This is a genomic window from Gordonia sp. JH63 (assembly GCF_009856645.1).
Classification (GTDB): domain Bacteria; phylum Actinomycetota; class Actinomycetes; order Mycobacteriales; family Mycobacteriaceae; genus Gordonia; species Gordonia hongkongensis.
Window position 1 is genome coordinate 4,948,970 of the sequence record NZ_CP047235.1, and the last position, 115,343, is coordinate 5,064,312.

Genomic DNA, 115,343 nt, shown 5'->3' on the forward strand with positions numbered 1-115,343 from the left:
TGCCGACGATCAGATCTGCCACTGCACCGGCTGGGAGATGATGTCGCGGAGCCGTCGGCGGTAGTACCGGGCGGACTCCTGGTTGAAGACGTCCATCGCGGCCGCGGTGGCCTCGACATCGCGAGCGCGCATGGCGTCGAGGATGTCCTGCTGGAGTTCGAAGGCCGCGAGCCGCGTCGCGATGGGATGCTCGACGGGTTCGGCGTCGCGAACGAGCAGCCACAGCGTCTCCATGACCACCCGCAGTGCGGGATTGCCCGCCGCCTCGTACACCCCGCGCTGGAATGCGGCGTTGTTCTCCTGGAAGTTGGCGTGGTCCTCGGGATGGTCGCGCATCCGGTCCAGTGCCCGCTGCATCGACTCGATCTGCTCGTCGGTGACGTTCTGTGCCGCGGCCCGCGCGACCATCGGTTCGAGCATCAACCGGACGTCGATGACATCACTGATGTTCGCGCCGTTGATCTGGAGGAACAGCTTCATGATGTTGCCGAGCGAATCGAGTTCGGGCCGTTTGGCTATGGGCCCGCCGCCGATTCCCGCCTTGATCGTCACGAGGTCTCGGCTCTCGAGGAGCCGCAGTGCCTCACGCACCGTCGTGCGTGCCACGCCGAACTCGCTGACCATCTCCTTCTCGGTCGGCAGGCGCTGACCCTCGACGATGCCACCGCCGAGGATCTGATCGGCCACCATGTTGGCCACCCGCGCGGACATCTTCTGCCCGCGCGGCTGCCGGGTGGCGGGCTCGTCGGCGACGGTCATGCGGCTCCCGTGTCTCGGCTGATCGGTCGGTGCCGACACCTTACCCGCCCGCACCTGCTCTCTAGTTCGGATCGGGGCGGCAACGGTCGCCCCCGAACGATCGGTGCGGTGGCGAGACGACCCGTCGTCGTAACTGTGTACATATTTTGCTCGCTCGATTACCGTGAGTCCCGTTCCGTTCGTTCGCGCCGGGGCCCCGACCGCCCGCCCGCGCAGTCCACGACAGATAGGCACCCATGCAGACCACCTCCCCGGCCTCCGGGAACCTCTCCGTCACCGTGCACCAGCCCGGTATCGCACTCGTCGAGCTCTCGCGGGGCAAGGTCAACGCCATCGACGGGCAGATGTACGAGGACATCGCGGCGACGTTCGACGCGCTGTCCGACGACCAGGACGTGCGCGTGATCGTGCTGACCGGTCAGGGCCGCATCTTCAGCGCGGGCAACGACATCAACGAGTTCCGGACGATGTCCACCGTCAGCGGCGACATCGCGATGCGGCGGGCCCGGCGGGCGCTGTTCAGCGTGCGCGAGTGTCACCTCCCCGTGGTGTCCGCGGTGAACGGCCCGGCCCTGGGAAGCGGGTTCGGACTCGTCGCGCTCTCCGACCTCGTGGTCGCGTCCGAACGCGCCACCTTCGGACTGCCCGAGATGAACGTCGGGGTCCTCGGCGGTGGTCGCTTCACCGCCCGCATGTTGCCCCAGCAGGCGATGCGCCGCATGTTCCTCACCGCCGAACCGGTCGACGCGTCGACCCTGGAGCGGTGGGGAGCACCGATCGAGGTCGTCGCCCACGACGATCTCCTGGAGATCGCGACAGCCCGCGCGCGCTCGATCGCGGAGAAGAGCAGGCACGCCATCGTGCTCGCCAAACAATCTCTGAACGGCTGCGAAGATCTCGACATCCGTCGCGGTTACGAGCTCGAGCAGTCCTTCACCGTGCGATTGTCCGAACACCCCGACTCCAAGACCGCGGTGGAGGCCCAGGTCGCCGACCTCGCACGCAAGTGACGACGTCGGGTCCGCGCCATCGGGACGCGGACCCGACGCACCGCGTCAGTCCGTCGCGATGGTCAGCAGGAGATCCCCGCCGTCGACCTCGGTCGATCCCGACACCGTGACACGCTGCACGATCCCGGTGACCGGCGCGGAGATCGAGGCCTCCATCTTCATCGCCTCGATCGTGCCGATCGGTTCACCCCGGCGGAGTTCGTCGCCCTCCTTCACCGACAGCGTCACCACACCGGCGAAGGGTGCGGCGAGTTGCCCCGGGAGGGCGGGGTCGGCCTTCTCCGCGGTGCGTGTCGTCGACTCGACCGAGCGGTCGCGCACCCGAACCGGCCGCAGTTGCCCGTTGAGGATGCAGAGCACGTTGCGCATCCCGGACTCGTCCGGGTCGGAGATCGCCTCGAGCCCGATGAGCAGTTCGACGCCCTTCTCCAGCTCCACGCGATGTTCCTCGTCCTGGCGCAGGCCGTAGAAGAACTGGTTGGTGGACAGCCGAGACGTGTCGCCATAGGTCTCGCGGTGCTCGCGGAACTCACGATTCGGTCCGGGGAACAGCAACCGGTTGAGCGCATCACGACGCTCCGCCGACGTACCGGCGAGCGCCGCGAGGTCGCTCTCGGTCAGGGCGGTCACCGGGCGAGGGTCGGTGCGGCCCTCGAGGGCGCGCGTGCGGAGCGGCTCCGGCCACCCGCCCGCGGGCTCGCCCAGATCGCCCCGCAGGAAATCCACCACCGAGTCCGGGATGTCGTAGGCCGTCGGATCGTCCGCGAACTCGGCGGCGCTCGCGCCGGCGCCGACGAGTGCCAGCGCGAGATCGCCGACGACCTTCGACGACGGTGTCACCTTGATCAGTCGCCCGAGCACGGTGTCGGCGCCCGCGTAGGCCGCCTCGATGTCCTCGAACCGGTCCGCCAGCCCCAATGCCAGGGCCTGCTGCCGCAGGTTGGACAGCTGGCCGCCGGGGATCTCGTGGGCATAGACCCGGCCGGTGGGTGCCGGCAAGCCCGTGTCGAACGGCGAGTACGCCGCCCGGACCGCCTCCCAATATGGCTCGAGAGCGCAGCAGGCCGCGAGGTCGATCCCGGTGTCGCGGTCGGTGTTCGCCGTCGCGGCGACGATCGCCGACAACGGTGGCTGACTCGTCGTGCCGGCCAGCGGTGCGCTCGCCCCGTCCACCGCGTCCACCCCGGCCTCCCAGGCGGCGAGGTAGGTGGCCAGCTGCCCGCCGGCGGTGTCGTGGCTGTGCAGATGGACGGGCAGGTCGAACCGCGACCGCAAGGCGCGCACCAGGGTCGACGCCGCGGCCGGGCGCAACAGGCCCGCCATGTCCTTGATCGCCAGGACGTGTGCGCCCGCGTCGACGATCCGTTCGGCCAGCTTCAGGTAGTAGTCCAGGGTGTACAGGGTCTCGCCGGGATCAGAGAGGTCGCCGGTGTAGGACATGGCCACCTCCGCCACCGCGGTCCCCGTCTCCCGCACCGCGTCGATGGCCGGCCGCATCGCGTCGATGTTGTTCAACGCGTCGAAGATCCGGAAGACGTCGACACCCGTGGCCGCCGCCTCGCGGACGAATGCGTCGTTCACCTCCACCGGGTACGGCGTGTACCCGACGGTGTTCTTGCCGCGCAACAGCATCTGCAGGCAGACGTTGGGCATCGCCGTGCGCAGGGCCGCCAGGCGTTCCCAGGGATCCTCCTTGAGGAATCGCAGCGCGACGTCGTAGGTCGCCCCACCCCACGCCTCGACCGACCACAGCTGTGGGGTCATCCGCGCGACGTGTGGTGCGACGGTCACCAGGTCGCGGCTGCGCACGCGGGTGGCGAGCAGCGACTGATGCGCGTCGCGGAAGGTGGTGTCGGTCAGCGCGAGTGCCGTCGACGCGCGGAGCTCGGCGGCGAAACCGTCCGGCCCCAGCTCCCGGAGTCGATCGCGGGACCCCGGCGGCGGTGGGGACGTGAGGTCGATCGCCGGCAGTTTGTCGACCGGGTACACCGCGGACGGTCGCTCGCCGTGCGGTCGGTTCACGGTGACGTCGGCGAGATACCGCAGGATCCGGGTACCGCGGTCGGCGGAGGCGTGCTGCTCGAGCAGGTCCGGTCGGGATTCGATGAACGAGGTGGTGACCCGCCACGCGCCGAAGTCGTCGTCGGCGAGAACCGCCTGCAGGAACGGGATGTTGGTGGCGACGCCCCGGACCCGGAACTCGGCGATCGCACGACGTGCGCGCGCCCGCGCGGTCTCCAGGTCCCGGCCGCGACAGGTCAGCTTCACGAGCATCGAGTCGAAGTGGGAGCCGATCTCGGACCCCAGTCCGACGCTCCCGTCCAGACGGACACCCGAGCCACCGGGCGTGCGGTAGGCGGTGATCCGCCCGGTGTCGGGCCGGAAGCCGTCGGTCACGTCCTCGGTCGTGATGCGGCATTGCACTGCCGCGCCGCGGATCTCGATCGAATCCTGGGTCAGTCCCAGCTCCCGCAGCGTCGCACCGGATGCGATCTGCATCTGGGTGGCGACGAGATCGACGTCGGTGATCTCCTCGGTGATCGTGTGTTCCACCTGGATGCGCGGGTTCATCTCGATGAACACGTGCCGACCGTCGGAACCGAGCAGGAACTCGACGGTCCCGGCGCAGGTGTACCCGATGTGCCTGGCGAAAGCCACTGCATCCGAACAGATCCGATCACGGACAGCCGGGTCGAGCGCGGGTGCGGGGGCCACCTCGACGACCTTCTGGTGGCGGCGCTGGAGCGAACAGTCGCGTTCGTAGAGATGGATGACCTCGCCGGTGGCGTCCCCGAGGATCTGCACCTCGATGTGCCGGGCGTCGACCACCGCCCGCTCCAGGAAGACCGTGCCGTCGCCGAAGGCCGTCGTGGCCTCGCGCGAGGCCGCCTCGATCGCCCCGCGCAGCCGCGACGGCTCATCGACGCGACGCATGCCGCGCCCGCCACCACCGGCGACCGCCTTGACGAACAAGGGGAAACCGACCGCATCAGCCGCGGCCACGAGCTCGTCGACATCACTCGACGGGGTCGACGAGGTCAGCACCGGGAGACCGGCCTCGGCGGCGGCCGCCACGGCCCGGGACTTGTCGCCGGCGAGTTCGAGCACCTCGGCGGACGGGCCGATGAAGGTGATCTGCCGGGTCGCACACGCCCGGGCCAGCTCAGCGTTCTCGGAGAGGAAGCCGTACCCGGGGTACACCGCATCGGCTCCGGACGTCGCCGCGACGCGGACCATCTCGTCGACCGAGAGGTACGCGCGGACCGGATGCCCGCGTTCGCCGATCTCGTAGGCTTCGAACGCCTTGGCTCGATGAACGGAGTTGCGGTCCTCGTGGGGGTAGACGGCCACCGTGCTCGCGCCAAGCTCGACCGCGGCACGAAAAGCCCGTACCGCGATCTCGCCTCTGTTCGCGACCAGCACCTTCTCGAACATGGGTTTCCTTTCGTCACCGGATGCGCCGGAAGTAGCCACGCGAGAAGCGGGCGGCGCGGGAAGGATGTGACCCACATCTCTGGGCCTGACGTCAGGTTACTCTATTCGAAGTAAAGTTACTTAGCGCCGCAACTGGCGGAGTCTTTACCCTCAAACTGCTGAGAAATATCTCTGTACATGTTTCCATCTGTCGCAGGTTTCTATAGTGTGACTTGACATACAGCCTGTCACCTCGATGAGGAGGAACACATGAGTGACGAGCAGTCCGCGGGGGCGGTCGACATCGATCGCTGGATCACCGACTGGGAGTTCAGCAGCCGATACCCGGTGTACACACGCGCCAACGCCGGCGAAGTGCTGCCCGACCCGTCGAGTCCGCTGAACGTCACGATGGTCTGGAACAAGGGCCTCAACATCGGCTGGCGCCAGGGCTACGTCGACAACCTCGGCACTCACCTTGCCGAGGAGATCGACGAGGTGATGCCCGAGATCATCGGCAACTTCGGCGGCTACCACTACACGAACTTCTCGATGACCGAGCTCAACGGCGCCCGGCTCCCGGGGCTGACCGTGCCGGTGTGGAACAGCCTGTGGGTGGGCGACCATCCCGACATCCCCGAGTACGTACCCAAGCCGGGCGACGAGAACGCCGAACTGACGGCTGGTCTCGCCGAGAAGACCGCCTGGGCTCTCACGACCGATGAGTTCCCCGAAGCCGAGGAGGCCAAGCGGCGCGCCGACCGGGCACGCGACCAGCGTCCCGATCTCGCCGCGATGAGCGATGCCGAACTCGTCGGCCACGCTCGCTCGCTGCTCCCCGACCTCATCTACTGCTACGCCTATCACCCGGTCACCACGACGCTGTCGACGATGGGTCCGGCCGTGGCCGGTCAACTCCTCGAAACCATCGGCGAGGCAGACAACCTCGGCGATCTGCTCAGCGGACTGGGCGGCGTGGACTCGGCCGCCCCGTCGTATGCGATGTGGAAGCTCGGGCGCCTCGTCGCCGGTTCGTCCGAACTGACCGGGATCTTCGACGACGGACTCGCCTCCGCCCTCGACGCGATCACCGCGAGTGACTCCGCCGACGCCGCGAGGTTCCGAGAGGAGTTCGACGACTTCCTCTACCGCTACGGCTCGCGCGCACCGAACGAATGGGACATCCGATCCGACAGCTGGGAGACCAAACCCGTGCTGGCACTGATGGCCATCAACGGGATGCGCAACAGCCCGCCGGAGGCCGATCCCGAAGCGATCCTGCGCCGCAATCAGGACAAGCGTCTCGCCCTCACCGAGGAGCTCGCCGCCAAGATGCCCGACGCGGAGTCGGCCACGGCGTTCCGCAACGCCGCGAAGTCGATCACCAAGTTCATGCCGTGGCGGGAGCGCACGAAGACCGCGTGCGTGAAGATCATGGGTGAGATGCGGGCCGCCCTCTACGAACTCGGACACCGGATGGTCGGACGCGGGATCATGGACGACCATCACGACATCACGATGCTCGTCGACGACGAGCTCGATCGCTTTGTCGCCGAACCCGAGTCGTTCGCGGACACCATCAAGGAGCGACGCGAGCAGTATCTCGCCCTGTTCGATCTGCAACCGCCGTTCTTCCTGTTCGAACCGCTCCCCCTCTCGCAGTGGCCCCGGCGCACCGGGCAGCGGGTGGACCCCGCGGTGCCCGGTGACGTCCTCTCCGGAGTCGGCGGCGCCCCGGGCGTCGCCCGGGGACGTGCGCGAATCCTGCACGACCCGTACGAGGCCGAGCAGCTGGAGGAAGGCGACATCCTCGTCGCACCGCAGACCGATCCCGCCTGGACGCCGTTGTTCGTCTTCGCGGGCGGTGTCGTCGTGAATGTCGGCGCGACGATCACCCACTCGTCCATCGTGTGTCGTGAGCTCGGAATCCCATGCGCCGTATCGGTTCAGGACGCGACGGCCCGCATCCCGGACGGCGCGATGATCGAGGTCGACGGCAACACCGGGTCGGTGACGATCCTCTGATGGCGATGACTGACGGCGCCCGCGGCACGACGATCGGGCTCGCCCTCCCCCAGCTCGGCGAGCACGTTGATGCCGCGGCCGTCCGCGACTTCGCGGTGGCCGCCGAGGAACTCGGATTCACCGGACTGTGGGCGCAGGAACACCTCTTCTACTCCGAGCAGAACGCGTCGGTCTACGGTGGCCGGCACACCACGGCGGTGCACCCCGCCTACCGTTCGGTGCTCGGGGCCACCGAGCTCATGGCATTCGTCGCGTCGTGCACCCGGCGGGCGCTGATCGGGAGCAGCATCCTGGTCGCCGGGTACCACCGTCCGGTCGAGCTCGCACAGCGTCTGGCCACTCTCGACGTGCTCTCCGGCGGACGTCTCGTCGCCGGGCTGGGCGTCGGCTGGTCCGACGAAGAACATCGACTCATGGACGTCGACCCCCGGACGCGCGGGCGCCGGATGGACGAACTCGTCCGCGCCGTCCAGGCGTGCTGGGGACCGGATCCCGTCGAGTTCGACGGGGAGTTCTTCACCATTCCGACCTCCACCGTGCGGCCGAAACCGGTCCAGACACCGCATCCGCCGCTGCTGTCCGGGCTGCGGTCGGAACGCGGTCTCGCCCGCACCGCCGCACTGTTCGACATCTGGAATCCCAGCAGCGGCACAGCCGAGGCCCTGCAAGCCCAGCTCGACGGGATGGCCGCGCAGCGTCCCGCCGGACGGGCCCCGGTCCGGCTGTTCCTGCGGTCCTACCTCCAGCGCCCCACCGACCCGGTGGGATCCGGCGGACAGGGCATCGACGGTGTGGCCGCCGATATCGCCACCGCGAAGGCGGTCGGTGCGGAACACTTCATCATCGAATGCAATTTCTCCGACGACGTCCGGTCGCCGGAGGACTGGGCCACCATGCCCGAGCGGCTGGCGCCGCTGATCCAACTCGTGCGCGACGACAGCTCCGCGGTGCCCGACTCGTCGGGCGCCGCCCGGCCCCAGAAGGAGAACGCATCATGAAAGCTGCTGTCTGGGAGGGCAGTACACCGACACTCACCGTCGAGGAGATCCCGCGCCCGACGCCCCGTCGTGGCGAGATCCTGCTCAAGGTCACCGCGTGCGGGGTCTGTCACACCGACCTGCACGTACTGAAGTCGGAGGTGAACTTCCCCGCTCCCGCGGTCCTCGGCCACGAGGTCTCCGGCGTGGTCGAGGAACTCGGCGACGGCGTCGACACCCTCGCGGTGGGCGATCGGGTCGTGTGCAGCTTCATCATGCCGTGCGGCGAGTGTCGCCACTGCGCGCGCGGACTGGACGACCTGTGCGAGAAGTTCTTCGCCCACAACCGGCTCAAGGGCACGCTCTACGACGGCGAGACCCGGTTGGCCCGCGCCGACGGCACCCCGCTGGCGATGTACTCGATGGGCGGACTCGCCGAGTACTGCGTCGTCCCCGCGTCGGACGCCTTCGTCGTCCCCGACGGGGTCGGACTAGGTGAGGTCTCCATCCTCGGCTGCAGTTCGTTCACCGCGCTCGGCGCCGTGACCAACGCCGAGCTGCGGCTGGCCGACCGCATCGCCGTCGTGGCGGCCGGCGGCGTGGGATCGTCGATAGTCCAGTTCGCGGCGGCGGCCGGAGTCGCCCAGATCATCGCGATCGACGTCAACGACGACAAGCTCAAGGCGGTGGCCGAGCTCGGTGCGACCCACACCGTGAACTCGCGCGACACCGACGTCGTCGCCGAGGTACGGGCACTGACCGACGGCCACGGCGTCGACGTCGCCTTCGAGGCCCTCGGGCATCCGAGCACATTCGCGACCGCGCTGGACATCCTCGACGACGGGGGCCGCGCCGTGGTCGTCGGGATCGCGCCGGCCGGCACGCCCGGTGAGCTCGATCTGGCCCGTCTCGTGCGCCGCAGCCTGCAGATCCGCGGTTCCTATGGCGCGAAGGCACGACGTGACATGCCGGCGCTGCTGCGCATGGTCGCCGGCGGGATCGTGGAGCCGGAACGTGTGATCACCCGCCGCTACCGCCTCGACGAGGTCGACGAGGCCTACCAGGCCCTCGCCCGCGGCGAGATCGTCGGCCGGGCGATCATCGAGATGGACTCCGAATGACCGAGACCGTGTCCGGCACCGTCGCCATCGTGACCGGTGCCGGCTCGGGCATCGGCCGTGCGGTGACCGAGCTCTTGGTCGGTCGCGGGAGTTCGGTTGTCGCGGTCGACAACTCGCCTGCGGTTCTCGACGAGCTCGCGGACCGGCCGCGGGTCGTCCCGCTCGTGGGGGATGTGACGTCGGCCGAGGACAACCGGCGCGCGGTCGAGACGGCGGAACAGCGCTTCGGCCGGCTCGACGCGTTGATCCTCAATGCCGGGGTGCCCGCTTCCGGGTCCATCGAAACCCTGGACCTCGACGTCTTCGACCGATCCCTCGATGTCAACCTCCGGTCGGTGGTTCTCGGTGTGCGCGAGGCGATCCCCGCCTTCCGGCGATCCGGGGGCGGTGCGGTGGTGGTGACGGCGTCGGCGACGGCCCTGGGCGGCGAACCCAACCGCTGGCCGTACGCCGCGGCGAAGGCCGGCGCGGTCAACCTCGCCCGGTCACTGGCCCTTGACCTCGCCGTCGACGGCATCCGGGTCAACTCAGTCTGCCCCGGCCCCATCGAGACCGGAATGACACGACGCATCGCGGTCAACACCCCCGAACGCTACGAGTCCCTGCGTCGGATGGTCCCCCTGCAACGCTGGGGCACGGCCGATGAGGTCGCCGAGGTGATCGCGTTCCTCGCCTCGCCGCTGGCCTCGTTCGTCATCACCGGTGCCATCCTCAGCGTCGACGGTGGGACCGCGTCCTACTGAGTTACGCCCCTCTGCAACCTGGCGACAGCCCGTCTGCCACCGCTCCTCGCACCTCAGGGAGCAAGGGTTGTGGCGTTCTCTCGGATTAGGAGCCTGCTGAATTAGGGTCCAGCCTGGGTTGAGGTTCCTGCTGCGGGGATGTGTCGGTTCCGGGGTGTGGTCGTGGTGATCGATCTAGGTGGGGCGGCGGTGCCGCGGTTCAGGCGGTGGCCAGTGTCCAGGTGCCGTTGGTGGTAGTCAGTCCGAGGGTGATCAGGCGGCGTAGGTTGATCGCGGCGGCGCGGTGGTGCAGCCAGTTGTTGTTGCGTTCGATTCCACGGTAGGGCACCCGCCGGTTACCGCGGGTGAGCCAGGCAATCGTCCGTTCGACCATGGGTCGATGCTGGCGGTAGGTGTCGGCAATAGTGTTGTCAGAGAAGTGTTGTCGGTGTTCGCGCTGGAGTTGGTGGTGTTCGCCGAAACTGATTTTGCGTCCACGAACCGCGGTGGTGCACCGTGCCCGAAGTGGGCAGTCTTGGCAGGCCGCACCGTAGGTGACGTGGCCTTTCGCGCTGACCGGTCGGGTCAGGTTGTTGGGGCAGGTCAATGTGTTCGCGTCGGCGTCGAAGGTGAAATCGTCGACGACGAAACCACCAGCAACCGCCGGCATGTGTGGCTTGGGTTTGATCACCGCGTTCCATCGTGTCCGCGCCAGCGTGGCCAGCATGTCACCGGAGGCATACGCTGAATCACCCAGCACCTCACGATCGTCGGCGTCGTCGGCGACGGTCGGATCGCTCAGCAACAACCGTGCCCCGACTGCTCCGTCGGAAGTGTCCGGACCAGCGGCTTTGGTCATCTCGATCGCGGTGACCAACCCGGTCTCCGGTTCATTGACGATGTGGCCCTTGAACCCGTCCTGCTGGCGTGCCCGGGTTTTGTGGGCGTGCCGGGTGTCGGTATCGACGGTGGAGATCACCCGGTCCGGGGCGGTCCGGGGCGCGATGCGCCAGCGTCCGTCGGTGCCATCAGAACCTGGTGCCGGTTCCACATCCTGGCCGGTCACCAATGCCAGCAATGCCACCGCCTGCGCCTGGGCCTGGTTACTCGGTTCCTTGTCGATGGCCTCGAGGTCCAGACCGTCGAGCACGGCCAACCCATCTTCGACAAGGGCGCTGATCAGGTCCTGTTGAGCACACTCATCATCCCAGGCGATCCGCGGCTTGCCGGGCCGGTCATAGCCGCCGCCGGTCAACGCGGCCAGACGAGTCGCGTGCTGCTCGACCACCACCGCACCACCGTCGACCTCTCGGGCGACCCGCCGGATCGCCGCGATCACCTGGGTGATGGCGTCCTGGCGGGCCACCGCGTCATCGAAGATCGTCGAATCCAGCGCTCGACGGCTCTTACCCGCGAGCACCCCGGTGGTGGTGATGACCTCGCGTACCACCTCGAAAATGCGGTGCGGCCGGTCGCTGGCTGCCAGTCGCCGACGCCAGTACGTCAGAGTCGACGGATGAAAACCTTTGTTACCCAACACGAATCCACACGCCGCTTTCCACCGCAGATCAAAAGTGACCGCATCAGCGGCTTCGCGATCGGACAAACCCTGCAGCGTTTGCAGCACGATCACCGACGCCATCGTGGCCGGCGGGATCGACGGACGGCCCCGGCCGCTGGGAAACAGGTCCGCGAACATCTCCGCAGGAAACAACTGCTCGCGATGAGCAGCCAAAAACGCGAACACACTGCCCTCGGCCAGCAAATGCCCGACGACCGAGTTCACATCCAGAAACTCACCCTGACGATCCGGCTCACCCTGCATACCCACCAGGATCCCAGCCCACCAGGCAAACCCGCTCACCCCACACCGAAACGACACCGACTATCTCAGCAGTCTCTTAGGGCGCATGGGGCCTCTGTTCGCTGAATCGATAGAAACACAGGAGGTCGGGCCCGCGACCGGCAGACCTCAACTCGACCGATGGACTTCGATCGAGGTCTAGGAGTCGAGTTGAAGTCTGCCGGTCACGAAACGGGGCACTGGGGAATGCTCTGAACCTCAGAACGTCCCGCGTACCACCCACGCCACGCAGCGGCCGAGGATGGTCCGGTACTCCGGCACCTCCCAGCTCCCGCGGTCGACACGTCCGAGGTCGTCGATACCCAGATCCTGGACGTCGAACCGGCCGCGGCAGTGACCGAGGGTGAAGTAGCAGACGGTTCCGGCGTCGTGTCTCTTGAGATAGAGCACCGGGAGAGGGTCATCGGAGGTGGTGTGTCCCTCGGCGAAACCCGTTGACTCACCGACAAACCGGGTGTGCGCGAGAACCTCTATCGGCTCGAAGAGTTCGCTCACGTAGAGCTCGTCGACGGCGTCGAAGGCCTCGACACCGTCGACAAGCGGATGGTGGGGGTCCGTGATCTCGACCCGGTACGGCGCGATCGGCGGATGACCCAGGAACTGGCTACCTACCAGCTGCGGCAGCACGCCCATGGTGCGTGGGGTGACGTACTTGCTCGGCGACCCGGGCGGCGTCGGCTCGATCGCGGAGTTGGTGGCGTGCAACGCCAGCCATCGACCGCCGCGTGCGAGGAACTCGGTGAGCGACCGCTGCGCGGCCTCGTCCGGAATCCGGTTGCACGTGTAGGTGATCAGCAGATCCGCGTCGTCGATGGCCGGGATCGCAACCGCGTAGTCGTCGAAGACTCGCGTTCGCACCACTTCGTGATCGGCCAGCAGCGTGAGGATCTGCAGTCTCGCGTAGTCGAAGTCGTGCCATTGCCCACCGCAGATGACGACCGCGTCGAGGCGGCCGGCGGGTCCGGACATGTCGCTCCTCGAGATCTCAGGCGTGTGCGTGCAGGGGTTTGCCCGCCAGCGCGAGGTGGGCTTCGCCGAGCGCCTCGGCCAGGGTCGGATGCGCGTGCACCAGGTTCGCGACGTCGTCGGCGGTCGCCTCCCAGTTGTAGATCAGCTGTGCCTCACCGATGAGCGCACCGACCCGATCACCGACGAGATGGATTCCCACGACGGGTCCGTCGGACCCGGCACGGACGAGCTTCACCCCACCCGACGTCTGGAGGATGCGGCTCTTGCCGTTGCCACCCAGGTCGTAGATGGCGGTGGTGACGTCACCGTGCCGTTCGACGGCTTCGGCCTCGGTCAGCCCGATCGAAGCAACCTCGGGGTGGGAGTAGGTGACGCGGGGAATCCCACTGTCCGCGACCGGCACACAATCGAGGCCGGCCAGTTGCTCCGCCACGAAGATCCCGTTCGCGAACCCGCGATGGGCGAGCTGCGGTCCCGGCACGATGTCGCCGACCGCGTAAACGCCCGCCACAGTGGTCTGCAGCGCATCGTCGACCTCGACGAACCCGCGGTCGAGTCGGATGCCCGCCTCCTCGAGCCCGAGACCGGACGTCCGCGGACCACGCCCTACCGCCACCAGCAGGATGTCGGCGTTCAGCGACTCGGAGTCGCCGAGATCGACGGTGACCCCGGCATCGGTCACGCGCGCGGCGGACAGCATGGCCGCGGTCCGAATGGTGATGCCGCGCTTACGGAACGCTCGGGTCAACTGCTTCGACGACCACTCGTCCTCAGTCGGGACCAGTCGTGGTGCCGCCTCCACGATGGTGACCTCGACGCCGAGCGACGCCCACAGACTGGCGAACTCGCAACCGATCACGCCGCCGCCCAGGACGATCGCCGACCTCGGGATCGAATCCAGCTCCAGCGCACGGTCACTGGTCATGATCGGACCGCCGATGTCGATGCCCGGCAGGGTCCGCGACTGCGATCCGGTGGCAAGGACAAGGGCCTCACCCCGGTGTCGCGAGGTCCCCCCGTCCGCGAGATCGACTGCGACCGTTCGGTCCCCGACGACGCGGCCGTGACCACGCACCACGCGGATCGCCCGCGATGCGATCAGTCCCTCGAGGCCGCGGTACAGACCGTCGACGACCTTCTGCTTGTACGCATGCACCGCGGTGATGTCGACACCGTCGAGCGAGGCCTTGATTCCGAAATCGGCCGCAGAGCGCACGGAGTCGACGATCTCCGCGGCATGCAGCAGCGCCTTGGTGGGGATACAACCGTTGTGCAGGCAGGTACCGCCGAGCTTGCCGGACTCCACCAGGACGACCGACATGCCGAGCTGCCCGGCGCGCAGGGCACACGAGTATCCGCCCGAACCGCCGCCGAGGACGACGACGTCGGCGGTCTCGGTGGAGTCCGCGCTCATCTCAGAAGTCGAATCGGTTGGTGAAGCCGCCGTCGACGACCAGGTTGGTGCCCGTGATGTGACCGGCTGCAGGCGACGCCAGGAAGGTCACCGCGTTTGCGACATCCTGCGCGGCGGCCAGCTTGCCCAGCGCGGCCGACGCCAGCGCCGCGTCATAGAGTTGCGGGCGCTGCTCCTTGATGGTGTCCCACGGGCCACCCTCGAAGTAGACCGGGCCGGGCGACACCGCGTTCACGCGAATGCCTTTCGGCCCCAGCGCCCGCGCCTGTGCCGACGAATGCTGCAGCACGGCGGCTTTGAGTGCGCCATAGCTGTTGGCGGTGGTGATCGGGCCGGCCTCGATGGCCGATGTCGTACTGATCGTCACGACCGACGCGGCCGAGCTCTTCTCCAGGTGCGGTGTGGCCGCCTCGATGAAGCCGACCAGGCTCATCAGATCGACGTTGAAGCTGTTCTCCCAGGCCTCGCGCCCCTTGCCGGTCATCGCCGATGCGTTCACGATGACGATGTCGACCCCGCCGAGCGACTCGGCCGCGCCGTCGACGAAGGACGTCACAGCCGCGGAGTCGCCGACGTCGACGGACTTCCAGAACACCGTGCCGGACTCGGACAGCTCGTCGGCAACGGTCTTGAGTTGGGCTTCGCCGCGGGCGCAGATGCCCACCGATGCTCCCTCGGCGAGGAGGGTCTTGGCGACGGCGAGGCCGATGCCCTTGCTCGCGCCGCTGATGAGGGCGCGCTTTCCGGTGAGGTCGAGATCCATGTCGGGTCCTTCTTCTTTCGGTCGTTCTGGCGGTTCGGGCTGGTTGTTCTGGCGGGGTCGGACTAGAGGTTCATCGCGCCGACGGAGGTCTGGAAGTCGAGCACGTGTGTGAAGTCGTTGACGGACTGCACCGCACGGCGGGTGTCCGCACCGCGCAACACGTTGACCGACGTGTGGTGAACGCGGACCGGCATGTCGAAACCGCTTCCGAGCGCGTCGGCGAGCACGGCATTGATCACCCCGCTGTGGCAGGTGACCACCACGCGCTCGCCGAGGTGCGCGTCGACGATCCGGCCGATCTCGCCGAGCACTCGCGCACGGAAGGCCACCGGGTCCTCGGCGTACGGGAACGGTTCGTAGCTGCGGGTCCTGATGTGTTCGCGGAAGATCCGGGATATCTCGTCGTGCGGAAGGGTCTCGAACGGCGATTCGTCGGCCGGGAAGGACTGCCACGGCTCGTACTCGGTCAGGGTGTCGCGGACGATCGGTTCCAGACCGTGATGGGCGGCGATGGCCCGGCCGGTGTCGAGGGCCCGGCGCAGCGGCGAACTGTAGACGACATCAACGGTGTGGGTGGCGAGCCGGTCGGCCACGGCGCGCACCTGTCGCTGCCCGAGGCCGGACAGAGGCGGATCGACGGTCTCAGCTGCGCTGAGCTCCTTGCTCAGCGCCTGCTCGCCGTGGCGGATGAGCACGAGTTCGCACAGTCCGGCCAGCGGCGCGAACGGGTTGTCGAGATCGATCGAGCGCGCACGAGTCTGGTTGGGCACGGCTCCAGTGAACCACAAACTAGGTTCTCTATAAAGATACTATCGCGAACCGCCTGCTCAGGTGAACGATCAGACGTCGAAGCTATAGGTTCGAGGGTGTCACATCACACGCTGGCGATGTCGGCGGCGAGCTCACGCACTTCGTCGGAGAAGCGCCGGCGCCCCAGGTTCGCGAGGACGACGTCCTCGGTGAGCCACGACGACGCGGACACCTCGAGGAGGCTGGACAGTGCCGTTGCCGCAGCGGCCTGCTTGGCCTTGGACGTGATGCGGTCCCGCGCCCGCAACTCGGCGGAGAAGATCGCGAGCATCTCCAGACGCACCTCCCGGCGCAGCGCCTCGATCGACAGACTCCATCCGGGCGACCGCACGAAGTAGACCAGCGACGCCGCCCGGTGGGCGTCGGTCCACTCGAGAACCGAGATGATCACGTCGCCGAGCGAGGCGTCGGGATCGGCGTCGATCTCCGTGCGCAGTTGGGTGAGCATCTGATCGGCGAAGATCCGCAGTCCGCCGAGGAGTACCTCCTCCTTGGAGGGATAGTGGTAATACACTGCCGCCGAGGTCATCTGCGCCTCAGCGGCGATGTCGGCGACGGTGACGTCCTCGATCGACCGCATCGAGTACAGGTGCATCGCCGCCTCGACGACGACGTCGCGTCGAGACGGCCGGTGCGCGGCCCGCTTCGCGCCGCTGCCGCCACTCGGAGCGCTCGCCGACGCGCGCCCGGCGTTGCGTCGGCCGGAAGTGCTTCGTCCTGAGGGATTCTTGCCCGCCATGCGATAGATCATGACAGCATCGGGGGCTGCCACGGGCTGTGCCATCCTGATGGCACGCCGTGAACGGAACCGGGAGGTCTGCGCCACGGCGGATCGGAACGGGGAGCACGGCGAGGAGGACGTATGGCGAGATCGAGGCGAGACAACGCCCGGCCGGCCGACGGCATGTCGGAGTCGGACGCCGACTGGCTCGGCTGGGATTCGACCCCGGCTGCCGACGACATCGCACTGGCGGCCGCGGACCCGGGGGCGGGCAGCGGCCCACAGGAGGACGTCGATCCTGACGCCGCACCCGACATCTCGCCGATGGAACACGAGGCCGGCGCCGAGGGCGCACCGCCGGACTCACCGGTCCAGAACGGATCGGGCGCAGGCAACGGCACGACCGCGCACCGTCCGTCGCGGCGGCATCTCATCGTGAAGGCCGCGGTTCGCGTGTTCTCGCGAAAGGGGTTCGCGGAGGCCTCCATCCAGGAGATCGCCACCGAGGCGGGAATGGTCCCGACCGCGGTCTACTATCACTTCGCCAGCAAAGAGGAGCTCTTCGAGAGCGCACTCGGCTATGCGATGGACGCGAGTTCGGCCGCGGCGCAGTCGGCTCGACCGGACGATGTGTCCGCGAGCGCGGACTCGTTCAAGGACGTCGTCGCCGCGGTCTGGGACTGGACCGCCGAGCACCCCAATTCCGCCCGCATGCTGTTCCTGCAGATGGCCGGCGGCGCGACCCCCGGGACCCGGCTGCTGACGAAGGAGTACGAGGAACGGCACATCCGACGTGCGTTCGACTACTTCCCGGCCGGTGAGGACCCGCCCAACCGGCGTGCGGCCACCGCACAGCACGCGGCGCGCACCCTCCGGGTCCGGACGATGATCGCGATGACCATCGCCATCCAACCCCTGCGTATCGAGGGTGGGCCGCTGTCGGACATCCCGGTACCCAGTCTGCGCACCGCGACGACCGACGTCTGCACCAAGATGATCGAAGGCCGCTGACCCGAGCCGAGCCCGTCGAGTAACTTTAATTCCGAAACAGTTACTCCGATGCAGGTTGGACTCGAACATGCGCATCCTCGCGATCACCGGCGGCCACTCCTTCGACCGAGCCGCCTTCGCCGATCTCCTCGACGCCCTTCCCGGTGAGGTCACCTGGCGCGAACATCCCGACGCCGCGATCGGGCCCGACGACCTCGCCGACCACGACGTGTCCCTTCACTACGACATGCCGGGCACCCTGCCCGAACCGTACGACCCGCCGGAGTCGTTGCGGGACTGTCTGCGCGCGGCCCGCGAGACGGGGCACGGATACGTCGTCCTGCATCATGCGATCGCGAGCTGGGCCAACTGGGACGAGTGGTCGGAGTTCGTCGGCGGCCGCTACCTGTACCAGCCCGGAACCGTGCGCGGGGCACCGCGCCCCGACTCCGGCTATCGGCATGCGGTGGAGCAGCGGATCACCATCGAGGACAGCACCCACCCGGTGACCGCGGACCTGCCGGCACATCTCGACCTCGTCGACGAGACCTATCTCTGCGAGGTGTTCGAGGACTCCGTGACGCCGTTGCTGCGGACGAACGCACCGATGACCGACGACGTGCACTTCTCCACCGCACTGGCCATGTCCGGGCGGCGGGATGAACGAGAGGGGTGGCAGCACGCCGAGGGATCGTCGCTGGTCGGCTGGTGTCGCACCAACGGTGCATCCCGCCTCGTCTACCTCCAGCCCGGCGACACCGCGGCCACTCTCGCCCACCCGGACTATCGGTCCCTGATCGCCAACTCGCTCCGGTGGGCAGCCCGTTCCATCTGAACTTTTTTTACAGCGAATACAGTTCGATGTGTTGCCGCTCACTCTCGGTGCTACAGTTAGTGAATACGCTGCCAAGTAAGAGGCGCGCCAGCCCCACCGAGGAGAACCCGATGCGTCAGATCCAGCATCCGATGAGTCGAGCCATCTACGAATTCGATGAGGACTTCAACGTCCTCGTGACCACCAAGGACGGCAAGACCGGCACCTTCGACCCCGAAGGCCGGTATCTGCACGGCGAAGTGAAATCCGTTGACCCGGAGATGGCCCGCTGGGTCGGTCTCGGTCCGCGCGAGCCCGTTCCCATCACCCAGAACCGTCGCTTCATGGGCGCTGCCAAGCTCCTGGAGAAGATGCAGGCGGACCGACTCGCCGACGAAGCCCGCAGCAATCGCCTGGCCGAAGGAGGCAAATTGTGACCGAGATCGACACACGCACCCCCGGATCGTCGGCATCCGACGACGAGCAGGCCGACTACGTCGCCAGCTACCAGCGACTGCTCGACACCGACACCCACCCGGTCCCGCAGGTCCTGCGGGAGGAGACCCACGACCTCTACGAGGATCAGAACTTCATCCCGGTCTCGCGGTACATCAGCCGCAAGTATCACGAGCTCGAGCGAGATCGTATGTGGTACAAGGTCTGGCAGATGGCGTGTCGTAAAGAGGAGATCCCCGAGCCCGGCGACACGCACATCTATGAGATCTGCGACAAGTCGATCCTCGTCGTGCGCGGCAAGGACATGTCCATCCGCGCGTTCTACAACTCGTGCCTGCACCGCGGCCGGATGCTCCGCGAGGAGAGCGGTCCCGCGGGCAACGACCTGCGTTGTCCGTTCCACGGCTTCTGCTGGAACCTGGACGGATCGCTGAAATCCATGACGTGCGAATGGGATTTCCCCCACGTCGACAAGGATGCAATGAACCTTCCGCAGGTCAAGGTCGACACCTGGGGCGGCTTCGTCTTCATCAACATGGACCCGCAGTCGGAGTCGCTTGCCAGCTTCCTCGGCGACCTGGGCAAGCACTTCGAGGCCTGGCCGCTGGAGGATCGCTACATCCAGGCGCACGTCGCGAAGGTCATCGACGCGAACTGGAAGATCGCCCAGGAGGCGTTCTCGGAGGCCTTCCACGTCATCACCACCCACCCGCAACGTGTTGTGGGAACGGGGGATTCGAACAGCCAGTACGACTCGTGGGGCAACTTCAACCGCGGGATCACCGCCAACGGCGTGCCCAGCCCGCACATCAAGTTCACCCCGAGCGAGCAGGAGATGTTCGACTCGATGGTGGATGCGCGCATCGACGAGGACCCGATGGTCACCCTGCCCGACGGTGTCACCGCGCGCGAGATGTCCGGCCTGCTCGCCCGCGAGGGGCTCCGCGAGGTCATCGGTGATGTGAAGGCGGACAACATGTCCGACGCCGAGTCACTCGACAGCATCTACTACACGGTGTTCCCGAACTTCCATCCGTGGGGTGCTTACCAGCGCATCGTCTACCGGTTCCGGCCGAACGGCGACGACCACAACACGTCGATCATGGACGTCTACCTGCTGGCGCCGTTCACCGGGCCGCGTCCGCCGGCCGCGAAGGTGCAGTGGCTGACGCCCGAACAGACCTGGATCGACGCCACGGTCCTCGGCAGCTCGGCCCGCGTGTTCGACCAGGACGCGTACAACATGCCGAAGGTGCACCGCGGCCTGAAGACCACCACTCAGAAGTACCTGCCGATGGCGGCGTACCAGGAACTCAAGATCCGCCACATGCACCACCTGCTCGCGAAGTGGGTGGGCGAGGAAGTCGACTGATCCCCCCGTCGTCGATGATCTCGACTCGGCGCTGCGACTTCGGATGAAGCCGCAGCGCCGAATTCGTTCGTCGACTGTGCGTCGGTTTGCGTCGACTGTGCACCTCCGCTGGTTGAGCTTGTCGAAATCACCCCGCGCCGACCATTGTGCGATCACGACCTTGCGCAGCCGACGGCACGGTTTGCGAATTCATCGGCATGATGGGTGGTGTGTTGATGCTGACGCTGGTGATCGTCGTCGGGGCCGCCGCTGCCCTGTGCGCGATGACGGCGGCCTTCGTCTACCTACGGCCCGGTGACGATCACGTGCGTGCAGAACGCCTAGCGCGCCGCTGGCTGATCGCGACCGGGGTCCTCGGTGTTACGGCGCTCGGCCTCCGATTCGGATGGCTGCTGCTGAGCTGACACGGGCTTTCGCCCCCCAGGCAGGGTGCGGGATTCGTAGCGGTTTCCGGTACGAATCCCGCACTCTAGGAGTTCGCCGCCGAGGCGAGGGTCTCGTCGAGCCAGTCAAAAATGCGACTGTCGGTGAGCGCCCGTGCCATTGGCTGGCAGTGCCAGCTCGCACCTTCGGCAGCGGTGAACTCGACCAGTTCGGTTGCCGCGCCCGACATCTCGGCGAGCTGTGCCGACTGACCGGGCCAGAACTGTTCGTCTTCCGGTGAGGTGATCAACATCGGCGTCCGGATCTGCTCCGCGACTTCGGGTGTCAGCGTATACTCGGCAACGGCTCTCATCGTCTCCGCGTAACCGGCCTCGCCGTACGGGCGCGCCCGCCAATCCCACAGCTTCTTGGTCGACTTGCTCAGCTTCATGCCGATGGCCATCATCTGATCGAAGTCGTGATCCTTGCCCTCCTCGAGTTTCTTCGCCAGCGACGTACCAACATTTTCCAGCCACGACGTATCGACCTTCACCACGCCGGGATCGGCGATCGCGGCGGCATGACGATGTTCGAAGGCGATCGCGCGCGGAACCCAGTAACCGGCCTGGCTGATGCCGTAGACGGCGAGGCGCCGGGCGTCGACACCACCGAGTCCGACGACGACTTCGGTGACCGGCGTCAGCACGGCCTCCCAGTCGGGCCGGAAGTACGTCCCGTGCTCGAAGAGCATCGACTGTTGCCCTGGTCCGTCGAACATCACGACACGGTAGCCGCGCTCGAGCGCACCGTGTGCCGCTGCCGACCACTGCGCCGAGACCGACCCATCGCTGCCGTTCACCATGACCAGGGTGGGCCGGGGTGCATCGCCGGCGTCGGTCGGGGAAAGGTACCAGCCGGGTAACACGGTGTCCTCGTACGGGATCGACAGTCGTTGCGCGACGAACGGACCGTGGTCGACGAATTTCTCCCATGCGGCCCGATGTTCGGCGAACACCGGCATACGCTCGTCGTCGGCGATGCCGTCGAGTGCGTCGAACGCCTGCGAGAGGTACGTGGCCGCACGGAGATAGGTGAAGGCGGCGCTGTGGGAATGATCCGCCGCGGCGCTCGCGTCCGCTTCGGCGACGAGCCTCCGGCCGAGTCCGTGCCAGGCGTCGAACCAGTCACGGTCGTGGCCGTCCCCGACGGCGTCGATGGTCGCGAAGATCTCGCCGGCGTCGGCCGCACCCGAGTTGCAAGAGCCCAGGAGGAGCCGAACTTGGGACTGTCGCTGATTCGGTGTAAGTGGTTTTGATCGCCCGGTGCCCATTCCGCGGGTCTGGGCACCGGGCGTGTTGCGAGATCGGCTCGATCAGTGGGCAATCGCCGGAGCGGCATCCGGATCCGTGCGCGGGATGGCCCGTGGATACAGAACGGCTGCGAGTGCCGCGCCGACGAAGAAGAAGCCGGCAGCCCACCAGAATGCGGTGTGGAAGCTGGCGAGTTCCGCGCCCTGCTTCATCGCGTGCACGGCGGCCTCCGGAATCGGACCAGATGTCGCCACGGATCCGGGGGTGTTGTCGTTGATGTAGTTCGTCGCGGCCGTCGCCGCAAAACTCGACAGGAGCGAGATACCGATCGAGCCACCGATCTGCTGGGCGGTGTTGACCATGGCCGATGCGACACCGGCATCCTCGGCCTGCACTCCGATGGTGGAGAAGCTCATCGCGGTGGCAAAGACGACACCCAGACCAACTCCTGTGATGATCAGGCCGGGAAGGACGCCGGAGACGTAGTCACTGTCCGCCTGGATCCTGGTGAGGACCATCATGCCGACACCGGCCAGGCCCATGCCCGTTGCGACCAGAATCTTTGGACTGATCCGGGTGATGAGAGCGGCACCGACCACGGCGCCCGTGACAGCGAGGGCGCCAACCATGGGGAGGAATGCGACTCCGGTGATGACGGGGCTGTAACCGAGCGTGGACTGCAGGTAGTACGTCAAGAACAGGAACACCGCGAACATGCCGATCGCACAGATCAACATCACCAGGTACGAGGTGCCGCGAACACGATCGAGGACCACCCGCATCGGCAGCAACGGGTGCTCGACACGCGTCTCGACGACGACGAACGCGGCGAGCAGGGCGATACCGACCACGATGAAGGTGACCGTCCAGGTGTCGGACCAGCCGTTGACCTCGGAATTCGAAAGGCCGTACACGAGCGAGAAGAGGCCCGCGGTGACGAGAATCGTGCCCGGCCAGTCAAGCCCGGAGCCGCCGCTCCCGGTGCGGTGAGACGGGACAAGCCACAGCGCTCCAACCAACGCGACAACCGCGAACGCAACGTTGACGTAGAGGCACCAGTTCCAGGACACGTACTCGGTGAGTACTCCACCGAGCAGCAAGCCGATGGCGCCACCGGCTCCGGAGATCGCGCCGTAGATCCCGAAGGCGCGGCCTCGGTCGGCACTTCCGGCGAAGGTCACGGTCAGCAGGGACAGTGCCGCCGGCGCCAACAGCGCACCGAACACGCCCTGGAGAGCACGTGCAGCGACGAGTACCTCGAACGAGGGGCTCCAGCCGCCCAGCGCTGAGGCGGCAGCAAAACCGGCGAGGCCGATCACGAACGACTGTTTGCGTCCGAAGAGATCGTTGATTCGCCCGCCGAGCAACAGGAGGCCACCGAAGGTCAGGGAGTACGCGGTGATGATCCACTGTCTCGACTCGTCGCCGAACCCGAGGTCGTACTGGGCGGCCGGGAGCGCGATGTTCACGATCGTGGCGTCGAGCACAACCATCAATTGCGCCGTTGCCAGCACGACAAGGATCGCCCATCGGCGACGTGTGTCGGGTGGTGAACTCGCCGCCAAGTCCACTGTCTTCGTTGTCATCACGGGTTCCTCTCATCCAGGAAGCGGAATCATTAATTCCGTTTATTCATCGACTACCCTAGACCGCGAAACGGAACATGTCATTCCGTTACGAGAGGATGTGACGACCATGACAGCTGGCGAGGCGGAGCGGGACCACGCTCCACTGCGACGCGACGCCGCCCGCAATGTCGAGAAGATCTCCACCGCAGCAGCAGCGGCATTCGCGGAGCGCGGACTGGAAGTGACGATGGCCGATGTCGCCGACCGGGCCGGGGTCGGCGTGGGAACGGTCTATCGACGCTTCGGGGACAAACACGGTCTGATCACCGCGTTGTTCGAGGACAAGGTCCACGAGGTGGCTGAAATCGCGGAAGCGGCGAAGGATCGATCCGGCCCGACCGAGGCCCTCGTCGAACTCCTGGTCCGTTGTAACGAGTTGCTGGCCGCCAACAAGGGCCTGCGACAGTTGCTTCTCTCCACCGCCGGCGACTTCGAACCCCGCGCCGATGCACTGGCCCGACTCATCGCCGTCGTCGACGGGTTGGTCGCTGACGCCAAGCGCGCAGGGTGGCTTCGAGACAGCTTCGCGCCCAGTGACTTTCCGATCCTGCTCGTCGCTGTACAGGCGGTTCGCGGTCTCGGGGGTGACACCCACCCCGAACTCTGGCGCAGAACTCTCCAAGTTCTGGTCGACGGCATCCGCAGCGACTCCAGGAAGCCCATCGACATGATTACCCCACCTGCACTCTCCGAGGAACAGACTCAGAGCCTCATGCGAGATCACAAACGGTGAGAACCAGCAGTGACCCTACCCGGACCCGGCAGTGATCCTCAGCTCGAAGCAGAGGCCGACCAGCAGGTCCGGATACAGGATGGCGGCGGCGACAGTTGCGGCGGTCCGACCGTCAGTGGCGACTCGTTGCGTTGACGTCCACGCACAACTGGCGCCAAGGTTACTCCCCTGCCGGACGCCACTCAGGCAATGGCACGCAGAACGCGAAGTGCGTGATCGACCGGCGGGGTGCGGTTCGCGGCATCACATGCGACGACGAGATCGATCTCGCCGACGTCGGACAGCGGGCGGTAGACGACGCCGGCGATGCCGAGTGCCGCAGTGGGTTCAGGGACCACCGCTACGCCGACGCCCGCAGCGACGAGGGTCACCAGGGTGGAGGTCCCCTCTACCTCGTGCCTGGCCTGCGGGACGAACCCGGCCCGTGCGCACACCGCGGCGACCACGCCGTTCATGACGGACTTCCCACCGCCGGTGTGCGTGATGAAATCGCTGTCTCGCAGGCGGCCCGCGTCGATCGGCGAGGTGAGATCGGCGGCAAGTCGGTGGTCCGCCAGCAACGCCACGAACAGTCGGTCCCTCCGCACCGTCTCAACGTGCAGCCCCGGGGAGTTCTCCGGCGGGCGCAGGAGTCCGATGTCGATCTCCCCCGACGTCAGCGCGTCGACCTGCGCCGGCGCAAGCATTTCGCCGCGCACGCTGACCTCGACGTCGGGCAGTTCCTCCCGCATTGCTCGTACCAGCTGCGGGAGGAACGAGTAGGTGGCGGATCGACGCGGTGGCTGATCGGATCCGCACGATCGACCGGTTCTGCCAGGAGAGCGGACGGGACCGTTCTGATCTCGACATCGCTGTCGCGCTGCGGAATCCGGCTCCCACGGACCGCGCCGGTCTCGACGCTCTCGGCGTCGACGAACTGGTGCTGGTGGAGTCACCGCCCGCGAATTCCGATGCGGTGCCGGGATGGTTGGACGAGCTGGCGGACCGCTGGGCGGTCTGAGGCGGACGGAACTAGCGCGACCACCGTTCCGGCTCCTCGCCTAACAGACGCGCACGCCCCTTGCGGCGATAGCGGTAGATCTGGACCGCGCCCAGCCCCCAGAGCATGAACTGCGCCGACATCGCCCAGGTGAACGCCTCCGGCGGATATCCCTGGACCCCGTCCGGGGTTCGCCAGTCGAGGATGAGACCGATGAGCCCTGCGAGGATCAAGCTGGCAATGAACCCCGCCTGGTTGATGATCCCGGTGGCCGTGCCCGCCCGCGATGCCGGATTGGAGGTGCGGCCGACATCGAAACCGATCATCGACGCCGGACCGCCCATTCCACAGACCACCACCAAGAGCACGAGGAGCGCGAACGGCGCGCCGCCGGGCCACGCCAGTACCACCGTCCAGGTGGCCGCGATTCCGGCGAGCACCGCCAACACCAGCGTCGACCTGTGCCACGGCCACCGGGTGATCAGCCACGCGAAGATCGGGCCGAACGCCATGATGGCGAACACCATGATCGTCAGGAGCAGACCCGCCGCACCGGCGCTCATCCCCTCGCCCTCGACGAAGAAGGGGTAGCCCCACAACAGGCCCAGGACGGTGGCGCTGAAGTGGGTCGAGAAGTGCATCCAGAAACCCAGTCGGGTGCCGGGGTGATCCCACGACGCGCGAAGGTTTCGCCGGATTCCGGCCAACCCCAGCATCGGTCCCGACACCGACCGGACCGCCGCGGAATCGCGCACGACGACCAGTGCGACCACGAGCAGAACGGCGCCGATCCCAGCGGTGGCCAGGTACGCGCGACTCCATCCGAAGGTGGACAGTGCCCAGGTCATCGGTATGGCGGCCGTGACCGCGCCGAGTTGGCCGAGCACGCCGGTGAGCTGCGTGATCAGCGGGATCCGCCGCGCCGGGAACCAGCTCGTCACCAGTCGCAGGACACACACGAAGGTCATGGCGTCGCCGACCCCGACGAAGAACCGCGACGACAGCGCCCACGTGTAGTTGTCCGCGAACGCGAAGCTGATCTGGGCAAGCGTGAGGATCAGCGTTCCGCTGAGAAGTACCCGACGCGGACCGAACCGGTCGACGACGAGCCCGACCGGCACCTGCATCAGCGCGTACACCAGCAGCTGGAGCACGACGAAGGTCGACAGTTGCGAAGCGCTGATCTCGAAACGCTCGGCAGCCAGCAGGCCGGCAACGGCCAATGAGGAGCGCTGCAGCACCGCAACGAAGTAGACCGCGACCCCGACGACCCAGATGGTCATCGCCTGTCGCGAACCGACCGGCGAGGTCACCTGTGGACCTCGCCGTCGGGCCGAACCCGGGAAACTCTTTCGATCACCTAACTATTGTCGGGCACGGCGCGAACAGATCGCGGGCGCCCTCGGAACTGCCGCCATCACTCCGCGGGTAGGCCGAACCCGAGCTTGAGCAGAGCGGTCCGGAACTTCGACTCATGCTCGGGTTGGACACCCAAGAATCGGTCTCCGAGCAGATGGCACAGCGGGCGGAGCCTGCGGTCATGGGCGATGAGCATCGCGGTGGCCGGATCGACGCACTCGATCACGCGAAGAGGTCCGCGGTCGATGAGTTGCGCTCCCCGCCGGCGGACATCTTCTATCAGAGTGGTGAGCGTCGAAGGCAGTTCGTGTTCAGCGCGACGGTGTAGGTAGTCGGTGAACTCGGTGAGGTCGCGCCCTGCCCCGAGGGCTGCGGTCAGGGTGGTCGGCGACACGTTCCAGGTGTGGTCGGCGGTTTGGGTGGCGAAGGCGGCGAGGGTGAGTCTCTCGGTGTGGGTGATGCCGCGGGCAACCACGATGTCGAGGTTCGGCAACACCGTCAACGGTGAGATCTCGTCGAGATCCTCAGTCGGCGTGAAGGTGTCGGTGAGGCCCAACGCATAGGCGCCGAGCGGTGTCAGCCGGATTCGTCGCAGACCGTCGTATCGGCTGAGGGAGTCGAGGTCGTCGCTTCCCCAATTGCGGTGGTAGTCCGTGCGGGCGCCGACGGGATCTCGGTAGTCGAGATCGAACAGGCCCAGTGTGCCGGCGTACTCGAAAGTCACCGCCATCGTGTACCGGCCTTCGAGCAGTGACCAACCGTGGTGCCCGTCGTATCCGAAGCTCCCGTACTCGGGATCGAGAATGTGGAGCCGCCACAGTGCCCGTTCACTTCTGGCTATGGTCGGGCTGAGTCGCTTGCGCCGCATGGTCGCGAAGAGGTCGTCGATCTCGATCCACTCGCCCGGAGGGCAGGTGGCCAGTCCATCAGCGACGGTCGTACGGCGCCGCTTCGCCGCACTGAGCACATTGGTGCCGCGCTGCCCCTTGACCGCCTCGATTCGGCTGAACTCATCGATCGCCCCGTGCGTGAGCCATCTGCGCCACACGCCGAGGATGACCTCCTCCGGAGAATTACGCAGCGCTGCACGACCTTTCGGTGTCAACGTGAGGCGAGTGCCGTCTAGTTTGGCCAGCCCGGCGGACTGGACAAGTAATGGCCAGGCGAAAGCGGCGATCGCCTCGTCGCCATAGAAGTCTCCGTTGACAAGGTGGCCGGCGACTGTCCTCACCGTTGCCGCCGATGGGCGCGCTGTCTTCGCGCTGCATTTGAGTTGCCCCGACGCGCACAACTCCAAGACCGCGCGCACATTGGCAAGCGCTTCCTGTTCGGTCAATCGAACTTCAGTGCCGACATCAGTGCCCACGTCCGCCACTTTTCACACCTCTCCGGGTCAGGTCGAAGGACTCTCATCATTCTGCCGGTGTGGCCTGTCACCGATAGCCGAGGGCGTCCCACCGGTCGGGGATCGGCCGGTGTCGACCTGCGTTCGAGTAGGACCACCTTGTCAGTGGCGGCCGATACTCTTCTGTGGTGAGGGTGAACGTGTGCGGAGGGGGAAGTACCGATGGTTGAACCGCCGAGGATCGACGAAGGTAGGCAAGGGTTTGGGAGGGCTGTCGACGACTTCGGCAATTTTGCGCGGGGTCGCTCCAAGCGAATCGTCGCGCAGACCGGCGACTTCAGGGACGCCGCGGCGAATTCCTTCGAGAACCTGACCGCGAAGAAGCTCGACCCGTACGAGGAAGCCATCGCCGCGTACAACGGCGCGTTCACCGCGATGAACGATACGGGTGTTTCTCTCCTGCGCCAGCGAGAACGCTCGACGGACCTGATCGAGTTTGTAGAGCTACTCGTGAACAGCATCGTCAACACACCGAAATCGTTCGCGACCGACTTCGACGAGATCGACTTCCACAAAGCGGAGTTCTTGGCGGCGGAAGAGTTCGCTCGCAAGGACCTCGAGGCCGCGCGAAGGTCAGCGGCCGGCGCCGGCACCGGCTTCATGACTGGTGCTGCCGTAGCCAGCATGGCTCCGACAGCTGCGATGTGGGTGGCGACCACCTTTGGCACGGCCTCGACCGGCACTGCGATCTCCACACTTTCGGGGGCCGCCGCGAGCAACGCAGCTCTTGCATGGCTCGGCGGCGGAACTGTTGCGGCCGGCGGCGGCGGAACCGCTGCGGGCAGTGCACTCCTCGCACTTGCCGGGCCCATCGGCTGGACGGTGGCAGGAGCCACGCTCCTTGCGTCAATCGCGCTTTTCGCCAAGAACAGATTCGAGAACCGCGAGGCAAAGCAGGAGGCCTTGACTGCGGTCAAACACAACACCGCGCTCGTCGAAGGCATGGACGCCCAAGTTTGCGACATCCTCCAGCGCACCACTTCCCTCCGCGAGTTGCTCGCGACGAGTTATGGCGAAGCACTGCGATGCTACGGCGCTGACTTCCGCGGGCTGCCTGTGCTGTACCAGTCCCAGCTTGTCGCGTTGGTGAACAACACCAAGGCGTGCGCGGCACTGTTGAGCAAACGCGTCGAGCAAGGCCCGGACGGTGAGTGACGCAACAAGGCTCAGCAAGAGCAACCAGGAACAAGCCGTCGCCGCCTGGGTGAACCACCTGAACCAGCTCCGGCTGGACAACCTGCTGAATTCTCTGAGCCAGCAGAACACGAACTTGAAGGACGCTCTGACCACCGTCGACGAAGCGATCCGGAAGATCGATCTCGAAGTGATCGCCGCCAACCGCGGTGGTGTCAAGGGCATTCATGGCTTCATCGCCGAAGTTGCCGAGGTGGGCGTCGGCAATGCTCGGAGCCAGATCCGCGGTGGGGACGCTGTCTACCAGTGGGTCAACGACAACGGCCCGGTGGACCTGGTTCGCAGTGGCGTCGAGATCCAGCAGAAGTTCGTCGCTGCCGGTGGCCGCTTGGGCCTCGGTGCGATCGCCGACCACCTTCAGAAGTATCCCGACTTCGTCGAGAACGGCGGCAAGTATCAGATTCCTCGCGACCACTTCGAGCTGATCAAGAAACTGCACGCCATGCCGCGCGAGGAAGCAGGCAAGCTCCTCACGCTCGGCGCCGACGGGCCGTCGTTCAAGGACTGGAAGCGAGTCCACGCCTTCTTCGAGGAAGGCTCTGTCGGAATCGAGTCCATCGAGCCCTCGCACCTGGACTACTCCGAGGTTCAGAGGGGCGCCTACGGCTCGACGATGGAGGCGGAGAAGGACTCGCTGCGCGCCACCGACAAGTCCCGGCGGGCCGATGCCTACCAGGAGAGTCGGCCGACGCTGCGCGAGGGTACGAAGGTCCCGCTCACCGCCGCCGCAATCGAAGGCGGTACAGCTTTGGTGTTGGCCGTGGTCGAGAAGCGCCGTACCGGTAAGCAGCTCAGACACTTCACTGGCGAGGACTGGGCGGAAATCTCTGCCGAGACAGGCTTCGGCGTTGTCAAAGGTGGTGTCCGAGGGCTCAGTGTCTACGGACTCACGAACTTCACCGCGACATCGGCGGCCGTCGCCAGCTCAATCGTCACGGCTTCGTTCGGTGTCGCGGAGCAAGCGAACAAGTTTCGACGTGGCGAGATCGACGAGCTGGAGTTCATCGAGAACGCGGAACTCGTTTGTCTCGAAACCGCAGTCAGTGCGCTGTCTTCCTTTGTCGGACAGGCTCTTATCCCAGTGCCGGTCCTCGGCGCCGTGATCGGCAACACCGTAGGCATGATCATGTACAAAGCCGTCTCGTCGTCGCTCTCCCAGCGGGAGGCGTCGCTGATCGCGCAGTACGCCGAAGAGCAACGGATGCTCGACAAGCACCTGGCCGCCGACTATCAGGAACTCATCGACCAGCTCGATGCAAGCATGTCCGACTTCCTCGAGGTGCTCGAGCGGGCCTTCTCCCCCGACGTGGAGGTCGCCCTACTCGGCTCCGTCACCCTTGCGCTCGAGCTCGGGGTGTCGTCCGAAGAGGTGCTGAATACCAACGAGAAAGTCATCGCCTATTTTCTCGACTAGTTCCAGTCCTGTCACCCGCGTTCCTGCGGTCCGAGGACGACCTCCTGGGCGATGGCCTTTCTCTTCGAATTGATCGAAGAGAACATCTAGATCCCCGGAGGGGACGAAGACCGCGAGTTGCGGTGGCTTGAGTTGGGCCGGGCGTTCTGCGCGAGGTTTCCACTCGCGGCTCACCAGGAGCGATTGTCGAGATGCGGTGGAAATTAACAGGACTCCGCGGCCTACATTAGCCGACTCCGGGCGTGCTGCGTCGATCCGCTAATCTTCATGCGGCGGGATCGGCGATCCGTGGACATGATTGCGACCCATAATGGGTTGGGGCCAGCTCCGAGCAACCGATCGGCGCAGGCGTCACAACCGCAGCCGCGCGCATCGAAGCGAAAGCGCCTAAATCGTTTTCAAGTGTGCGCGCGCTTCCCGTCGAACCGCATTGGCCTCCTGCCGATCTGCCAACCTCCTCTGACGAGACTTCTGCCCAGTTTCCGATGTACCCCGCACCCACGCGTCAAACTCCTTCAAGGCTTCATCGCGGCCGAGGACGCCTTCGCGTTCCATCAACCAGTCGAGAGTAAGCTCCGCCTCATTGAATGGGCCGTACGTCTGTTCGTTATAGGTGATCGTGGGCACCACCACGCGACTGCAGTGATACACCCATCGCTGCAATAGCAGATTCACGCCGCGCTCGGAAAGAACAGCCATTCGCGGAACGTCGGTAAGGGCATCGGATTTCACAACTTGGACGCCTAGAAAATCCGCGATGGAATGGCCATCCTGAAGTCCGGGTAGAGGCATTTCGCTGACCGTATGATTCTCCCAACTGCTACGTGGCTTTGTGCTGGTCGACCTGACTTCGACCGCTAGGAGATGTTCGTGCAGTACGGCTCCTCTGCGCAGGGCACATGGATGCTGAACGAGCATCAACAACCCGTCGCCATACTGGTAGATGTCGCCTGTGAACGCTGGCCGTAACTCCTCGACATCGGACCCGCGAGCCATATACAGCGCATCATCTGTTTCCGGCGTCTCCAGGTTGTAGTGAACCATCAGCGATAGGTATCCTTCGGCCGAATTCCGACGACCCCCTCGCTGTCGACAAAAGTCTCGAACGCGTCATCAACGAGTGTCACTCGCCATTCAGGGGCAAATTCGTTGAGGACGACTTCCGCGTTGCCCGGCCCTGTATGAGTTCCGGCGTACTCCAGCACCAGGTCGTACCGGCCCTCGGCTAACAAGTCAATCGGCGTCAGGGCCACCCCACTGCGCAGGGGGATCTCCAGCCATGATGCGGGCTCCGCGACAAATTGCGTTTCCAGCATATCGAGCAGCGCCAAGAGCCGGGCTATCCTCAAGCGGTTCGGACCGGTGATTCCTTCGCCTTTGCGCCACTTGTTCACAGCCGGAACACTGACGCCGAGGATTCGCGCAACATCCCTCCACGCAAATCCCTTATCAGACAATGTACTTAGTGCATCGCGCGGTGCGTCCTTCGCACGTTCCGCTGTTCGCTCATCAAGATCGAGAATCAACGCATCTCGGCGATTATCCTGCACAGAGTCGTGCAGTTCAGAGGTTCTCCGATACAGGACGTCGACTTCGTCGACCAACACACGCGTGGACGACGTAGCAGGGATATCGGCGAGGCGGTACCGATCGCCACCGGTAGCCAACGACGAAAGCTGTTTAGTCTTCATTGTTCAGCACCTCCTTGCGTAATCTATCGGTGATCAGCGATTCAAATAGCTGCTTAATCGGAGCGTGAATCTTATCGCATATGTTGATAATCTGGCTGACGTCAAACTCTGGGATCCGCCCTGACGCATCTGACCATGCCCCGTCTGTATCCATGAGAAAAAACTCTCCGCCCAGAGGAGGTTCGGTCAGTCGCTTGAGACTGTCAGTTGATTGAATGACCGATCCCTTCCCAACTCCATACCTCAAGGTAAAGGTGTGACCCGGGGAATCGGTTCCGTACTGAACGACACTCTGCTGTTGCTCCAGAAACAAGCCCAGAGCAGCTACTTGCTCACGCGGTCCTAGCAACTCAGGCGAGACCCACTCCGACCAGTCAACTGGCACTTGGCCCGGGACGCGGACTTCATCGATGTAACGCAGTCCGATCCGTTCAATGCCATCGAGTGGTGCGACCTCATGCCTCGCGCGGAGAGCGTCTTCCGCAAGTCGCCGGAACCATGCCCATCCACGGTAGTCCGTGGCTTCCACCACGACTGCGTCTGTGCGGAACGTGACTGCAGCATGGAGGTCTCGCGCCACCAGCTTCCGCAGCGTGGTAGCTCGCCGCTCTCCTGTCTCGATGTTGAGTTCGAAATTTGTCTCGGTACGTTCGATTGGGACGTGCTCTGCCAACTCCTTCTTGAGCAACGCAACCGCAGGGCTTGAAAGTTCCGATGCGGGGTGCCGAATCTCTAGAAGGACGACCGCGATGGGCGCATTTGAGTAAAGAGGGGTATCGTCCATATCTCGAAACTACCCTACCTCGAAACCAAAAGTGATACCAAGTCGGTAACCGGGGACTCCCGGTGGTGGCGCCGCGCCGTCAAACCTGTCAACCCGAACCCATAACCGTTCCTTACAGTGGTTCTGCAGGAAGCGTCGCTGCACTCATCGCTGGTCACGGGCGCCTTACACACCGTGTCGGCTCCATCCGCCACTCCCGAGCTTGCTGGTCAATCCCATCGCACCGCAGATGTCGATCGCTGCACAGATTGTGAGCTGACCTCGCGGTGGCGCGAAGATCCGCCCGAAGCCGGTCGAGAACCTCAAGACGAGGCATCCATCAGCCAGCCATGGCGGACCCGTCAGTCCAATACGACACCACGACCGGACCCGATGGCTCACGCCTCCTCGAAACCCGACTGGTCGAACTTCAGGGTCCTGGCATTTTCGGAGACGGTCCGCACGCGGTTCTCGTTGAAGCCGTCGGAGTCGGTCGCTTCTATCTCGATCCGCACAGTCACGTCGGTGTTCGCCCCCGAACGCAGGTGTGCGAGTACCTCGTCAGCAACATTCTTGAACTCCAGCGCGATCTTGTCGGAGTTGAGTGTCTTCACCCCGAAAAAGCGTGTAGGCCATTCAATGTCCGGCCTTGGTCCGGGGCCGGGCGGCGGGGTCGATCCCGGTCCGAGTCCCGGGCCCGGCGGTACCGGGCCAGGCCCGGGTGTCGGCTCGGGGCCGGGTTCGGCCGACCGCTGCTGCTCTGCGATATCGGGCCGTACGAGCAGCAAGGTGTCAGTGGCAACGGGCGCAGCGCCCTTGTCCTCGGGCGTCCACAGACCGATATAGCGGCCGGCAGTCTGGTCGTAGTCGGTGGCGAGTGCGAAGGCGTCAGTCGACCAGATCATGGGCAGGTCGAAGATGCCTTCGTCGAGTACCTTCCGGTCTCGGAGCCGCGGCATGTAGGGGTACTGCGCGTAGAGGCTCCACAGGGCGCCCAGCGAGACGTGACCGTCCTTCCAGATCTGCGGCACCTTGTTGATCGCCAACCGGATGGTCGCCGCTGCCTGTCGGGTTGAGAGATCGCCGTCGTTGCCCAGTCGACGCGAAACGCGCTCGGCCAGTGACTCCGACTGGCCCTCGACCTTGGTCTCGCGAATCAGAAACGGCGAGCTGGGTTCCGGCTGCGTGGGCACCAGCGCCCAGGTGAATGTTTGTAGCAGCCGCGCGGTCACGGTCTGGTCGGCCTGGTCGCGGCGTTGCGAGGCTTGGTTCTTCTGGTTCTGCGTCAGATCGAGGTCGGCCTCATTATCAAGGACGTGGGTCCAGCCGAGGTAATCCCTTGTCGCGGAGTCGAGCTCTTCGAGACGTGCCTCATCAGCGGCGAGGTACACCACAGTGTTGCGATTGGTCCGATTTGCGCTGCCTCGCTGCTCGGTAGCCTTCTGCGCGAACGCCTTTGCGTCGGATTCCGTCTTGCCCTTGTGGGCCACCTTTGGGTGAAGGATGACCAGCCGCGCCTCGTCAGTGTCGGGGATGTCGGCGTTGCTTTCGGGGCACACATGGACACCAGCGAACTCTCCGCGAGTGCGGCCCTGACTCTGGAGGCGGCGGACAATCTCGGCCCAGACGTCCTCCTTGTGCAGGCGCTCTGCCTGATCCTTGGCTGTACGGGTGATGTTGGGTTGGAGGTCGTACCAGTACTTGCCCGACCCGGAGTAGAAGTATGTGGCTCGGTCACCGAGTTGGGTCAGCGCGGCGTGGAAGTTGCCCGGAACATCCCCAGGTACCGCAGTACCGAGGAAGACGCGCTGGGTCCCGATCCCCTTGTGGGTCGAACCGGGCGCAATGGTCGGTGCGGCGCCAAAGAACACTGTGCGCGCAAGGCGCTTAGTCAGTGCCCGCTGCCCGAACAGCGGCTTCTCCTTGTCAATGCGTCCTGGCTCGGAGTTCGGTCCGTCGACATCAGCGTCGATGATCGTCTTCCAGGAGTCCTGAAGGTATTGCGTCAGTTCGGCATTCACGTTCGCGGTGGCGAGCGGGATCGAGCCGGGCATGATCAGTGGCGATGCATCCTCGCCCGTCCAGAGCGCGTGGATGACCGTGCTCATCAGGCGCAGCACACCACGGGTTCGCTGGAAGCGTTCGAGGGATGACCACTCCTCGTAGAGGGTGTCGAACATCTCTGGGTGGATCGGGTAGGTCCGCTTGATGCGGTCTTCGTATGCCGTGTCACGTGCTTCGCGCGGGAAGTCGTCGGTGTACTTGCGATACATCTCAACGTAGGTTCTCGCAGTCGCGCCGATCGAAGCTAGCGCGGCGGCGTCGGCGTCCTTGAACAGTCGCTGCTTGACGATGTGGTACGCCTCGTCCGACGACGCCGGCCGCCATTGATCTGCCACGCGACGTACGACGTTCTGGAGTCTTTTCAACGCCTCCAAACCGTGGGCGCCGCCAACTTCCTCGGCGTTTCCGGCGACGATCTTGTCTCCGCTGTCGCCGATTTCGGAGGCCGGAATCGAGATCGCCAGCAGGACACCGTAAGTGCCCTTGGCCGCTTCGGTCAGCGACTGGGCAAAGGTGAACTGGTCATCGAATGTGCCACCGGCAAGGTCGTCACGGCCGACGAGTGATCGGGCGTAGGCGACCCACTCGTCGATCAGAATGACAGCAGGGGCGTAAGTGCTGAGCAACTCGTGGAGCTTTTCGCCGGGGTGTGTGCGGTCAGCGTCAGACCGCGCGACGAGAGCGAACGCTTCAGCGCCACCGAGCTGCCACGCAAGCTCACCCCAGATCGTGTTGACCTGAGTTCCGTCGTCCTTGCCCACACCCGACGGGCTGAAATGGTTACCGACGATCGCGACGCGATTGACCTTGTCGCCCTGGTAGCCGCTGGCGAGCAGGAGCTCCTGGGTTGCCTGCGGGAACTCGCCCACCGGTAGCCCGGCGGCAATGTGCCACAGCGACAGCATCGAGTGTGTCTTGCCGCCACCGAAATTGGTCTGAAGGTTGATGACCGGAGAAACGTTGTCGTCTCCGGAAAGACGCCGCACCGCTCGACCGATCAGGTCGCTCAGGCCCTCAGTTAAGTACGTGCGCCGGAAGAACTCGACAGGATCGGCATAGTCCGAGTCGACCTCCCCTCCAGTCGCAACCTTGTACAGATCAGCTGCGAACTCCGACGCGTGGAAGTTGCCTGTCGCAACGTCATCGTGGGGCTGAAGTACTTCTCGCCACGGCTTCAGCCCTCCGATGGCCTCAGGGTTGTCGACCGCTGCCTTCAACGCTCGCTTGTCGTCACGGTCAGCAGTCACGCGCCGCAGGTTGAGACGAATGCTCTTGATGCTGTCGGCTTCACCGGGCTTGGCAAGCAGACGCATCAACCGCTCCGCGGTGTCGAGAACGCGGTAGGCATCGTCATCGGTGAAGGAACCGTTGTGGGCCCAGGTGTTTCGGGCATTCTTGAGCTCCGTCGCAAACGCTTCACCAACGCGCCCCAGCGTGTCGGAGAACGGATACCAACGAGGCTTGACGTTGGTCGTGATCGCCGACTCCGTGAGCATCCGCAGCTGCACCTGCGGATCGAGGGGGTCGTAGACCTTGCCCGTGTGCCCGTCCTTCGCCGCAACGAGCTGCACCCAGTTCGCACCCGCGGAGGGATCAACGGCACCGATCACCGACGAAACGTAGTCATCCAGCGCCGGGGCGATGATCTCGAACACCTTGCCTACGCGGTCGCGGTTACTTAGTGCCACAGTTCAACCCTCTCGATGATGACTGACAAGAAATGGGAGTTCATCGAGCTCACGACTCCTCTGGTCCGACGAGCACGGCCGTGAAGAAGGGATTGACGTCGGACCATCGGACGCGGCCCGGTCCACTCCGGTAGAACCACGAGTCTTCGGGGTCGTCGACGTAGTCGCGATCGCCGTCTGTCGGCAGCTGGTCGGGGCTGAGTTGGAGTGTCTCCGCGAGCGCGCTCACGTACGACGGAAGCTCCTCGCGGCTGAGCAGCCGAGCTGCAGGTTGCTGCCATGACTCGGAAAGACCGAGCAGGACTGCCGGAAGGTCAAGCGTTGGCGCATCTTTTCCGGCTCCACCACCGGAGCCGCCGCTCCCGCCCGGGCCGCCAGATGGTGATCCTCCTCCGCCACCACCACTGGCACTCCAATGCCTGACAAGGCAACTGAGTGGCGAACACAACGCTTCAACATCGGCCCTCGCCACGACGCTCTTCAGGTGGGGCGTCATCAAAGTGGTACTCGCGATGTTGATGCCGTTGATATCTGGTGCCCCGTCGCCGTGGCCGCACACCGATCGGGCGGGCTGCGCTCCGCTCAGGCCGTTGTAGAAAACGTACCCGGAGAGCACACCGTCACGGTTGCCGGCGTCGACCAACGTCTGATACTGCGTGCCCCAACGGTTTCGGTGGCTGAGCCCTCGATAGGTGTCGTCTCTACGGAGGACCTTCGCTTGGAGGTAGACGCCTGCGAACTGGTCTGCAGCGTTAACAAACCACAGTGCGATGTCGGCGCCGTAGATCTGCGCCTCCTGGCGCTTGGTGAACTCGTTTACCCTCGCCCGCAACTTCAATCGGCGGACCTTGGCGACATAGTCGCTGACGAAGTTCTGAGTCAGCGTCTCTTCATACGGGTCAATCCCATTCTTGTGGTCGCGGCGAACCCTCCTCGTAGTCGCTTTGGCCCCATCGTCGAGGATGCGTGCTTGTTGTGCGGCCACCGACGATCACTCCTCTTCCTCGAAGTCGAACGCGCCTTGCGTCTGGGTGGGTTTCTTCGCAGACCGGGCGACCTCAAGGATCTCCGGCCAACTCGTCACGAGGCTGTTGAACGAGAGTGCATCCTTCGTCCAACCATTGCCCTCAGCGACACGGAAGAGCAGGTGGGCCAGCTCCTTTACCAGGTCAGCGTGGACCGCCCCGTCCGTGCGACTCAATGCCGCCTGGAGGAATTCGCCCGCGGGCGCGATTCCGTCTCGTTCCAGCACCTTGATGAGGTGGTGGAGCGCCTCCCAGTTGCTCGTGTGGGAGTCGGCCACCGGGTCATAGTCCAAACTAAGGACAGCAGGCTTGATGAGCTGCACCTTGCCAGCCCGGCTGGTGAGGATGCCATCACGGTCCATCACATCCACGGTCGTGTTGCGAGCGTTGGCGAGGTTGTTCGCGTCGCCGAAGGCGCCAACCTCGTAGCCATGCTGGCGGTACCACGCGATTGCGAAGCGCGAGGGAGAATCGAAGTCACCTTCTTGCTCATTGAGCACCTGGTCGAGGATCTCGTTAATCCGGGCAAGTGCCGAGCGAACGGTCATCTTCTTGCCGTCAGGCTCAAGGACTGCGCCGTAACGGCTGAATACCGCCATTCCAGGACCGATCGCTGCCTGGGGAAGGTCGACAGGGGCGATCTGTCCCTGCTGCAACCAACGTAGTGCGTCGGGGAGCTCTGCCTCCAAAGCAGCGATGAATCCGCGACGATCAGTCGTAGGGGCATCGTTCCGCCGTGGCCTGAGCGAAAGTACGATCGACGAAGCAAGGGCGTTTGACCCACTTGCGATCATGCGGTTGCTCAGTTCGGAGCGGTTGGGCCAGGTCGACGTGATTTCCCAGCCGGATTGGATCATTCCTTCAAGCAGGGTTTCCCAGCCCGTTGACGCTTCGCCGGTCTCGTCTGAATCAGACTGCTTGAACGCATACCAGACGGTGATGGGATAGTCCTCGCGCGCACTCAGACGCGCATTAGCGAACACCTTGCGGAACCCGTCTTCGAAAAACTCCTTCGCGCCGGCCTTGCCGTTGTGTCGGTGTGGGTTGGCAACTAGTTCCTCTGCCTTCGGAACAAGCAACGTGCTAAAGAGCTCTGGGTGAACGTCACGCAATGACCGCCGCAACCAGACGTAGAAGAAATCTGAAAGATCTGAATACCCGATATTGTCGTAGTAGGGCGGGTCCGTGCTGATGAGGACATTCGAGAAGGAACGCGTGGCCGCGTCGGCTTGCCGCACCTCGCCACCCTTGGATGCGGGGACTTGGTTCACAACTTTTGCTACCCAATCGAGCATCCCAAGAAATCCACCCGATGATTCAGAAAACGGCATCGCCTCAGTGAAGTCCCAGACCATGGGAATCGCTTGGCGACCAAAGACATTCCTCATTTTCTCGCCGCTGTTATGCCAGCTGCAGAGCGACGACCAGTAGTCGGCGCACTTGCTTACAACCAAGCCCAAATAGGTCTCAATTGCGTCCGCATAAGACTCGGAGGCGCCATCCGCGAGGGCCTTCGCGCGAACATCGGCGAGCAGGTCGCTGAACGTCGTCAATGCGGCCAACTGCCGCTTCGTGAACAAATCCGCCCACTCGTCGAATCCATAGATCCGGATGGTTTGGGGGTTTGCCGGCTGCAGGCCGTGTGGTGGCAGCGAACCAACAGGAACAGAATCGGGAAGGTGAAGATTCGCGGCTTGCCGGTGCACCTCGTTCGGGGGTAGGTATTCTCGCCGACGATTACCGACTGCGACGATAGCCATCATCACCGCGCCGAGCCGCCCATTCTGGCCCTCCGTCCGAACGTAGCGCAAGGGCACTGAACTGCTGCATGCGAGGCAGGTTGCCGCTGTCCGCGCCACCGTGCCATCACTATCGACGCTAGGCGCTTCCTCTATGTTGTGGCCAATTCCGAACGTCACACGCCGCCCACCAAGTGCTGATTGGTCTGCAACGACCTGCGGTATGACATAGGCTTCCTTGCCCTTCTTCTTAGCAAGCCACCAAGACCTCACGAGGGGCATCTCGATGCCGCACGCGGGGTTTGGACACGTGACGGTACGTGCCCAAACCCAAGCGATAACTGTCTTGCCATCAGCTTTCGGGTAAAGGTGACCGATTTTCGCCTCGGCTTCATCGCGCATCCACTCGCCATAGGCGCGAACGTCAGCAGCGAGACCCTCAGCCGCCTTCCATTCGCGAATTTGTGAATCGGCAAGGCCTGGAAACGTTGGCTCCTCATCCTTGAACGCGTGCGGGATCTCAATGAGAGCCTTATTGATAAGAACTGCGACAGGGTTGAGGTCGGACGCATGTACCTCGAGACCGAGGCGTTGAGCTTCAAGTGGAATAGTGCCGCCGCCGGCGAAGGGATCGAGGATTGCGGGAGGCGTGCCGCCAGGAGCTGACTTCACGATCTCCGCGTGTGCCTCTGCTAGTAGTTTCTCGTCGCGAACGTTCTCCCAGACAACCATGCGTTCGATAATTCCGTGGAGCCGCTCCCGTTCGACACGCTGGGCCTCCTCGGTGGGGAATCGCTCAGGGTTGGCGCTCGGGTCGTCGACAAGTTGAGCGAATAGAACTGCGCGAGCAGCCGCGAGTGGGCGGCGCGCCCACCATAGGTGCAGTGTCGACGGGTGGCCGTGTCGGATCGACTTCTCACGGGCCGACTCCCTGTTGATCGCCTCCAGTGGTAGTGCTACCTCGATCAACTTGCGCTTCTCAACCACATCGACCCCTTCGCCGCGCGTACGGGCGTGACCATGCGGCGCCAGCGCGCCGCGCGTACTTGACAAACCTATCGAGTGCGACTTTCACAGACCGCGCAAGCCCGCCCAGCCTGCGGACCGAGCCCCTTGCTGGCCTCGCGTCGGGAGTAAGTCGCGACTGCCCGAGGAGGAGCATGCCTGCAGTTTTCGCAGCCACCGCCTCGCTCGGGTCGTCGAAGCATTGCTCATTCCTAAACTCCAGCACAAGGGCAGCGCCCGTGGCCTGGTCTGACGGATAGACAATGCCAGCGAGACCTGCTCCACCGGTGCTTGCAGGCCTGAAGACTTGGAGGAAGAATTCCGTCATCACCTGCGTCGGGACGTACTCAATCTCGCCAGCACCAGGGTCTACGCGGGCTTTCAGATCTTTAACGAAGCTGTGGAGAAACCCAACCTCTCGCCGGATTCCACCTCGTTCAGGGTCGAATAGTGAGGGAACCTCTGGCAGATCAGTCAAGTCCAGGACGTAGACCGGACGAAAGCTCTGGAACTCGCCGACTCTTAGTACAACGCCCTCGCCGGCGTAGGCACGTACCTCTGCGGCGGCCGTGGCCGGATCAAGTGCACCGTAGAACATCGGCACCCCACAAGGTGACATTCGGTTGGTCTTCGTGGCGAACCGGAGCGGAGCTGTGCCCAAACGCTTGGCGTCCCAAACCGTCGCGGTGTCGTCTTCGACCTGGGCGCGGTAGATCGACTCAGTCGGCAGAAGCTCACGAACAAGGCCGAGGGATACGGCCAGTCGACCTACCCGATCAAGAACCTGGGCGGGCGAGACATAACCAGGCTCGTTTTCGTCTTCCTGCGGCGTGTTCCAAAAGACGTAGCGGGTCCGATGGCGCACGATCTCGCGAAACTGGTCCCATGCGTCGCGCATGGCTTCGTCGGGTCGAAGTCGCAGTGCATCGCGCTCAACCCACGGGTCATTGTCGAATCCGAGGAGGTCTTGAACCGCGTCGGCGAGCCCGTCGGCGCGGAAGACCCCACCCCACTCGTCGACCAGCTCAGGCGTGTCCCAGTGCGGACCAAGAAAGACATACTCTCCTTCGTCCCAGGGCGTGTGCTCAATGGCAGGTTCGTACTCGTGGGACCACCCGGCCAACACGGCATCGACCAGCTTTCCGATCGAAGCGGACTCGGTCGAACTGCAGAAGTCGCAGGGCTCGGGCTCGTGCTCATCGCGAAGTGCCGCTGCAAGCGCGTAGTCATCGACGCAGCTGGCGCAAACACGCCGACCGTCCAAGTCCCAAGCGGTGCAGTCCTCGATACCCATCAGAATGGTTGCTTTCCCTTGGCCCACTGCTTAGCCCAGTCGCCTCGGACGCCGGTCGCGTCGAAGTCGCCAAGGTCTGTGGTGGCGAACGGGTTGTCGAGGTAGCGGACCTCGTCGTGCTGGGCGCCACGTGGGTCGACGCGGACGAGCGCGAGTCGGTAGCGCGGGACGGCATTCTTGCCGACCATCACCTCGTTGTGGGTGACGAAGAAGTCAGTGGCTCCAGCGATACGGGCTTTGACCTCGATGCGGTAGGTGTCTCCCTCGGCGTCGGTGGAGAGGATGTCGAAACCGGGATTGTTGAACGCCTGCTCGACTGGCTTCCGACCGAGTTCACGTTCACGGGCCATCACCAAGTCGACACCGCGGCGTTCGACCTCTTTAGTCTCCTTCGCGTGGATGGGCGCGGTCGCGGGTAGGTCGGCCTCCAGCATCCCGACGGGGAGTACTAAAGCTGCGGTGACGATGCGTGGTGGCTTGGTCGACATGAGCTGCTGCTGGTCAAGCAGTGCGAGCCTCTTGCGTAGACGGGCGTCGAGTTCGACGGCCTTCCGAGTGAGGCTCTCCGATGATTCTTTCGGTTTCTCACCAGCGCGTTCCTTTTCCGCCGCGACGGCGGCATCGAGGATGAGGCGGTCGCGTTCGCCTTCGAGCCGCTTGATGACCAGGTCACGTGCCTTATTCAACTCGGCAAGGCGCCTCGGCTGAACGTCGGCGAGGTAGTCGGGGAGTTGGTTGGCGATGATCCAGCTCGTGGCTTTGTCTTCGGCGTCGGCCAGCCACGGAAGGGTGCGGGCTGTATCGGTGACGGCGTTCTCGGGTGCCGCTACGCAGTCCAGGTAGGGCGCGGGGCCGGCAGGCGTCACGGTGCCGAAGCTGTCGACGTAGGCGTAGCCGAAGCGGCGTGCGACGGATTCTCCGGTCGCGTCGGCGACCTCTTCGATCACGCCGACGAGCAGGTGCGTCTCCTCCAGCGTCGAGGAAACCAAGACCGTGCCTCGGATGAGGGAGCCACCGAACTGTCGCACGGACTCGTCCATGACCGCGTCGTGCAGAGGATGACCTGGGGCGAGTAGGTCGGCGCGGCTGAGTTCGTCGGCGTGGACCTTGCCGAGATCGAACGTCACTCGGTCGTATTTGGTGGCGATCGGCCCCTTGCCTGCCGCGCGTATTTGCTGGGGCACGTTAGCGATCTCGTAACGACCCTGTTCGCGCTTCACGATACGGCCACCGAGCCGAGAGAACGCTGCCTTGAACGCCATCTCGATGTAGTGCGGTTGCAGTCTGCGAGCGCGTGCTTCGTCCATTGCCGCGCGCAGTGCATGCAGGTCGGCCTCAGCCAGGTTCTCCGAGGCCAGTGCCCGTTCGTCGAGGAGGTCCTTGAGTCCGTCCCCAACTGAAGCGTCGATGACCTGGTGCATCTTGGCCTTGATGTCGGGGCGCTCGCCGTATTGGATAGCGTCGAGCAGGAGGTTGCGCAGCGGGGTCTCGGTGAAGGCCTCACCGAGGACGTCGAAGACCTTGCCGCCGTAGGTCTGGCGCATCTGATCGAGCTTCTCCAGCAGGCGGGTGAAGACCTCACCCTCGCGGGTGTTGGAGGCTACGAGGTTCCAGAGTCGGCAGACCTCTTCCTGGCCGATGCGATGGATGCGACCGAAGCGCTGCTCTATGCGGTTAGGGTTCCACGGCAGGTCGTAGTTGACCATCAGGTGCGCGGCCTGAAGGTTGAGCCCCTCACCGGCGGCGTCGGTCGCGATCAGGATTTGGACGTCACGGTTCTTGGTGAACTCCTCGGTGATCACACGCCGCTCACCTCGGCGGACGCCACCGTGGATCGCCTTGACCGAGTCCGGCTTGCCGAGCAAGGAGCCGATCTTGGACTGGAGGTAGTCAAGGGTGTCGCGGTGCTCGGTAAAGATGATGAACTTCCGTGGCCAACCGTTCGAATCGGTGACCAGCGCATTGTCCTGAAGGATCGTAGAGAGCTCTGTCCACTTGCGGTCGGTCCCAGCCTCGCGGACCTTCTTGGCGGTCGCAATCAGATCGGCGAGTTCGACAAGTTCTGCGTTGAGCTCCTCGACGGTCTGCGCGGCGGTGGCCGCGTCCATCACGTCTTCCTCAAGCTGCTCCAATTCTTCGGCGTTGTACTCATCTTCGTCGAAGTCACCCGAGCCGATGACGTCGTCTGGTTCGGTGTAGGTTCCGTTAAGGATCTCGGTCTTCTTGCGCTCCAGCCGTTCGGAGCGGCGGACGAGGCTCTTGTAGATCGCCTCAGGGCTGGAGGCGAGTCTGCGCTGGAGGACAGTCAGGGCGAAGCCGACGGTGTTCCTACGCTTACCGCCGAGCCTGTCGGCGCGGTTCATGCCCTCGCGGACGTAGTGAGTGACGTCCTCGTAGAGGTCCTTCTCCCGCTCGGTCAACTCGTAGGGCACGGTTTCGGCGATGCGCTCAGGGAAGAGCTTCTTACCTTCGAACGTCAGCAGGTCTTCCTTGACCATGCGCCGCATGATTCCGGTGACGTCGACAGACTTCTTCTGTTTGCCCTCGAACCGGTCGCGGTCGAGCAGGGTGAGGAAGAGCTGGAAGTCCTCTTCCTTGCCCGAGTGTGGGGTCGCGGTCATCAACAGGAGGTGGCGGGTGATCTGGCCGAGCAGCTCCCCGAGCAAGAAGCGTTTGGTCTTCTCCAGCTTCCCGCCGAAGTAGTGCGCTCCCATTCTGTGTGCCTCGTCGACGATGATCAGATCCCACTCCGTCTCCTTGAGTTGAGCCTGGAGTTCCTCGTTACGGGAGAGCTGATCCATGCGCGCGATCAGCAACGGGTTGGTTTCGAAGACGTTGAGGTTGATGTTGGCGTCGATGAGCTGGTTGGTCAGCAGGTCGAACCGCAGCCCAAACTTGAAGAACAGTTCGTCCTGCCACTGCTCGACCAGTCCACCGGGAGCGATGATCAGGCACTGCTTGACGTCGTCGCGGAGCAGCAGCTCCTTGACGTAGAGGCCGGCCATGATCGTCTTGCCGGCCCCCGGGTCGTCGGCAAGGAGGAACCGCAGCGGGGTCCGCGGCAGGAGTTCGCCGTAGACCGCGCGGATCTGGTGCGGCAGCGGCTGCACGTCGCTCGTCGCGACGGCGAGCATTGGATCAAACAGGCCAGCCAGCGAGATGCGTTGGGCCTCGGCGACGAGCTTAAAGTCGCTGGCGGTGGCGTCGAACGCGCGGCTACCGCTGGCGGCGACACTGAGGTTGTCCTGGTCCTTGCGGAACAGAACCTGCTGGCCAAGGCCACCTGACGCGTTCTGGTAGGTGAGTGCGAGTGCGTCCGCGCCATGCCACTGCGCAGCGATGACGGTGATCACCTCTGCGGGAATGAGACCGTCGATTCGCAGACCGGGCTTCAACTCTTCAAGCTGCACGTGTGGACCTCCTGATTGACAGCCCTCGAACGCTACCCGCCGACACTGACAGGTTCGCCATCGCCAGGAATTCAACGAGACCAAACCGAGTGGCATTGCCAGGCCTTCGAACGCTTGCTGAGAAGCTGTCGAAGACTTCGCTGAGGTGCCGCCCGACGCCCGTCACCTCGAATTCCCATCGGCGAGTTCGCGCAATGCTCGCCCCAACTCCTCCGGAAGCGTGTCACGAAACACCCGATAAGCAGCCTTCGATTGTCGGGTCACCGGCGGCGGCCACGCCGGGCTGGTGTCCAACCACCCCTGAGCAACCTCGCACCACATCCATGTCACCGCGTATGGGAGTGCGGCCGCGCGCCTCCTCGGACTCGCCGACCGCGCCCAATCGGAAAACCACGTGTCGGGCGTACTCGCGAGATCGATGACTCGTCGCTCGAGCGCCCGAAAATCCCGTCGACGCGATAGTTCCCTCGCTGCCGCGTTGGCGGCTGCCGCGATCTCTGGAGGACTCGCGGCCAGTCGCGTGCTCGCCGCTCGCGATGTCCGTCTGCCAATGTCCGGGTCGAGTTCGATACTCGCTGCAGCGGTGGACCACGTCGACCCTGGCCGTTGTGCGCGCGCAATACACAGGGAGGCGTACAGCCGCCCCGTGCTTTCCTGCGTTTTCAGCATCCCAGCGAAATGACGACGGTAGGTGTGCTCATCGAGAAGTTGAGGGATCGCAGACAGCGGCAGATCGATCAACGCGTCGTGATGATCGATCTGCAGGCCGACATGGCGGCGGGCTGAAAGCACCTGGACCACCAGCCAGCTCAACACCGGACTCTTTGCCGCGCGATTGACGATCCATCCTCTCGGGCCGCCCGGGACGTCCGGGATCAGATCGAACCACTCGGCCAACCGTGCGACGGCGTCCGCACTCTCCGGACTGGACAGAATCCCATCCGCCTCCGCCAGTGCGTCACCGCGGGTGACTGCACTTGTCGGCGGCTGAATACCCCACCGAGGCCCTCGAAGCTCAGTTGTGCGACCAGCGGCTTCGGCTTGGAGCTCTCCGGCCCATTCGACGAAACCCCTTGCGCGAGCCCGGGATGCGAGGTGAAGCAGAAGAGTGGTTAAGTTTCGGACTTCTGCGAGGTACGCGGGAGGCGCGAGAGCGCCATCGAGAACGCTCGTTTCTTCGCCTTCGATAGCGGCCGTAACCCGCTTTGCGGTCCGAATTGCACCTTCGGATGCAGCCGTCGGTTTCTCTCTCAGGATGGAGTGTCGGCAGGGAGCCGAGAATCCGAGCGGATTCCCGCACGGCTGGTGTTCATCGAGCCGAGGACGCAGCGGACTGTGGTGTCGCGTTCGAAAGCGCCGGCTACAACTTGAACACTCAGCGACCAGGTAGACGCCGTGGTCGGGACACACTGTCGACACCGGTAGCTTCCACGACAGCTGCCAGATTCCGTCGTGCGATAGGCAGAGTGGGCATAGTTGCGTCCCATGCTGCGGGAACCACCCCTGGCAAACGATGGCGCGGTAGCTCGCCCGATCGAGCGGGTCGAAGCCGTCGAGGTTGAGTGGCGCGCCTCCGTCGTAGCGCAACAAGGTCGAATTCTCGACGGCCGATGCCCCCAGCCCAGTGAGATCCACTATTCGGCCGACGAGCTCATCGCTAGGCCGGACCAGCATGAAAGCCGTCGAGACCGACGATCCGTCCCGGTTCTCCTTGAGCATGCGGACAAGACTCTTGGTCGTCAGATCGTTCACAAGTGCAATCCGCTCGAGGTACGAATCAAGTGACTCGCGTGGATCGATTGCAACTCGAGCGGGGAGCATTAGCTCAGAGGCTCCGTCGCCGTCGCGGTTTGGTAGCGCCCGCAGTCGGCGAGCGACTGGAAGTCACGCGCCCACACGAGTCCGGTCCTCTTCTGAGACTCGGTCCGAATCCACCACACCGAAGTCTCCACTCCCAACCTGACGCACAAGATCTTCGTCGGCGACGCAGATCGCTTCGGCGGCACTGCGGAGGATGAGACGGCCTTCGGGGTTGAGCGCAGCGTCAAATGCTTTCAGGTGTTCGGCGTCTGGCCGTGTACGCGGGCTATCACAGGTTGCATCGAACCACATCCAAGATGCGGCGAGCCGGGCGCAGCCATCGAAGTTCCGGGCAGCTGCGGGCAGGGTGCCGACCAGGTCCGGCGGGGCGGCTTCAATCCTTCTTAACGCGTCGCGGCGCTCACGGTAGTTGACGAGCTCATCGAGGCATAGAGCTCGCGCCAGATTCATCGCATGGGCAATGTCGCTCTCGCGGTGGAAGATCGGAGTCCATTTCGGCCACGCCCCTATGCAAATCGAGTAGCTACCAGCTTTCGTCAGACGGTAGGTCGGCTCGTCGGCAAGGCTCCACTGATCGCGCAACCGAACACATTGACTGAGAAGTAGAGCGACTCTGGAACGCCACAACCACTGGGCGGGGTCAAGCACGAACGGTTCGCCTTCTTGCCGGTAGATCCCTGGGATGTGGTCAAGCGTCAATTGCGTATGGCCAAGCGCCAGCCGGATCAGATCTTCGCCGCGTGGATGGCGGACTGAGCTCTTCGGTAACCGCATGGTCTTGACAGTCTTCGCGCCTGTGCGGAGTACCCGTCGAGTGAAGACCTGCGAATCGGGTATTTCAGAATTCTCTGGTCGGACAGGAGTGGGACGTGGATGTGGAGATACTCGTGGTGTCAGCCACGTTCGCTGTTCTTCCCAGGCCATTGCGATGGCCAGTGCACGAACGGCAGGAGATCGCGGTAGCTCTTCCTCGGACTCGCGACTCGTCGCAAGATCTGTCGTCGCAGTGGTCACCAACTGAGCATCAGCTGGGATCCAGTGTGCAGATCCTCGACTGAGCCGACGAGCCACCGAGGGTAGTTCCGCACGGAGACACTCAAGTCGGTCGAGTGCATCGAAGTCAGTCGTAGATCTGTGTGCAGCGGACGAGACATCCTTGCAGACCGACAGAATCCGATTGGGAACTCTGGTCAGCTGCGCAGTGCCACTACCGGGCATCCCGATGAGGTGCCCGCAGTAGAAGCAGACCGGAGACAGAGCCAAAGCCCACTCTCGCCGTGCCACTCCGTTTGGGGCGCAACGGCAATGCTGACCCCACTCACTTGCCAGCCAGCCTTCCTTCGCGAGCACTCGACTATGGCAGTCATCAAGGGTCATCGCCGAAATGCGCGAGAATGGCTGGCGCGTCAGCGTGGCCAGGTGCCGCAGAATCGGCTCGTAGTCAGACGCTGATCGCGATAACTGACTTCGACCAAGGATCTTGGTGACGGTGGTGCAATTCGCCGTCGCCGCGCGCAATACGAAGGACTCCAGCGATTCATCGTCGGCTGGAATCGGTCGAGCAGGCAGATAGCCGATACAAGGCTCTCGCATGGATAGCCCCCTTCCGTTGTCTGCCGGTGACATCACACCCTGCTCTGCTTGCTGCGGCGCCGAAGATCGATTTCCGCCTCTGCTGCGTGCGCTCGTTTACTGAGGCGGACTTCCTTCAGGTGTTCTGGGTTGATCGTGTGCGTGCCGTCGGCGATCGCTGCAAGTGTCGCAATACGGAGGAGGCGTGTCGCGTCACCGACGTAGCCCTGAGATCGCTTCCAGATGGGCCCCGCGAGCTGTGAAGTGAGAAGCCCTTCGCTTGCCCGAGGGAGATGCGGAAGGAGATAACCTTCCAGCCCGTAGAGCAGTTGCTGCCACGCGTGTTGCTCCTCCGAAGTCTCGATTCCGTACGGACTGAAGCTCATTGGCTGGAGGCGGCCGATAAGCTGGGCATCGCTCATGGCTTCACTGGATTCGAGGTCTGTCCCAACCAGAATTAAGCTGGCGTTGAATTCGCCGAGCTCGGTGTTCATGTACTTCACGTGATCGAGGACCTCACGGCCGCCCTTCCAGTTGGTACGCAGTAGATGGAAGTCGTCGATGAGAAGGGTGCGCACGCCGTGGCGTGCCAATGCCCTGACCGCGGCGGTTGACGTCTGGTGGGCGGCGCCGCTGGCGGATAAGCGGAAGAAGTCAAGGACTTGGGAGTTGAATCCTTTGACCATCGAGCCAGATTGCAGGTTGACCCAAACGACGGGGCATAGGTCTGCGTCGATCGTTGGCTGAGGGTTCCACGTGGGCAGTTCTGCAGGGCCTTTCGGTGCGCCTACGATCCATTCCACGTATTTCCTTGTGGCCCAGCGGCGGACCGCCGTGCTCTTCCCGAGCGTGCTCGCACCTGTGACCGACGCTATTGCCTTCGCACCGGGGCCAGTTTCAGAATTCTCCTGCACGATCTCAGTGAGTCGGTCTGCGACTGCGCGGGTCTCGGCCGTTTCGACGTACAGTCCATTCATCCATTGACGCAGCGCATCGACCGCCCGCGAGCGGTCCTCGGATGTCATCCTGTCCCAACCAGCCGACGTGTACAGAGGTGGTTCTGGCAACTCCGGTTTGGTGCAAGCCAAATGCCAAGCGAGGGAGTCCATCAGGAGTCGGCCCGCATCGTCGGCCACGGGACGTCGAGGATGTCCAAGGGAACGTCGTCCTGGGGTGAATCGGTATGGGGCGTCTTGGTGCGTGCTCCGTTGCCGCCCGACTGAGTGGCTTCGTCGCGGGTTGCACCTTGGGCTGCCTGAGCTTCTTCGTGGTCTTTGCGCGATTGTTCAACTCTGCGGTGCGCGGCTGACAGTTTGGCAGTCCAGTCAGTTGGAACGGGCCCAGAGGTGAGTTCCGTGAGCTCGTCGAGGATCTGCCGCTGCGCTGAGCCCCGACTCAGAATGTGGTTGCCGCCGCGTTCGCGGACGCGCCGCCTAACGGCCTGAACGATCGTATCGGTCATCGGCGCGTCAGTGAAGAAAGATCCTCGCCACGCAACGGGGCGTACACGGCCGGTCTCGGGGTGCGGGAACCAGATGCTCGACAAGTCGTGCGGGTCGACAAGAAAGGGAACCTTGTTGTCGTCGTCCCTGAACTGGCCCCGTGCGACATTCCGGAAATCATCGAGTAGCTTGCCGTCGTAGACCATCTCAGCAAACTCGACACCTGCGACTCCGACTGTGCCCCACTTGACCGGAAGCATCTGATAGATCATGTCTGCACGCTGCGGTACGTCGATACGGCCGGTGACGTCGAGCATGATGTCCCAGAGCTCCAAAGGACTGGTGCGAGCGGTGGGCTCACCACCGATAACCAAGCCTGTGTGCCACGACCGGTGGTAGTCCAAGGCGACGAATCGCCGAAGGTGTTCTTCCAGTTCGGCGGCCGTGACCAATGCCTCCTCGGCGACCAATCGGCCGCGCTCCGAGGTATTGCGACCTTTGTAGCCAGGGAGCTGTTGAACGGCCCGCTGTAGCGTCTCGTGCCAGCGTTCAACGTGGGGGTTGTCCGTTGGCTTCTTCCCGCGACTGAGCAACAAGTCAATCCCGAAGTCACGCAGAATCGCGCGGAAGTGATCGGACACGAAGATCGAACCGTGGTCGGCGCGGATCGCGTCCGGCATGACGCCAGGGATGTGGTGCTCTCCTTGAAGCGTAGTGAAATCGGGCGCAACACTTCTGCGCCCAACCTTGACCGCGACATCAGAAGCGTCGACGACTTGGGGCAAACCGGCCCAGCGCCAGTGACTGATGGTGGTGCCCTCTACCATCATCGAGAACGGGCGGCAGATGTCGTAAAGAAGTAGCCCGGCATCGATTCCATCGGCGCTCTTCGGCACCACTCGCAGTGCGAGGATCACTCTGGTGGCGACGTCGATCGCAGTGAGGATTTCGACGCTGAAGGGTCGCCCGAGAAGCGGGTCATATACGAGGTTATCCGCCCTCGTGGCGTCGATGGCGACTATTTGCCCAGGCCTGATTGCGGGGAAGTGCTCTTTGCCCGATACGCGCTGTAGCGACCGGCTTCTCTGGGTGCGGGTTGTTGCGCCCGCGCCCCGTTTGAGGTGCGCGAGATACTCTGCCGTCAGGCGCTGCGGCGTGGAGACATCCACGTGCCCTGCACGCTTGAGCTCAACCTTGATCCGCCGATCAAGCTCGCTGATGTTGACGTCCGCCCGATCTCCGTCCAGGGTGGCGAAGACCAACTCAGCAACAGTCCGATAGCGCTCATCGATTCGCTCCCACGTCTGTTCGCGACGCAGGGATCTGGCATCGAGGAGCCCGAGTAGTCCGTCGCGTTTCCAAGCACGCACCCAGTTGCGGATGGTGCTGTCGACCGGAGCCGATCGCTTGATCTCACCGTTCGCGATGCGGCGTTGTAGGGCACGATCTCCCGCAGCCTCTTGCTGCAACGCGACCGCCATTGCGCGACAGCGCGCCGCCTCGGAGACGCCGAAGCCTTCGCCGAAGGGTGGGCGCGGTTCGCCGTCGCGCGCGAGTTCGGCGTGACCGTCCCGGTAGCCGGTCAGTATCTCTTGCACGATTTCAAGTTTGTCGAGGGCGGCTCGGCGCGTTTCCTCAGACAGGCCATCCCAGTACGGGCGGAGCGCCGGTCTGATTGGCGCTACATCGCCATCGACCACGACTCGCACCTCTGCGAGTTCGGGCCAATCGACGTGCAAGGAATCGCCGACGCTGGTGCGGAGGTCTACGCCGGCCGCTGATACCGCTGTGACCAGACCGGTTCCCCACTCAGTCAGAAGTCGGCCACCGACCTCAACCACTGTGCGACTTGTGTCCATTACGCCACCAGTCCTGCGCGCACTGGCGTTTCCATCGTCAATCGCTTCGAGAGGTTGGTATCCAGTTCGCCGGACCAGACCATGTGCCAGACCACGGCGATGGCCTCCCCGTTTCCGGTATCCAGACGAAATAGGGAGCCCAGAGTCGCGGCGTCGTTACTTGCTTCCTTCCCGATCTCGCCAGCCACCTGGTCATACCAGGAAGGCCTTCGGCGGTAGCCGTGCAGCCACAGAAGGTTTAGGCGTTCTACGCGGTCGAGCCCGTTGAATACCTCGTGGCGCCATCCCACATTCGCGCAGGCGGCCTCGACCATTGCGACCTGCAGCTTGAATTTGTCGTCCATCTTGTGCGGCAGGCGTGCATTCCAGAGCGTTACCGACCCGGTGTCGTCAAGGCTGAGTAAGTCGGGCGTGTTTTTCGCCGGGGACGATCCGCCCCGCTTCAGCTGACACGGTTGCGGTACCAGCGCGACGACATCGTGGAGCCGGTCCAGGCGTCGCAAGAGGTCATGCTCGAGGCCCGACTCGAGTTCAAGGTGGTCGCGCATGGTCAGTGAATACGCAGTGACCGGTATGTGCCGTTGCCGCTCCGACGATCGAGGCTTGCGAATCGGAACTACACGTGCAAGATCCGGCGGACCGTCAGACTGCCAGTTCCACACACGGGACACCTTGTCGCCAGCGAATCGGAACCGCCACGTCACCGCCGCGCCGGAACTCTCGGTCAAGTGACACCTCCGCTTCCGCAGGAATTAGCAGCAAATCTAGCAAAGAAATCGAGGTCGGAGAGCCGCTAAGGGAGGAAGTCAACAAACGGTCAGCGAGGCATTTCGCGTGATAGGCCGACGTCTCCTCCGCCCCATCAGCGGTCCGTGTCGGAAGGTTGCTATAGGTTGCTCCCATGGCCAAAGGCAATCAGGTCGCGCCGTCGACGAAGTTCGAGCAGACGCTGCGGGCATCGGCTCAACTGCCGGGTGTGCAGATCAACCGGGAGGCCTTCCTCCGCAGAGAGCTGAAGCGATACTGCACCGACGAGCAGATCAAACTCGCTATCGCCACAACACCGGCCGAAGCAGGCGTAACACCTCAAGTGATCGACAAGATCGCCAACAGCGTGATCAAGTACGAGACCGGCAAGGTGACGACACTTTCCACGGCAGCTGGCATCCCCGGAGGCCTCGCAGCGATCGGCACGGTCCCGGCCGATATCGCACAGTACTATGGTCACCTTCTTCGCGTCGTCCAGAAACTCGCCTACATCTACAGCTGGCCGGAGCTCTTCGACGACAACGCCGACGGAATGGACTCCGCGACCGAAAGCATGCTCACGCTGTTCATCGGCGTGATGTTTGGCGTGAACGCGGCCCAGGCCGGCGTGGCGCAAGTCTCGAAGTTGATCGCAAGTGAAGTGGCCAGGAAGCTGCCGCAGAAGGCTCTCACCAAGGGTGCGATATATCCGGTGGTCAAGAAGGTTGCAGGGCTCCTGGGCATTCAGATGACCAAGCAGGTCTTCGCCAAGAGCGCAGCCAAGGTCGTGCCGCTGGTAGGAGCGGTTGTCTCGGGAAGCCTGACCTTCGTCACGTTCATGCCGATGTCGAAGCGGCTCCAGAAGCACCTCGCAACCCTTCCGCTGACCAAGCCCGGTCACGGAGTCACCACGCAAGCGCCGAATCCGCCGAGCACATCCCCAAAACCAGCACCAACGTCATCTGCGAATTAGACGAGCTCATCCCACAAGCCAATCGCCGATAGCCGGCCGCCAGACGCCGGTCACTTCAGACCCTTTCGTCGCCCGGTTTCACCGCGCAATCGGCGAATCCCAGCATAGATTCCCCGGCAAAATTAGCAGGAAATCACGCGAAAACGCGGGCTACGGGCAACGCTCGACTGACCATGTTTGCCCTAGTCAGGGCGGTTCTTGCGCCGTGATCAGGCTTGTTAAACAAGCTGGACCACCTTGTTAATCTTCGCTGCATCTCGACAGCGATTCCCTTACCCCCGCGCCATGTCCACGAACCGGCTCAGGTGCAGCTGGTGCGCAACGGTAATGGTGGCGGTCGGCCCGTTACGGTGCTTGCCGACGATGATGTCGGCCTCGCCGGCGCGCGGGTCGTCGCGCTCGATGGAGTCGGGGCGGTGCAGCAGGATGACCATGTCGGCGTCCTGCTCCAGCGAGCCGGACTCACGGAGGTCCGACACCTGGGGCTTCTTGTCGGTACGTTGCTCGGGACCACGGTTGAGCTGACTGATCGCGATCACCGGGACCTCGAGTTCCTTGGCCAGCAGCTTCAGCTGGCGGGAGAACTCCGAGACCTCTTGCTGGCGGGACTCGACCTTCTTACCCGACGTCATCAGCTGCATGTAGTCCACCGCAACGACTTTCAGGTCGTGCCGCTGCTTGAGACGGCGCGCTTTGGCGCGGATCTCCATCATCGTGAGGTTGGGTGAGTCGTCGATGAAGAACGGCGCCTCCGAGATCTCGCCCATTCGACGTGCGAGCCGTGTCCAGTCGTCGTCGCTCATCGTGCCGGCACGCATGTCGGCGAGCTTGATCTTCGCCTCCGCCGACAGTAGGCGCATGACGATCTCGGTCTTGCTCATCTCCAGCGAGAACATGGCGGCGGTCAGGCCGTGTCCGATGGCCGCAGATCGCAGGAAGTCCATCGCCAGGGTCGAATTGTGCGTCGGGACCATCGCTTCACCCGCGAGATACAGGTGGTCGGCGTTGTCGACCTGCACGCAGCGCACCGGGACCGGATCGACGGGGCGAACGGCGACGACGCGTCGGACACCGGCCCGGCGACGCAGCTCCTTGTGCCGAATCGCCTTGTGGTGCACGGTGAACACGTCTTCGTCGGCGTCGACGCGCAACCACCCCGTGGCCGACCGCTTGTAGTTGAAACCGAGCCCGGCCACGAGGTCGGCGACGACCGCCGTCATGTGCCGCGTCGCGGCGGGCACGGTGATCCAGCCGTCGTCGTCCACCGAGGCACGGGCATCCAGCAACCCCGCGAGCAGGGCACGACGCTGCGCGATCGAACCACGGAGATACTCGTACGGAATCCGGCCACCGAGGTCCGCCATCAGCGTCATGACGTCGACCGGGCCCTCCGCGTCGATGCGCATGCTGATCTCGGGATCGTCGAAGGCCATCCCGGCCAGCGCCGCCACCGTGTACGGGCCGTACGCGAACCGCTTGCGCGGCAACTCGAGCGGCGCGGTGTTGCGCACGACCGCGCAGCCGACGTGCGCCCGCAGGCCGGCGGTCGTGACGACCCGCCGCTCGCCGTCGATCTCGGCCGCCCACTGGTGTTGCTCGTCGGCGACGATCGTCGCGCCGTCGTTGAATTCGATTTCGTAGCAGGGCCGTTCGGTCATCACCTCGGTGGCGGCGACGACCCGGGTGGGCCGGCCGTGGGCATCGAGCAGGAGATCGCCGACCCCGACCTTGCCCATCGTGGTCCAGCCGGTGGGCGTCGGCAGCGGGGTGTCGAGCGCGAGCGCCTTGCCGACGCCAGGACGTGCGGCGACGATGATCATCTGACCTGGGTGGAGCCCGTTGGTGAGCTTGTCGAAATCGGCGAAGCCGGTCGGGACACCGAGCGAGATGCCACCTCGCGACGCGATGGAGTCGATCTCGTCCATCGTCGGCTGCAGGAGATCCTCGAGCGGGACGTAGTCCTCGGCGGTGCGCTTCTCGGTGACCTCGTACACCTCGGCCTGGGCGCGGTCGACCACCTCGGCGACGTCCTGCCCGTCGGCGCCGGCGTAGCCGTACTGGACGATGCGTGTGCCGGCCTCCACGAGTCGACGCAGCAACGCCTTCTCGGCGACGATCTCGGCGTAGTAGCCGGCGTTCGCCGCGGTGGGCACCGTGGAGATCAGCGTGTGCAGGTACGGCGCACCACCGATGCGCTTGAGCTCGCCCGCCCGCTCGAGTTCCGCGGCGACCGTCACCGCGTCGGCGGGCTCGCCTTTCGAGTACAGGGTGAGGATCGCCTCGAAGACCGCCTGATGGGCCGGACGGTAGAAGTCGCCGGTGCGGATCTTCTCGACGACGTCGGCGACCGCGTCCTTGGACAGCAACATGCCACCGAGCACCGATTGCTCGGCGGCGAGGTCCTGCGGGGGCTGCCTACCGAAGTCCTCGGCAGGGATCTCGTCTTCCCGGCCTCGCCCTCCGGCGGCGGGGCCGCGCCCGCGGTCATCCACAACAGCCACGCGTGTCAAACCTCTCGCAACGTTCGATCCCACCCGACATCGAATGAGTACGACCCTGAGTCTGGTGTCGGCCCCGGTAGGCCACGTCGCGAGTCCCCGGTGTCGACGTCGTGTTCTGGTCAGTCTCTTCCTATCGGGTGGCACCGACAGCGAAGTGTCGTGTGCGCCGAGACGGACGGAGACGCTGAGGCGTGACACTAGGACGTCTGCGACCGCTACTCAAACCGACCTGTTGACGGATCTGGGGAACACTTGTGGACGGTGTGTGAGTTGCGGGGGGACGAGTTGTGCAGGCTTTGTGGACAACCTGAGGAATCAGGGTGTGAACAACACAGTTTTCGCAGGTCAGCGCCCTCACTAATTTCCACAATCAAGTAATTGGAAATCCTTTGGACTTCTTCGGCGCGTCGTCTTGCGGGCGTGTTGCGGACACCTGTTCAACTCCCCGTGGCGAATATTCGGGTGAACATCCGGTGTGGTCTGCGTTACACCTGGCCAGACGGGCGGGCGACGCCGGTTCGCACGATTCTGCGGCGATCGCCGAACGACGCCCCTGTGGGTGTGATGCAATGTCGATCGTGTCGAGGTTGGGGTTGAGGTCCGTCGTCGTCCGTCGTGCGGTCACCGTGCTGGCGGCCGTGACCGCTGCCGCCGGGCTGGCGGCGGCCCCGCCGACGTCCGCCGCGCCAGGTCCCTCGATGCCCGTCGAGTTCGATCTGTCGCGCTATCAGCCGGTCGCCCCGACGACGTTCCGATCGCTGGCCTATGTCGACAACGGACGGTCTTTCTTCACCACCGGTAGGTGGGTGTGCGAGATCGGTCCCGGCTACCGCTACGTCGGTTGCGCGGGCCGTCCCGCGACCGCCCCGCCGAACGCGACCGGCGCGGTGATCTCCGATGATCAGCAGGGCCCGTGGTGGGCGCGTGCCGATCAGACCTACCGGTTCGGCCCGGAGAGCGGCTTCCGGCCACCGATCCTCGGTGTCGGCAAACGGGTCACCATCGAAGGCGTCACGTGCACCGTGCCCCGTCGCGACACCGTCGCCTGCCGCACCGGCGACCGCGCTCTCATCTTCACGCCCGCCTGGCACAAGTTCTTCTTCCCGTCCTGGGACACACTCGGTCCGGGCAACAACGCGGTCGACCACAGCGCCAACCCGGCACCGCAGTACCTTCCGCCGCGACTGCAGTACTGGAACCAGCTGCCGGCCAGTCCGCCTGCGCCGAAATAGATTCGGGGGCTTCGAGGCTCGCTACGCCCGCACCCCGGTCGCCGGACCCTTCGTGACGCGGCCTCCGCAAGCTCCGGCCGCTCCTCAGGGAGCAGAAACAGACACCGGCCCCTCCGCAAGCTCCGGCCGCTCCTCAGGGAGCAGAAACAGACACCGGCCCCTCCGCAAGCTCCGACCGCTCCTCAGGGAACAGAAACAGACACCGGCCCCTCCGCAAGCTCCGGCCCCTCCTCAGGGAGCAGAAACAGACACCGGCCTTCGCCAGCTCCAGACACGACAAGGCCGGGTGGAGGATCTCCACCCGGCCTTGTGTATGTAGAACGCTGAGGTCAGCTCGCGGCGACGACGGCGAGCTGGACGGTCGCCGAGACCTGCGGATGCAGGTTGACGACGACCGGGTAGCTACCGGTGGCCTTGATGTGCCCCTTGGGCAGCTCGACGCTGCGCTTGTCGAGGGTCGGACCGCCCGCGGTCTTGATGGCACCGGCGACGTCTGCCGCGGTGACCGAACCGAAGAGCTTGCCCGAGTCGTGGGTCTTGACGTCCAGCGAGACGTCGGCGAGGCCCTCGAGGGCCTGCTTCAGCTCGTTGGCGTGCTCGAGACCGCGGACCTCGCGGGCCTCCTGTGCCCGACGGATGCCTTCGACCTGCTTCTCGGCGCCGCGGGTGGCCTTGATGGCCAGGCCGCGGGGCAGCAGGTAGTTGCGGCCGTAGCCGTCCTTGACCACGACGATGTCGCCGGCTTCGCCGAGGTTCTCCACGGCGGCGGTGAGGATGAGCTTCATGTCAACTGATCCTTTCCGCTTATCGGCTGGTCGAGGTGAAGGGCAGCAGGGCCACCTCACGCGAGTTCTTCACTGCCACAGCGACGTCGCGCTGATGCTGCACGCAGTTACCGGTCACGCGACGCGACCGGATCTTGCCCCGGTCGGACAGGAAACGACGCAGCAGCGCGGTGTCCTTGTAGTCGATGACGGCCTTCTTGTCCTTGCAGAAGCTGCACGCCTTGGTCTTGGTGACCTTCTCGACGCGAGGCTTCCGGCTCGGCTTTGCCTTTGCCATGTGTGTGTTGCTCCAGTCAATGCTGTCGGGGACGGTCGCTGCCGTTCCCGGGCTGTTCGGGGCGGATCATCGAGCCCCGACCGATATCAGAAAGGTGGTTCGTCGTCCCCGCCGCCGAACGATCCCCCGCTGTTGCTGGCAGGCGCACTGCCCCAGGGATCGTCGGCAACCTGCTGGTTCGAACCGCCGCCGCGGCCACCGCCGCCGCCCGATCCGAATCCACCGCCGCCACCGCCACCGCCGCGCGAGGCCCGATTGACCTTGGCGGTGGCGTAGCGCAGCGAGGGGCCGATCTCGTCGACCTCGAGTTCCACGACCGTGCGTCGTTCACCCTCTTTGGTTTCGTAGGACCGCTGCTTGAGCCGTCCCTGCACGATCACCCGGGAGCCCTTGGTCAGGCTTTCGGTCACGTTCTCCGCGGCGTCGCGCCAGATGTTGCAGCGGAGGAACAGCGCTTCGCCGTCCTTCCACTCGTTGGTCTGGCGGTCGAAGGTGCGCGGGGTGGAAGCCACCGTGAAGTTGGCAACCGCTGCGCCGGACGGCGTGAACCGCAATTCCGGGTCGGCGGTCAGATTGCCGATGACGGTGATGACCGTGTCGCCTGCCATGTGTGTTTCCCCTCGGGTCGTTGGTGGGCACTCGCTGATCGACATGCACCGGATTCTGGGCTCAACCCTAGAACCCGGTACCGACGTCTTCAGACGATCAAGAAACCCTGTGGATTACTTCCGCAGGACCTTGGTGCGCAGAACCGACTCGTTCAGCTTCAGCTGACGATCGAGCTCGGAGACCGTGGCGGGCTCGGCATTGAGATCGATGACGGCGTAGATGCCCTCGTTGTGCTTGAGGATCTCGTAGGCGAGTCGGCGCTTGCCCCAGATGTCGACGCCGTCCACCGAACCGCCGTCCTTACGGACAACGTTGAGGAAAGTATCGAGTGAGGGTGCGACGGTGCGCTCGTCCAGATTCGGATCGAGGATGACCATCAATTCGTAGTGACGCATAAGACCACATCACCTCCTATGGGCTAGGTCGGCCACGGACTGTCCGCGGCAGGAGGGTCGCCTGCGTCGGCAACCGGTCCAAGATACATGACCTGCCCGTTCGCAGAGAAATCCGTGGTCGCGGGCCGCCTCGGCGACACATCATGAGACCACCTACGCTGTTGCCCATGTCGGAGCGGCGGACAACCCCGGGCCGGTGGTCGGCGCGGCTCTCCGGCCGTGGTGAGACGGCCGTGATCGTCCTCGTCTCGGTGTTGGCGACAGCCGCGACGATGTTCTGGAGTTTCCAGGCGAAGCTGCGGTGCGGCGGCGCCCCGTTCGATGCACTCGGACGTAGCGACAACTGGCCGACCGGCGATCCGGACGCGGTGATCCCCTGCTACTCGGACCTGATGTATCTCTGGCTCGGTCGCGACATCAACACGCACGTCTTTCCCTACATCCACGGTGGGATCACATCGGACGGGACTCTGTTCGGTGGCGTCGTCGAATATCCGGTGCTCTCCGGCGTGCTCATGTTCGTCGGTGCGGTCGGCGCCGACACCGACACCGAGTTCTTCACCCAGTCGGCGCTCCTGTTGGCGCCGTTCGGTTTCGCGATCACCGTGCTGCTCGCATCGATGGTGCGCTGGTGGGCGTTGCTCTGGGCCGCAACGCCTCCTCTGGTGCTGTACTCCTTCCACAACTGGGAGCTCCCGGTCGTCGCCACCGCCGTCGGGGCCGTCGCCGTGATGGCGTGGGGCGGGTCGGACCACCCCGTAACCCGTCGACGACGACTGCCGCTTCGTACGAGCGCGGTGATCGCGGCAGTTCTGCTCGCGATCGGATTCTGCCTCAAGCTCTACCCGGGGATCTTCGTATTGCCGTTGGCGGCATACGTTCTCACCCGCGGAGCCGGCGGAGCGCGCATGGTCGAACGACGACGAGACGCCCGCGGCGGTCTCGACTGGACGGGCGCCGGTTGGGTAGCGGGCGCTGCCGTCGTCACCGTGGTCGCGATCCAGTTGCCGTTCATGGTGCTCGGATTCGACGGGTGGAAGGCGGCGCTGTCGTTCCAGAGTCGACGACGAGCCGACGTCGACACCAATTCCATCTGGTACTGGGGGCTGCGCTATCTCACCGGGACCGGTGACACCTACCACTCGCTGGTCAGTGTGCTGTCGCCGCTGCTGATCCTCACGACGTTCGCGGTCGCGATGTACCTCGGGTGGCGCCGCTTCGACCGCGTCGGCACCTTCCCTTGGATCGGCGTGAGCGGCGCGATGCTCGCGGGTTTCATGCTGTTCCACAAGGTCCACTCCCCGCAGTACACGCTCTGGATCCTGCCGTTCTTCGTTCTGATGAAGGTGCGGTGGTCGGTGATCCTGACGTATCTGCTCACCGACCTCGCCCTCGACCTGACGATTTTCCGGCTGTTCCCGATCCGCGATGCCGGCGAGCCGCTGCCGTGGTGGATCGTCACCGGCGTCGCCGGTTCGGTGTGGGTGCACGCCGCCCTGCTGGCCTACCTGATCGTGACCCTCCCGCGGACCCCGCTCCGGGAACCGTTGGCCTCCCGGGTGGCCGCACACGTGCACGATGCCACCGATCAGGGGTCCGCTGACGCACCCCGGCACCCGCCGCGAGACGCGATGGCGAGAGGCTCGTCATGAGTTCCTGGTTGGCGACCGGCCCCCTGGTGCACGGACGAGTCACGTTGCGACCGATCAGCATCGAGGACATCGGACCGTTGGCGCGCGTGGTCGACGACCCGACCCGATTCCGGTGGGTCCCCGGAGTGCCGACGGACGAGGACAGCGCCTGTCGGTTCGTCGACTCCGCGCTCCGTTCCCGGGTGGCGTTCGCCGTGGTCGACAACACCGACGGCAGTGTCGTCGGGTCGACGAGTTTCTACGACATCGACGAGGCCAACCGGGCCGCGTGCATCGGGTACACCTTCTACAGCGAACGCGTCCAGGGAACCGCGGTGAACCCCACCGCCAAGTTCCTGCTGATGCGCCATGCGTTCGAGGAGCGCGGCGCCGTCCGCCTCACCTGGCACACCCACGAGAACAACACCCAGTCCCGCGCCGCGATCACCAAACTGGGTGCCAACTTCGAGGGTCTGCTGCGCAAGCACCGCCGATTCGGCGACGGCTGGCGCACGACCGCCTTGTACGCGATGACCGACGACGAGTGGCCGTCGGCGAGAGATCGCCTGTTACAACGAATCTCTGTCTGAGACCTAGGGATTCGCGGTGTGCTCGGGATGGCCCTGGGTGCGCCGGTCCTCTTTCATCCGCGCCTCGTGCACGTGTCGCTGGCCGTCGGTCAGGTCGGCTCGAACCCGGTTGACGTACTCACGCAACGGGCCCCAGTAGGTGTCGTCGAATTCCTCGACGACCTGGAATGTCCAGCGCCCCTCGAGAACGTTGCGACCCACCAACTCGGTGGACAACTCGTCGGCAAACTCCCCGTGTCCGGCCTTTCGTAATTCGTCCACTGCTTCGCCGAGCAGCAGATCGCCGCGTCCGATGAGTTGGTGGAACGAATAGAGGTGGCCGCGGGCGCGCTCGATGTACTCGAGCGCCTCCCCCACCTTGCCGACCGCTTCCGCGGTGTCGTCCGAGATGTGTGGTGCGGTATCCGACATGATCCGTCATTACCCACCGGAGCGGTCACCCAACCGTCAGTACTCCCCGTGGTAGGAGTGCCGGTAGCGATCGCCCTCGAGCGACGCCCTGATCTCACCGACCTCGCCTCCTAGTGCGGTGTTGATCTTGTGCCCCAGCCGCTCGAACTCCTCGTGTGCGGCAGCCGATCTGGAGGTGAGCGCGGCGAGCGTGGACAGCCAGCGGTGTACGGCGCGCAGGTCGTCCGTCGTCAACGGTCCCCTCACCCAGTTCTCGCGTTCCCACGTCTGTCGTTCCCATGCCTGCCACGGATGATCCCAGCCGCTCGGCGGCGAGATGGCGAAGAGGCCCCGCACGATGACGTCGTTGCGGTCGATGCCCGCATCCGCACGCCACCCGTCGACGACCTTCGAGTAGGCGACGTAGTCGGCCGCGGTCCACGTCGACTCGCGAAGGTCCCGCCAGCCGGCACGGCGCAGCGACCTGGCCACTTTGCTCTCGAGGACCGGACTCGGATGTTTCGGCTCCCCGGCGCCCGCGAAGTAGAGAAACCAGGTGAAACCGGCCGGACCCAGACGCTCGATCATGTTGCCGCCCTTGTCGGGCCGAAGCATCGCATACGCCGCGCCGGGCTCCTCGCGGCCCGTCTCGGCCGCGTCTCTCAGCAGCCCGCCGAGGTACTTCCGGTCGGCGGACACCGCGGCGATCCGCTTCTTGCCGTCGGAGGTGCGGCGGCCGAGACAGAACGCGACGACGTTCCACAGCAACGCAATCGCGTCGTCGGGCGAGTCGGTGGCCCGAGACCCCAGCGCGAACAGGTCTGCTCTGCTGATCTTGTTGCCGAGCAACGAATCCGGGAGTCCGTGTTCGGCGAGCGCGTCCGTCCACCACTGCCGGTCGACGGCGACGGTGTCGGAGTGCAGTTCGGCGGCCCGGTCGCCCGCCGAGAGCCAGTCGGTGAGATCGTCGGGGAGAGCGAGTGTGGTGTGCTTCATGGTCGTTTGGACGCAGCGGGGCCCGGTTCGGTTCCGTCGCGTTCGGTGACCGTCATCCGCCCACCGGGGCCGGTTCCCGAGGACCATCCGCGGTGCCGAGCGTCCTCGCCCGGCGGCCGATCCGGTCGGGAGCACCGTCGAGGACACCACCGGCCGGGTCGTCGTACCATCGGCCGTCGTTCCCGCGGCGGACGAGGTCGTCGCGCGGATGCCAGATCTGCCAGAGGACGACGGCACAGAGGACCAGCACCATCAGTCCGCGGAGCACGACGGCTGCGGTGAACCACTGGTCGGGAAGCCAGCGACGTTCGGCCTCGAGGAACAGACTCATCCGCGGCACCCAGATCAGGGCGTCGAGCGTCATCCAGGCCAGCAGCAGTCGAGTATGCGGGACGGCAAGCACGGCAAGCGGAACCAGCCACAGCGAGTACTGGGGACTCCACACCTTGTTCACCAGCAGGAAGCCCGCCACCGCGAGAAAGGTCAGTTGGGCCACGCGGGGTCGGTGCGGCGCGAGGATTCCGATCGCGGCCACCGCCGCGATCACGGCGACCGTCAGACCCACCGACAACGCGTTCAGATAACCGATGTTCCATGTGAAACCAGCCGAGTCGGCCACGATCCGGTAGATGGTGTCGGGGTCCGCCGACCGATCGCCGTTGAATCGGAAGAACTCCCACCACCCCGTCGGGAACGGGATCAGGATCGGCAGGTTGACCGCCAGCCAGGCGCCGATCGCCGTCGCAGCCGTGATCCCGAACTCGCGGACTCTCCCGCTGCGCAGACAGAGCGCACCCAGCACCACCAACAGGAGTGCGGGATACAGCTTCGCGGCCGCGCCGAGCCCGATGAACAGGCCGGCCACCCAGAATTTCTCCCGCGACCAGGCCAGCAGGGCCACCGCGACGGCCGCGGTGGCGATGGCGTCGAAGTTGGTGAACGCGTGGACGACGACGAGGGGGGACAGCGCCACCAGCCATACCGTCCACATGCGGGTTCGCGCGGTGAGGGCCGTCGCCCAGACGGTCACGAGCCAGAACGCCGCCAACGCCAGGGCGGCGATGGTGAAGAACAGCACGACGTCGAGCGCGCCGGGGACACCCCAGTTGGCCTCGGCCCAGACCCAGCCCTGCGTCAGCTGCGCCGCGCCGTACATGAACATCCCGGTGACGACCGGATACTCCATGTACCGCTTGATGGTCTCGCCTTCGGAGCCCTCCTGGAACCAGAAGTCGCGGTAGGGCAGCGCTCCCCGGTTGAGGCGTTCCGCCCCGAACAGGCTGATCACGTCGGAGTAGCAGAGGTTGGTGAACTGGCGCTGATCGTCCCAGTCGAGTCGCATCTCGGCGCTCGCGCCGTTGGCCCCGGAGTCGGCCGGCGCCTGCTGCAGACACCCGGCCTTGCCGAACCAGCCGAGCGCGAGTCCGCACAACGCGAGCGCGAACAACACTCGCAGCGGTGTCAGACGCCGACCCCGCCCGATGACGGCGTGTGCCCCGACCGGCCCACCGACGAGCGAACTCGCTTCTCGCACCAGACCGTCCGTGCGCGTCGGGAGGACGCGCGCGTCATCGACGCGCTGATCGATCGCCAGTGGTGCAGGGCTGTCCCAGACGGGTTCGGAGCCGCTCGCCGCGGAGTCGGCCGGGTCCGGGTCAGCCGATGGGCGGTTCAGGGACTCCTCCGCCACCGTCTCCACCGCCGCCGGGTATGCCGCCGAGGTCGCCACCGTCGCCACCGCCGGCGTCGCCACCACCGGGGCTGTTCCCGCCGCCGGCGCCACCACCGCCGCCGTTGCGCGGAGCGCCCGGGATCGGGATCGTCACGCCTGGTGCGAGGGTGAGGTTGCCGTCACCGCCCTGGTCGGGGATGTCGAAGTTCGGTATGGAAGGCCCACGTCGGGGCTGCGACGGCGCGTACGTGGTGGCCGGCGCCTCGTACGGCACGCCCGCCACGCCGCCGACCGATTCCGGCTCGGGGAACTGCTTGATCTCCTTGCCCTCGAGCGCGGCATCCATCGCCGACTTCCAGATCGACGACGGCAGGCCGCTGCCGTAGATCGACGCGCCGTTGTAGTTCGTCAGGGCGGTGCCGTCGCTGGTGCCGACCCACACCGCGGTCGACAGCTGCGGGGTGTACCCGACCATCCACGCGTCCTTGTTCTGCCCGGTGTCGCCGAGCTGGACGGTGCCGGTCTTGGCCGCCGACGGCCGCGAACCGAGCGAGGAGTCGTAGAGCGAGTTGCCGTTGGAGTACGCCGCCACCGGTTCGAGCGCCGCGCTGACGTTGTCGGCGACCTTCGCGGGGAAGACGCGCTTGCCCTCGGTCTTGCGCTCGTAGAGGACCTGCCCCTTGGCGTCGACGACCTTCTGGACGAAGTGCGGCTCGTGGTAGACACCCGAGGCCGCGAGCGTGGCGTAGGCCGAGGCCATGTCGATGACCCGGGACTGATACTGGCCCAGGACCACACCGCCCTCGGGCTCGCCGTTGGCCTCCTGCAGGGTGTGCTCGATGTTGCCGAAGGACTCGGCCACACCCGCGCGGTGCGCGGCGTCGGCGACCGCCCGGGCACCGCCGTCGAGGTCCATCATCAGGCGGTAGTACACCGTGTTGAGGGACATCTTCATCGCCGTCGCGAGGTTGCAGGTACCGCAGCTCTCACCGTCGGAGTTCTCGACGGTGAGTCCGCCGCTGGCCTGGAACGGCGCGGAGCTGTAGGTCTTCGACAACGGGATGTCCTGTTCGAGCGCCGCGACGAGCGCGAACACCTTGAACGACGACCCGGTCTGCAGGCCCGCCTGGGCGAGGTCCCAGCCGCCCGGGTTGTCGCCGCCGTAGTAACCGCGCACCCCGCCGGTCTGCGGATCGATGGATACCACCGACGCGAGCAGATCATCCGGTTCGCCGTTCAGCTCACCTTCGGGGCACTTGTAGATCCGGTTCTTGCGGCAGGCCGCCTGGACGACGCCGTTCTGGACCTGCGGGTCGATCGTGGTGCTGATCTTGAGACCGCCGGTCCGCAGTTGCTTGTCGGTGATGCCGATGCGGTTGAGCTCGGCGAGGACCTGTCGCTTGATGAGACCGTTGGGCCCGGGGGTCTCGTCGGAGTCGCTGACACGCGCCTTGACGGTCTTGGGGAAGATCGCGTTGTCGGCCTGCGCGCGGGTGATCGCACCGGTCGCGACCATGCCGTCGAGGACGTAACGCCAGCGCGCTTCGGTGACCTCACGGTTGGTGTCCGGGTCGTAGTAGGACGGTGCGCGGATGACCGCCGACAGCAGCGCGGCCTCTTCGAAGGTGAGCGGGTTGCGCTCGGCGCGACGCTTGTCGGTGATCGACTTGTTGAAGAACTTCTGCGCGGCCACCGCGACGCCGTAGGCGCCCCGGCCGAAGTAGATCGTGTTGAGGTAGGCCTCGAGGATCTTCTCCTTCGACCAGCCGTGCCGGTCGTTCATCTTCGCGGCGATCGCGAGCTCTTTGAACTTTCGGGAGTAGCTGACCTCGTCACCGACGATCGCGTTCTTGACGTACTGCTGCGTGATGGTCGAGCCACCGCCGGCGGTCTGGTTGCCGGTGATCTGACCGATGGCGGCGCGGGACAGGCCGCGGGGCGAGAAGCCGTTGTTTGTCCAGAACTCCCGGTCCTCGGCGGCGACGATCGCCTGCTTCATCGTCTCGGGGATCTCGTCGAACGGGACGACCGTGCGGTTGCCGTCGGGCGAGGTGACGTCTGCGAGGGTCCGCCCGGACGTGTCGACGATGGTGGCCTTCTGGCTCACCTCCGGTTCGGGGATCTCGGCGGTGAAGTAGGTGGCCGCGAACGCGATGATGAGCACCAGCACGATCGCCGGGACGATGGCGCCCACGATCCCCAGCGCCCACGCGAACCGTCGGTGTCGTGTCGCTGTCTGACTTCTGTTCTGACCGCCGCCGCCCGGACCGGGTCGGACTCCGGTGCGTCGCGGCGTGGGCGAAGAACCACGTGCCTCGCTCATCGTCCACCTTCCTACCGGGTCGCACGGACATTCGTCATCCGGCGAGCACGGTCAACTTCTCTGGCCTCGTGCCGCTCCACTGTGACAGCAGGCCACCGCCCCGGGCAAAAAACCGCAGGCCGGCGCGCTACTTGGCCACGCGTCGGGAGCGACGCGTGGTCTGCGGCGGCAGCCCGGCAACGTACGACTGGACCAGATGGTTCCAACTGCAGGTCCGGCACACCTCGACCACGTGCACCGAGAACTCCTCGGCGGTCGTCGCGAGCCGGGCGATCTCCTCGTTGCTGCGCGCCGACCCGCTCACCTGACCGAGCCGGTCGCCGAACACCCAGGACACCAGCGTGACCTGCTCTTTTCGGCAGATCGGGCACATCGTGGTGCTGGGCCGACCATGGAATTTCGCGGCGCGCAGGAGATACGGGCTCGCATCGCAGACCTCGGGAACCGCGGTCCGGCCCGCGTGGACCGAGGACAGCCGAGCGCGCCGCTGCAGGGCGTAGTCGACGATCTGGCGTTGCACGGTTCTCAGGGTACGTGGTCTCCGCCGGGGCGTCGGGCCGACGGGGTTCGGCACGCGGGTCCGATGGACCCACACCCGGGATGGTCGATCGCCGCGTGGTGGCGTCGTCGCGTGTCCGTCCTCCCGCCGACCGACCGCTCGTGGACACGGTTATATCGGTGCGATACATTGGCAAACACATCGGAACGAGGTGTCGGCTCGTCAGAGCGTGCCGGCACATCGATCCGAGGAAGTAGTGACAGTCATCGGCAGGACCGCGAAGGGGGTGGCGAAGTGCTCGAGTTGGCCATTCTCGGACTGCTTCTCGAATCCCCCATGCACGGCTATGAGCTGCGCAAGCGGCTCACCGGCCTGCTCGGCGCCTTCCGTGCGTTCTCGTACGGATCGCTCTACCCGACGCTGCGTCGCATGCAGGCCGACGGCCTCATCGACGAACCGGAGACGCCCCTGGGCGTGAAGGTGCGGCGAGGCCGGCGCGTCTACCAGCTCACCGACGCGGGCCGGGAACGGTTCGCGGAGCTGGTCGCCGACACCGGACCCCAGAACTACACCGACGACGGTTTCGGTGTGCATCTGGCGTTCTTCAGCCGCACCCCGGCGGTCGCGCGCATGCGCATCCTCGAGGGACGCCGGCGGCAGGTCGAGGAGCGTCGAGAAGGGTTGCGGGAGATCGTCGGGCGGTCCAACCGGGCCGTCGACCGGTACACCCGTCAGCTGCATCAGCTCAGCCTCGAATCCAGCGAACGCGAGGTCCGCTGGCTCAACGAGCTGATCGCGGCCGAGAGCTCCCAGCAGGACGGGTCGCCAGACCCGTTCGACGGACAGTTCGACGACGACCTCGCCGACGGCGAACGGTCACCGTTCGATCCGGGGCGGCCCACGGCCTCCACCGGACGAGCCGATGACGAACATCAAGACCCGGACTCGACGCCGAGCCGGGACGAACAGCTCGACGAACCCGAGCAACGGAAAACACCGGTTGCGCAGCGAACGACTGCGATGCCGCGAGAAGAAGGAGAACCCGACCATGGGTGAGCCCAATAAGGTGCGCGTTGCCATTGTGGGCGTAGGAAACTGCGCTTCATCCCTGGTGCAGGGCGTGCAGTACTACAAGGACGCCGACGAGAGCTCCACCGTTCCCGGCCTCATGCACGTGAAGTTCGGCCAGTACCACGTCCGCGACGTCGAGTTCGTCGCCGCGTTCGACGTCGACGCCAAGAAGGTCGGCTTCGACCTGTCCGACGCGATCTTCGCGAGCGAGAACAACACCATCAAAATCGCCGACGTGCCGCCGACCGGCGTCACCGTCCAGCGCGGCCACACTCTCGACGGCCTCGGCAAGTACTACCTCGAGACCATCACCGAGGCCGACGGCTCCGGTGTCGACATCGTCCAGGCCCTCAAGGACAACGAGGTCGACGTCCTCGTCAGCTACCTCCCGGTCGGGTCCGAGCAGGCCGACAAGTTCTACGCCCAGTGCTGCATCGACGCAGGCGTCGCGTTCGTCAACGCCCTGCCGGTGTTCATCGCCTCGGACCCCGAGTGGGCCCAGAAGTTCGCCGACGCCGGTGTCCCGATCGTCGGCGACGACATCAAGAGCCAGGTCGGCGCCACCATCACCCACCGTGTGATGGCGAAGCTGTTCGAGGATCGCGGCGTCACCCTCGACCGCACCTACCAGCTCAACGTCGGCGGCAACATGGACTTCAAGAACATGCTCGAGCGTGAGCGTCTGGAGTCGAAGAAGGTCTCCAAGACCCAGGCCGTGACCTCCAACCTGAACGGTCCGCTGGCCGGCAAGATCGCCGACAAGAACGTCCACATCGGCCCGTCGGACCACGTCGAGTGGCTCGACGACCGCAAGTGGGCCTACGTCCGCCTCGAGGGTCGCGCCTTCGGCGACGTGCCGCTCAACCTCGAGTACAAGCTCGAGGTCTGGGACTCCCCCAACTCGGCCGGCATCATCATCGACGCCGTGCGCGCCGCCAAGATCGCCAAGGACCGCGGTATCGGCGGACCGGTCATCCCGGCCTCGGCCTACCTGATGAAGTCCCCGCCGAAGCAGCTCGCCGACGACGTCGCGCGTCAACAGCTCGAGGAGTTCATCATCGAGGCCTGAGCCTCGGCGAGTCCCTGTTACGACAGATCCGACGAAGACCGCCCATCGGAGGCGGCCGACGACTTCGAGTCGACGGCCATGCCGCCGGTGGGCGGTCTTCGTCGTGAACACATGGAGCATCGGGGTGAACCGCTGCCGCCGCGAGCCTCACGGCGAGGCGAACGCGCAGGTCATCCAACCAAATCAGTGACCGCGCCAGACCCTTCACATAGAGTGTTGTCGATTGCTCCGAGTGGCCCGTATCGGGCACATCGGACATCACGAGACCCCGTACCAACAGAAAGGCGCAAACCATGGGCGTGAGCCTGAGCAAGGGCGGAAACGTTTCGCTGAGCAAGGAGGCTCCGGGCCTGACTGCGGTCTCCGTCGGCCTCGGCTGGGACATCCGAAGCACCACCGGTACCGACTTCGACCTCGACGCCAGCGCCATCGCGCTCGGCGCGGACAAGAAAGTCCTCTCCGACCAGCACTTCATCTTCTTCAACAACCTGCGTTCGCCCGACGGCTCGATCGAGCACACCGGCGACAACCTGACCGGTGAGGGCGAGGGCGACGACGAGGTCATCAAGGTCGACCTCGCGGGCGTTCCGCCGAACGTCGACTCCATCGTCTTCCCCGTCTCGATCTACGACGCGGACGCACGGTCGCAGTCGTTCGGCCAGGTCCGCAACGCGTTCATCCGCGTCGTCAACCAGGCCGGCGGCGCCGAGATCGCCCGCTACGACCTCAGCGAGGATGCCTCCACCGAGACCGCGATGGTTTTCGGTGAGCTGTACCGTCATGGGTCGGAGTGGAAGTTCCGCGCGGTCGGCCAGGGCTACGCCTCGGGTCTCGCGGGCATCGCCCGCGACTTCGGTGTGAACGTCTGAGTCTCTCGTAGACTCCGGCTGTCCGCCTGAACGTGCTTGTGGATGCCGCACCCGTTGTCGAACGGGTGCGGCATCCGCGCGTCACCACTCCTCTCCGACAATGCGGTCGGCTGGTTTCCACGCACCCTAGAAAGGCCACAAGCCAGTGGTAGTAAGAATTTTCGGCCTCTCGGTCGTCGTGACGATCGTGTCGCTGATCATCGCTTTCCTCTATGGCGGCGTCGAAGCGCTGATCCTGACCGCCATCCTCGGCGTCTTCGAGATCTCGCTCTCCTTCGACAACGCGGTCATCAATGCCACGATCCTCCGCCGGATGAGCGAGTTCTGGCAGAAGATCTTCCTCACCATCGGCATCCTGATTGCCGTCTTCGGTATGCGACTGGTGTTCCCGCTGGTCATCGTGTGGCTCGCGTCGGGTCTCAACCCGGTTGAGGCGCTCGACCTCGCACTGAACCCGCCGCCCAACGATGCGGCGTACTTCCCCAACGGCGATCCCAGCTACGAGACGATCATCACCGACGCCCACCCGCAGATCGCGGCCTTCGGCGGCATGTTCCTGCTGATGCTGTTCCTCGGCTTCGTCTTCGAGCAGAAGGAGCTCACCTGGCTGACCTGGATCGAGCGGCCGCTCGAGAAGATCGGCAAGCTGGAGATGCTCGAGGTCGTCATCGCCATGACGCTTCTCGTCCTCACTGCGACCTACATCGCCGCGCCCGACGAGCGGTCGACGGTCATGATCGCCGGCTCACTCGGCATGATCACCTACATCCTGGTCAACGGCCTCGGTGAGTACTTCAACGTCGAGACCGCGGAAGATGACGAAGCGGCCGAGCCCGGCACCGACGCCGCGGAGAAAGCGGCAATCGAGAAGACCAACGGAAAGTCAGGCCCGTCGGACCTGGCCAAGGCGACAGGCAAGGCCGGCTTCTTCCTGTTCCTCTACCTCGAGGTCCTCGATGCGTCGTTCTCGTTCGACGGCGTCATCGGCGCGTTCGCCATCACGGCGGATCCGATCATCATCGCCCTCGGCCTCGGCCTCATCGGTGCGATGTTCGTCCGTTCGCTCACCGTCTACCTGGTGCGCAAGGGCACGCTGTCGGAGTATGTGTACCTCGAGCACGGAGCGCACTGGGCGATCGGCGCGCTGGCGTTCATCCTGCTGTACTCCATCGGCACCCACGTCCCCGAGATCATCACCGGCCTGATCGGCGTCGCGCTGATCATCGCCGCACTGATCTCCAGCATCGTCCGACGCAACCGCCTCGCGGCGAAGGGCGAAGAGGAGAAGGTCAACATCTGACCCTTCGCTCGCTGAGCTGAGGTGCGAGCGAAGCGCGCTCCTGGGACGTGCGAGCGAAACGCCTCCCTCCTTTAGGTACGAGCGAAACGCCTCCCCCTGTCCCCTGAGGTGCGAGCGAAGCGAGCCTCGAAGGGTTTGGTGACTTGAGTCGCCAGGCCCTTCGAGGCTCGTCGACCTCGACGCGCTCCTTCGTCGCTTGCTCGGCCCGGCGGCTTTCGCTCCTCGCACCTCAACCTGAATCTTTCACGGGTGGGTAGGGTTTCGCCGATCGGTTGTCGGTGTCGCCTTTTGATGGTTGGTGCTGGTGTGTGGGCAGGGTGGATCGCCAGCGTTGGGTTCGCTGGTTGTTCGGGTTCTGAGGTGGGGTGGGCGGCGGTGACCGGGCGCGGGTGACCGAGGGGCTGGTTAGGCGGTGAGGCGTTGCCAGCCGTGGCGTATGTGGTGGTTGTAGGGCCAGTCAGTGGGTAGTCGCAGGGTGGTGGTGCGGGCGTGGGTGATGATCTTGCCGCCGACGGTGAACAGGCGGTGGCGCAAGCGTTTGGGTTCCCAGCGGCGGATGGGGTCGTGGCGGTGGTAGCCGAGGGTTTGAGTCCAGGCAATGAGGTCGGAGGCCAGGGCGACGATATCGAGCCACAGTTGGTTTTTGGCGAATGAGTCGAACGGTAGGTTGGCCATGCCGGTGTCTTTGAGGCAGCGGATACGGTCTTCGGCGCGGGCACGTTGACGGTGACGCAGTTCCAGGATCGGCAGTGTCCAGCCGCGGCCGCGGGTGTTGGTGGCGAACACGGTGTAGCGGCGGCCCTCGATGTCGGTGATGAGGTGTTGGGCTCCGTTGTGGGGATATTCGCGGCGCGCGATCAGCCGCATCCCGGGTGGCCAGGGCTCGTAGGCGGTTTCGGTGTCACGGACCGAGCGCGGCATGTGGTCGGTGATCTCGGCGACCTGGGCATCAGCTCGTGGATCGGCGTCGTCGGTGTTGATCGCGGTCACCCAGGCGGCCTCAGGCAGCACGTCCAATGCGTCTTTGACCAGTTCGGAGATGGTGAACCCGACCGAGTACTGCAGATTCTGCTCGGTCAGGTGGGCCAGGAACTTTTTGGCACACCCGGCCGAATCGGTACGTATGAGCACCTGGGCGCGTTCAGCGGCGGGCAGCTGGGCCAACGCCGCCTCGAGGGCCGCGATGTGCATGTCCGCACCTTTGGGTGAGGCACCTCCACGCCGCAGGTCCAGGTTCAGTGTTTCCCCGGTGCCGAAGGCGCCGTGGTCGACGAACGAACACATCGGGGAATGCCCGAACACCCGCTTATACGTTGTCTGGGCCTGTTCTTTGGCCGATCCTGCGGTCACGGTCGTGGCATCGAGATCAACGATCACCAGCCCGCCATCGATGCTGCCCGCGGTGCCCTCCAACGGGCGGGCAATGCCCCACACCCGCTCCCGCGCCGCGGCGCGAGCCGCGCTGATCGCGGTACTGACCGCCTCGACATCGGTAGCCAGCCTGCTGATCACCCGCGAAATCGTCGGATCAGAGGCCACCTGCCCGTACAACTGTGGCTGAGCCCGGACTGTGGCCACATCGGCCACACAGTCACCACCGGTCGCCAAGGTGAGCGCCAGATCCAGCACGATCTTGGCCGGATCATGGACCGTGGCCGCGGTCCGCCACGGCGCCATCGCCGCGGTCAGCTCGGCTCCCAGGCCCGAGACCTGCACGGTTTTCGTCAGCAACACCCCGCCCGAGGTCGTCAGCACCGACTCAGTGCGCGTGGGGTCCACCGTCAACTCGGGATACACGTTATTCTTCACCTGCGAGGTGCCTTTCTTCTTGTGACTATTTGTTTGTGGTGAATCAATAATCACAAGGCAGACAGGCACTTTCGCGTATCACACGCCGAACACCAGCAACATCAGTGAAATATCCAGGCTCAAGGAGCAGTGGCTATGTCGCCCTTCGGATTAGGGAGCGGAGAAACAGCTGCGCCGCAGGACCCCGAAGGTCCTGCGGCGCAGTTGGTTCGACGACCCGGACTCAGCCCTGCTGCTGCCCGAGTTGCTGGGTGATCTGCTGGTTGATCTGGTGCAGGCTCGGCACCGACATGCCCGGGAGATGGCCCTGGATGGTGCGCAGGACCGACGAGTCGTCGCGCACCTTCTCGCTCGATTGCACGAGAACCGTTCCGGCGCCGGTGAAGTCGAACTGGCGCTCCTCGCCCGAGTTCAACCCCATCCGCCGGCCCGCGGCCGCGATGAAACCGTTGACCCACGCCTCGTCGTAGTGGTGACTGGGCGACGGGCAATCCGACCATCCGACAAGCGCTTCGGGATCGACGCGCACGGGCGGTTCGACGAACATCACCGGGCCGTTCGACGACGCGAGGAACTTACCGGTGCCGATGAGCGTCAGGAACCCCGGCACGATCGACTGGTTGAGCGACAGGTTCGGCTGGAAGGCAAGAAGATTGGCTGCCCGGATGGTGAGGTTGCCGTCTTCGAGGTCGTAAGCGTTGATGTCGTATCCGCGGTCGCCGATGATCAGCTTGCCGTGGCCTTCGGCGACGACGTAGTCACCGAGGTACAGCGGGGCGGAGAACTGCTGCGCCACCATCTGCAGCATGTTTCCCTGCAGACCCTGGGTCAGTGCGGTGAACTGCATCTGACCGTAGTAGGCGATCATCGCGCCCTTGGACATGAACCACGGCTGGTTGAGGTCGATGCAGAAGGAGTAGTTGTTGTCCGGCACGTTGTCGTCCGACGGCAAGTTCATCGGACTCCACACGGTGTTGAGTTGGCTCATAGCTTCTCCTCCGATGCCTGCACGTACACGATGCCCTGTCCGGAGCACTCCAATTGCATTGCCTCGCCGCCGGTTCGGCCTACGTTGCGCCAGCTCATCGCCGACCTCAGGCTGGCGTTGACCTGACCGGCCGACCCGACGAACGCCTGCGGGTCGACGGTCACCGGCGGCTTGGCCGGGGACACCTCGAGCTCGAAGACCCCGCCGTGCCCGAGCAGCACCGCCGAACCCGGACCCGACAGCTGCGTCGTGAACATGCCCTGACCGGTGACGGCTCCGGCAGCAGCGGACCGCAATGCACCGAACAGGCCGCCACCGCCGCCGCCACCGCCGCCCTGTGAGGCGACCGAGACGACGGAGGCCTGCAGATTGGCCGCGTAGGCGAGCAGCCGCGACGCCTCGACCCGGATCGTGCCGCCGACCGCCGCGAGATCCACGACGTGCACCTCGATGCCGAGGAAGCCGTAGTGCACCTCGCCGTGCCCCTGTGCGATCATCGTCGACTCGTGCTCGCCGGCGAGCATCCGGCCGGCCATGCCGCCCATGCCGCCCAGTCCCGGCATCCCGCCGCCCATACCGCCGGCTCCCGCGATCTGGTGGGGCTGGAAGTGCACGTTGCCCTTGTAGAAGAGCATCGCCCCGCGTCGTGCGACGACCGGCCCGGTACGGCCGATGTCGACGGAGACGACCTTGCTGTTGACCTTGGTGAACATTCTCGCTACCTCACCCTCACCGCTCGGCCGGCTGGATCGACACGACGCCGCTGCCATCCCAGCGCAACGAGAACGCCTCTCCGCCACCCTGTCCCAGCGCCGACCGCCAGGAGACATCGGTGACGAAGGACTGACTCAACTGGCCGCGGGCGCAGACGAACGCGTCCGGGTCGACCACGAGCGGATACTGCGGTGACACCTCGAGGTGGATGAGCGGGCCGCCGTTGGACAACAGTGCGATCTGTCCGTGGCCGCTCACCGTCGTGGTGAACAGACCCTGACCCGACGACGCTCCGCGCAGACCGGCGAAGGTGACATTGGTCTGCAGGTTGCCGTTGAGCACCATCAGCTGCTCGGACTCCACTTGCAGGGTCTCGTTGTTGAGCTCGATGACGGTCGTCTCGGCGGCGTTGTGCGCGAAGTACACGATGCCGTTGCCCGAGGCCTCCATGAGCGACAGCGCCTCCCCGGTGGCCCGCTGCTTCAGGCCCGCGAGCACGCCGTCGCCGCCGCCGAAGCCCGCCGATTTGAAGGTGACCTGTCCCTCGTAGGCGACCATCGACCCGCTGATCGCGCGGACCGCGGAGTTGTTCAGCCTGGCTTCCACCACGCGTTTGGACCGTTGTACCAACTGCATTCGACGTGCCTCTCTCGCGCCGTGGGGAGGCCGCCGATCGACCATCCCTCGTTCGTCTCCCGACGCCATCCCCGCACCGCGGCACCTGCCGGCATCTCGGCAGCCCAGCTCGCCGTGAGCCGGGGAATCCGGCCTCATACCGAGATGAAAATAGCCGATAGCATCGAGTGGTGCCCGGAAACTTCGTACGTCGTTGGTTCGGGAACGATTCACGCACGAATTCCGCGCCACCTGCATCATCGGAACAAATGACGGCGGCGTTCCTGGAGTCCGAATCCGTCCTGGCCGAGATCGATCCGGCCGTCGCGGTGACCGCCGCCCTCGACCCGCGGTCGCGCCTGCGCGCCTCGTGGTCGGACATCCGAGAGCACCACGCCCAGGCGACGTCGGACTACCTCCGGCTGGTGTCCCCGCCGGCCGGCACACGCGTCGACCCCCGGGATCTCGACCGGTCGACACAGGCGCTGCGGTCGATCACCGCCTCCATGCGCGACTTCGCCCAGGCCAACGCCGAGACCCTCGAGCGGGCGCGGGCCACGGTACGGGCCGCCGACGCCCAGGACCACGAGGCCCGGGTAGCCGCCAACCGGGTGATGACCGCCCTGGAGAACGCCGCACCGGCGGTGGCACGACTGCAATCGGTGTCGGATGCCACCGACGACCTCGCGCGTGCGCTCACGGCTTTCGACCAGGACGCGGGGCTGCGTGACCGGCAGTCCGCCGCGGCAGCCGTACTCAGTTCGGCGCGCCGCCTCGAACAACTTCTCGCCGAGGCCCCCGCCTTCGCCGACCGCGCACAGCAGGTCATCCGTTCGGTGGAAACGCGCCGGAGCGCGGTGTCCACCCGGAGCGCGCAACTCCCCGACACGCTCTCGGCGCTGCGCCGGGAGTTCAGTGCCGATTGCTCCCTCGATCTACAGCGCAACGGCTCGGTCGTCGACGAACGGCTCGAACACGCCGACGCCGAGCTCGCGGCCGCCCGCGCGATGGTCGATGCTGCCCCCGACCAGGCCATCGGCCGCGCCGACGCCGCCCGCGACGACCTGGCCGTCGCGGAGAAGGCCGTCGACGCCGTGCTCGACCGGTTGCGACTCCTGCGGGAGGTGCGCGCCGACCCGCGGGGCGCGGAGCAGCGCGTGCGCTTCCGCCTGCGCGACGCCCAGCTCTTTGCGGTCAATCACCGTCTGGTTGACGAATGGGGCTCGGTCCTCGATGCTCAGGCCGACCGGATCGAGCGCGCCAAAGGGGTTCTGGATCGCATCCACCCCGACTACTGGAGCTACCTGACGCAGCTGCGTGCGGTGGACGACCGGATCACCGAGATCGTTTCGCGGATGAGAGGACAGGTGGCCGCAGGATGACCACCACTGCACGACACGACGACACCGGTCTCGAGCCCGGGACGATCCGGCACTTCGACCACCTGGAGCCGTCGGTCTCGAACTCCCTGTTCCACCGGCAGCCCGAGCCGATCGAGCCGACCTGGCCGGCGCAGCGGCTCGCCGTCGCGCTGGGCGCCACCCTGTACGTCCCGGCAACCCGGCCCGATCTTGCCGAGGTCATCCGCCGACGCCGCGCCGAGGGTGTGATCTCGATGGTCATCGACCTCGAGGACGCGGTCGCCGACGACGAGGAGGCCGAGGCGATCGAGCACGCCGTGGCCGCGTTGCGCGCTATCGCCGCGAACCCGTGCCGGCCGATGTTGCTGTTCGTCCGTCCGCGGTCGGCCGACCGGATAGTGCCGATCGCCACCGCGCTCGACACCCCGTCGGTGCTGACCGGGTTCGTCATCCCGAAGTTCTCGTCGGAGAGTGCACCCGAGGCGCTCGACGCCGTTGCCGCTGCCGGACAGATCCTCGACAAGCACCTCTGGGTCATGCCGGTTCTCGAGTCGGCCGCGGTGGTGCACCGCGAGACCCGCGACGACGAGTTGACCGCCCTCGCGTCGCTCCTGAGCGCGCACCGCGACCACGTGCTCGCCGTGCGCATCGGGGCCACCGACATCTGTAGTCATTTCGGCATCCGCCGGGATCGTGACCTGACCATCTACGACGTCCGGGTCGCGGCCGATGTGATCGCCGGCATCGTCAACCATCTCGGCCGCAGCGACGAGAGCGGTTTCGTCGTGACGGGGCCGGTGTGGGAGTACTTCGCCGACCACGAGCGCATGTTCCAGCCCATGTTGCGTCACACGCCGTTCCGCGAGAACGACGCCGTCTACTTCCGGCAGCAGCTCGTCAGCCGCGACATGGACGGTCTGCTTCGCGAGATCACCCTCGACCGCGCCAACGGCCTGCACGGCAAGACCGTCATCCACCCCGCGCATGTCGCCGCGGTGCACGCGTTGTCGGCGGTCACCCACGAGGAGTATCACGATGCACTCGACATCCTGGCCGGCGAGTCCGGCGGGGTACGGGCGTCGTCGTACCGCAACAAGATGAACGAGCTGAAGCCCCACCGCAACTGGGCCTTGCGGGTCATCGATCGCGCTGCCGCCTTCGGCGTGACCCGCCAGGGGGTTTCGTTCGTCGACCTGCTCACCGCGCTCGCCTCGCCCGGGCCGGCCAACTCGTGAACGATCCGGACACCGTCGGCATCGACTGGGTGACCGAATGTTTCGGCGTCGAGATCGCCGACGTCGGCGACACTCCGGGTCACGCGGTCCGCGACCTCGTCTCACTCGGCTTGCGCCACAACCGACGCCGTGCTCATCTGCTGGTCTCGACCGTGCTGGGCAAGCACATCACGACCTCGCCCGCCATCGTCCGTGGCGCCGCCGACGATCTCGGCGCCGCGATCATCGCCGAGATCGGTGCGAATGCGGCACGCGACGCCGCCGTCTTCGGCTTCGCCGAAACCGCGACCGGACTCGGACACTGTGTCGCCGAACGCATCTCCGCGTCCCGGTATCTGCACTCGACGCGGCGCAGACGAGCCGGCGTGACGGTGTCAGGAACCTTCGAGGAGGGGCACTCGCACGCGACGACGCATCTGCTGCAGCCCAGTGATCCCGCATTTCTCGACCCCGTGACGCCGGACGAGGTGCTGATCCTGGTCGACGACGAGATCTCCACCGGCAAGACCGCGCTCGGCGCCATCGAGGCCATCGTCGCGGACCGTCCCCGTAAGCGGTTCGTCGTGGCGTCCCTGGTCGACATGCGTACGCCCGCGCAGAAGTCCGAATGCGATTATCTCGCAGCGAAACTCGGCGTCGAGGTCGCCTATGTGGCGCTCGCGCACGGCTCGATCACCCTTCCCCCGGACCTCCTCGATGCGGTGTGGCAGCTCGGGTCCGACGAGCTCAACCCGGCGGCAGCCCGGCGCGGCGGCCTGGTCGCGGTGGCCCTCGACTGGCCGGCGGCAGTTCCCGACGGCGGGAGGCACGGAATTCTCCGCACCGACTCGACGGGCTTCCGGCGAGCGGCGACCGCGGCCGCCGACACCGTGGCGGCACAACTCGATCCGCGGCGCCCGGTTGTCGTGATCGGGCACGAGGAACTGATGTACGCACCCTTGTGCATCGCCGAGTCGCTGGAGCGTCGTGGCTTCGCCACCGGATACCAGACCACCACGAGGTCGCCGGCCCAGGTGCACGACGTCCCGGGGTATCCGCTCCGGCGCGGATTCCGGTTCACCGCACCGGAACCCGATCCGGAGACGCCGCGCTATGTCTACAACGTGTCCTCCGTCTACCATCCGGACCCGCAGGTCGTCCTGATCGTCGACTCGCCGGCGGACACCGATGAGTTACGCGCGCCCGGTGGACTCGTCGACGTCCTCACCGCCGCCGGGCACCCGGTGGTGCTGGCCGTCTTGCCCGCCACCGACCAGCCTGCCCTGGCACGAACCCGAGAGGCGGTGCGCTGATGGACATCGCCACCACCACACCACCGCTGTGCGGACCGGAGTTCGGTTCGTACGCGGCCGACGAAGTCACCTGGCTGCTCAAAGACCTGTCCGACGTGGCGCTGGAAGGTGAACTGCGCGAACGGGAACGTCGAATCCAGTCCGGTCAGGCCCACTATGCGGAGTCGCTGCCGATCGAGTACCAACCCGGCCGCGAGTACCAGGAACTCTTCCATGCGACGCTACGGTCTTCCGCCCAGCGGCTCGCGGAAGCCGTCGGAGTGGTGTCCGAACTCATTCTGGCCGAGCGGCATTCCACGCCGACGCTGGTGTCGCTGGCGCGGGCCGGCACCCCGGTCGGCATCCTGATCCGACGGTGGATGGCGGCCGTCCACGGCATCGAACCCCAGCACTACACGATCTCGATCGTGCGCGCACGCGGGATCGACACCGTCGCACTCGATCACATCATGGCGCGGCACCCGGCGGAGTCGGTCGTCTTCGTCGACGGCTGGACCGGCAAGGGCGCCATCCAGCGCGAACTCACCGCCGCTGTCGACGAGTACGCGCGCACCGGGCGGCCGCAATTGCACGACGAACTCGCGGTGCTGGCCGACTCCGGCTCCTGCACGACCCTGTTCGGCACCAGGGACGACTTCCTCATCGCCTCCGCCTGCCTGAATTCCACTGTCTCCGGCCTGGTCTCGCGCACCGTCCTGAATGCCGACCACATCGGTCCGGGCGAGTTCCACGGAGCGAAGTTCTACCGCCATCTCGCCGACTTCGATGTCTCGGGACTGTTCCTGGACACCGTCAGCGCCGAGTTCGATGCAGTCGCCGACCGAGTTCGGGCGACGGTGTCGGCGATGACGCCGGAGTCACGCCGGCCCGACTGGTCCGGCTGGCGCTCCGTGGAGCAGATCCAGACCGAGTACGGCCTGTCGTCGATCAACCTGGTCAAGCCCGGCGTCGGCGAGACGACGCGGGTGCTGCTGCGTCGCGTACCGTGGCGCATCCTGGTGCGCGCCGACGATCTGCCCGAACATCGCCACATCCGGTTGCTCGCCGCCGAACGAGATGTGCCCGTGGAGGTCTCGCCCGATCTCGCGTACTCGTGTGTCGGGCTCATCAAGGAGGACTCGTGAACGCGCTGGTCGCCACCGATCTCGACCGGACCATGATCTACTCACGCGCCGCCATGGGCGACGAGCAGTTCGCGACCCTGGAGACCGTGTGCGTCGAGATCTACCGCGACGCGCCGCTGTCGTACATGACCACGACCGCCGTCGAACTGATGACCCGTCTGGCACGTGAGGTCGTCGTCGTACCGACGACCACTCGCACCCCGGCTCAGTTTGCCCGGATCGAGCTGCCGGGCAGCCCATTTCGCCACGCCGTGGTCAGCAACGGTGGCCGGATCCTCGTCGACGGCGCCGACGATCCGGAATGGCGTGCGCACATCGACCGCGAGGTGACCCGCGCGGGCGCCACCCTCTACGAGGTCCGCGACGAACTCCGAACACGCATCGACGACTCCTGGGTCACCGCTCTGCGGACCGCCGACGACCTCTTCTGTTACCTGGTCGTCGACCCCGCGGTCCAACCGCCGGAGTTCCTCGAACAATGGCAGCAGTGGTGCGACGCACGGGGCTGGACGGCTTCCCAGCAGGGTCGCAAGATCTATGCGACCCCGCAGCCGGTGACGAAGTCGGCAGCTATCGCCGAAGTCCGGCGACGGCTCGTCGCTGACGGCACCCTCGACGACTCGGCAGCGCTCTGCGCGGCCGGCGACGGCTGGCTCGACACCGACCTGTTGCTCGCCGCCGATCACGCGATCCGCCCGCGGCACGGTGAGCTGGAATCGCTCGGCTGGTCGGCGCCCGGGCTCACGATCACCGCCGACACCGGGGCCCTCGCCGGTGTCGAGATCCTGCGGTGGTTCGGCGAGCGGAGCGGGATCACCGTGCCGGAATCCGCGACGCCGACACCGCGAGACCGGACCGTCGGGGTTCACGCGAACTGATCAACCGAACTGATCACGTGGGCATCGATCCGAGGACGTCGGAGTGCCCGTGGCGTCGGCACCAGCTGATCAGGTATCGCGCGTGTAGACCGCACCACCGGTAGACGGCGGCCTGGGTCACCGGCAGCGATGCGTCGTGCTCACCGCGCTCGACGATGATGGGCCCGAGGTAGTGGCTCGTCACCTTGTTCGCGGTGTTCGGCGACACCTTGGCGGCGCGGGCCAATGAGGCGTTGTCCGAGGCGCTGCCCGACGCAATCGCCCCCGCGAGACGGCCCGCGGTATGGCCGCGCCGACCATCGAACAACTCGTAGAGCGGTGGACGGCGCGCCGACGCGGCCCTGGGCAGGGCCTGGCCGAGCGCCACCGAGCGCACAACACCGACCAGCGTCGCGAAACCGTCCGATTTGGCGATGACCCCCGCGACCTCGTCGCGCAACCGCGCCTCGTCGAGATGGTCCTGTTCCAGCCCGTGTCCCTGGGTCGCCAGGACAACCGGCGCGTGCCGGTCATGGTGGTCGAGGGTGTCGATGACGTCGAGTCCGTCGAAGGTCCATTCCAGGTCAGGTCGGTTCCAGATCAGATCCGCCACCACGACGTCGAATCGCACGTTGCCGGCGATGCACTGGACGAACTCGTCGCGGCCGGTGGCAACGGTGACCGTGGCCTGATCGAGCGCCTTGGTCAGCGGCACCGCGACCACGTGTCCCAGCGGGGAGGCGACAAGGACCCGCATGTCGGTCGGCACAGGCATGATCATGCCCGATATGTACGCGGTGTGCGCGATCACGCATCCGATCGGACTAGAGGGTGGTTATTTACCCTGCAATCACCACATCGGGTTCGAGATACCGCTGACAAATCGTCTCACGTTCGTAAGGCTGAAGAAGTTGGCGTTCGTGAAATAAATTCTCGATGCCCGATCGCGAGCCATGTCGATCATCCGAGAGAGTCCCGCCGTTTGTTCGGCTCACAGCTCCCGGCCGAATCGAAGTCGACAGGAGATCCCGGCACGTGTCCGTACCCCTCAACGACGCCCCCCGGTCGGCGGCCCCCGGCACCGGGCCCACTGCCGCGCCGAGTCCGGAGCGGCGAATCACGGCCGTCGTTGCCGAGCACGACATCTTCGACGCCGCCCTGGCCGCTCTCGTGGAGAGCGCCGGCTACGACGCGACGGTCGTCGAACCCGCCCAGCTCGCTGCCCTACGGAACCCGAGCGCGATTCTGGTGCGGTCGGCCGCGATGCTCGGGTTCGTCCGGCGGGTGGCATCGCTGCGCACCGTCAAGGTGATCTTCGTGGGCAACGGGGTCGCGGGCTTCGATCACATCCGTGTCTCACCGCGGGCCCCGGCCGCCGAGGACGAGCTGCAGCGGGCGCTCGAGACTGCGGTGGGGCCGCCGACCCCGCCGTCCGCACCCACACTTGCGAACCGGGTACGCATCACCCAGCGGGAGCTGGAGATCCTCCAGACCTACACATTGGGTGCGACGCTGCGTCAGACGTCGCGTGTCCACGAGATCGCCGAGAGCACGGTGCGCGAGCACTATCGGCGTGTCGCCCGACGCTACGAGGAAGCCGGCCGGCCGATCGGGAACAAGGCCCAGTTGCTGGTCGAGCTCATCGCCGACGGCTGGGTGCGCCCCTGACACCGCCGCCGTGGCCGACGTGCGGCTCAGTTGGTGTCCTTTGCCTCACGACAGAGGCTCTCCGACAGTGCAGACTTCCGACCATGACCGCGCCTGCCGACTCCCTCGACGAACGGGGGATCGGGAACCGACGGACCGGCACGGCGTGGACGCTCGCCGGGATGGAGCTGTTCGTGTCGTTGTCGGCACTCGCCGGCGGCTCGGCTCTCATGACCGATCAGTGGTCGATGCCGCGGGAGTGACTCACCCACACGCCGTTCGAGACCTGGACCGCTCCCGGTGTCGCACTGATCGCCGTAGTCGCGTTACCCCACCTGGTGGCTGCCGTGGTCGCCGCCGTCCCGTCCGTGCCCGCGCGGTTGGGCATAATCGGCGGCCTGCTCGCCGGGTCGTCGCTGATGGTCTGGATCATCATCCAGATCGCGCTGCTGCAGGTGTTCTTCTTCCTACAACCCGTGCTCTTCGTCGTCGGCATCGGTGAGATCGCGCTGGCGATCCGCTGGCGGCGCGTCCGCTGCCCGTCGACGCCGGGTGACGGCGCTGAACCCTAGAAGAGCCCCACGGCGCGGCCGATCAGACCGAGCGCGACGATGAGAAAGATGATCGCCGCGATGGCGATGACGATCACGCCGCCGGCACGCCTGCGTTGCGGCGGTTCGTGCTCCTCTCCCCCGACCGCGGATTCCGCCGGCGGTGTGTCACCGGGCGCCACTCCGCCGCCGGGCTCGAGTCCCGCCGTGCTGGACGGGTCGGGGTTTTGCGGGTTGAACGGTTTGCGGGCGGGGTCATTGTCAGCCATACGGGCGGTGTACCCGGAATGGCGCGAAGTCACTCGTGGGCTGTCAGAGACCGGGTGCGAGTGCGGCGAACATCACGGGCAGATCGTCGGCCCAGTAGGGCCATGCGTGCGTTCCGATCGCACGGAAATGGACGACCGGCTGCAGCCCCTCGGACCTCATCCGGCGGGCGAACTCGTTCGAGCACGCGTTGACCGAGTTCTCAAGTACCGCTCCCGTCGCGATCTTCTCCCCACGGTGCCGGCCCGGGTCGAGCCGGGTGCGTTGATCGAGGGGGCCGGGCGCGCCGGTCCCGGACGCGATGAAGACGCGCTTCCCGACGAGGGCCGGCAGGCGGCGACCCGGGTCGTGGTCGGCCCATCCCGGCGCGTTCCACGGACCCCACATGTTGGTGGGATCCCCACCGTCCCGGATGATCGCGGCTCGGGTCTGCCCTTCGTGCACCGGGCCGGTCGTGAACGGGCAACCGCTGATGGAACCGACGCCCGTGTACAGGCCCGGCCGGCGCGTCGCGAGTGTGAACGCGGCCTGGCCCCCCATGGACAGGCCCGCGATCGCGTTCCGCCCGTTGCCGTGGAACCGGCCGTCGATCAGCGACGGCAGTTCGACGGTCAGGAACGTCTCCCACTGCGGACGCCCGAACGTCGCGTCGTCGTGCTGCCAGTTCGTGTAGAACGCCCCCTGGCCGCCGGGCAGCACCGCATTGACGTTCTTGTCGCGGAAATACCTGTCCGCGCGGGCTTCCCGTATCCAGTCGCTGATCGCCGTCTTGTGGCCGCCCCCGTCGAGGAGATACAGCGTCCCGCGCGACCGGGAGTGCGCCGGTGCAACACGCTCACCGGCACGTTCCGGCCCATCGCAGCCGAACGGATCACCAGATCGTGCCGCTGCGGCCCGACCGCCACACTGCTGATCACCGACGCCGACGCGGATACCGGTGCCGCCAAGACGATTCCCTGCGTACCCGAGACGATCGGACCGGCGACGAGCGCGGCCGCGAAGACCCTGGTCAACCGGCGCCGAGCACGACTCATCCGGGTAGCACGCCCAGTTGTCCGAGGAAGTCGAGCTGATCGAAGTACAGGTGCTCGGACATCAGCTCCGAGCCGTCGATCCGGTAGGTCGCACTCCATCGGAACGAGACAGGCCGTCCGGTGGGTTCGACCGGACCCGACGGACTCTGCAACACTCCGTCGTGGACACCGTCGAACGTGCCCTCCACCGAGGCGTTGTCGCCGTCGACGACATACGAACCGACGGTGAGGCGACCGTCGGAGAAGGCGCCCTGGAAGACGGACAGGAAACCCAGTACGCCCTCCCGTCCCGTGAACACCCCACCCGGCGAGACCAATTCCGCATCGGCGGACCATGGTTCGTTCTCCGGTGCGCGGTCGTTGAAGGCATCGATGTGCGCGTCGATGACTGCTCGTGCATCACTCATGTCGGGCTCTCTTTCTCGGTTGTCGTCGGCAGGTGCGCCGACATTCGGCTATCCGGATGACACAGACCGCGCGGCGGGTCAGGATGAGCGGGTCGATCGACGAACCGCCCGATCGACTTCGGTCACGATCGTCTGGGTCGAGTCGTAACCGGCGATCGCATGCGCCATCTGCCGGCACCGAACGGCAACGTCGTCGTCGGCCAGGATGCGGCGTACCGTCGCGGCGAGGTCCGCAGGAGCGGGTCGCCGGGTCCCCAGATCTGCGCCGACCCCGAAGTACGCCACCCGAGCCGCGACTTCGGGCTTGTCCTCACCCCCTGGTGCGACGACGACGGGCACGCCGTGGCGCAGCGCCTGCAGCACTCCGCCGTAGCCGCCGTTGGTGATCAGCACCGATGTGCGCGGCAACAGTGCGCCGTAGTCGAGGAACCGCGCGACCCGCGTGTTGTCGTTCCGCGGCACGGGATCCGGTTCCGCACCGCCGGTTGTCACGACGACCTGGACGTCCATCTCGGCCAGCCCGGCGACGGCGGGTTCGATCAGTTGGGAGAAGTCGTCGTTGTCGAGCGTGCCCTGGGTGACGTGGACGATCGGGCGGTCGTCGTCGAGCATCTCCGACCACCACGACGGCGGGGGAACAGCAACGCCGGCGAACACCGGCCCCGCGAACACCGTGTTCGGCGCGAGATCGGATCGGGGATACTCGAATTCGGCCGGGCCCAGCTGGACGAAACGGTCGAACGCCCTGGACAGGTCGAGGACGAAATGATCAAGCGTGCCTCCGGCCCGTCGGACCAGGTCCCGCGCCGAGGACTGCGTGGACGCGAACAACACCCGCCGTACTGCCATGTGAGCCAACCGGTTACGGAGCCGACCCAGCCGGCCGGTCATCGGCGGCAAACCGCTGTTGAAGGGTGCGACGTCGGGACTGGACTGAGCGAGCGGCATGGTGCCGACACCGATCACCGGAGGCCGCCGGCCCGGGGGCCGGGACAGCAGGGGGATGATCCCGGCGAAGGTGCCGTCGCACAGGATCACGTCAACGCCCCGGCGGCCGACGACCGACGCCACCGCCGTCGCCTGCTCCGGCAGCGGCGCGATGAACGTCCGCTCGACCTGATAGCGCGACAACGCCAATCCGCGATGCCGATGCCGGTCGGGGGTGAAGCTGTCGGGGTCACGTTCGTCCAGATCGGCGACTCCGGTCAGCGATTCGACGGTCAACCCTGCGTCGCCAACCCGGTCGGCGAAGCGCGAGCCGGTCAGCATGATCACCTCGTGACCCCGATCCGCCAGCACACGTCCGACAGCGGTGAGCGGACCGACGTGTCCGGCCAGCGGCGTGGCGCACACCAGAATGGTCGACATCATTCCTCCATTTGAGTAGAGCTCGACTCTAACCAAATCGGACGACGGATGAGCGCTCTCACGCGATTGGTCCCATCTTTGCACTTCAGCGAGCTAAATGAGTTCCGGGGACTGTGATCGATCTTTGGGCAAAGCCCAGCAAGGCCACTACTATCGTTGTTGTTGGAGTCCGACCCGATCGGAGGCCGGCGTGAGCAAACGCCCCTACACACCGCGTAAGCGCGCGATCAGCGCGGCGCAGACGCGGACGCGCATCCTCGACGCCGCCCAGGCGCTGTTCGTCCAGCAGGGATATTCGCGGACCACAGTGCAGCAGATCGCGCAGCAGGCCGGGGTGTCCGTCGGCACCGTGCATCAGGCGGGGTCGAAAGCGTCCCTCATGACGGCCGTCCTCGAACGCGCCTTCACCGGTGACGAGAAGTTCGTCTCGCTGCTCGAACGACCCGAGTTCATCGCGATCATGAACGACACCGACACCGATCGCGCCATCGGGCGGTACGTCGACCACGTCGTCGCCGCCAACAGTCGGATCGCCGATCTATGGCATGCCGCGACGCTGGCGGCCGACACCGACCCGGCCATCGGCGAACAGCTCGAGCGGTCTGAGCTCCGCCGGCTCGACGACGTGCATACCGGCTGCCACTGGTTCGTCCACCGGGGCCTGATCTCCGACACCCGGGTCGACGAATTCGCCGACATTCTGAGCTATCTCACCGGCCCGGCGACCCATCGCTACTTCACCGTCGAACGGAACTGGAGCACCCCGCGATTACGCAGCTGGCTGCTCACCGGCATCATGGCGGCGATGCGGTAGTCACACCTGCGGGTCACCGGTTGTGGTGAGCGGTGGTCGAAAGACCAGGACGATGACGATCGCGACGAGGAAGACGGCGGTCAAGGCGAACGGGACCGGGATGACCGGGTCGAGCAGGACCAGCACGGCACCAACCGGTACCACGGTGTTCACCACGCGATCGGCGTTGACGCGCAGAGCAATCCACCAGATGCCCAGGATGAAGACCGCGATGGGGATCGTGACCGTGAACGACGCCTGGGTTTCCGTCAGCTCGCTGTGGTGGGTCAGGACGTCGATCTCGACCTCGATACCGGCCGAGAAGGCACCGGCAGCGGCGAAGACGAAGTAGTGGACGTATCCGTACCGGAGGGAGTCGGCGAGCGATCCGATGGCCCGGTGGTGCGGCGGCCAGAAGTAGATCCACCACAGCGCCGCGGTCGCGATGAACGTGAGGATCGCGATCGAGATCAGCGGGGCGAGCTCCTGTTCGTTGTGCAGCGCCTCGATGATGGCGTTCGACGACGCCAACAGGCTCTCGCCGAGCAGGATCAGCGTGAACAGTCCGTACCGTTCGGTGATGTGGTGTGGATGCCACGGAGTGTTTCCCTGCTTCTCGGCGATCACCGGCACCGCGAGCTCGGCACCGACGAGCACCACGAACCCGATGGTTGCGGCTGCTCCCGACGGTACGAGGAGCCATAGCAGCCAAAGGATCTGGACGACGGCGATCCCGGCGGCATAGAGCCGGGTCGTCCGGCGGCGGTCTCCGGCAGAGCCGGAAGCGCGCAACCACTGGGCGACCATCGCGACGCGCATGACCACGTAGCCGAACACGACCAGGGTGAACTCGTGGTCGACGAAGGCGGGCTCGATCCCGGCGGCCAGCACCAGCACACCCGCCATCTGGACGAAGGTGAGCACCCGGTAGAGCCAGTCGTCGGTGCCGAACGATGTCGCGAACCAGGTGAAGTTCATCCACGCCCACCAGATGGCGAAGAAGATGAAGGCGTACGACACCACCCCGTCGACGATGTGGTTCTCGGTGAGTGCGTGATGGAGCTGGACGGCCGCGATGCTGACCGCGACCACGAAGACCAGATCGAAGAAGAGCTCGAGCGTGCTGGCCGTCCGGCCCGGTTCGGCCGGGTCTCGTAGGCGCATGGTGCTCAGGTGAAAGCGCTCAGACATCGTTGCCCCCGATCGGTCGCTGCGTGTGCACGAGATCATGCCATCGGCGCCGAGGGCATGCGCTCAGGAGTGCGGGTCGGGGTGTCCCACCGCCGACGGCGGTCGGCGTGCGGGGCGCACGCCGTGTGACCTCGGCGATCTGCGCAGGTGACGGGCGGGATGGACCCGTCGTGGCACAGTGAACACGTGCTGCTGCCCACCCTGACCCCCACCGCACCGGACGATCCCGCCGTGATCCGTGTCGGCGACGACAAGCTGTCGCGCGAGGACCTCGTCGGGGCCGCGACGGCAGTCGCCGAACGGATCGCCGGCGCCCGAACCGTCGCGGTACTGGCCACGCCGACGGTGGAGACGGTGCTGGCGGTGGTGGGCGCGCTGATCGCCGGGGTGCCGGTCGTCCCCGTTCCGCCCGACTCCGGGCCGCGCGAGTTCGAGCACATCCTCGCGGACTCGGGGGCACAGGCGTGGCTGGGGCAGGCCCCCGCCGAACCCACCATTCCTGTCATCCCGGTCCGCCGCTACGCGAAATCGTGGCACCGTCACCCGGAACCGCACGCCGATTCGACCGCACTGATCCTCTTTACCTCCGGCACGACCGGCCTCCCCAAAGGTGTTCCGATCACCAGGCAGAGCATCGCCGAGGGTCTCGACGCACTCGCCGATGCTTGGCTGTGGACCGCCGACGACACTCTGGCGCATGGCCTTCCGCTGTTCCATGTCCATGGGTTGATCCTGGGGGTCCTGGGTCCCCTGCGACGGGGCGGACGACTGATCCACACCGTCACCCCGACCGCGGACACCTACGCCGGTGCCGCCGGATCCGGCGCGACCATGTTCTTCGGCGTCCCGACGGTGTGGAACCGCGTCGCCGCCGACCCGGCTGCGGCACAGACGCTGTCGTCGGCGCGAGTCCTGGTGTCGGGCAGCGCCCCGCTTCCCGTGCCGGTCTTCGAGCGGATCCACGAGCTCACCGGCCACGAGATCGTCGAGCGCTACGGCATGACCGAAACACTGATCACCGTCAGCACGCGCGTCGACGGACAGCGCCGGCCCGGATGGGTGGGACTCCCGCTCGCCCACGTGGAGACAAGGCTGGTGGAAAACGGCGAGCCGCTACCCCACGACGGCGAGAGCGTGGGCGATCTCCACGTCCGCGGCCCGATGATGGCGTCCGGATATCTCAATCGGCCGGATGCAACCGCCGAATCCTGGCTTCCCGACGGCTTTTTCGCGACCGGTGACGTCGCGGTCATCGACGGAGACGGGATGCACCGCATCGTCGGCCGACGAGCCACCGACCTCATCAAGTCCGGCGGGTTCCGCATCGGGGCCGGCGAGATCGAGACCGTCCTGCTCGCCCACCCGGCGGTCCGCGAGGTGGCGGTGATCGGCGTCCCCGACGACTACCTGGGCCAACGCATCGTCGCCTACGTCGTCGGCGACCAGGTCGCCGACACCGAGCTCATCGAGTTCGTCGCCGGCGAGCTGTCGAATCACAAGCGGCCGCGCGAGATCCGGTTCGTCGAGTCCCTTCCACGCAACGCCATGGGCAAGGTGCAGAAGAAGCTGCTGGAATGACCGTCGTCTGAAGACCGCCCGGTGGAGCGGACCCGACGACGGTCTGCCGGCTGTCCGTTTTCCACGGGCGGTTTTCACACGGCTGACGTAGTAATCCACAGACGTCTCGGACGCCGGGTTCTGCCCGCCGCCACGATAGACACTGTCCCGCATGACCTTCGACGAGCTCACCGAGCGGTTCGGCGGCGTCGTCGCCACCCATCAACTCTTGGCCGCCGGTGAGACCGCCGCATCGATCCGGGATGCGTGCCGTTCCGGCACGCTCTCGTCGATACGCCACGGGTGGTACCGGACCGAGGCCGCCGATCCAGAAGTGGTCGGGGCAGTCGCCGATCATGGCGTTGTCTCCTGTGCGACCGCGCTACGACGCCACGGACTCTGGATACCTGAACATCCCGAACAAGTGCACTCGCGTGTGACGCGCCACGAGCGACGCCGATCCCACGACAGGTGCCGACGGTACGGTCGGCCGACTCCGGCCGACGGCGCCGTCGACGATGTCGCGACAGCATTGCAGTACGCCGCCCGATGCTTCGACGTCGAGGGTTTCGTCATCCTGTGCGACTCCGCACTCAACACCGGCAAGATCACACCCGCACGACTCCGCACCGAGTTCGATGACGCGCCGATGTTCATCAAGCGCGCCATCGAGAAGACTCACCAACTCGCCGCGTCCGGAACCGAGACAGCAGCCCGCCTACGTCTCCGGAGCGCCGGCTTGCGAGTCACGGTCCAGCACCACGTATCCGGTGTCGGGTGGGTCGATCTGCTGGTCGGAGAACGGCTCGCGCTCGAGCTGGACAGCGTCGAACACCACACCGGGATCGAGAAGTACGAGGAGGATCGCACTCGAGACCGAAAGCTGATCTCACGCGGTTACTTTCCGTTGCGAGTCACCTATGCGCAGGTTTTCGGTGATTGGGCCAACACCTATGCGGACATTGCCGAGATCATCGCTCACGGGTACCACCGCAGCCGGTCGCCTGCCTGGAGAAAGCCCAGCCGATAACCGCCCACCAGAAATGGACACCGAACGCTACGTCCCCGAGCACTTTCCACCGGGCGGTTTTCAGCGAACCCAGGCCGTCAGTTGGCCCACCCCCGCTCGGCCAGCCACTCGGTGATGGTCCCGACCGCTTGACTCAGGCGTGGGATCTGGTCCCGGCCCGAGTAGTAGTGCGTCGCACCGACGATGGTGTGCAGGGTCTTGTCGGGATGACCGACCGCGTCGAAGAGGCGGTGCGTATGACTGGGCGTGCACGCGTTGTCGGCGGAGTTGCCGATGACCAGTGTCGGGACCGCGAGATCGGCCGCACACCGGGGACCGTCGCCGTTGGCGTCGTCGAAGCTCCACTGCGACAACCAGCTTCGGAGGGTGGTGAACCGGGCGAGCCCGACCGGGCCCATGTTCACGATCCGCGGATCACCCAGATAGCAACCGAGCTTGCGATCGCTGGGGTCGACGGTCAGGTCGAGCCAGCGCGGATCGGCCATCGTTCCGTGCACGATGAAACCGCGCTCCATCAGCGGTTCGCCCCGCCCGCGCAGATCGACGAGTCGCTCTTTCACCCAGGCGGTGATCCGCCGGTTGCGGTCGATCTGCGCCGCGCGGTAACGGTCGAGGAACTCCGCCGAGTACGGCGGCTGGTTCGGGTTCGAAGGGTTGTAGAGGTCCAGCTCCGGATCGCGGTTGTCGGGGTCCGACTCGTCGAGGATCGACGGGTCCATCCACTCGGTCAGGGTCCCGTGCCGCGAGACGTGCGCCGCAAGCAGCATCATGCCGTCCGCGGCGGGGAGGTCGAGGGCGGTCAGGTCCGGCGGCTCACCGGCGGGGGTCGCGGTGACCGTCGCGTGCTGTGCCTGCTGCTGGTAGTACAGCGACAGGGCGCCGCCACCGCTCCAACCGGCCAGGATGACCTTCTCGTAACCGAGGCGTTCGCGCGCATCCTTCACGCACGCACCGAGATCCTGCACCACCTTCTCCATGATCAACGCACTGTCGACGCCGCGATACCGGCTGTTGCAGTAGATGACGTGGTGACCGGCGCGGGCGAGGGCATTGGTCATCGGCAAGTAGGCGCCGCCCCCGATCGGGTGCATGAAGACGATGACGTTCTTCGACGCCACGCCACGGGGGCGGAGCAGGTAGCTCTCGAGCACCACACTCTCGGTGACCCCGCCGTAGGTGTCCTGGTACGCCGAGAGATCATCGAAGACAACGAGATAGGGAATGCGGTTGTAGTCGTGACGGGGCACGTCCCCCCGGTCGCTCATACTCGTGACCCGGCGTCGGCCTGTGCGGAGTCCGCGACCCCGGATTCGAAAAGTGCGGGTGCGGCGATCAACCGTCGACGGGTGTCGATCGAGATCACCTGCCATTCCACGCGGTCGAACTCGTCGAACTTGCGCCGGGAACGCTCTCGCGCCCGCTCCGGGATGCCGTGATGCATCCCCTGGGGTGCGTGGGAGATCAGGCCCGGCGGCATGCCGACTCCGAACATGCTGCCGCCGTGGAAGAACGCGATCTCGTCGAAGTCGGTGTTCCGGTGGTACCACGGCAGCCGTTCGGCACCCTTGCGCGCCTCGGCGGGGCGCGGCAGGAAGTTCATCACGTACACCCCGGTCGCCTGCATGAACAGATGCACCGTGGGCGGCAGATGCACCGTCTCGGAGGTGATGACGTCGTAGTCCTCGATGTTGAACGTGAACGGGAAATTGTCTCCACGCCAGCCCTCTACGTCGAGCGGGTGGAACGGGTAGAACAGCGATGTCTGCCCCTCTCGCTGCCGGAACCGCACCTCGTACTCGTCTCGGCCGTCACCGTCGAACGCCTCCGCCTCGGGAACGACGACGAGCGAGGAGTCGAAGGGGAAGAACCTGCCCAGCACGCCCGGCTCGGGCACCCGGAACTCGTCGACCGCCTCGATGACGAGCAGCAACGACGCACCGTCGGGCACCTGACGATAGGTGCACCCTTTGGGGAGATATACGTAATCGCCGGGCCGGTAGGGCAATCGACCGAACTCGGTCTCGAAGTACCCGGTGCCCTCGTGGACGAAGACGAGTTCGTCGCCGTCGACCGGGCGAAACCAGAACGGAGCGGCCTCTTTCCGACGACTCAAAGAAATCCGGCAGTCCTCGTTATGGAACATCAGCAGCGGCTCACCCGCGGGGTCGTTCTGGTCGGAGGGCACGAGGTCGGTGACGATCCGATCGACGCCGGTGTGGGTGCCCACCGCCCGGAACTGCGTCGGGTCGTTGCGTCGATACAGGTGTGCCGTGCGACCGGTGAAACCGTATCGTCCGAGCTCATCGTCTTTCAGATCGGCGACATCTCGGTGCACCTGCCGAGGCGTGCGCCCCTTGCGATGCTGGACGAACGATTCCATGCCGAACTCCTGTCTCTGGGTTTTTCTGATGCTAGATTCAGGTTCAGAAGATGACAAGGGTCACACTGCTCGTCGATTCGAGTGCGGTCTTCGACCCGTCCACATGGTTCGATGGGGAATCGGTCCGCGGAAGGAGCTCACGGTGCCGCCGACGAACAAAGGTCGCCAGACCGAGGCCGCGTTTCTCGACGCAGCGCGCCGGACGTTCGCCGAAAAGGGCTACCTGAACACCAAGATCTCGGACATCTCCGCCGCTGCCGGCCGCTCGACGGGTTCGTTCTACAACTACTACGACAGCAAGGACAGGCTGCTCGAAGCCCTGCTGGATCAATTCTCTGACGAAGTGGTGGAGCAGTCGCTCGCGACCCGGCACACCGACCCGGAGGCGAGCGTCCGCGCGGCCGTGACCGCGTATTGGACGACGTACAAGAAGTACCTGCCCGAGATCATCGGCCTGTTCCAGATGTCGATGACCGACGACGATTTCCACAACCGCTGGCTGGCCAACCGGGTCTCCGGTGTGAAGCAGGTGCTGTCGGGTCTGCACGGTGCCGAGCGCGCGGGGTACTCCATCGGCCTGCCGCTCGAACCGCTGGCGTCCGCACTGGTCGCGACCCTCGAATCCACTTGCTGGACCTGGCTTGCGGTCCGCGGTGACGCCGCCGGGCCCGTACCCGACGACGACACGGCCATCGAGATCCTCACCGCGATCTGGTACCGGACCGTCTTCGGGGCCGGACCGGCGAGCTGACCACAACCCCCTTGCCCTCCCGGACCGAGCCGACGACCATGGGGCCCATGCCCATCGAGGTCCGGCCCGCGACGATCTTCGACGACATCGCCACGATGGTCGGCCCGAAGAAACCGACGTCGAACGTCTGCTGGTGCCTGAGCTACCGCATCCCGAGCAAGCAGAACCAGGAGCTGGTCCGCGAGCAGCGCGGGGAGTTCGTGAAAGAGCTGTGCGACAGCGGCATTCCGATTGGTGTGCTCGCCTACGACGACGCGGGCGAGGTCGTCGGCTGGGCGGCCGTCTCGCCGCGCGCGGACACGAGCTTCGCACGCAACCGGAAGATCCCGCACGTGGACGACCTGCCGGTGTGGTCGGTGTGGTGCATCCGCGTCCGCCCCGGTCATCGCAAGCAGGGGATCTCGCACGCACTGCTGGCCGGGGCCGTCGACTATGCGCGGTCGAACGGCGCGCCGGCGATCGAGGGTTATCCCGTCGACAATCAGGGCGCCAAGGTCGATCTGACGATGGCCTACGTCGGGACCCGCGGCCTGTTCGAGAAGGCCGGTTTCACCAAGGCGGCCGACACCTCGTCCGTCCTCGCCGGATTCCCACGCGTGCTCATGCGGTTGTCGCTGGACTGATCGAGACCACGACTCAGATCAGTTCCGCCAGTTCGGCGGTGGGTACGTGGATCCAACCCTCCCGCGCGGCGACCGGCCGGTCGGTGGCATCGGGCAAGATGGTCCGGCCGAGCTCGGCGGCACGCGCGATCAGTGCGGTGATCACGGCGTCGAACGCGTCGTCGTCACGGGCCATGGTCTCGGCATGATCGCCGAGATCCAACCATGGCGCAGCTTCTTCGAATGCCACGACGAGTCCGGCGAGCACCGAAACGTTGGCGGCACGTTTGTATCCGCGCGAGGTCAGTCCCCATCGTTTGAGTGCCCCCGCGGGGTACGCCTCGACCGCCCACCCGTCGACGCGGTCGTCGACTCCCAGGTCCGCGAGCAAGCCTGCACATCGGAACGCGACGTGCGCGATCTGGTCCGCCGACACGCTGAGCGGGCGACCGACACCGGCGTCGACGATCCGCAGATCGGTGCGACGTAATGCAAGTGGTCGTCGACGGGCGATGTCGTCGAGTTCTCGCCCCTTCGACAATTCGTTGCGATGATGCGCGACGACGAAGTCGACGAACTCGTCGGGCCAGCCGAAGGGCGAATCGATCCCGATGCGGGTCGACCCCTCGACGAGGCGCCGGACGGCGGTGTCGTCCGCGCCCACGACGAGATCGGTGAGCACGGCCTTGTCTGCATCCCAATCGACACACGCGACAGCAGTTTTCGCCGGCGATGCGGACAGGTCGATGCCGACCGTCCGCATCGCCGGGATCACGGTTCCGGGTCGAGTCAGAAGTTGCCCTCGAGGAACTCGGCATACGCGGGCAGATCGAGTTGCCCGTGGCCCGACAGTCCGATCACGACGACCTCGTCCTTGTCGCTGTCGGCGACGTGCGAGGCGCAGGCCGCAATCGCATGCGTCGACTCGGGAGCCGGGACGATGCCCTGGGTCCGGGCGAACTGCACGCCCGCGGAGAACGCGTCGTGCTGGGAGATGGCGACACCCTGCACCAGACCGAGCTCCACCGTGTGGCTCAGCGCCGGCGCCATGCCGTGATAGCGCAGACCACCGGCATGGATCGGGTCGGGCACGAAATCCATACCGAGCGTGTGCATCTTGAGCAACGGGGTGAGTCCGGCGACGTCACCGTGGTCGTAGCGGTACTCCCCCTGCGTGATCGACGGGCACGCGGCGGGCTCGGCGGCGATGACGCGCGGGTCCGAGCGGCCGTGCAGCTTCTCCCGCAGGAACGGGAACGACAACCCCGCGAGGTTCGAACCGCCTCCGGCACAACCGAACACAACGTCGGCACCACCCGGTTCCACCGCGTTGAGCTGGTCGACGGCCTCCTGCCCGATGACACTCTGGTGCAGCACCACGTGATTGAGCACGCTGCCCAGCGCGTAACGGGTGTCGGGGTTCGCGGCCGCGACCTCGACGGCCTCGCTGACGGCCATGCCCAGGCTGCCCGTGGTGTTCGGATCCTTGGCGAGCATCGCTCGACCCGACTCGGTCAGCTCCGACGGACTGGGGTGGATGGTCCCGCCGTAGGTGCGGATGAGGAACCCCCGGTAGGGCTTCGAGCTGTACGACGCACGGACCTGCCACACTTCGACGTCGATGCCGAACTGCGCACCCGCGAACGCCAGTGCGCTTCCCCACTGACCGGCTCCGGTCTCCGTCGTCAGCTTGGTGACACCGTCGAGGCTGTTGTAGTACGCCTGCGCGACAGCCGAATTCGTCTTGTGGCTGCCGACCGGGCTGACACCCTCGTACTTCACGTAGATCCGCGCCCTGGTGTTGAGCGCCTCCTCGAAACGACGCGCGCGGATCAGCGGCGACGGCCGCCACATCCGGTAGATCTCGCGCACCGGTTCGGGGATCTCGATGTAGGGCTCGGTGGACACCTCTTGCGCGATGAGGCCGCTCGGGAACAACGCGGCGAGATCGTCCGGCCCGACCGGTTCCTTGGTGCCCGGATGCAGGTGCGGCGGGATCGGCGAGTCGAGCTCGGCGGCGAGGTTGTACCAATGGGTCGGGACATCCACTGTGATCAGATCCGGATTCCCGGTCTCGACATGCATCGTCATGGATCACCACTCTAATCCTCGGGCCGGTCCCCGCGTCCCGTGCCGACCGATCCCGCTGTCACGCCCCGGGCAGCCGGTACTCCTGCCGGGGCCGGCCGGTGGCGCCGTACTGCAGCGACATCGTCAACCGTCCGGCCGCCACGAGGTTCGCGAGGTGCCGCCGCGCGGTCGGTGCCGCGATGCCGATCTCCCGCGACACATCGTCGGCGAACAGCGGAGCGCCCTCGGCGAACAACGCCAGGATGCGCTGTTCGGTCGGCGAGCCACCCTCGGCCCGGTCCGCGGCGCGGGTGCCGAACCGCAGTGCCGACAGCGCTGCGTCGACGGCGTGCTGGTCGACGTTCTCGCCCGCCAGCATCCGCCGGTACTGGGCATAGCCGGCCAACCGACGCGCGAGGTCGGCGTCGTCGAAGGGTTTGATCAGGTAGGCGAGTGCACCGGCACGCATCGCGCCTCGTACCGCCGAGGCGTCGGTCTCGGCACCGACGATGAAGCAGTCGCAGTCGAGTTCGGCGACCAGTTCGATGCCCGAACCGTCCGGCAGGTAGACGTCGAGGAGTGCGAGATCGATGTCGGGATGTTCGGCGATGGCTTGACGTGCCGCACTGATGCTGCCCGCCCGGGCTCGCACGGTGAAGCCCCGGACGGCGTCGACGATCGCGGAGTGCAACGCCGCGACCCGGAAGTCGTCGTCGACGATCAGGACGCCGTGGTCGTCGGTCATGGGGTCACTCCCGGTTCGTCGGTCTGGCTGTACGAGTCGTCTTCGGCCTCGTCCGTCGGCGCGAGCACGCCGGGCAGGCGGGCGACGAACACGGCCCCGCCCGGTTCGTCATCATCCGCGGAGCCGCGACCCCCCGCATCGGCGACCCACACGTCGCCGCCGACCCGGCGCGCGATCTGCCGGGCCAGGGCGAGTCCCATACCGCGGCCGCCGGGTACGTGCGCGCCGGATTTGGTCGTGGCGCCCTCGGCGAAGACGTCGTCGGGGTCGTCGAAAGCGATGCCGGGTCCAGAATCCCCGACGGTGACCAGGACCGTGTCGCCGTCGGCGATGACCTCGACCTCGACCTCACCGGGCTGTCCACCGTCCGGTCCGGACGCGGCGGCATCGATCCCGTTGTCGACGAGGTTGCCGAGCACGGTGGTGACGACGACGGGTTCGGTGAGCACGCCCTGAATCCAGGTCTGGTCGCCGAGTCGCAGCACCACCCGGCGCTCGCGCGCCTGAGCCGCCTTCGCGTCGAGAAACGCGTGGAGGTGTGGTTCGCGCACATTGTCGAGTCCGCCGAGGAGCGCCCCTCCCGGTCCGGTTCCGGTGACCTCGTCCAGGTAGGCGAGCGCTTCGTCGGCGTGCCCGTGCCGGAGTAGGCCGGCGAGTACGTGCATCCGGTTGGCGGTTTCGTGGCGCTGTGCGCGTAGGGCGGTGCTCATCGACCTGATCGAATCCACCTCGCGGCTGAGTGCTTCGACGTCGGTGCGATCGATCACCGACAGGACCATGCCGAGGTCGCGACCGTCGGCCCGCACCCGATGGGAACTCACCAGGACCACCCGTTCGCCGACACCGGCGGCGAGGGGTTCGTCGGTGGGCGTGGCCAGGACGGTCGCCACCCGCGGGGTCAGGCCGAGGTCGCCGGCGGGGGTGCCGACCGGGGCGTCGATGTCGAGCAGCGCACGCGCCCTGTCGTTGACGACGCGCACGATGCCGTCGGCGTCGACGGCGAGCACGCCGTCGGCCATCGAGTGCAGCACGGCCCCCTGTTCCCGGACGAGCTCGGCCAGATCGTCGGGCTCCAAACCCAGGGTGAGTCGGCGCCACCGACGGGCCAGCAGCACCGAACCCACCCCGCCGATACCCAGTGCCGCAAGCGCGAGGAGCGCGATCGCGACGATGTCGGTGCGGGTCTCGGAGCCCAGGCGTTCGGTGGAGACACCGACGCTCACGAACCCGACGACTGCGCCGTCGGCGTCCAGGACCGGGACCTTCGCGCGGACCGACTCGCCGAGGGTGCCCCGGTCGGTGTTCACCTCGTTCGATCCGGACAGCACCTTCGACGGGTCGGTGGAGACCGTCCTGGCCAGCTCCGTCACCTCGGGATGTGCCAGACGGATGCCGCGGTCGTTGCCGATGACGACGAACAGGGCTCCGGTCCGGGCTCGTACTGCCGCCGCCTGCCGCTGCAGCGGGCCGTCGACCAGGTCCGCCGCGTCCACCCGGTCACCGGGATGGGCGGCGACCTCGCTGCGGACCTCGGCGTCGGCGGCGACCGACTGCGCGATGGCGAGCGCGCGCTGTGCGTACTCGTCGCGCACCCGGTCGTCGGCTCCGGCGATGACCAGACCGAACCCGACCGCGAGGCTGACCGCTATCACCGCCAGCTGCAGGAGCAGCACCTGCGTCCGCAAACGCATGGTGTCAGCCTAATGCTCGCTGTGGGGCAGGCACGCCGACGCGGCGATCCGTGGGGAACGGATCGCCGCGTGGAGTGTGGATCGGCATGCACCGGTTGGGCCGTATCAGAACGGGATGGCCCCGACCAGGACCCCGACGGCGAGCATCACCAGCGAGACGACCGTGGCGCGCCACAGGACCTTCTTGTGGTGGTCGGCCAGGGTGATCCCGGCCAGTGCGACCAGCAGCAGGATCGCCGGGACGAGTGGGCTCTGCATGTGCACGGTCTGGCCGGTGATCGATGCCCGCGCCATCTCGGTGGGGTCGATGCCGTAGCGGGTCGCGGTCTCGGACAGGACCGGTAGCACCCCGTAGTAGAAGGCGTCGTTGCTCATCAGGAAGGTGAGCGGGATCGAGAGCACGCCGATCACGATGGCCATGTGGGGGCCCATCCAGTCGGGGATGCCATCGGCCAGCCAGTGCGCGATGGCGTCGACCATCCCGGTGCCGTTGAACACGCCGGTGAGGACGGCGGCGGCGAGGACCATGGCGACCACCGACACGATGCTCGAGCTGTGCCGGGTGATGGCCTCCTGCTGCTGCTTGATGTGCGGGAAGTTGATGGCCAGGGCGATGCCGGCGAAGATCATGAACAGCACCGGGATGGCGACGATGTCGGCACCGAGGATGGCCAGCAGGGCCACGGTGAGTCCGGCGTTCACCCAGAAGAGCTTGGGCCGCAGGGTTTCCCGATTGGGGTCGAGGACGCCCGAGAAAGATGCGTCGCGGTCGTCGTCGGCGGCGCCCGCCACGGGGCGGCTGAGATCGTGATCGCCGGTGGGAGCGTCGTCGTAGGCGCCCGAGCCTGTTCCCGTCGAACCCGAACCGCGCGCCCGACGACCCTTGGGCGGCAACCCGGTTCCGCCGCCGGCGCCGACCAGTACCTCTTCCTTCGGGGCGAGGATCGAATCCCGGATCTCCAGCTTGCCGATGCGCCGGCGTTCGAGCACACCGAGGTGATAGGCGAAGAGCAGTACGACGATCAGCGCCGCCACCAGTGCGGGGACCATCGGGACGAAGACGTCGTTGGTGTCGATGTTCAGCGCACTTGCGGCGCGGGCGGTGGGGCCACCCCACGGCAAAATGTTCATCGTGCCGTTGGTGAGTCCGGCGACGACCGTGAGGACGACCGGGCTGACGCCGAGCTTCAGGTACAGCGGCAGCAGTGCGGCCGTCGTGATGATGAAGGTCGTCGAACCGTCGCCGTCGAGGGAGACGACACCGGCGAGCACCGCGGTTCCGACCACCAGGCGGGCCGGGTCGTCGTGCACCGCGCGGACGACCGCCCGGACCACCGGGTCGAAGAGTCCGACGTCGATCATGATGCCGAAGAAGATGATCGCGAAGAACAGCATCGCCGCGGTGGGGGCGAGGTCTTTGATGCCGTCGGTGATCATGTCGCTGATGCCGAGGCCGGCACCGGCGAAGAGGCCGAAGGCGACGGGGACGAGGATCAGCGCGACCACGGGCGTCGCCCGCTTGGTGATGATCAGCACCATGAAGGTGGCGACCATCCCGAGGCCGAGGGCTACCAACATTGTCTTACTCGATTCTGCAGCGGATGTGAGGGCGACCACATCGGGTGGTCACATCAGAAGTGTTGGGGGTCACCGGCATCACAGTCACGCTTGGGCGCATAAGTAGCGTTTCGCGCTTTTCGCGCTAGTCGGGCAGCATCGGTGCGTCGTCGCCGTGGTTGCGTCCGATGAGGACCGCGCGGGTGACCGAGTCGCGGCCGAACCGGTCCCGCAGCAGATCCATCGTCGCGTCGAGTTCGTGGGCATGGTCGGTGTCGAAGGGAAGCGTCAGCTGGATGCTGTCGTGGTCGTCGAGGTTGGTCAGCGACAACCCGACCAGGGTGCATCCCCGTTCGCGGATGATCGGCATCGCGTCGGCGAGGAGGCCGCGCGCCGACGCCATGATGAGGTCGGTGCGGTCGGTGGACTCCAGCAGCGTGCGGGACCGGGTGGCGCGGGTGAAGTCGTCGAAGCGCAACCGCAGAACGATTGTCCGACAGACCCGTTCGGCCGTTCGGAGCCGTTTGCCCAATCGTTCGACGATCGCGGTGATGGTCGCCTCGAGGTCGGCCTCGGACTTCGGACGTCGGCCGAGCGCGCGTTGTGAACCGATTGAGCTGCGTCGTTTGCCGGTCTCCACCCGACGCGGGTCCTGGGCGAGTGACAGCGCGAAGAGGTGCCGTCCGGCACCCGACCCGACGATGCCGCGCAACGACCGCTCCCCGAGGGCCGCCAGCTGGCCGACGGTCTCGACTCCTGCGTCGTGCAGCTTGGCCTCGGTGACCGGACCGACCCCCCAGAGTCGACGGACCGGGAGCGGATGCAGGAAGTCGAGTTCGGTTCCCGGCTCGACGATGAGCAGGCCGTCCGGCTTGCCGACGGCGCTGGCGACCTTGGCGAGGAACTTGCTGCGTGCTCCGCCGACCGTGATGGGGAGACCGACCTCCTCGCGGACGCGGCGTCGAATCGTCGATGCGACGTCGTGCGACGTACCGCTGATCCGGCCGAGCCCCCCAACGTCGAGGAAGGCCTCGTCGACCGAGATCCCCTCGACCACCGGAGTGGTGTCGTGGAAGATGTCGAAGACCTCCCGACTCGCCTCCATGTAGGCCTCGAACCGCGGCCGGACGACGATCGCGTCGGGACAGAGTGCCCGCGCCTCGTGGCCCGGCATCGGCGATCGCACCCCGCGGGCCTTGGCCTCATAGCTCGCCGCGAGGACGACGCCGCCGCCGACGAGAACCGGACGGCCGCGAAGCGAGGGGTCGTCCCGCTGCTCGACCGAGGCGTAGAACGAGTCGAGATCGGCATGCAGGATCGACGGATCCCGCCGTTCCCGCCGCTCGATGCGCATAGAACACATGTTCGCATGAGGGTCGGACATGTACCAGCACGTCCGAGGCAGCCGACTCGGGCTATGGGTCCATCGGCTTTGTGGGATCGCCGATGCCGGCCAGGCGGCGCACCGCGACCAGACCGTCGTCGCTGCCGGGCCAATGGCGCCGGAGCGCATCTTGGCCGGCACGGCGGACGACCGAGCGCAGCGCCAACACCACGATGATCGCGTCGTCGGCGTAGCCGAGAACGGGGATGAAGTCGGGAATCAGGTCGATGGGAAGGACCAAGTAGATCAAGAGCAGCATTAGCCGGACGCGGACACCACGGGGGAGTTCTCGGTCAGCGGCCAGCCGTCGCAGCAGTACGACGGTGTCGGGCAGTAGCCGAAGGAGGTCTTTGGCCCGCAAACCGGGTGGGCGAGCGACAAGGAGAGCGATCACCAGGATCACCCACAGCAACAGCACCCCACCTGCGACGGAGATCGCGATGGCGACGAGGCGTTCCATCAGGACGGCTCCGTTCTGTCGGCGAAGGGTGAGACGTCCGCCACTTTATCGGGAACCGTTGTCAACACGTCTACGCTGAACCCATGCCAGGCCCGAGCATCGCCGAGATCTTCAACTCGACCAGTCCCGATTTCGACCTGGTGACTCCCCTCGTCTGGGGTCCGGCGGGCGAGACCCTCGTTGCTCGGGCACGGGTCGCGCTGGGCGATGAGGTTCTCGACATCTGTTCCGGCACCGGTGCCAGCGCGCTGGCCGCCGCGCGGGTCGTCGGACCCGACGGGCACGTCACGGCAGTCGACTTCGCCGCCGATCTGGTGGAGCGTGGCCGAACCAGCGCCTATGCGGCCGGTCTGCGCAACATCGACTTCCGGGTCGACGACGTGACCGCGCTGCCCGGCCGGGAGCGCGGCGAATACGACGTGATCACATGCGGTTTCGGCGTGTTCTTTCTGCCGGACATGGACGACTCGGTGCGCAAACTACTGCCCCTCCTGCGCCCACGTGGTCGTCTCGCAGTCGCGGTATAACATGACGACGCACTCCACGACTTCACCGGCGCCTACTTCGCCGAGGTCGCCCGCGTGACGAACACGCCGCCGCCACCCGGTCCGCGTGCCCCGTCCGACGGACCGCCTCACCCCATCACGCGGATCGACACCGAGGAGAAGATCGTCAGGTGGCTCGAATCGCTTGGCGCAGAAGAGGTGTCCGCGTCAGTTCTCGACCTGCGCGTACCACGGACCGACGAGTTCTCCTGGTCGATGGTCCTCGGCAGCGGGTTGCGCGGCGCACTCGCCGACCTGGACGCCGACGCCGTCGAGGACGTGCGAGTCGGGTTCCTGCAGCGGCTGGCAGACGAGAGGGGATCACCGAAGTCGACTGCGACACACTGATTGCCGTGGGTGAACGACCGGCCGACTGACCTCGCGGCGCTTCCACCGCCGGGCGTCGACGGCTTCGCGCGATTCGGCTGCAGACGCCCAATCCGTGGTGAGACCGCGGGTACAGTCGCATTCGCGCTACGCGATGCCGCGGTCAACGGAAGCGGATCAGGCCCGGCACATCAGCCGGCGCGGTCCATCCGTCGCGAGCGAAGTCCGCCCAGATCCGTCGCAACGTGCGGCCGTCCTCGGCAGCCCGATCGGCGTCGTGGCCGGCCAGGATCGGGGCGCCGGCCCAGATCTCCGGGGTTCCGAACAGCAACGGGATGTCGACGGTGTGCACGGCGCGCAGCGGGTGATCTGCTGCGCCCCAGTCGATGACGTACTGCGCGGCCTTTCCTCCGGCGCGTCGGTGGCGTCGGGCGAAGCGGTCGGCCGCCGACGTGTAGATGGCACGGGTGAGTTGCTGGACAAGGCATTCGTACAGGCGGTTGCCGACCAACGGAACCGCGGGGAGCGACGACACCCCGTCGATCGCCGCGGTGAAGAACGCGGCCTCGCGGCTGCACCAGCCGATGAGGACCTCGACGTCCCGCGCTCGACTCTCCCAGACCGCGTCCACCTCGTCCTCGGGTGGCAGCGGATGGTGGCCGTACTGGGGACCGAAGGACATGAACGCCGGAAGTCCATGTTGCAGAATCGCTTTGAGTCCCATCATCGACTCCTGGACGGCCAGGACCTCGTCGACGGTCGCCGACGCCGACACCTGGTGCGACGCAGCGAACATGTCCGCATGCAACCGCTCGCGACGTCGGGTGATGCCGAGGGGCGCACTCTGGATGATGGCGCGGCGGAACAGGCCCGTCACGCCGTCGGCCGCCATCAATTGTGCAACCGCGTCGCCGCCGGCTGATTCGCCGAAGACGGTGACGGCGTTGGGATCGCCGCCGAAGGACGCGATGTTCCGCTGAACCCAGCGCAGCGCTTCGATCATGTCGAGCAGGCCCAGGTTCGCCGGCCGGTTGATGCCGTCGCCGAGGAACCCAAACAATCCCAGTCGGTAGGTCACTGACACGACGACCACCCGCTGTTCGGCGACCAGCGCCGCCGGATCGTGGCAGGGCGCGTCGGCGGCGCCGATGATGTACGACCCGCCGTGAATCCAGACCATCACCGGGAGAGCCTCGTCGGGTCGACGGTCGACCGGCACCGTGACCGACACGTACTGGGCGTGCTCGTCGCCGACCATCTCGCCCAGCGCGGCATCGCCGAAGGTGTCGTGGACGATCCCCTCGCCGTTGCGCTGAGGACAGGCGGGCGACCACGAGGTCGCATCGATCGGCTCGTCGGCCGGCGGTTGCGGGGACGGAACCTCGAAGCGCGCCGCCTGCGCGAAGCGGATCCCGGTGGCGCGCACGACCTGTCCGTCGGTGCGAGCGATGATCGTCCCGGCCGGACACTCGAAGGTCGCGGTCGTCGTGGGTACCTCGGTCATGCGCGGACTTCCTCCGCCGACGCCGACGGAGCCGGTTCGACCTGATACCGGATGAGCCGAGAACTGTTGAGCACCACGGCAACCGATGATGCGTTGTGCAGCACGGCGGCGAGGACCGGCGAGAGCGCACCGCCCGCGCCGATCACCAGCCCCAGGGCGTTGACGGCGATCGACATACCGTAGTTCTGTCGTATCACCTCGACGGTGTGCGAACCCAGATCGCGGATGTCGAGCAGCTTGCGCAGGTCGTCCCCGGCTAGCGCGACGTCCGCGGTCTCGACCGCGACATCCGTTCCGGCCAACCCCATCGCGATGCCGATGTCCGCGGCGGCCAACGCGGGGGCGTCGTTCACACCGTCACCCACCACCGCGACCACGTGGCCGAGGGCCTGCAGCTCACGAACCACCGCGAGCTTGTCGTCAGGGGTGACCTCGGCGGCCCACCGCTCGATGCCGAGTTCGGCGGCGATGGTCGCCGCGGTGACCGGGTGATCGCCGGTGAGCATGGCGATCTCGGTGACCCCGTCGGCACGCAGCGCGTCGAGCACCTCACGCGCCTCGGGACGCAGCTCGTCGGACAGACTCACCAGACCGACGAGCGTGCCGTCGACGGCCAGCAGCAGCGGTGTCTCGCTCGCCTGCCGCAAGCGGTCCACCCAGCCGATGGCGTCGTCGGAGATCGCGACGCCGTGCCGGTCGAGGAGCGACGGATTACCCAGCAGGAGCACGCGCCCGTCTTCGGCGCGGGTGCGCATGCCGAGTCCGACGATGACCTCGCATTCCGCATGCGTCGGGATCTCGATGCGACGTTCCTCCGTGGACCGGATGACCGCTTCGGCGAGCGGATGACGCGAATGGATCTCGGAGCTGGCCGCGTAGGCGAGGATCTGTTCGGGCTGCCAGTCGTCGGAGAAGGACACGACGTTGGTCACGACCGGGCGCCCGACGGTCAGCGTGCCGGTCTTGTCGAACACCACCGCCGAGATCCGTCCCGAAGCCTCGAGGTGCGATCCGCCCTTGATGAGGATTCCGCGCCGCGCGCCGTTCCCGATGGCGCCGCTGATCGCGGTCGGGGTGGACAGCCCCACCGCACACGGGCACGCGATCAGCAGCATCGTCATCGCACGACGGAGATCGCGCGTCACCAGCAGCGTCAGCGCCGACAACGCGAACGACGCGGGTACGAACCGCCGGGAGAAGTTCTCCCCGACCGTCTGGATGGGAGCGCGGTCGCGCTGGGCCTCCTCGACCCGGCCGATGATCCGACCGATCGAGGTGTCGTCGCCGACCGCGTGGGCCTCGATGACGATCCGGCCGGTGAGTACCACCGAGCCGGCCTGCACGCGGTCGCCGACGTGCTTGGTCACCGGGAGGTTCTCGCCGGTCAGCGCGGACTGGTCGACCACCGCCTCCCCGTCGACGACCACCCCGTCGACCGCCACCGCGACCTGCTCGTGCACGATCACCGCGTCCCCGACGTGGAGCGCGTCGATGGCCACCTGCACCTCGGTGCCGTCGGCGAGGCGGACCCACGCCGTGTCCTGGGTGCCGCGGAGGAGGTCGGCGATGGCGCGGCGGGTGCGTCGCAGGGTGAGGTCCTGGAGGAACTCACCGATGTTGAGCAACCACAACACGGTCAGCGCGACCACGTTCTCGCGCAGCAGCAAACTCGCAATCGTGGCAGCGGAGACCAGTGCGTCGGTGCCGGCCCGGCCGCCACGCAGCGAGCGGAGCGCGCCGCGGAGGAACGGGTAGCCGGAGAAGATGGTGACACCGGTGGCGACGGTGCGCGAGGCCGGACCGAGCAGCGGCGGACGGCGGAACCCGTAGCGCCGGAAACCCAGCAGGACCAGGGCTCCCGCGCCGATGCCCATCCGCAACAGGTCGGCATTGGTGACGTCGGCCGAATGCGGTGCGCGGTCAGGAAGATTCGCGGGGTCGGCGTGAGTGGCCGCCGCGATCGCATGATCGATGGCATCCCGGTCGGTGTCCGCCCGGAACCACACGACGACCGAGGCGGTGCGCGGATAGGCGTGCACGGCGCGCACACCCGTCACCCTGGCGACGCTCTCCTCGATGGCCACGGCACGGCGGTCGGCGACAGTGCGATCGGTGACCCGCAGCCACGGAACCGTCATACGCACCCGGCCCGCCGCCGACGACCGGACGACGATCTCGGTCGGTGGCAGCTCGGGAGAGTACGTCGGCGCGGACGCGCTCACGATTCAGTGATCGTGGTCGTGGTCGTGAGCCACCGCTGTTCCCGGCGGTGTCGACTCCTCGCCCAGCCGTTCCTTCGCCTCGGCGACGATGTCGGCGGTGTTGAGTCGCACCGACTCCGCGACCTCCTCGGCCTTGCGGGTTCCACGGATACCCCACGTGGTCGCCACGACGGCTCCCTCACGCAGCGGGGCGCGTCGAGCGACGGTGCGTACGGCGTCGTAGGCGACGGCTCCGACGAAGCCGGTGGCGACCGTCGCGCCGGCCTTGGCGAGCAGTGCATGAAGTGCCATGTGGGGTCCTCGCTATCCGATGTGCTGCACACGTGGTGACAGGACACCACGCTACAGGCGCACCGCGACTCACATGGTGCGGCCGCGGGTGCGGTTGTCGGACATGCGGACTCGCTAATGTGAGTGGCACCGTTCGGGTGCTTTTCGAACCCCGGTCGCCGGACCCTTCGTGACGCGCCCTCCGCAAGCTCCAAGCGCTCCGCAGGGAGCAGGACTGCCGCGCCCTCCGCAAGCTCCGAGCGCTCCTCCTGCCCACCGCAGCGCGCGGTCGGCGACCTTCGGATCACCGTAGGAGGAAACCGGATCGCCGATCGTGTCGAGGCTGCACGGTTCTGTGCTGTCCGTGACGCGGACCGGTTGTGAAGGCGGTCATGGCTCGGCGCCGTGTGCCCGCGCAACGTCTCTCAGTGTGGGGCGAGCGAGCCCCGCAGACTCCGCCGGACCGCGGCCCGGACGTCGGCGTCCGGGTCGTCGGCGGCGCCCTCGAGGATCCGCCGGACCACCGGATCGTCGCTCCACTCCGCGAGGGTGAGGGCGGCAGCCCGCCGGACGTCGTTGTGGACATCCGCGATCGCCTTCTCCAGCGCCGAGACCGTCGCCTCATCACGTGCGACCGCGAGCCCCCGCGCCGCACCGACGCGCACCTGCCATGCGGTCTCACGTAACGCGCGGACGAGGACCGGGCCGTCGACAGCGCCGTCACCCACGACCGCCATCGCGGAGAACGCCGCGGCCCGGACGAGGGGATCGCGGTCGGCTCCGAGTGTCCGGACGGCCTCCACACCACCGCCCCCGACCGTCGACAGCCCGTCGGCCACCGCGATCCGGACCTCACGGTCGGGATCCGTTGCCAGGCCGGCGATCAGCTCGGACTCGTCCCGTGACACCAGCGCGCGGATGGCCTCGATCCGGACGCGGTGGTCGGAATCCTGTGTGGCGGAAGCGAACAGGTCCACCCGATCAGCGCGCACGGCGCGCAACAGGTCGACGACGGTCGCACGCACGACCGGGTCCGGGGACTCGGCGTGATTGGCGAGCGCCGACACGAACTCCGCGGTCGGGTCGATGATCTCGACGAGTTCCCGCAGCCCCTGCGTCGCCGCTCCGCGGACCGGTGCCACAGCGTCGGCCAGCGCTCCGACCACGGCCATCTCGAACCCGTCCGGGGCGTTCTCGGTCAGCACCGCGATCGAGGTTCGGCGGACCGTCGGATCCGGGTCTGCCAGATAATCGGCGAGATCGGCGGCGTGGGTCACCGAGGTTCCGAGCAGTTCGACGATCCTCGGTGACGCCGTTGCCGTGGACTCGTCCTTCCTCGTGGTCTCACGCACCGGGCTCTCGACACCGCGGTATCCCGGGCCCGTCGACACGACCGGTTGTTCGATCGCGATCACCGTGCGGTCGGCCGGCGGGATGTGGTCCAGCCCCTCGACATCGACCAGGAAGGGTTCGACCGGCCGACCGAGGAACTCCATCGTGCCGTCGGCGGCCTTGCGGACGTTCAGGTGGTAGCCCCACTCGTCGTCCCGGCGCTCGGGGAGATCGGCACGCTCGTGATAGAGACCCCACCGACTCTCGGTGCGTGTCAACGAACTACGGGCCGCCAGTTCGGCGCAGTCGCGGATGAACGACACCTCCGCACACCGCATCAGTTCGTGCGGGGTCCGCCCGCCCATCTGCTCGATCTCCGAGCGCATGCGCTCGAAGGTCTCGATGGCGATGGCGAGCTTGTTCGACGTCTTCGGCGGCGCCACATAGTCGTTGACGAATCGGCGCAGCTTGTATTCCACCTGTGGCTGGGGTGGACCGTCCGGGTGGGTCAGCGGTCGGTAGATCAGCTCGTGGGCGGCGCGCAGCTGGTCCATCGGCAATTCGGTGGGCGCAGCCAGGTCGCGGGCGGTGTCGCTGGCGTGCTGACCGGTGAGTTCCCCGTAGACGAACGCGCCGATCATGTAATTGTGCGGCACGCAGGCGAGGTCGCCGGCGGCATACAGGCCGTCGACGGTGGTGCGGCCATGCTCGTCGACCCAGACTCCGGACGCGGAATGTCCGCTGCACAAACCGATCTCGGAGATGTGCATCTCGATGTCGTGGGTGCGATAGTCGTGTCCGCGGTTGCTGTGGAACGTACCCCGCGTGGGTCGTTCGGTGGTGTGCAGGATCGACTCGAGCGATTCCAGCGTCTCGTCGGGAAGATGACTGACCTTGAGATAGATCGGGCCGCGAGCCGACTCGATCTCCGACTTCACCTCCGCCATCATGTCTCCGGACCAGTAGTCGGAATCGACGAATCGCTCTCCGTCGGCGTTCACCTGGTACCCGCCGAACGGGTTCGCCACATACGCACACGCCGGGCCGTTGTAGTCCTTGATCAGCGGGTTGATCTGAAAGCACTCGATGCCGCTGAGCTCCGCGCCCGCGTGGTAGGCCATCGAGTAGCCGTCACCGGCGTTCGTCGGGTTCTCGTAGGTGCCGTAGAGGTACCCGGAGGCGGGCAGGCCCAGGCGACCGCACGGCCCGGTGGCGAGGATGACCGTCTTGGCCCCGATCTCGACGAACTCGCCTGTGCGCGTGTGCAACGCGGCCGCACCCACCGCGCGCCCGCCCGCGGTCAGGACCCGCACGGGCATCAAGCGGTTCTCGATCGTGATCTTCTCGCGCATGTCCCGCTTGCGCAGGACGCGGTACAGCGCCTTCTTCACGTCCTTGCCCTCGGGCATGGGCAGGACGTACGACCCCGACCGGTGCACCCGGCGGACCGCGTACTCGCCGTACTCGTCCTTCTCGAACTTCACGCCGTAGCGTTCCAGACGGCCGATCATCGCGAAGCCACGAGTCGCCGTCTGATACACCGTCTTCTGGTTCACGATGCCGTCGTTGGCCCGAGTGATCTCCGCGACGTAATCCTCGGGGGTGGCCTTGCCGGGGATGACCGCGTTGTTCACGCCGTCCATCCCCATGGCGAGGGCCCCGGAGTGGCGAACATGCGCCTTGTCGAGCAGCAGGACCGACGCGCCGTTCTCGGCGGCGGTGAGGGCGGCCATCGTCCCGGCGGTCCCGCCGCCGATGACCAGCACGTCACAGTCGATCCGACTCCGGTCGGCGATGTCTGGGATATCCACTGCCGGTTCACTTCTCCAATGCATCAAGGATGGTGCGGCGCAGCCGCCGGGTGGCGTCGTCCCCGCGGCGATCCGGGTCGCGAGGGTGCGGGACGTCGACGGTGGCGCGGACGGTCTCGCCCGCACGGCCCAGGACGACGACCCGGTCGCCCAACAGCAGCGCCTCGTCGACGTCGTGGGTCACGAAGACCACGGTCGACGGATGCGCCGAGAGGGTCTGCAGCAGCAATCGCTGCATGGCGGTCCGTGTCTGCGCGTCGAGCGCCCCGAAGGGTTCGTCCATCAGAACCGCTCTCGGCGACCCGGCGAGTCCACGGGCGAGCTGCACGCGCTGACGCATGCCGCCGGACAACGACTTCGGCAGGTGGTCGGCGAAGCCGTCCAGACCGATCTCGGTGATCCACTGCTCGGCCTGATCCCGGCGGTGTCGCCGCGGGACGCCGCGCAATGTCAACGCCAGCAGAATGTTCCCGCGTACCGTCCGCCACGGGTGCAGCGCATCGTCCTGGAACACCATGGCCCGATCCCGAGACGTGGTGCCAACCGGGTCGCCGTCTGCCAGGATTCGACCGCCGCGGACCGGCAGGAGACCCGCGACGGCGCGGAGGATCGTGGACTTCCCGCACCCGGACGGTCCCGTCAGGACGACGATCTCGCCGGCGCCGACGACGAGGTCGAAACCGTCGATCACCGTCGAGTCCCCGTAACCGATCCGGATGTCCTCGAGATCGAGCCGCATCGCGGCGACCGAGTCCGCCGTCAATGCCGTTGTCGTGGGGGCCATCGTCGCTCCTGCCGTCGTCGGGGTCATCGTTGCTCCTGTCCTCGCGGCAGCCAGCGGGTGACCCGCCGTCCGATCACCTCGATCAGCCCCGACGTCAGTGCGCCGAGCACGCCGATGGTCAGCATGCCGACGAACACCTGCGGGTAGTCGACCACCGTGTACGCCTGCCACGTCCGGTATCCGACCCCGAGCCGGCCGGAGATCATCTCGGCGGAGATGAGGCAGATCCAGGCGACGCCGACCCCGACCGACAGTCCGCTGAACACACCGGGTGCGATGCCGGGCAGGATCACCCGGAGGACGACGTCTCGACGGGTGCCGCCCATCGTCCGGACCGAGTCCTCCCAGATCGTGGGCAGCGCCCGGACGGCATGGCGGGTCGCGACGAGGATGGGGAAGAACGCCGCCGCGAAGGTGATGAAGACCATGCCGGCCTCGTCGGTCGGCAACACCAGGATCGCGACCGGTACCAGTGCGATCGCCGGGATCGGACGGAGCACCTCGGTGAGGGTGCCGACCGTGAGTCGCGCTGTCCCGGAGCGGCCGAGGGCGATTCCCACCGGGATGCCGACGCAGACCGCCAGCGCGAATCCCGTACCGATCCGGATCAGCGACTGGCCGAGATCCAGGTAATACTGCTCGGAGCCGAGAGCTGCCCAGAACGCCTGGCCGACGTCGGTGAGCGAGGGAATGGTGTCGAACCTGGCCCACAGAACCACATCGTGCGTGGTCAGCAGCTGCCAGACGACACCGGCCACCACCAGGACCAGTATCCGGACTCCCCAGTGCCAGTACCGGTTCGACCCGTCCGGGGTCCGGACCGGCACCGAATCGGTGGCCGTGTCGTCGACGGCGACCGATCCGATCGTCGCGGTGGTCATGACACGACTCCGGCGAGTGCCTGCTCGTACGTCACGTCGACGGCACCGGGATGCGTCGCGCGGTACTGTCGCGCGCTGTCGGTCGTGGTGAACGCGACGTACCGGTCGCCCTCCCGCAGCCACACCGCCTTGTCGGCGAACCAGCGGGTCCCGAGCTGCGGGTCCGAGATGTAGGCGGCCCGGACTTCCTGGCCCTGTCGTCGAGCCTGTGCGACCGCGCGCAGCAAGCAGGTCGGATCCGCGGCGGGTTGGGTCCGTTCCTGTCCGCGCAACCAGAGCTCACCGGCGGTCGCCGGGTCGACCTCGACCCCGCAGATCGGATCGTCGCCACGGGTGACGGAGGCATTGCCGGTGCGGCTCAGGGCTTCCGAGTAGTTGATGCCGGCCGCGGCGAAGGTGTCCTGCAGCGGCCCCGGATCGACGAAGGTGTCCAGGTCGATCTCGTGGGGGAAGCTGCCGATGGACTTCAGGTAGGGGACGTCGTTGCGCAGCGCCCCGACGAGGTCCGACTTGATGGCCGGATTGAAGTCCGTTCCGCCCGGGCCGTTGTAGAGGTAGACGACCTCGGCCGGGAGACCGCTGTTCTCCGCGACGAGTTCGGCGGCGGCGAGCGGGTCGCGGGTCAGGGACTCGGTCGCATCGAGCTGAGCGCGCAGGAAGGCCTGGACCACGTCCGGGTTCTCGTGCGCATAGGCAGATCTCGCGACGACGCCGTGCAGGGTCGGAACCCCGAGCTGGGCTCCGTCATAGAGCAACCGCGCCTTGTCCTGGAAGACCAGGAGTCCGGGCCAGGCCACGAACTGGGCCAGGGCATCCACCTTGCCCGACTCCAGCGCCGACGCGCCCACCTGCGGCTGTTGGTTCTGCACCTGCACCCCGGTGGTGGGGTCGATCCCGGCGCGGTCGAGGGCCTGCACGAGCGTCCCGTGACCGGCCGATCCGACGCTGGCCGAGATCGACTTCCCGCGTAGATCGGCGATCGTCGTGGCCGGTGAATTCTGCGGGACCACAACCATGTTCAGCGAACCCCGCGGGCTGGATCCCGTGACCGACAGCATCTCGGTGCGGGTCTTCTCCTCGGCACCGGCACGGGATCCGTTGATCAGCAACGGATAGTCACCCATCGACCCGATGTCGATCTTGCCCGCGATCATCCCGGTCGTGATCGGCGCGCCGGTGTCGAAGTCCTGCCACTCGACCGTGTACTCCTGGCCGGTCCGCTCGGTGACCTCGGCGAGCCGCTTCTCGAACTGACCTTCCGCGCGGAGCAGGGTCCCGGCGGTCACCGTGTTGATCGTCTTCGACTGATAACCGACGACGACCCGGATGGCGTCGGTATCACCGGTGTCCTCGAGCGAGCAAGCGGCACTGCCGAGGGCGACGGCGAGCGTGACGGTGATCGCCGCCAGTTGTCGGGATCGGAGACGTGTTCTCATCGGACGTCCTTTGGGCTGGGACCATGGGCATGGGTGATCGCCGCCGGTTGCGTTGCAGTACCGGCGTTGTGGGACAGAAGATTTCAGCGGAGCAGATAGGGCATGTTGACGGTGACCGCACCCGTCGGGCATCGGACCGCGCACGGCCCGCAGTACCAACACTCGTCGACGTGCATGAAGGCCTTGCCCGATTCCGGGTTGATCGCCAACGAGTCGAGAGGACAGACCTCGACGCAGAGGGTGCAGCCCTCGATGCACAGCGATTCGTCGATGGTGACCGGCACGTCGACGCGGTTGTTGACCTGACTCATGAGCCGGCCGCCTCGCGTCGGGCGGTGCTCCGCAGACAGACTCGGTCACTGCGCATCCGGATGTACTCGAGGTCGACGGGGCGGCTCTCGTGCGCGAGATGGGTCAGTCGTTCGAGCAGCAGCAGCGAGGTACCCGAACCGGTCTCGAGATGCGCCGCCGAATGCGGGTCGGCGTCGACGGCCTCCACCGTCATCGTCGCGTGTCCGAGGGGTCCGCCGGCGATCTGCTCGAGAAGCGTGAACACGTCGTTGTTCTCGAGGTCGTGCTCGAGCAGCGGGATGCCGAGGTCCGGCACGAGATACGTGATGTCCAGGCTGATCGGCTCGTCGTCGAGGTAGCGCAGCCGTTCGATGTAGACGGCCTGCGCGTCGGCGAGTTGCAGCCGCCTCGCGACTGCGCGGGGGGCATCGACGAGGGTGGCGATCTTGACCGTGTTGCGCACCTCGCCGTGCATGCGGAATGTCTCTTTCAGTCCCTGCAGGGCATCGAGCCCATGATCGAGTTTGCGAGCCACCACATGGGTGCCGACCCGTGGCGCTCGCTCGATCAGT

The 115,343-nt window shown here is 66.1% G+C and carries 100 protein-coding genes and 3 pseudogenes (1 of these 103 cut by a window edge); 37 read left to right on the forward strand and 66 right to left on the reverse strand.

What is annotated here, in order from left to right:
• Nucleotides 1–9: 9 nt before the first annotated feature.
• Complete coding sequence (locus GR168_RS21920) at nt 10–759, reverse strand: FCD domain-containing protein (protein ID WP_137810243.1); 750 nt, start codon at nt 757–759, stop codon at nt 10–12.
• A gap of 236 nt (nt 760–995) precedes the next feature.
• Here GR168_RS21920 and GR168_RS21925 point away from each other — a divergent pair, with 236 nt between their 5' ends.
• The gene (locus tag GR168_RS21925) at nt 996–1,769 is read left to right on the forward strand and encodes an enoyl-CoA hydratase-related protein (protein WP_058252827.1); all 774 of its coding nucleotides are present in this window, start codon (nt 996–998) and stop codon (nt 1,767–1,769) included.
• Between the two features lie 45 nt (nt 1,770–1,814).
• On the opposite strand, the gene GR168_RS21930 is transcribed toward GR168_RS21925, so the two are convergent.
• Nucleotides 1,815–5,204, reverse strand: coding sequence for a pyruvate carboxylase (locus GR168_RS21930; RefSeq protein WP_159371675.1), 3,390 nt, complete (start codon nt 5,202–5,204; stop codon nt 1,815–1,817).
• A 249-nt stretch (nt 5,205–5,453) separates the two neighbouring features.
• On the opposite strand from GR168_RS21930, the gene GR168_RS21935 reads away from it, so the two are divergent.
• The 4 genes from GR168_RS21935 to GR168_RS21950 are packed head-to-tail and all read left to right on the forward strand — an operon-like array spanning nt 5,454 to nt 10,049.
• Nucleotides 5,454–7,208: a PEP-utilizing enzyme gene (locus tag GR168_RS21935; RefSeq protein WP_159371676.1), complete on the forward strand. Its 1,755-nt coding sequence runs from the start codon at nt 5,454–5,456 to the stop codon at nt 7,206–7,208.
• Complete coding sequence (locus tag GR168_RS21940) at nt 7,208–8,206, forward strand: TIGR03619 family F420-dependent LLM class oxidoreductase (protein ID WP_238994968.1); 999 nt, start codon at nt 7,208–7,210, stop codon at nt 8,204–8,206. Before GR168_RS21935 ends, GR168_RS21940 begins: the two co-directional genes overlap by 1 nt.
• The gene (locus GR168_RS21945; protein ID WP_068972148.1) at nt 8,203–9,306 is read left to right on the forward strand and encodes a zinc-binding dehydrogenase; all 1,104 of its coding nucleotides are present in this window, start codon (nt 8,203–8,205) and stop codon (nt 9,304–9,306) included. Before GR168_RS21940 ends, GR168_RS21945 begins: the two co-directional genes overlap by 4 nt.
• Nucleotides 9,303–10,049 carry an SDR family NAD(P)-dependent oxidoreductase gene (locus GR168_RS21950; RefSeq protein WP_171011653.1) on the forward strand — a complete coding sequence of 249 codons (747 nt, stop codon included), beginning with the start codon at nt 9,303–9,305 and terminating at the stop codon, nt 10,047–10,049. Before GR168_RS21945 ends, GR168_RS21950 begins: the two co-directional genes overlap by 4 nt.
• A gap of 199 nt (nt 10,050–10,248) precedes the next feature.
• Here GR168_RS21950 and GR168_RS21955 read toward each other — a convergent pair whose 3' ends face one another.
• The 6 genes from GR168_RS21955 to GR168_RS21980 all read right to left on the reverse strand — a co-directional run bounded on the left by GR168_RS21955 (nt 10,249) and on the right by GR168_RS21980 (nt 16,620).
• On the reverse strand, nt 10,249–11,853 hold the full coding sequence (locus GR168_RS21955) for an IS1182 family transposase (RefSeq protein WP_159371972.1): 1,605 nt from the start codon (nt 11,851–11,853) through the stop codon (nt 10,249–10,251).
• Between the two features lie 237 nt (nt 11,854–12,090).
• Nucleotides 12,091–12,861, reverse strand: a complete 771-nt coding sequence (locus GR168_RS21960; protein ID WP_159371677.1) for a ThuA domain-containing protein — start codon at nt 12,859–12,861, stop codon at nt 12,091–12,093.
• Nucleotides 12,862–12,877: 16 nt separating this feature from the next.
• Entirely contained in the window at nt 12,878–14,275 is a 1,398-nt protein-coding gene (gene lpdA / locus GR168_RS21965; RefSeq protein ID WP_159371678.1) for a dihydrolipoyl dehydrogenase, read from the reverse strand.
• A 1-nt stretch (nt 14,276) separates the two neighbouring features.
• On the reverse strand, nt 14,277–15,038 hold the full coding sequence (locus GR168_RS21970; protein WP_159371679.1) for an SDR family oxidoreductase: 762 nt from the start codon (nt 15,036–15,038) through the stop codon (nt 14,277–14,279).
• 62 nt (nt 15,039–15,100) lie between these two features.
• Nucleotides 15,101–15,808, reverse strand: coding sequence for a histidine phosphatase family protein (locus tag GR168_RS21975; protein WP_058252854.1), 708 nt, complete (start codon nt 15,806–15,808; stop codon nt 15,101–15,103).
• Between the two features lie 104 nt (nt 15,809–15,912).
• Nucleotides 15,913–16,620 (reverse strand): TetR/AcrR family transcriptional regulator, encoded by a 708-nt coding sequence (locus GR168_RS21980; protein ID WP_238994969.1) that lies wholly within the window; start codon nt 16,618–16,620, stop codon nt 15,913–15,915.
• A gap of 90 nt (nt 16,621–16,710) precedes the next feature.
• On the opposite strand from GR168_RS21980, the gene GR168_RS21985 reads away from it, so the two are divergent.
• The 5 genes from GR168_RS21985 to GR168_RS22005 all read left to right on the forward strand — a co-directional run bounded on the left by GR168_RS21985 (nt 16,711) and on the right by GR168_RS22005 (nt 20,605).
• Nucleotides 16,711–17,580, forward strand: coding sequence for a TetR/AcrR family transcriptional regulator (locus tag GR168_RS21985; RefSeq protein WP_058252856.1), 870 nt, complete (start codon nt 16,711–16,713; stop codon nt 17,578–17,580).
• Nucleotides 17,581–17,647: 67 nt separating this feature from the next.
• Nucleotides 17,648–18,394: a ThuA domain-containing protein gene (locus GR168_RS21990; RefSeq protein WP_058252857.1), complete on the forward strand. Its 747-nt coding sequence runs from the start codon at nt 17,648–17,650 to the stop codon at nt 18,392–18,394.
• Nucleotides 18,373–18,810 (forward strand): hypothetical protein, encoded by a 438-nt coding sequence (locus GR168_RS21995; RefSeq protein ID WP_238994970.1) that lies wholly within the window; start codon nt 18,373–18,375, stop codon nt 18,808–18,810. The genes GR168_RS21990 and GR168_RS21995 overlap by 22 nt, the downstream gene beginning before the upstream one ends.
• Nucleotides 18,807–20,201: an aromatic ring-hydroxylating dioxygenase subunit alpha gene (locus GR168_RS22000; protein ID WP_058252859.1), complete on the forward strand. Its 1,395-nt coding sequence runs from the start codon at nt 18,807–18,809 to the stop codon at nt 20,199–20,201. The genes GR168_RS21995 and GR168_RS22000 overlap by 4 nt, the downstream gene beginning before the upstream one ends.
• A 215-nt stretch (nt 20,202–20,416) precedes the next feature.
• The gene (locus GR168_RS22005) at nt 20,417–20,605 is read left to right on the forward strand and encodes a hypothetical protein (protein WP_223259029.1); all 189 of its coding nucleotides are present in this window, start codon (nt 20,417–20,419) and stop codon (nt 20,603–20,605) included.
• A 65-nt stretch (nt 20,606–20,670) separates the two neighbouring features.
• On the opposite strand, the gene GR168_RS22010 is transcribed toward GR168_RS22005, so the two are convergent.
• Together GR168_RS22010 and GR168_RS22015 are read right to left on the reverse strand one after the other, a co-directional pair.
• A complete protein-coding gene (locus GR168_RS22010; protein WP_058252861.1) occupies nt 20,671–21,894 on the reverse strand; it encodes a dipeptidyl aminopeptidase in 1,224 nt (407 codons plus the stop codon).
• A 42-nt stretch (nt 21,895–21,936) separates the two neighbouring features.
• A complete protein-coding gene (locus GR168_RS22015; RefSeq protein ID WP_223259028.1) occupies nt 21,937–23,367 on the reverse strand; it encodes an MFS transporter in 1,431 nt (476 codons plus the stop codon).
• Here GR168_RS22015 and GR168_RS22020 point away from each other — a divergent pair.
• A complete protein-coding gene (locus GR168_RS22020; protein ID WP_223259027.1) occupies nt 23,336–24,235 on the forward strand; it encodes a TetR/AcrR family transcriptional regulator in 900 nt (299 codons plus the stop codon). The genes GR168_RS22015 and GR168_RS22020 overlap by 32 nt on opposite strands.
• A gap of 182 nt (nt 24,236–24,417) precedes the next feature.
• On the opposite strand, the pseudogene GR168_RS22025 reads toward GR168_RS22020, so the two are convergent.
• Nucleotides 24,418–25,005, reverse strand: a pseudogene (locus GR168_RS22025) (LysR family substrate-binding domain-containing protein); the annotation flags it as partial.
• An 8-nt stretch (nt 25,006–25,013) separates the two neighbouring features.
• Here GR168_RS22025 and GR168_RS22030 point away from each other — a divergent pair.
• A complete protein-coding gene (locus GR168_RS22030; protein WP_058252865.1) occupies nt 25,014–25,235 on the forward strand; it encodes a hypothetical protein in 222 nt (73 codons plus the stop codon).
• 11 nt (nt 25,236–25,246) lie between these two features.
• Here the strand turns inward: GR168_RS22030 and GR168_RS22035 are convergent, their stop codons facing one another.
• Both GR168_RS22035 and GR168_RS22040 read right to left on the reverse strand, forming a co-directional pair.
• The gene (locus GR168_RS22035; RefSeq protein ID WP_058252875.1) at nt 25,247–26,527 is read right to left on the reverse strand and encodes an MFS transporter; all 1,281 of its coding nucleotides are present in this window, start codon (nt 26,525–26,527) and stop codon (nt 25,247–25,249) included.
• A gap of 104 nt (nt 26,528–26,631) precedes the next feature.
• The gene (locus GR168_RS22040; RefSeq protein WP_223259026.1) at nt 26,632–27,804 is read right to left on the reverse strand and encodes a helicase-associated domain-containing protein; all 1,173 of its coding nucleotides are present in this window, start codon (nt 27,802–27,804) and stop codon (nt 26,632–26,634) included.
• A 336-nt stretch (nt 27,805–28,140) separates the two neighbouring features.
• Between GR168_RS22040 and GR168_RS22045 the strand changes: the two genes are divergently transcribed.
• Entirely contained in the window at nt 28,141–29,133 is a 993-nt protein-coding gene (locus GR168_RS22045; RefSeq protein ID WP_058252876.1) for a hypothetical protein, read from the forward strand.
• Nucleotides 29,126–30,586, forward strand: coding sequence for a hypothetical protein (locus tag GR168_RS22050; protein WP_058252877.1), 1,461 nt, complete (start codon nt 29,126–29,128; stop codon nt 30,584–30,586). The genes GR168_RS22045 and GR168_RS22050 overlap by 8 nt, the downstream gene beginning before the upstream one ends.
• A gap of 387 nt (nt 30,587–30,973) precedes the next feature.
• Here the strand turns inward: GR168_RS22050 and GR168_RS22055 are convergent, their stop codons facing one another.
• The 15 genes and pseudogenes from GR168_RS22055 to GR168_RS22120 all read right to left on the reverse strand — a co-directional run bounded on the left by GR168_RS22055 (nt 30,974) and on the right by GR168_RS22120 (nt 52,687).
• Nucleotides 30,974–31,630, reverse strand: a complete 657-nt coding sequence (locus tag GR168_RS22055; protein WP_159371680.1) for a hypothetical protein — start codon at nt 31,628–31,630, stop codon at nt 30,974–30,976.
• Nucleotides 31,630–32,277, reverse strand: coding sequence for a transcriptional regulator (locus GR168_RS22060; RefSeq protein WP_159371681.1), 648 nt, complete (start codon nt 32,275–32,277; stop codon nt 31,630–31,632). The genes GR168_RS22055 and GR168_RS22060 overlap by 1 nt, the downstream gene beginning before the upstream one ends.
• Nucleotides 32,267–33,061 carry a TIGR04255 family protein gene (locus GR168_RS22065; RefSeq protein WP_159371682.1) on the reverse strand — a complete coding sequence of 265 codons (795 nt, stop codon included), beginning with the start codon at nt 33,059–33,061 and terminating at the stop codon, nt 32,267–32,269. The genes GR168_RS22060 and GR168_RS22065 overlap by 11 nt, the downstream gene beginning before the upstream one ends.
• A 377-nt stretch (nt 33,062–33,438) precedes the next feature.
• Nucleotides 33,439–36,792, reverse strand: coding sequence for a DUF499 domain-containing protein (locus GR168_RS22070; protein WP_159371683.1), 3,354 nt, complete (start codon nt 36,790–36,792; stop codon nt 33,439–33,441).
• Nucleotides 36,793–36,841: 49 nt separating this feature from the next.
• Entirely contained in the window at nt 36,842–37,777 is a 936-nt protein-coding gene (locus tag GR168_RS22075; protein WP_159371684.1) for a DUF6615 family protein, read from the reverse strand.
• Between the two features lie 6 nt (nt 37,778–37,783).
• On the reverse strand, nt 37,784–40,543 hold the full coding sequence (locus tag GR168_RS22080; protein ID WP_159371685.1) for a DUF1156 domain-containing protein: 2,760 nt from the start codon (nt 40,541–40,543) through the stop codon (nt 37,784–37,786).
• On the reverse strand, nt 40,536–41,855 hold the full coding sequence (locus tag GR168_RS22085; RefSeq protein ID WP_159371686.1) for a HEPN-associated N-terminal domain-containing protein: 1,320 nt from the start codon (nt 41,853–41,855) through the stop codon (nt 40,536–40,538). The genes GR168_RS22080 and GR168_RS22085 overlap by 8 nt, the downstream gene beginning before the upstream one ends.
• Complete coding sequence (locus GR168_RS22090; RefSeq protein WP_159371687.1) at nt 41,855–45,265, reverse strand: helicase-related protein; 3,411 nt, start codon at nt 45,263–45,265, stop codon at nt 41,855–41,857. Before GR168_RS22090 ends, GR168_RS22085 begins: the two co-directional genes overlap by 1 nt.
• Nucleotides 45,266–45,427: 162 nt before the next feature.
• Nucleotides 45,428–46,162: a hypothetical protein gene (locus tag GR168_RS24035; RefSeq protein WP_238995117.1), complete on the reverse strand. Its 735-nt coding sequence runs from the start codon at nt 46,160–46,162 to the stop codon at nt 45,428–45,430.
• A gap of 498 nt (nt 46,163–46,660) precedes the next feature.
• A pseudogene (locus tag GR168_RS24040) lies at nt 46,661–47,086 on the reverse strand (TniQ family protein); the annotation flags it as partial.
• Nucleotides 47,087–47,149: 63 nt separating this feature from the next.
• Complete coding sequence (locus tag GR168_RS24045; protein WP_238995110.1) at nt 47,150–47,860, reverse strand: hypothetical protein; 711 nt, start codon at nt 47,858–47,860, stop codon at nt 47,150–47,152.
• A gap of 480 nt (nt 47,861–48,340) precedes the next feature.
• Nucleotides 48,341–48,712 (reverse strand): annotated as a pseudogene (locus GR168_RS24050) (TniQ family protein); the annotation flags it as partial.
• Nucleotides 48,712–49,683: a TniB family NTP-binding protein gene (locus tag GR168_RS22105; RefSeq protein ID WP_223259049.1), complete on the reverse strand. Its 972-nt coding sequence runs from the start codon at nt 49,681–49,683 to the stop codon at nt 48,712–48,714. The gene GR168_RS22105 and the pseudogene GR168_RS24050, both read right to left, overlap by 1 nt.
• Nucleotides 49,684–49,766: 83 nt before the next feature.
• Complete coding sequence (locus GR168_RS22110; RefSeq protein ID WP_343213013.1) at nt 49,767–51,800, reverse strand: transposase; 2,034 nt, start codon at nt 51,798–51,800, stop codon at nt 49,767–49,769.
• A 158-nt stretch (nt 51,801–51,958) separates the two neighbouring features.
• Nucleotides 51,959–52,687, reverse strand: coding sequence for a TnsA-like heteromeric transposase endonuclease subunit (locus GR168_RS22120; protein ID WP_159371692.1), 729 nt, complete (start codon nt 52,685–52,687; stop codon nt 51,959–51,961).
• A gap of 173 nt (nt 52,688–52,860) precedes the next feature.
• Here GR168_RS22120 and GR168_RS22125 point away from each other — a divergent pair, with 173 nt between their 5' ends.
• Nucleotides 52,861–53,679, forward strand: coding sequence for a hypothetical protein (locus GR168_RS22125; protein ID WP_048896146.1), 819 nt, complete (start codon nt 52,861–52,863; stop codon nt 53,677–53,679).
• A 272-nt stretch (nt 53,680–53,951) separates the two neighbouring features.
• Here GR168_RS22125 and dnaB read toward each other — a convergent pair whose 3' ends face one another.
• Nucleotides 53,952–56,180 carry a replicative DNA helicase gene (gene dnaB / locus GR168_RS22130; RefSeq protein ID WP_058252878.1) on the reverse strand — a complete coding sequence of 743 codons (2,229 nt, stop codon included), beginning with the start codon at nt 56,178–56,180 and terminating at the stop codon, nt 53,952–53,954.
• 569 nt (nt 56,181–56,749) lie between these two features.
• Between dnaB and GR168_RS22135 the strand changes: the two genes are divergently transcribed.
• Nucleotides 56,750–57,412, forward strand: a complete 663-nt coding sequence (locus GR168_RS22135; RefSeq protein WP_068972301.1) for a hypothetical protein — start codon at nt 56,750–56,752, stop codon at nt 57,410–57,412.
• 329 nt (nt 57,413–57,741) lie between these two features.
• On the opposite strand, the gene rplI is transcribed toward GR168_RS22135, so the two are convergent.
• From rplI to rpsF, 4 genes are all read right to left on the reverse strand, one after another.
• The gene (gene rplI, locus GR168_RS22140; RefSeq protein ID WP_058252880.1) at nt 57,742–58,197 is read right to left on the reverse strand and encodes a 50S ribosomal protein L9; all 456 of its coding nucleotides are present in this window, start codon (nt 58,195–58,197) and stop codon (nt 57,742–57,744) included.
• A 19-nt stretch (nt 58,198–58,216) separates the two neighbouring features.
• Entirely contained in the window at nt 58,217–58,474 is a 258-nt protein-coding gene (gene rpsR, locus GR168_RS22145; RefSeq protein WP_004020662.1) for a 30S ribosomal protein S18, read from the reverse strand.
• Nucleotides 58,475–58,560: 86 nt separating this feature from the next.
• Nucleotides 58,561–59,082, reverse strand: a complete 522-nt coding sequence (locus tag GR168_RS22150) for a single-stranded DNA-binding protein (RefSeq protein WP_058252881.1) — start codon at nt 59,080–59,082, stop codon at nt 58,561–58,563.
• Nucleotides 59,083–59,196: 114 nt separating this feature from the next.
• A complete protein-coding gene (gene rpsF / locus GR168_RS22155) occupies nt 59,197–59,478 on the reverse strand; it encodes a 30S ribosomal protein S6 (protein ID WP_058252882.1) in 282 nt (93 codons plus the stop codon).
• Between the two features lie 167 nt (nt 59,479–59,645).
• On the opposite strand from rpsF, the gene GR168_RS22160 reads away from it, so the two are divergent.
• A complete protein-coding gene (locus GR168_RS22160; protein WP_159371693.1) occupies nt 59,646–61,130 on the forward strand; it encodes a hypothetical protein in 1,485 nt (494 codons plus the stop codon).
• Nucleotides 61,127–61,699, forward strand: coding sequence for a GNAT family protein (locus GR168_RS22165; RefSeq protein WP_078112531.1), 573 nt, complete (start codon nt 61,127–61,129; stop codon nt 61,697–61,699). Before GR168_RS22160 ends, GR168_RS22165 begins: the two co-directional genes overlap by 4 nt.
• 3 nt (nt 61,700–61,702) lie before the next feature.
• Here GR168_RS22165 and GR168_RS22170 read toward each other — a convergent pair whose 3' ends face one another.
• From GR168_RS22170 to GR168_RS22190, 5 genes are all read right to left on the reverse strand, one after another.
• Nucleotides 61,703–62,110 carry a hypothetical protein gene (locus GR168_RS22170; protein WP_058252885.1) on the reverse strand — a complete coding sequence of 136 codons (408 nt, stop codon included), beginning with the start codon at nt 62,108–62,110 and terminating at the stop codon, nt 61,703–61,705.
• Between the two features lie 36 nt (nt 62,111–62,146).
• Nucleotides 62,147–63,085: a hypothetical protein gene (locus GR168_RS22175; RefSeq protein WP_058252886.1), complete on the reverse strand. Its 939-nt coding sequence runs from the start codon at nt 63,083–63,085 to the stop codon at nt 62,147–62,149.
• A gap of 52 nt (nt 63,086–63,137) precedes the next feature.
• The gene (locus GR168_RS22180) at nt 63,138–64,679 is read right to left on the reverse strand and encodes a glycosyltransferase 87 family protein (RefSeq protein ID WP_238995111.1); all 1,542 of its coding nucleotides are present in this window, start codon (nt 64,677–64,679) and stop codon (nt 63,138–63,140) included.
• Between the two features lie 61 nt (nt 64,680–64,740).
• Nucleotides 64,741–67,080, reverse strand: a complete 2,340-nt coding sequence (locus tag GR168_RS22185) for a transglycosylase domain-containing protein (RefSeq protein ID WP_159371694.1) — start codon at nt 67,078–67,080, stop codon at nt 64,741–64,743.
• Between the two features lie 127 nt (nt 67,081–67,207).
• Nucleotides 67,208–67,600 carry a DUF5318 family protein gene (locus GR168_RS22190; RefSeq protein ID WP_159371695.1) on the reverse strand — a complete coding sequence of 131 codons (393 nt, stop codon included), beginning with the start codon at nt 67,598–67,600 and terminating at the stop codon, nt 67,208–67,210.
• Nucleotides 67,601–67,873: 273 nt separating this feature from the next.
• On the opposite strand from GR168_RS22190, the gene GR168_RS22195 reads away from it, so the two are divergent.
• The 4 genes from GR168_RS22195 to GR168_RS22210 all read left to right on the forward strand — a co-directional run bounded on the left by GR168_RS22195 (nt 67,874) and on the right by GR168_RS22210 (nt 71,888).
• Complete coding sequence (locus tag GR168_RS22195; protein ID WP_078112529.1) at nt 67,874–68,635, forward strand: PadR family transcriptional regulator; 762 nt, start codon at nt 67,874–67,876, stop codon at nt 68,633–68,635.
• Complete coding sequence (locus GR168_RS22200) at nt 68,628–69,719, forward strand: inositol-3-phosphate synthase (RefSeq protein WP_065629492.1); 1,092 nt, start codon at nt 68,628–68,630, stop codon at nt 69,717–69,719. Before GR168_RS22195 ends, GR168_RS22200 begins: the two co-directional genes overlap by 8 nt.
• Before the next feature lie 293 nt (nt 69,720–70,012).
• Nucleotides 70,013–70,588 carry a TerD family protein gene (locus tag GR168_RS22205; RefSeq protein WP_058252891.1) on the forward strand — a complete coding sequence of 192 codons (576 nt, stop codon included), beginning with the start codon at nt 70,013–70,015 and terminating at the stop codon, nt 70,586–70,588.
• Between the two features lie 145 nt (nt 70,589–70,733).
• On the forward strand, nt 70,734–71,888 hold the full coding sequence (locus GR168_RS22210) for a DUF475 domain-containing protein (RefSeq protein WP_078112510.1): 1,155 nt from the start codon (nt 70,734–70,736) through the stop codon (nt 71,886–71,888).
• Nucleotides 71,889–72,293: 405 nt separating this feature from the next.
• Here the strand turns inward: GR168_RS22210 and GR168_RS22215 are convergent, their stop codons facing one another.
• From GR168_RS22215 to GR168_RS22230, 4 genes are all read right to left on the reverse strand, one after another.
• Entirely contained in the window at nt 72,294–73,697 is a 1,404-nt protein-coding gene (locus GR168_RS22215; RefSeq protein WP_343213066.1) for an IS1380 family transposase, read from the reverse strand.
• A 223-nt stretch (nt 73,698–73,920) separates the two neighbouring features.
• On the reverse strand, nt 73,921–74,685 hold the full coding sequence (locus GR168_RS22220) for an AIM24 family protein (RefSeq protein ID WP_058252893.1): 765 nt from the start codon (nt 74,683–74,685) through the stop codon (nt 73,921–73,923).
• Complete coding sequence (locus GR168_RS22225; protein WP_159371696.1) at nt 74,682–75,398, reverse strand: AIM24 family protein; 717 nt, start codon at nt 75,396–75,398, stop codon at nt 74,682–74,684. Before GR168_RS22225 ends, GR168_RS22220 begins: the two co-directional genes overlap by 4 nt.
• A gap of 16 nt (nt 75,399–75,414) precedes the next feature.
• Nucleotides 75,415–76,035 carry an AIM24 family protein gene (locus GR168_RS22230; RefSeq protein ID WP_033204169.1) on the reverse strand — a complete coding sequence of 207 codons (621 nt, stop codon included), beginning with the start codon at nt 76,033–76,035 and terminating at the stop codon, nt 75,415–75,417.
• Between the two features lie 248 nt (nt 76,036–76,283).
• On the opposite strand from GR168_RS22230, the gene GR168_RS22235 reads away from it, so the two are divergent.
• From GR168_RS22235 to GR168_RS22255, 5 genes are read left to right on the forward strand one after another with little or no spacing between them, the layout of a single operon-like run.
• Nucleotides 76,284–77,396, forward strand: coding sequence for a hypothetical protein (locus GR168_RS22235; RefSeq protein ID WP_159371697.1), 1,113 nt, complete (start codon nt 76,284–76,286; stop codon nt 77,394–77,396).
• Nucleotides 77,393–78,610: an HpcH/HpaI aldolase/citrate lyase family protein gene (locus tag GR168_RS22240; RefSeq protein ID WP_078112508.1), complete on the forward strand. Its 1,218-nt coding sequence runs from the start codon at nt 77,393–77,395 to the stop codon at nt 78,608–78,610. Before GR168_RS22235 ends, GR168_RS22240 begins: the two co-directional genes overlap by 4 nt.
• Complete coding sequence (locus GR168_RS22245) at nt 78,607–79,902, forward strand: phosphoribosyltransferase family protein (RefSeq protein ID WP_159371698.1); 1,296 nt, start codon at nt 78,607–78,609, stop codon at nt 79,900–79,902. Before GR168_RS22240 ends, GR168_RS22245 begins: the two co-directional genes overlap by 4 nt.
• Nucleotides 79,902–81,026: a cysteine protease StiP family protein gene (locus GR168_RS22250; protein WP_078112506.1), complete on the forward strand. Its 1,125-nt coding sequence runs from the start codon at nt 79,902–79,904 to the stop codon at nt 81,024–81,026. The genes GR168_RS22245 and GR168_RS22250 overlap by 1 nt, the downstream gene beginning before the upstream one ends.
• Nucleotides 81,023–81,904 carry an HAD family hydrolase gene (locus GR168_RS22255; RefSeq protein WP_238994971.1) on the forward strand — a complete coding sequence of 294 codons (882 nt, stop codon included), beginning with the start codon at nt 81,023–81,025 and terminating at the stop codon, nt 81,902–81,904. Before GR168_RS22250 ends, GR168_RS22255 begins: the two co-directional genes overlap by 4 nt.
• A 13-nt stretch (nt 81,905–81,917) precedes the next feature.
• Here the strand turns inward: GR168_RS22255 and GR168_RS22260 are convergent, their stop codons facing one another.
• On the reverse strand, nt 81,918–82,658 hold the full coding sequence (locus GR168_RS22260) for a response regulator (protein WP_078112619.1): 741 nt from the start codon (nt 82,656–82,658) through the stop codon (nt 81,918–81,920).
• 260 nt (nt 82,659–82,918) lie between these two features.
• On the opposite strand from GR168_RS22260, the gene GR168_RS22265 reads away from it, so the two are divergent.
• The 3 genes from GR168_RS22265 (at nt 82,919) to GR168_RS24060 (ending at nt 84,102) form a co-directional block, all read left to right on the forward strand.
• Nucleotides 82,919–83,551 (forward strand): helix-turn-helix transcriptional regulator, encoded by a 633-nt coding sequence (locus tag GR168_RS22265; protein ID WP_238994972.1) that lies wholly within the window; start codon nt 82,919–82,921, stop codon nt 83,549–83,551.
• An 83-nt stretch (nt 83,552–83,634) separates the two neighbouring features.
• Nucleotides 83,635–83,793, forward strand: a complete 159-nt coding sequence (locus tag GR168_RS24055) for a hypothetical protein (protein ID WP_238994973.1) — start codon at nt 83,635–83,637, stop codon at nt 83,791–83,793.
• Nucleotides 83,794–83,868: 75 nt separating this feature from the next.
• The gene (locus GR168_RS24060) at nt 83,869–84,102 is read left to right on the forward strand and encodes a hypothetical protein (RefSeq protein ID WP_238994974.1); all 234 of its coding nucleotides are present in this window, start codon (nt 83,869–83,871) and stop codon (nt 84,100–84,102) included.
• On the opposite strand, the gene GR168_RS22275 is transcribed toward GR168_RS24060, so the two are convergent.
• The 4 genes from GR168_RS22275 to GR168_RS22290 all read right to left on the reverse strand — a co-directional run bounded on the left by GR168_RS22275 (nt 84,099) and on the right by GR168_RS22290 (nt 87,160).
• On the reverse strand, nt 84,099–84,350 hold the full coding sequence (locus GR168_RS22275) for a DUF6480 family protein (RefSeq protein ID WP_078112504.1): 252 nt from the start codon (nt 84,348–84,350) through the stop codon (nt 84,099–84,101). The genes GR168_RS24060 and GR168_RS22275 overlap by 4 nt on opposite strands.
• 43 nt (nt 84,351–84,393) lie before the next feature.
• Nucleotides 84,394–85,422, reverse strand: a complete 1,029-nt coding sequence (locus tag GR168_RS22280) for an alpha/beta hydrolase family protein (protein ID WP_343213067.1) — start codon at nt 85,420–85,422, stop codon at nt 84,394–84,396.
• A complete protein-coding gene (locus GR168_RS22285; protein WP_058252902.1) occupies nt 85,379–85,789 on the reverse strand; it encodes an ester cyclase in 411 nt (136 codons plus the stop codon). The genes GR168_RS22280 and GR168_RS22285 overlap by 44 nt, the downstream gene beginning before the upstream one ends.
• Before the next feature lie 78 nt (nt 85,790–85,867).
• Entirely contained in the window at nt 85,868–87,160 is a 1,293-nt protein-coding gene (locus GR168_RS22290; protein ID WP_238994975.1) for a nucleotide disphospho-sugar-binding domain-containing protein, read from the reverse strand.
• A 187-nt stretch (nt 87,161–87,347) separates the two neighbouring features.
• On the opposite strand from GR168_RS22290, the gene GR168_RS22295 reads away from it, so the two are divergent.
• Nucleotides 87,348–87,971 carry a TetR/AcrR family transcriptional regulator gene (locus GR168_RS22295; RefSeq protein ID WP_159371699.1) on the forward strand — a complete coding sequence of 208 codons (624 nt, stop codon included), beginning with the start codon at nt 87,348–87,350 and terminating at the stop codon, nt 87,969–87,971.
• On the opposite strand, the gene GR168_RS22300 is transcribed toward GR168_RS22295, so the two are convergent.
• Nucleotides 87,972–89,141 (reverse strand): low temperature requirement protein A, encoded by a 1,170-nt coding sequence (locus tag GR168_RS22300; RefSeq protein WP_159371700.1) that lies wholly within the window; start codon nt 89,139–89,141, stop codon nt 87,972–87,974.
• A 186-nt stretch (nt 89,142–89,327) separates the two neighbouring features.
• Between GR168_RS22300 and GR168_RS22305 the strand changes: the two genes are divergently transcribed.
• Together GR168_RS22305 and GR168_RS22310 are read left to right on the forward strand one after the other, a co-directional pair.
• Nucleotides 89,328–90,719, forward strand: coding sequence for an acyl-CoA synthetase (locus GR168_RS22305; RefSeq protein WP_078112615.1), 1,392 nt, complete (start codon nt 89,328–89,330; stop codon nt 90,717–90,719).
• 151 nt (nt 90,720–90,870) lie between these two features.
• Nucleotides 90,871–91,728, forward strand: a complete 858-nt coding sequence (locus GR168_RS22310) for a hypothetical protein (RefSeq protein ID WP_078112501.1) — start codon at nt 90,871–90,873, stop codon at nt 91,726–91,728.
• Between the two features lie 77 nt (nt 91,729–91,805).
• Here GR168_RS22310 and GR168_RS22315 read toward each other — a convergent pair whose 3' ends face one another.
• Both GR168_RS22315 and GR168_RS22320 read right to left on the reverse strand, forming a co-directional pair.
• Nucleotides 91,806–92,993, reverse strand: a complete 1,188-nt coding sequence (locus GR168_RS22315; protein WP_078112500.1) for an alpha/beta fold hydrolase — start codon at nt 92,991–92,993, stop codon at nt 91,806–91,808.
• Nucleotides 92,990–94,108, reverse strand: a complete 1,119-nt coding sequence (locus GR168_RS22320) for a homogentisate 1,2-dioxygenase (protein ID WP_078112499.1) — start codon at nt 94,106–94,108, stop codon at nt 92,990–92,992. The genes GR168_RS22315 and GR168_RS22320 overlap by 4 nt, the downstream gene beginning before the upstream one ends.
• Nucleotides 94,109–94,250: 142 nt before the next feature.
• Between GR168_RS22320 and GR168_RS22325 the strand changes: the two genes are divergently transcribed.
• Nucleotides 94,251–94,859 (forward strand): TetR/AcrR family transcriptional regulator, encoded by a 609-nt coding sequence (locus tag GR168_RS22325; protein ID WP_078112614.1) that lies wholly within the window; start codon nt 94,251–94,253, stop codon nt 94,857–94,859.
• Between the two features lie 47 nt (nt 94,860–94,906).
• Nucleotides 94,907–95,482 carry a GNAT family N-acetyltransferase gene (locus tag GR168_RS22330; protein WP_078112498.1) on the forward strand — a complete coding sequence of 192 codons (576 nt, stop codon included), beginning with the start codon at nt 94,907–94,909 and terminating at the stop codon, nt 95,480–95,482.
• Between the two features lie 13 nt (nt 95,483–95,495).
• Here GR168_RS22330 and GR168_RS22335 read toward each other — a convergent pair whose 3' ends face one another.
• The 7 genes from GR168_RS22335 to GR168_RS22365 form a co-directional block, all read right to left on the reverse strand.
• Entirely contained in the window at nt 95,496–96,224 is a 729-nt protein-coding gene (locus tag GR168_RS22335) for a DUF429 domain-containing protein (protein ID WP_159371701.1), read from the reverse strand.
• Nucleotides 96,225–96,250: 26 nt separating this feature from the next.
• On the reverse strand, nt 96,251–97,552 hold the full coding sequence (locus GR168_RS22340) for a TrpB-like pyridoxal phosphate-dependent enzyme (RefSeq protein ID WP_058252911.1): 1,302 nt from the start codon (nt 97,550–97,552) through the stop codon (nt 96,251–96,253).
• A gap of 58 nt (nt 97,553–97,610) precedes the next feature.
• Nucleotides 97,611–98,276, reverse strand: a complete 666-nt coding sequence (locus GR168_RS22345; RefSeq protein ID WP_159371702.1) for a response regulator — start codon at nt 98,274–98,276, stop codon at nt 97,611–97,613.
• On the reverse strand, nt 98,273–99,967 hold the full coding sequence (locus GR168_RS22350; protein WP_159371703.1) for a sensor histidine kinase: 1,695 nt from the start codon (nt 99,965–99,967) through the stop codon (nt 98,273–98,275). Before GR168_RS22350 ends, GR168_RS22345 begins: the two co-directional genes overlap by 4 nt.
• Nucleotides 99,968–100,072: 105 nt before the next feature.
• Entirely contained in the window at nt 100,073–101,584 is a 1,512-nt protein-coding gene (locus GR168_RS22355; RefSeq protein ID WP_264186651.1) for an SLC13 family permease, read from the reverse strand.
• 85 nt (nt 101,585–101,669) lie between these two features.
• On the reverse strand, nt 101,670–102,878 hold the full coding sequence (gene dinB / locus GR168_RS22360) for a DNA polymerase IV (RefSeq protein WP_159371705.1): 1,209 nt from the start codon (nt 102,876–102,878) through the stop codon (nt 101,670–101,672).
• A gap of 61 nt (nt 102,879–102,939) precedes the next feature.
• Nucleotides 102,940–103,368: a DUF1232 domain-containing protein gene (locus GR168_RS22365; RefSeq protein WP_159371706.1), complete on the reverse strand. Its 429-nt coding sequence runs from the start codon at nt 103,366–103,368 to the stop codon at nt 102,940–102,942.
• Nucleotides 103,369–103,451: 83 nt separating this feature from the next.
• Between GR168_RS22365 and GR168_RS24065 the strand changes: the two genes are divergently transcribed.
• Nucleotides 103,452–103,895 (forward strand): class I SAM-dependent methyltransferase, encoded by a 444-nt coding sequence (locus tag GR168_RS24065; RefSeq protein ID WP_223259023.1) that lies wholly within the window; start codon nt 103,452–103,454, stop codon nt 103,893–103,895.
• A gap of 54 nt (nt 103,896–103,949) precedes the next feature.
• A complete protein-coding gene (locus GR168_RS24070) occupies nt 103,950–104,261 on the forward strand; it encodes a hypothetical protein (RefSeq protein ID WP_223259022.1) in 312 nt (103 codons plus the stop codon).
• A gap of 142 nt (nt 104,262–104,403) precedes the next feature.
• Here GR168_RS24070 and GR168_RS22375 read toward each other — a convergent pair whose 3' ends face one another.
• The 9 genes from GR168_RS22375 to GR168_RS22415 form a co-directional block, all read right to left on the reverse strand.
• A complete protein-coding gene (locus GR168_RS22375; RefSeq protein WP_068972120.1) occupies nt 104,404–105,744 on the reverse strand; it encodes a carboxylesterase family protein in 1,341 nt (446 codons plus the stop codon).
• Nucleotides 105,741–107,882, reverse strand: a complete 2,142-nt coding sequence (locus tag GR168_RS22380; protein WP_159371999.1) for a cation-translocating P-type ATPase — start codon at nt 107,880–107,882, stop codon at nt 105,741–105,743. Before GR168_RS22380 ends, GR168_RS22375 begins: the two co-directional genes overlap by 4 nt.
• Nucleotides 107,883–107,969: 87 nt before the next feature.
• Entirely contained in the window at nt 107,970–108,257 is a 288-nt protein-coding gene (locus GR168_RS22385) for a DUF1490 family protein (RefSeq protein WP_058252919.1), read from the reverse strand.
• A gap of 404 nt (nt 108,258–108,661) precedes the next feature.
• On the reverse strand, nt 108,662–111,379 hold the full coding sequence (locus tag GR168_RS22390) for a fumarate reductase/succinate dehydrogenase flavoprotein subunit (RefSeq protein ID WP_159371707.1): 2,718 nt from the start codon (nt 111,377–111,379) through the stop codon (nt 108,662–108,664).
• 7 nt (nt 111,380–111,386) lie between these two features.
• Nucleotides 111,387–112,163 (reverse strand): ABC transporter ATP-binding protein, encoded by a 777-nt coding sequence (locus GR168_RS22395; RefSeq protein WP_137810945.1) that lies wholly within the window; start codon nt 112,161–112,163, stop codon nt 111,387–111,389.
• 23 nt (nt 112,164–112,186) lie between these two features.
• A complete protein-coding gene (locus GR168_RS22400; RefSeq protein WP_159371708.1) occupies nt 112,187–113,044 on the reverse strand; it encodes an ABC transporter permease in 858 nt (285 codons plus the stop codon).
• Entirely contained in the window at nt 113,041–114,480 is a 1,440-nt protein-coding gene (locus GR168_RS22405) for an ABC transporter substrate-binding protein (protein WP_159371709.1), read from the reverse strand. The genes GR168_RS22400 and GR168_RS22405 overlap by 4 nt, the downstream gene beginning before the upstream one ends.
• 83 nt (nt 114,481–114,563) lie before the next feature.
• The gene (locus tag GR168_RS22410) at nt 114,564–114,791 is read right to left on the reverse strand and encodes a ferredoxin family protein (protein WP_010843879.1); all 228 of its coding nucleotides are present in this window, start codon (nt 114,789–114,791) and stop codon (nt 114,564–114,566) included.
• Nucleotides 114,788–115,343 carry the 3' portion of a GntR family transcriptional regulator gene (locus tag GR168_RS22415; RefSeq protein ID WP_159372000.1) on the reverse strand. It continues 137 nt past the right edge of the window, so only the last 556 of its 693 coding nucleotides appear in the window; its start codon lies beyond the right edge, outside the window — the gene reads right to left on this strand; its stop codon occupies nt 114,788–114,790. Before GR168_RS22415 ends, GR168_RS22410 begins: the two co-directional genes overlap by 4 nt.

Coding starts and splice junctions, on each gene's coding strand:
- GR168_RS22235 (WP_159371697.1), top strand. CDS start 76,284: ATGACGGCGGCGTTCCTGGAGTCCGAATCCGTCCTGGCCGAGATCGAT.
- GR168_RS22285 (WP_058252902.1), bottom strand. CDS start 85,789: ATGAGTGATGCACGAGCAGTCATCGACGCGCACATCGATGCCTTCAAC.
- GR168_RS22170 (WP_058252885.1), bottom strand. CDS start 62,110: ATGTCGGATACCGCACCACACATCTCGGACGACACCGCGGAAGCGGTC.
- GR168_RS21985 (WP_058252856.1), top strand. CDS start 16,711: ATGGCGAGATCGAGGCGAGACAACGCCCGGCCGGCCGACGGCATGTCG.
- GR168_RS22045 (WP_058252876.1), top strand. CDS start 28,141: ATGGTTGAACCGCCGAGGATCGACGAAGGTAGGCAAGGGTTTGGGAGG.
- GR168_RS22220 (WP_058252893.1), bottom strand. CDS start 74,685: ATGAGCCAACTCAACACCGTGTGGAGTCCGATGAACTTGCCGTCGGAC.
- GR168_RS22365 (WP_159371706.1), bottom strand. CDS start 103,368: ATGGAACGCCTCGTCGCCATCGCGATCTCCGTCGCAGGTGGGGTGCTG.
- GR168_RS22290 (WP_238994975.1), bottom strand. CDS start 87,160: ATGATGTCGACCATTCTGGTGTGCGCCACGCCGCTGGCCGGACACGTC.
- GR168_RS24065 (WP_223259023.1), top strand. CDS start 103,452: ATGCCAGGCCCGAGCATCGCCGAGATCTTCAACTCGACCAGTCCCGAT.
- GR168_RS22020 (WP_223259027.1), top strand. CDS start 23,336: ATGTTCACGATCGTGGCGTCGAGCACAACCATCAATTGCGCCGTTGCC.
- GR168_RS22200 (WP_065629492.1), top strand. CDS start 68,628: ATGGGTGAGCCCAATAAGGTGCGCGTTGCCATTGTGGGCGTAGGAAAC.
- GR168_RS22060 (WP_159371681.1), bottom strand. CDS start 32,277: ATGAAGACTAAACAGCTTTCGTCGTTGGCTACCGGTGGCGATCGGTAC.
- GR168_RS24055 (WP_238994973.1), top strand. CDS start 83,635: ATGACCGCGCCTGCCGACTCCCTCGACGAACGGGGGATCGGGAACCGA.
- GR168_RS21945 (WP_068972148.1), top strand. CDS start 8,203: ATGAAAGCTGCTGTCTGGGAGGGCAGTACACCGACACTCACCGTCGAG.
- GR168_RS22160 (WP_159371693.1), top strand. CDS start 59,646: ATGTCGGAGCGGCGGACAACCCCGGGCCGGTGGTCGGCGCGGCTCTCC.
- rpsF (WP_058252882.1), bottom strand. CDS start 59,478: ATGCGTCACTACGAATTGATGGTCATCCTCGATCCGAATCTGGACGAG.
- GR168_RS22320 (WP_078112499.1), bottom strand. CDS start 94,108: ATGGAATCGTTCGTCCAGCATCGCAAGGGGCGCACGCCTCGGCAGGTG.
- GR168_RS22330 (WP_078112498.1), top strand. CDS start 94,907: ATGCCCATCGAGGTCCGGCCCGCGACGATCTTCGACGACATCGCCACG.
- GR168_RS22260 (WP_078112619.1), bottom strand. CDS start 82,658: ATGCCTGTGCCGACCGACATGCGGGTCCTTGTCGCCTCCCCGCTGGGA.
- GR168_RS21955 (WP_159371972.1), bottom strand. CDS start 11,853: ATGCAGGGTGAGCCGGATCGTCAGGGTGAGTTTCTGGATGTGAACTCG.
- GR168_RS22315 (WP_078112500.1), bottom strand. CDS start 92,993: ATGAGCGACCGGGGGGACGTGCCCCGTCACGACTACAACCGCATTCCC.
- GR168_RS21970 (WP_159371679.1), bottom strand. CDS start 15,038: ATGGATCTCGACCTCACCGGAAAGCGCGCCCTCATCAGCGGCGCGAGC.
- rplI (WP_058252880.1), bottom strand. CDS start 58,197: ATGAAGCTCATCCTCACCGCCGCCGTGGAGAACCTCGGCGAAGCCGGC.
- GR168_RS22335 (WP_159371701.1), bottom strand. CDS start 96,224: ATGCGGACGGTCGGCATCGACCTGTCCGCATCGCCGGCGAAAACTGCT.
- GR168_RS21925 (WP_058252827.1), top strand. CDS start 996: ATGCAGACCACCTCCCCGGCCTCCGGGAACCTCTCCGTCACCGTGCAC.
- GR168_RS22340 (WP_058252911.1), bottom strand. CDS start 97,552: ATGACGATGCATGTCGAGACCGGGAATCCGGATCTGATCACAGTGGAT.
- GR168_RS22400 (WP_159371708.1), bottom strand. CDS start 113,044: ATGACCACCGCGACGATCGGATCGGTCGCCGTCGACGACACGGCCACC.
- GR168_RS22055 (WP_159371680.1), bottom strand. CDS start 31,630: ATGGTTCACTACAACCTGGAGACGCCGGAAACAGATGATGCGCTGTAT.
- GR168_RS21920 (WP_137810243.1), bottom strand. CDS start 759: ATGACCGTCGCCGACGAGCCCGCCACCCGGCAGCCGCGCGGGCAGAAG.
- GR168_RS22175 (WP_058252886.1), bottom strand. CDS start 63,085: ATGAAGCACACCACACTCGCTCTCCCCGACGATCTCACCGACTGGCTC.
- GR168_RS22250 (WP_078112506.1), top strand. CDS start 79,902: ATGGACATCGCCACCACCACACCACCGCTGTGCGGACCGGAGTTCGGT.
- GR168_RS22410 (WP_010843879.1), bottom strand. CDS start 114,791: ATGAGTCAGGTCAACAACCGCGTCGACGTGCCGGTCACCATCGACGAA.
- GR168_RS22205 (WP_058252891.1), top strand. CDS start 70,013: ATGGGCGTGAGCCTGAGCAAGGGCGGAAACGTTTCGCTGAGCAAGGAG.
- GR168_RS22310 (WP_078112501.1), top strand. CDS start 90,871: ATGACCTTCGACGAGCTCACCGAGCGGTTCGGCGGCGTCGTCGCCACC.
- GR168_RS21960 (WP_159371677.1), bottom strand. CDS start 12,861: ATGTCCGGACCCGCCGGCCGCCTCGACGCGGTCGTCATCTGCGGTGGG.
- GR168_RS22015 (WP_223259028.1), bottom strand. CDS start 23,367: ATGGTTGTGCTCGACGCCACGATCGTGAACATCGCGCTCCCGGCCGCC.
- GR168_RS21990 (WP_058252857.1), top strand. CDS start 17,648: ATGCGCATCCTCGCGATCACCGGCGGCCACTCCTTCGACCGAGCCGCC.
- GR168_RS22085 (WP_159371686.1), bottom strand. CDS start 41,855: ATGGGTATCGAGGACTGCACCGCTTGGGACTTGGACGGTCGGCGTGTT.
- GR168_RS22125 (WP_048896146.1), top strand. CDS start 52,861: ATGGCCAAAGGCAATCAGGTCGCGCCGTCGACGAAGTTCGAGCAGACG.
- GR168_RS22240 (WP_078112508.1), top strand. CDS start 77,393: ATGACCACCACTGCACGACACGACGACACCGGTCTCGAGCCCGGGACG.
- GR168_RS22350 (WP_159371703.1), bottom strand. CDS start 99,967: ATGCGTTTGCGGACGCAGGTGCTGCTCCTGCAGCTGGCGGTGATAGCG.
- GR168_RS22230 (WP_033204169.1), bottom strand. CDS start 76,035: ATGCAGTTGGTACAACGGTCCAAACGCGTGGTGGAAGCCAGGCTGAAC.
- GR168_RS21940 (WP_238994968.1), top strand. CDS start 7,208: ATGGCGATGACTGACGGCGCCCGCGGCACGACGATCGGGCTCGCCCTC.
- GR168_RS22300 (WP_159371700.1), bottom strand. CDS start 89,141: ATGTCTGAGCGCTTTCACCTGAGCACCATGCGCCTACGAGACCCGGCC.
- GR168_RS22185 (WP_159371694.1), bottom strand. CDS start 67,080: ATGAGCGAGGCACGTGGTTCTTCGCCCACGCCGCGACGCACCGGAGTC.
- GR168_RS22065 (WP_159371682.1), bottom strand. CDS start 33,061: ATGGACGATACCCCTCTTTACTCAAATGCGCCCATCGCGGTCGTCCTT.
- GR168_RS22345 (WP_159371702.1), bottom strand. CDS start 98,276: ATGACCGACGACCACGGCGTCCTGATCGTCGACGACGACTTCCGGGTC.
- GR168_RS22225 (WP_159371696.1), bottom strand. CDS start 75,398: ATGTTCACCAAGGTCAACAGCAAGGTCGTCTCCGTCGACATCGGCCGT.
- GR168_RS22385 (WP_058252919.1), bottom strand. CDS start 108,257: ATGGCACTTCATGCACTGCTCGCCAAGGCCGGCGCGACGGTCGCCACC.
- GR168_RS22010 (WP_058252861.1), bottom strand. CDS start 21,894: ATGGGCACCGGGCGATCAAAACCACTTACACCGAATCAGCGACAGTCC.
- GR168_RS22395 (WP_137810945.1), bottom strand. CDS start 112,163: ATGGCCCCCACGACAACGGCATTGACGGCGGACTCGGTCGCCGCGATG.
- GR168_RS21935 (WP_159371676.1), top strand. CDS start 5,454: ATGAGTGACGAGCAGTCCGCGGGGGCGGTCGACATCGATCGCTGGATC.
- GR168_RS22150 (WP_058252881.1), bottom strand. CDS start 59,082: ATGGCAGGCGACACGGTCATCACCGTCATCGGCAATCTGACCGCCGAC.
- GR168_RS24045 (WP_238995110.1), bottom strand. CDS start 47,860: ATGCGGTTACCGAAGAGCTCAGTCCGCCATCCACGCGGCGAAGATCTG.
- dinB (WP_159371705.1), bottom strand. CDS start 102,878: ATGCGCATCGAGCGGCGGGAACGGCGGGATCCGTCGATCCTGCATGCC.
- lpdA (WP_159371678.1), bottom strand. CDS start 14,275: ATGAGCGCGGACTCCACCGAGACCGCCGACGTCGTCGTCCTCGGCGGC.
- GR168_RS22380 (WP_159371999.1), bottom strand. CDS start 107,882: ATGACGGTTCCGTGGCTGCGGGTCACCGATCGCACTGTCGCCGACCGC.
- GR168_RS22165 (WP_078112531.1), top strand. CDS start 61,127: ATGAGTTCCTGGTTGGCGACCGGCCCCCTGGTGCACGGACGAGTCACG.
- GR168_RS21930 (WP_159371675.1), bottom strand. CDS start 5,204: ATGTTCGAGAAGGTGCTGGTCGCGAACAGAGGCGAGATCGCGGTACGG.
- GR168_RS22135 (WP_068972301.1), top strand. CDS start 56,750: ATGTCGATCGTGTCGAGGTTGGGGTTGAGGTCCGTCGTCGTCCGTCGT.
- GR168_RS22405 (WP_159371709.1), bottom strand. CDS start 114,480: ATGAGAACACGTCTCCGATCCCGACAACTGGCGGCGATCACCGTCACG.
- GR168_RS22105 (WP_223259049.1), bottom strand. CDS start 49,683: ATGACATCCGAGGACCGCTCGCGGGCGGTCGATGCGCTGCGTCAATGG.
- GR168_RS22275 (WP_078112504.1), bottom strand. CDS start 84,350: ATGGCTGACAATGACCCCGCCCGCAAACCGTTCAACCCGCAAAACCCC.
- GR168_RS22375 (WP_068972120.1), bottom strand. CDS start 105,744: ATGACCGAGGTACCCACGACGACCGCGACCTTCGAGTGTCCGGCCGGG.
- rpsR (WP_004020662.1), bottom strand. CDS start 58,474: ATGGCAAAGGCAAAGCCGAGCCGGAAGCCTCGCGTCGAGAAGGTCACC.
- GR168_RS22005 (WP_223259029.1), top strand. CDS start 20,417: ATGCTGACGCTGGTGATCGTCGTCGGGGCCGCCGCTGCCCTGTGCGCG.
- GR168_RS21950 (WP_171011653.1), top strand. CDS start 9,303: ATGACCGAGACCGTGTCCGGCACCGTCGCCATCGTGACCGGTGCCGGC.